Origin of the sequence: Paenarthrobacter sp. NPDC057981, from assembly GCF_042886835.1 — a bacterium.
In the GTDB taxonomy this organism is placed as follows: domain Bacteria; phylum Actinomycetota; class Actinomycetes; order Actinomycetales; family Micrococcaceae; genus Arthrobacter.
The window spans coordinates 56,160-138,358 of sequence record NZ_JBHVQI010000011.1; the positions used below are offsets into that span (position 1 = coordinate 56,160).

Annotated in this window: 75 protein-coding genes, 4 tRNA genes, 2 pseudogenes and 1 riboswitch (1 of these 82 only partly in view); of the genes and pseudogenes, 60 read left to right on the plus strand and 21 right to left on the minus strand. The window is 62.1% G+C overall.

Annotation, left to right across the window (positions count from 1 at the left end):
• From ACFVSI_RS12015 to ACFVSI_RS12025, 3 genes are all read left to right on the plus strand, one after another.
• Window positions 1–667 carry the 3' portion of a hypothetical protein gene (locus tag ACFVSI_RS12015; protein ID WP_387823617.1) on the plus strand. It extends 338 nt beyond the left edge of the window, so the window shows 667 of its 1,005 coding nt (coding positions 339–1,005); the start codon falls outside the window, past its left edge; the stop codon is at window positions 665–667.
• Window positions 668–775: 108 nt separating this feature from the next.
• Window positions 776–1,258, plus strand: coding sequence for a ribose-5-phosphate isomerase (locus ACFVSI_RS12020; RefSeq protein ID WP_387823620.1), 483 nt, complete (start codon window positions 776–778; stop codon window positions 1,256–1,258).
• Window positions 1,258–2,145: an Fpg/Nei family DNA glycosylase gene (locus ACFVSI_RS12025; RefSeq protein ID WP_387823622.1), complete on the plus strand. Its 888-nt coding sequence runs from the start codon at window positions 1,258–1,260 to the stop codon at window positions 2,143–2,145. Before ACFVSI_RS12020 ends, ACFVSI_RS12025 begins: the two co-directional genes overlap by 1 nt.
• An 84-nt stretch (window positions 2,146–2,229) precedes the next feature.
• Here the strand turns inward: ACFVSI_RS12025 and ACFVSI_RS12030 are convergent.
• Window positions 2,230–2,303 (minus strand) — tRNA-Gly (locus ACFVSI_RS12030).
• Window positions 2,304–2,429: 126 nt separating this feature from the next.
• On the opposite strand from ACFVSI_RS12030, the gene ACFVSI_RS12035 reads away from it, so the two are divergent.
• The 6 genes from ACFVSI_RS12035 (at window position 2,430) to ACFVSI_RS12060 (ending at window position 7,686) form a co-directional block, all read left to right on the plus strand.
• A tRNA-Pro gene (locus ACFVSI_RS12035) sits at window positions 2,430–2,504 on the plus strand.
• A gap of 69 nt (window positions 2,505–2,573) precedes the next feature.
• The gene (gene tig, locus ACFVSI_RS12040) at window positions 2,574–3,956 is read left to right on the plus strand and encodes a trigger factor (RefSeq protein ID WP_387823625.1); all 1,383 of its coding nucleotides are present in this window, start codon (window positions 2,574–2,576) and stop codon (window positions 3,954–3,956) included.
• Between the two features lie 220 nt (window positions 3,957–4,176).
• Window positions 4,177–4,788 (plus strand): ATP-dependent Clp protease proteolytic subunit, encoded by a 612-nt coding sequence (locus tag ACFVSI_RS12045; RefSeq protein WP_315973345.1) that lies wholly within the window; start codon window positions 4,177–4,179, stop codon window positions 4,786–4,788.
• Window positions 4,789–4,828: 40 nt separating this feature from the next.
• A complete protein-coding gene (locus tag ACFVSI_RS12050; protein WP_144659025.1) occupies window positions 4,829–5,488 on the plus strand; it encodes an ATP-dependent Clp protease proteolytic subunit in 660 nt (219 codons plus the stop codon).
• A 182-nt stretch (window positions 5,489–5,670) separates the two neighbouring features.
• Window positions 5,671–6,960 carry an ATP-dependent Clp protease ATP-binding subunit ClpX gene (gene clpX / locus ACFVSI_RS12055; protein WP_144659024.1) on the plus strand — a complete coding sequence of 430 codons (1,290 nt, stop codon included), beginning with the start codon at window positions 5,671–5,673 and terminating at the stop codon, window positions 6,958–6,960.
• 81 nt (window positions 6,961–7,041) lie between these two features.
• The gene (locus tag ACFVSI_RS12060) at window positions 7,042–7,686 is read left to right on the plus strand and encodes a DsbA family protein (RefSeq protein WP_387823774.1); all 645 of its coding nucleotides are present in this window, start codon (window positions 7,042–7,044) and stop codon (window positions 7,684–7,686) included.
• A 13-nt stretch (window positions 7,687–7,699) separates the two neighbouring features.
• Here the strand turns inward: ACFVSI_RS12060 and ACFVSI_RS12065 are convergent, their stop codons facing one another.
• Window positions 7,700–8,575, minus strand: coding sequence for an Fpg/Nei family DNA glycosylase (locus tag ACFVSI_RS12065; RefSeq protein ID WP_387823629.1), 876 nt, complete (start codon window positions 8,573–8,575; stop codon window positions 7,700–7,702).
• Window positions 8,576–8,917: 342 nt separating this feature from the next.
• Window positions 8,918–11,539, minus strand: a complete 2,622-nt coding sequence (gene valS / locus ACFVSI_RS12070) for a valine--tRNA ligase (RefSeq protein ID WP_387823632.1) — start codon at window positions 11,537–11,539, stop codon at window positions 8,918–8,920.
• A gap of 72 nt (window positions 11,540–11,611) precedes the next feature.
• Between valS and ACFVSI_RS12075 the strand changes: the two genes are divergently transcribed.
• A complete protein-coding gene (locus tag ACFVSI_RS12075; protein ID WP_387823635.1) occupies window positions 11,612–12,391 on the plus strand; it encodes an SDR family oxidoreductase in 780 nt (259 codons plus the stop codon).
• Here the strand turns inward: ACFVSI_RS12075 and ACFVSI_RS12080 are convergent.
• On the minus strand, window positions 12,388–13,422 hold the full coding sequence (locus tag ACFVSI_RS12080; protein ID WP_387823638.1) for an endonuclease/exonuclease/phosphatase family protein: 1,035 nt from the start codon (window positions 13,420–13,422) through the stop codon (window positions 12,388–12,390). The genes ACFVSI_RS12075 and ACFVSI_RS12080 overlap by 4 nt on opposite strands.
• A 329-nt stretch (window positions 13,423–13,751) precedes the next feature.
• Between ACFVSI_RS12080 and ileS the strand changes: the two genes are divergently transcribed.
• The 4 genes from ileS to ndk are packed head-to-tail and all read left to right on the plus strand — an operon-like array spanning window position 13,752 to window position 19,316.
• A complete protein-coding gene (gene ileS / locus ACFVSI_RS12085; protein ID WP_387823640.1) occupies window positions 13,752–17,039 on the plus strand; it encodes an isoleucine--tRNA ligase in 3,288 nt (1,095 codons plus the stop codon).
• 3 nt (window positions 17,040–17,042) lie between these two features.
• Complete coding sequence (locus tag ACFVSI_RS12090; RefSeq protein WP_387823642.1) at window positions 17,043–18,404, plus strand: bifunctional folylpolyglutamate synthase/dihydrofolate synthase; 1,362 nt, start codon at window positions 17,043–17,045, stop codon at window positions 18,402–18,404.
• Window position 18,405: 1 nt separating this feature from the next.
• The gene (locus tag ACFVSI_RS12095) at window positions 18,406–18,858 is read left to right on the plus strand and encodes a DUF4233 domain-containing protein (RefSeq protein ID WP_387823644.1); all 453 of its coding nucleotides are present in this window, start codon (window positions 18,406–18,408) and stop codon (window positions 18,856–18,858) included.
• A 41-nt stretch (window positions 18,859–18,899) separates the two neighbouring features.
• Window positions 18,900–19,316, plus strand: a complete 417-nt coding sequence (ndk, locus tag ACFVSI_RS12100) for a nucleoside-diphosphate kinase (RefSeq protein WP_144659015.1) — start codon at window positions 18,900–18,902, stop codon at window positions 19,314–19,316.
• Between the two features lie 69 nt (window positions 19,317–19,385).
• On the opposite strand, the gene ACFVSI_RS12105 is transcribed toward ndk, so the two are convergent.
• A complete protein-coding gene (locus ACFVSI_RS12105; protein ID WP_387823647.1) occupies window positions 19,386–20,057 on the minus strand; it encodes a vitamin K epoxide reductase family protein in 672 nt (223 codons plus the stop codon).
• 479 nt (window positions 20,058–20,536) lie between these two features.
• On the opposite strand from ACFVSI_RS12105, the gene ACFVSI_RS12110 reads away from it, so the two are divergent.
• From ACFVSI_RS12110 to ACFVSI_RS12165, 12 genes are all read left to right on the plus strand, one after another.
• Window positions 20,537–23,695, plus strand: a complete 3,159-nt coding sequence (locus tag ACFVSI_RS12110) for an Rne/Rng family ribonuclease (RefSeq protein WP_387823650.1) — start codon at window positions 20,537–20,539, stop codon at window positions 23,693–23,695.
• An 86-nt stretch (window positions 23,696–23,781) separates the two neighbouring features.
• Window positions 23,782–23,880, plus strand: a riboswitch (TPP riboswitch).
• Entirely contained in the window at window positions 23,871–25,388 is a 1,518-nt protein-coding gene (gene thiD / locus ACFVSI_RS12115) for a bifunctional hydroxymethylpyrimidine kinase/phosphomethylpyrimidine kinase (protein ID WP_387823653.1), read from the plus strand. Its footprint overlaps the riboswitch before it by 10 nt.
• A 367-nt stretch (window positions 25,389–25,755) precedes the next feature.
• The gene (rplU, locus tag ACFVSI_RS12120; RefSeq protein ID WP_144659108.1) at window positions 25,756–26,064 is read left to right on the plus strand and encodes a 50S ribosomal protein L21; all 309 of its coding nucleotides are present in this window, start codon (window positions 25,756–25,758) and stop codon (window positions 26,062–26,064) included.
• A gap of 60 nt (window positions 26,065–26,124) precedes the next feature.
• Window positions 26,125–26,388, plus strand: coding sequence for a 50S ribosomal protein L27 (rpmA, locus tag ACFVSI_RS12125; RefSeq protein ID WP_003803426.1), 264 nt, complete (start codon window positions 26,125–26,127; stop codon window positions 26,386–26,388).
• A 152-nt stretch (window positions 26,389–26,540) separates the two neighbouring features.
• Complete coding sequence (gene obgE, locus ACFVSI_RS12130; RefSeq protein ID WP_387823657.1) at window positions 26,541–28,127, plus strand: GTPase ObgE; 1,587 nt, start codon at window positions 26,541–26,543, stop codon at window positions 28,125–28,127.
• The gene (proB, locus tag ACFVSI_RS12135) at window positions 28,117–29,298 is read left to right on the plus strand and encodes a glutamate 5-kinase (protein ID WP_387823660.1); all 1,182 of its coding nucleotides are present in this window, start codon (window positions 28,117–28,119) and stop codon (window positions 29,296–29,298) included. The genes obgE and proB overlap by 11 nt, the downstream gene beginning before the upstream one ends.
• Complete coding sequence (locus ACFVSI_RS12140) at window positions 29,295–30,722, plus strand: glutamate-5-semialdehyde dehydrogenase (protein ID WP_387823663.1); 1,428 nt, start codon at window positions 29,295–29,297, stop codon at window positions 30,720–30,722. Before proB ends, ACFVSI_RS12140 begins: the two co-directional genes overlap by 4 nt.
• 19 nt (window positions 30,723–30,741) lie before the next feature.
• On the plus strand, window positions 30,742–30,981 hold the full coding sequence (locus ACFVSI_RS12145; protein WP_262275185.1) for a hypothetical protein: 240 nt from the start codon (window positions 30,742–30,744) through the stop codon (window positions 30,979–30,981).
• A 1-nt stretch (window position 30,982) separates the two neighbouring features.
• Window positions 30,983–31,660: a nicotinate-nucleotide adenylyltransferase gene (gene nadD, locus ACFVSI_RS12150; protein ID WP_387823778.1), complete on the plus strand. Its 678-nt coding sequence runs from the start codon at window positions 30,983–30,985 to the stop codon at window positions 31,658–31,660.
• 9 nt (window positions 31,661–31,669) lie between these two features.
• Window positions 31,670–32,878 carry a hypothetical protein gene (locus ACFVSI_RS12155; RefSeq protein WP_387823666.1) on the plus strand — a complete coding sequence of 403 codons (1,209 nt, stop codon included), beginning with the start codon at window positions 31,670–31,672 and terminating at the stop codon, window positions 32,876–32,878.
• 58 nt (window positions 32,879–32,936) lie between these two features.
• On the plus strand, window positions 32,937–33,341 hold the full coding sequence (gene rsfS, locus ACFVSI_RS12160) for a ribosome silencing factor (protein WP_387823669.1): 405 nt from the start codon (window positions 32,937–32,939) through the stop codon (window positions 33,339–33,341).
• A gap of 117 nt (window positions 33,342–33,458) precedes the next feature.
• Window positions 33,459–33,534 (plus strand) — tRNA-Ala (locus ACFVSI_RS12165).
• Between the two features lie 104 nt (window positions 33,535–33,638).
• On the opposite strand, the gene ACFVSI_RS12170 is transcribed toward ACFVSI_RS12165, so the two are convergent.
• The 3 genes from ACFVSI_RS12170 to ACFVSI_RS12180 form a co-directional block, all read right to left on the minus strand.
• Window positions 33,639–34,958 carry an MFS transporter gene (locus ACFVSI_RS12170; RefSeq protein ID WP_387823672.1) on the minus strand — a complete coding sequence of 440 codons (1,320 nt, stop codon included), beginning with the start codon at window positions 34,956–34,958 and terminating at the stop codon, window positions 33,639–33,641.
• A 136-nt stretch (window positions 34,959–35,094) separates the two neighbouring features.
• Window positions 35,095–36,096, minus strand: coding sequence for a PDR/VanB family oxidoreductase (locus ACFVSI_RS12175; RefSeq protein WP_387823675.1), 1,002 nt, complete (start codon window positions 36,094–36,096; stop codon window positions 35,095–35,097).
• Between the two features lie 26 nt (window positions 36,097–36,122).
• Window positions 36,123–37,217 (minus strand): aromatic ring-hydroxylating dioxygenase subunit alpha, encoded by a 1,095-nt coding sequence (locus ACFVSI_RS12180; protein WP_387823678.1) that lies wholly within the window; start codon window positions 37,215–37,217, stop codon window positions 36,123–36,125.
• Between the two features lie 117 nt (window positions 37,218–37,334).
• Between ACFVSI_RS12180 and ACFVSI_RS12185 the strand changes: the two genes are divergently transcribed.
• Window positions 37,335–37,943: a PadR family transcriptional regulator gene (locus ACFVSI_RS12185; RefSeq protein ID WP_387823681.1), complete on the plus strand. Its 609-nt coding sequence runs from the start codon at window positions 37,335–37,337 to the stop codon at window positions 37,941–37,943.
• Between the two features lie 67 nt (window positions 37,944–38,010).
• Here the strand turns inward: ACFVSI_RS12185 and ACFVSI_RS12190 are convergent, their stop codons facing one another.
• The gene (locus tag ACFVSI_RS12190) at window positions 38,011–38,601 is read right to left on the minus strand and encodes a ScbR family autoregulator-binding transcription factor (RefSeq protein ID WP_387823684.1); all 591 of its coding nucleotides are present in this window, start codon (window positions 38,599–38,601) and stop codon (window positions 38,011–38,013) included.
• 343 nt (window positions 38,602–38,944) lie between these two features.
• Here ACFVSI_RS12190 and ACFVSI_RS12195 point away from each other — a divergent pair.
• A tRNA-Ala gene (locus tag ACFVSI_RS12195) sits at window positions 38,945–39,017 on the plus strand.
• 76 nt (window positions 39,018–39,093) lie between these two features.
• On the opposite strand, the gene ACFVSI_RS12200 is transcribed toward ACFVSI_RS12195, so the two are convergent.
• A complete protein-coding gene (locus ACFVSI_RS12200) occupies window positions 39,094–39,471 on the minus strand; it encodes a cupin domain-containing protein (protein ID WP_387823687.1) in 378 nt (125 codons plus the stop codon).
• 217 nt (window positions 39,472–39,688) lie between these two features.
• Here ACFVSI_RS12200 and ACFVSI_RS12205 point away from each other — a divergent pair, with 217 nt between their 5' ends.
• From ACFVSI_RS12205 to ACFVSI_RS12225, 5 genes are all read left to right on the plus strand, one after another.
• Window positions 39,689–40,816: a methyltransferase gene (locus ACFVSI_RS12205; protein WP_387823690.1), complete on the plus strand. Its 1,128-nt coding sequence runs from the start codon at window positions 39,689–39,691 to the stop codon at window positions 40,814–40,816.
• 170 nt (window positions 40,817–40,986) lie between these two features.
• The gene (locus tag ACFVSI_RS12210; RefSeq protein WP_387823692.1) at window positions 40,987–42,237 is read left to right on the plus strand and encodes an ROK family transcriptional regulator; all 1,251 of its coding nucleotides are present in this window, start codon (window positions 40,987–40,989) and stop codon (window positions 42,235–42,237) included.
• A 31-nt stretch (window positions 42,238–42,268) separates the two neighbouring features.
• Window positions 42,269–43,639 (plus strand): extracellular solute-binding protein, encoded by a 1,371-nt coding sequence (locus ACFVSI_RS12215; RefSeq protein WP_387823781.1) that lies wholly within the window; start codon window positions 42,269–42,271, stop codon window positions 43,637–43,639.
• On the plus strand, window positions 43,636–44,505 hold the full coding sequence (locus ACFVSI_RS12220; protein WP_387823696.1) for a carbohydrate ABC transporter permease: 870 nt from the start codon (window positions 43,636–43,638) through the stop codon (window positions 44,503–44,505). Before ACFVSI_RS12215 ends, ACFVSI_RS12220 begins: the two co-directional genes overlap by 4 nt.
• On the plus strand, window positions 44,502–45,323 hold the full coding sequence (locus tag ACFVSI_RS12225; RefSeq protein WP_387823699.1) for a carbohydrate ABC transporter permease: 822 nt from the start codon (window positions 44,502–44,504) through the stop codon (window positions 45,321–45,323). The genes ACFVSI_RS12220 and ACFVSI_RS12225 overlap by 4 nt, the downstream gene beginning before the upstream one ends.
• A 24-nt stretch (window positions 45,324–45,347) precedes the next feature.
• Here the strand turns inward: ACFVSI_RS12225 and ACFVSI_RS12230 are convergent, their stop codons facing one another.
• Window positions 45,348–45,551, minus strand: coding sequence for a hypothetical protein (locus tag ACFVSI_RS12230; RefSeq protein ID WP_373458717.1), 204 nt, complete (start codon window positions 45,549–45,551; stop codon window positions 45,348–45,350).
• A 148-nt stretch (window positions 45,552–45,699) separates the two neighbouring features.
• On the opposite strand from ACFVSI_RS12230, the gene ACFVSI_RS12235 reads away from it, so the two are divergent.
• Genes ACFVSI_RS12235 through ACFVSI_RS12260 form a run of 6 tightly spaced genes read left to right on the plus strand, consistent with a single transcriptional unit; the run spans window position 45,700 to window position 50,800 of the window.
• Window positions 45,700–46,707 carry an AAA family ATPase gene (locus tag ACFVSI_RS12235; RefSeq protein ID WP_387823702.1) on the plus strand — a complete coding sequence of 336 codons (1,008 nt, stop codon included), beginning with the start codon at window positions 45,700–45,702 and terminating at the stop codon, window positions 46,705–46,707.
• Window positions 46,708–46,719: 12 nt separating this feature from the next.
• The gene (locus ACFVSI_RS12240) at window positions 46,720–47,652 is read left to right on the plus strand and encodes a DUF58 domain-containing protein (RefSeq protein WP_387823705.1); all 933 of its coding nucleotides are present in this window, start codon (window positions 46,720–46,722) and stop codon (window positions 47,650–47,652) included.
• A complete protein-coding gene (locus ACFVSI_RS12245) occupies window positions 47,642–48,094 on the plus strand; it encodes a hypothetical protein (protein ID WP_387823708.1) in 453 nt (150 codons plus the stop codon). The genes ACFVSI_RS12240 and ACFVSI_RS12245 overlap by 11 nt, the downstream gene beginning before the upstream one ends.
• A complete protein-coding gene (locus ACFVSI_RS12250; protein WP_387823711.1) occupies window positions 48,085–49,080 on the plus strand; it encodes a VWA domain-containing protein in 996 nt (331 codons plus the stop codon). Before ACFVSI_RS12245 ends, ACFVSI_RS12250 begins: the two co-directional genes overlap by 10 nt.
• 2 nt (window positions 49,081–49,082) lie before the next feature.
• On the plus strand, window positions 49,083–50,108 hold the full coding sequence (locus ACFVSI_RS12255; protein WP_387823714.1) for a VWA domain-containing protein: 1,026 nt from the start codon (window positions 49,083–49,085) through the stop codon (window positions 50,106–50,108).
• Complete coding sequence (locus ACFVSI_RS12260; protein WP_387823717.1) at window positions 50,105–50,800, plus strand: hypothetical protein; 696 nt, start codon at window positions 50,105–50,107, stop codon at window positions 50,798–50,800. Before ACFVSI_RS12255 ends, ACFVSI_RS12260 begins: the two co-directional genes overlap by 4 nt.
• 49 nt (window positions 50,801–50,849) lie before the next feature.
• On the opposite strand, the gene ACFVSI_RS12265 is transcribed toward ACFVSI_RS12260, so the two are convergent.
• Together ACFVSI_RS12265 and ACFVSI_RS12270 are read right to left on the minus strand one after the other, a co-directional pair.
• The gene (locus ACFVSI_RS12265; protein ID WP_144658988.1) at window positions 50,850–51,353 is read right to left on the minus strand and encodes a DUF2004 domain-containing protein; all 504 of its coding nucleotides are present in this window, start codon (window positions 51,351–51,353) and stop codon (window positions 50,850–50,852) included.
• Between the two features lie 50 nt (window positions 51,354–51,403).
• Complete coding sequence (locus ACFVSI_RS12270) at window positions 51,404–52,369, minus strand: LysR family transcriptional regulator (RefSeq protein ID WP_144658987.1); 966 nt, start codon at window positions 52,367–52,369, stop codon at window positions 51,404–51,406.
• Window positions 52,370–52,765: 396 nt separating this feature from the next.
• Between ACFVSI_RS12270 and nrdH the strand changes: the two genes are divergently transcribed.
• From nrdH to ACFVSI_RS12305, 7 genes are all read left to right on the plus strand, one after another.
• The gene (gene nrdH, locus ACFVSI_RS12275; RefSeq protein ID WP_144658986.1) at window positions 52,766–53,008 is read left to right on the plus strand and encodes a glutaredoxin-like protein NrdH; all 243 of its coding nucleotides are present in this window, start codon (window positions 52,766–52,768) and stop codon (window positions 53,006–53,008) included.
• Window positions 53,009–53,059: 51 nt separating this feature from the next.
• Window positions 53,060–53,530: a class Ib ribonucleoside-diphosphate reductase assembly flavoprotein NrdI gene (gene nrdI / locus ACFVSI_RS12280; protein WP_387823721.1), complete on the plus strand. Its 471-nt coding sequence runs from the start codon at window positions 53,060–53,062 to the stop codon at window positions 53,528–53,530.
• An 11-nt stretch (window positions 53,531–53,541) separates the two neighbouring features.
• Complete coding sequence (nrdE, locus tag ACFVSI_RS12285) at window positions 53,542–55,680, plus strand: class 1b ribonucleoside-diphosphate reductase subunit alpha (RefSeq protein WP_387823784.1); 2,139 nt, start codon at window positions 53,542–53,544, stop codon at window positions 55,678–55,680.
• Window positions 55,681–55,774: 94 nt separating this feature from the next.
• Complete coding sequence (nrdF, locus tag ACFVSI_RS12290) at window positions 55,775–56,749, plus strand: class 1b ribonucleoside-diphosphate reductase subunit beta (protein WP_216925513.1); 975 nt, start codon at window positions 55,775–55,777, stop codon at window positions 56,747–56,749.
• Window positions 56,750–57,029: 280 nt separating this feature from the next.
• Window positions 57,030–58,082, plus strand: a complete 1,053-nt coding sequence (locus ACFVSI_RS12295) for an iron ABC transporter substrate-binding protein (protein ID WP_387823724.1) — start codon at window positions 57,030–57,032, stop codon at window positions 58,080–58,082.
• Between the two features lie 4 nt (window positions 58,083–58,086).
• Window positions 58,087–59,685 (plus strand): ABC transporter permease, encoded by a 1,599-nt coding sequence (locus ACFVSI_RS12300; RefSeq protein WP_387823727.1) that lies wholly within the window; start codon window positions 58,087–58,089, stop codon window positions 59,683–59,685.
• Entirely contained in the window at window positions 59,682–60,848 is a 1,167-nt protein-coding gene (locus tag ACFVSI_RS12305) for an ABC transporter ATP-binding protein (protein ID WP_387823730.1), read from the plus strand. Before ACFVSI_RS12300 ends, ACFVSI_RS12305 begins: the two co-directional genes overlap by 4 nt.
• A 5-nt stretch (window positions 60,849–60,853) precedes the next feature.
• Here ACFVSI_RS12305 and ACFVSI_RS12310 read toward each other — a convergent pair.
• A pseudogene (locus ACFVSI_RS12310) lies at window positions 60,854–62,155 on the minus strand (DUF222 domain-containing protein).
• 349 nt (window positions 62,156–62,504) lie between these two features.
• Here ACFVSI_RS12310 and ACFVSI_RS12315 point away from each other — a divergent pair.
• Complete coding sequence (locus ACFVSI_RS12315; RefSeq protein WP_387823733.1) at window positions 62,505–62,702, plus strand: hypothetical protein; 198 nt, start codon at window positions 62,505–62,507, stop codon at window positions 62,700–62,702.
• A gap of 85 nt (window positions 62,703–62,787) precedes the next feature.
• Here the strand turns inward: ACFVSI_RS12315 and ACFVSI_RS12320 are convergent, their stop codons facing one another.
• Window positions 62,788–63,891 carry a YhcG family protein gene (locus ACFVSI_RS12320; protein ID WP_387823736.1) on the minus strand — a complete coding sequence of 368 codons (1,104 nt, stop codon included), beginning with the start codon at window positions 63,889–63,891 and terminating at the stop codon, window positions 62,788–62,790.
• Between the two features lie 60 nt (window positions 63,892–63,951).
• Between ACFVSI_RS12320 and ACFVSI_RS12325 the strand changes: the two genes are divergently transcribed.
• The gene (locus ACFVSI_RS12325; RefSeq protein WP_387823739.1) at window positions 63,952–64,443 is read left to right on the plus strand and encodes a DNA alkylation repair protein; all 492 of its coding nucleotides are present in this window, start codon (window positions 63,952–63,954) and stop codon (window positions 64,441–64,443) included.
• A gap of 66 nt (window positions 64,444–64,509) precedes the next feature.
• Window positions 64,510–66,018: an FAD-dependent oxidoreductase gene (locus ACFVSI_RS12330; RefSeq protein ID WP_387823742.1), complete on the plus strand. Its 1,509-nt coding sequence runs from the start codon at window positions 64,510–64,512 to the stop codon at window positions 66,016–66,018.
• Here ACFVSI_RS12330 and ACFVSI_RS12335 read toward each other — a convergent pair.
• Window positions 66,015–67,001: a hypothetical protein gene (locus tag ACFVSI_RS12335; protein WP_387823745.1), complete on the minus strand. Its 987-nt coding sequence runs from the start codon at window positions 66,999–67,001 to the stop codon at window positions 66,015–66,017. The genes ACFVSI_RS12330 and ACFVSI_RS12335 overlap by 4 nt on opposite strands.
• Window positions 67,002–67,093: 92 nt before the next feature.
• On the opposite strand from ACFVSI_RS12335, the gene ACFVSI_RS12340 reads away from it, so the two are divergent.
• Genes ACFVSI_RS12340 through ACFVSI_RS12350 form a run of 3 tightly spaced genes read left to right on the plus strand, consistent with a single transcriptional unit; the run spans window position 67,094 to window position 69,154 of the window.
• Window positions 67,094–67,570 (plus strand): DedA family protein, encoded by a 477-nt coding sequence (locus ACFVSI_RS12340; protein ID WP_387823747.1) that lies wholly within the window; start codon window positions 67,094–67,096, stop codon window positions 67,568–67,570.
• A gap of 31 nt (window positions 67,571–67,601) precedes the next feature.
• The gene (locus ACFVSI_RS12345; RefSeq protein ID WP_387823750.1) at window positions 67,602–68,405 is read left to right on the plus strand and encodes a thioesterase family protein; all 804 of its coding nucleotides are present in this window, start codon (window positions 67,602–67,604) and stop codon (window positions 68,403–68,405) included.
• The gene (locus ACFVSI_RS12350; RefSeq protein WP_387823753.1) at window positions 68,405–69,154 is read left to right on the plus strand and encodes a biotin/lipoate A/B protein ligase family protein; all 750 of its coding nucleotides are present in this window, start codon (window positions 68,405–68,407) and stop codon (window positions 69,152–69,154) included. Before ACFVSI_RS12345 ends, ACFVSI_RS12350 begins: the two co-directional genes overlap by 1 nt.
• A gap of 97 nt (window positions 69,155–69,251) precedes the next feature.
• Here the strand turns inward: ACFVSI_RS12350 and ACFVSI_RS12355 are convergent, their stop codons facing one another.
• The 3 genes from ACFVSI_RS12355 to ACFVSI_RS12365 all read right to left on the minus strand — a co-directional run bounded on the left by ACFVSI_RS12355 (window position 69,252) and on the right by ACFVSI_RS12365 (window position 71,383).
• Window positions 69,252–69,890: an MBL fold metallo-hydrolase gene (locus ACFVSI_RS12355; RefSeq protein WP_387823755.1), complete on the minus strand. Its 639-nt coding sequence runs from the start codon at window positions 69,888–69,890 to the stop codon at window positions 69,252–69,254.
• Entirely contained in the window at window positions 69,887–70,972 is a 1,086-nt protein-coding gene (locus ACFVSI_RS12360; protein WP_144658972.1) for an S-(hydroxymethyl)mycothiol dehydrogenase, read from the minus strand. Before ACFVSI_RS12360 ends, ACFVSI_RS12355 begins: the two co-directional genes overlap by 4 nt.
• A 153-nt stretch (window positions 70,973–71,125) precedes the next feature.
• The gene (locus tag ACFVSI_RS12365) at window positions 71,126–71,383 is read right to left on the minus strand and encodes a mycoredoxin (RefSeq protein ID WP_018777778.1); all 258 of its coding nucleotides are present in this window, start codon (window positions 71,381–71,383) and stop codon (window positions 71,126–71,128) included.
• Between the two features lie 168 nt (window positions 71,384–71,551).
• Here ACFVSI_RS12365 and ACFVSI_RS12370 point away from each other — a divergent pair, with 168 nt between their 5' ends.
• A complete protein-coding gene (locus ACFVSI_RS12370) occupies window positions 71,552–72,298 on the plus strand; it encodes an SOS response-associated peptidase (protein WP_387823787.1) in 747 nt (248 codons plus the stop codon).
• 21 nt (window positions 72,299–72,319) lie between these two features.
• Here ACFVSI_RS12370 and ACFVSI_RS12375 read toward each other — a convergent pair whose 3' ends face one another.
• Window positions 72,320–72,709 (minus strand): hypothetical protein, encoded by a 390-nt coding sequence (locus ACFVSI_RS12375; RefSeq protein WP_144658970.1) that lies wholly within the window; start codon window positions 72,707–72,709, stop codon window positions 72,320–72,322.
• Window positions 72,710–72,765: 56 nt separating this feature from the next.
• On the minus strand, window positions 72,766–73,302 hold the full coding sequence (locus ACFVSI_RS12380) for a TetR/AcrR family transcriptional regulator (RefSeq protein WP_387823759.1): 537 nt from the start codon (window positions 73,300–73,302) through the stop codon (window positions 72,766–72,768).
• Between the two features lie 52 nt (window positions 73,303–73,354).
• Here ACFVSI_RS12380 and ACFVSI_RS12385 point away from each other — a divergent pair, with 52 nt between their 5' ends.
• The 7 genes and pseudogenes from ACFVSI_RS12385 to ACFVSI_RS12415 all read left to right on the plus strand — a co-directional run.
• Window positions 73,355–74,404 carry an FAD-dependent monooxygenase gene (locus ACFVSI_RS12385; protein ID WP_387823762.1) on the plus strand — a complete coding sequence of 350 codons (1,050 nt, stop codon included), beginning with the start codon at window positions 73,355–73,357 and terminating at the stop codon, window positions 74,402–74,404.
• A 92-nt stretch (window positions 74,405–74,496) separates the two neighbouring features.
• The gene (locus tag ACFVSI_RS12390) at window positions 74,497–74,841 is read left to right on the plus strand and encodes a DUF6504 family protein (protein ID WP_387823765.1); all 345 of its coding nucleotides are present in this window, start codon (window positions 74,497–74,499) and stop codon (window positions 74,839–74,841) included.
• A 4-nt stretch (window positions 74,842–74,845) separates the two neighbouring features.
• Complete coding sequence (locus ACFVSI_RS12395; RefSeq protein WP_387823767.1) at window positions 74,846–78,382, plus strand: DNA polymerase III subunit alpha; 3,537 nt, start codon at window positions 74,846–74,848, stop codon at window positions 78,380–78,382.
• Between the two features lie 129 nt (window positions 78,383–78,511).
• Entirely contained in the window at window positions 78,512–80,521 is a 2,010-nt protein-coding gene (gene thrS, locus ACFVSI_RS12400) for a threonine--tRNA ligase (protein ID WP_144658965.1), read from the plus strand.
• A gap of 19 nt (window positions 80,522–80,540) precedes the next feature.
• Window positions 80,541–81,134: an HIT domain-containing protein gene (locus ACFVSI_RS12405; RefSeq protein WP_144658964.1), complete on the plus strand. Its 594-nt coding sequence runs from the start codon at window positions 80,541–80,543 to the stop codon at window positions 81,132–81,134.
• On the plus strand, window positions 81,124–81,750 hold the full coding sequence (gene pgsA / locus ACFVSI_RS12410) for a phosphatidylinositol phosphate synthase (RefSeq protein ID WP_387823771.1): 627 nt from the start codon (window positions 81,124–81,126) through the stop codon (window positions 81,748–81,750). Before ACFVSI_RS12405 ends, pgsA begins: the two co-directional genes overlap by 11 nt.
• Window positions 81,751–82,041: 291 nt before the next feature.
• Window positions 82,042–82,199 (plus strand): annotated as a pseudogene (locus ACFVSI_RS12415) (pyridoxal 5'-phosphate synthase lyase subunit PdxS); the annotation flags it as partial.

The window sequence follows — 82,199 nt, forward strand, 5'->3', positions numbered from 1 at the left end:
CCAAACCGGGGCAGTGGATGCCCGCGAGACCCATGTGGACCCCATTGTGCTGGCCATGGGCAGCGGAGCGGCGTTGGCGCTGGGCGTTGTCATGATGTTCGCTTTCAAGCCCGACCCTCGCTGGACGAGGGAAGATGATGCAGCGCTGCAGCAGGAGTTGGCACTCTTGGCGGACCCGGATCTGGCCCGCGACAGCCTCAGAATGTGGGTGCACGCCCGCAGTTCAGTTTTCGTCATGATCATGGTGTCGGCTATCTTTCCTGCTGCCTTGATTGCCATTGCGGTGCCGTGGCTTGGGGCCCTGATATCCCTGGCAGCACTGGTTGGTGCCGGGTTCCTGTTTGCCCGGGTCCGTGCTGACAGGGGCGGCTTGCAGGTGTTCGCTGGAGGCATCGTGCGGGTCCTGACCGTTCCCGCCGTCGAGATTTCCGCGGCTGCCGCTGCAGAGGTCAAAGCAGCCGATTACGGCGGGTGGGGTCTGAGGCACCACGACGACGCAACAGCCATGCTGGTGGGCAGCGGTCCTGCCGTAGTGGTCAGGAAACTCAACGGGGGCCGCGTTGCCTTGAGCGCAGGCACGCTTGCATCCGCCGACAGGCTTGCCGGAATCCTCAACAGGGCCGCGCACCGTGCGCGTGATGAGGGACAGGCTCCGCAACCCCGGTAGCGGTAATCTAGGTAGCGCATCCCTCAACGCCGCGCCCGGCAGATGCTGTGCCGCTGCCCAGAGCCGCTGCCAGCGCCGCACCGGCGCCCAGAAAAGAATGGACTTTCCGTGACTACACCCCGCGTCCACATCGCAACCGACCACGCCGGAATGGAACTGAGCGCACACTTGGTCAGCCACCTCACCGCGAAGGGCTACGAAGTAGTGGATCACGGCCCCAAGGAATACGACGCGCTGGATGACTACCCGTCGTTCTGCATCAATGCGGCCGTTGCAGTCGTCGCAGACCAGCAGGCGGGAGTTCACGCCCTGGGCATCGTGCTCGGCGGATCGGGAAACGGCGAGCAGATTGCGGCGAACAAGGTCAAAGGTGTCCGTGCTGCGCTGGTGTGGAACCTCTCCACGGCAAAACTGGCCCGCGAACACAACGACGCGAATGTCGTAGCAGTGGGAGGCCGCCAGCACTCTGTGGAGGAAGCAACGGAGCTTATCGAGGCCTTCCTGGAGGAACCCTTCAGCAACGATGAGCGACACGTACGCCGCATCGGCAAGATCGCCGTGTACGAAACCACCGGCGAAATCGTCCAGTAGTGCCGGAGGGGCATTCGATCCATAGGCTGGCCCGCCAATTCCAGGATGTCTTCGGCGGCCAGCGTTTGGAAGTCTCCAGCCCGCAGGGACGTTTTGTCGCCGGGGCCCAATTGCTGACAGGGCAAACGATGGTGGAGGCCCTGGCCCACGGGAAGCAGTTCTTCCTGAGGTTCGATCACGGGCTTTTCCTCCATGTCCACCTTGGGCTGTACGGCGCTTGGAGCTTTGGTGGGGACAGCACCTTTACCGGGTCCTCCAGTATCGGAGCTCCGCGCCGTATCGGTGAGCGGGAAAGCGGCGCCGGCCAGGTCGGTGGCCAGTATGTTGGGCCACCGCCGCCCGTGGGGGCGGTCCGTGTCCGCCTTGTATCGGAGCATGGCTGGGCAGATCTCAGGGGTGCTACCACCTGCGCAGCAATCACCGCGGCCGAGGCAGAAGCGGTCCTGGATCGCCTGGGACCTGATCCCCTCCATAACCGGCCTGGGGACCGGGAGGAATTCATCGGGCGCCTGCGCCGCCGCAAGACGGCGGTTGCCCTGCTGATGATGGACCAGTCCGTGCTGGCAGGGGTAGGCAACATCTACCGGGCCGAAGTGCTCTTTCGGCAGGCGGTGGATCCGTGGACGCCTGGGAACGGCATCGACATTGAAACCGCAGGCCGGCTGTGGGACGACACTGTCAGGACCATGGCCGACGGCGTCCGCGACGGCCGGATTGTTACGACACCGCCGTCATTGTGGAGCGGCGACGGGTCACAACCGCACGACGCCGATGCCCACTTTGTCTACAAGCGCGAGGGAATGCCCTGCCGGGCCTGCGGCACCCTCGTGGGGGTGACCGAAATAGGAGCGCGGAAACTCTACTGGTGCCCTGGCTGCCAAGTGTAGAAAGTCCCCGGCCTCCGCTACGGATGCTGGAAAACAGCGTGAAACACCAAAGGGCCCCGATCCGAGGATCGGGGCCCTTTGCGCTGGAGGGGACGACGGGAATCGAACCCGCGTAATCAGTTTGGAAGACTGAGGCTTTACCATTAAGCTACGTCCCCGAAAGGATCTCCTGTTCAGGACATCTTCCCGGTGGCTGTTCAAGCCGGGTATAACTAAACCTAATTCCGGCGGCGGTGTCAAATGTGCATTCTCGGCCCGCTTGCCCGTAGACTGTCCTGTGCATTCGGGGTGTAGCTCAGCTTGGCTAGAGCGCCTGCTTTGGGAGCAGGAAGTCGCAGGTTCAAATCCTGTCACCCCGACTCTGTGTTTGTGTCCGATTCCGGGACGCATCAGAACCCCATACCCACAAAATCAGGAGTACTTAGACTGTGAAGAGCGCTGTCGAGAACCTCACCGCAACGCGGGTCAAGCTCAACGTTGAGGTTCCCTTTGAGGAACTGAAGCCGAGCATCGATGCCGCGTACAAGACCGTTGCTTCGCAGATCCAGGTTCCCGGATTCCGCAAGGGCAAAGTTCCCTCCAAGCTCATCGACCAGCGCGTTGGCCGTGGTTATGTCCTGGAGACGGCCATCAACGATGGCCTCAACGGCTGGTACCAGGCCGCAGTCCAGGAAACCGGCGTTCGCCCCCTGAGCCGTCCCGAGGTTGAGATCACCGAGGTTCCGGATCCCTCCGCAACCGATGGCGAGCTGAAGTTCCAGGTGGAGATCGACGTCCGCCCCGAGATCGAGCTGCCGGACTACGCAGGCATCAAGGTTGAGGTTGCCGCTGCCGAATCCTCCGAGGCCGACGTCGACAAGTCCCTCGACGAACTGCGTGGCCGTTTCGGCACGCTGAAGTCCGTTGAGCGTCCTGCCAAGAACGATGACTTCCTCACCATCGACATCACCGCCACCATCGACGGCGAAGAAATCGACTCTGCTGCGGGCCTGTCCTACCAGGTAGGCGCCGGCACCATGCTCGAAGGCCTCGACGAAGCCGTGACCGGCCTGTCCGCCGACGAAGAGGCAATCTTCGACACAACGCTTGTTGGTGGCGACCACGCCGGCGAAGCTGCACAGGTAAAGGTTGTTGTGAAGGCTGTCAAGGAGCGCGAGCTCCCCGAGGCCAACGACGACTTCGCCCAGCTCGCTTCCGAGTTTGACACCCTTGCAGAGCTCCGCGAGGACCTCGCCAAGCAGGCTGCCGACTCCAAGGTTGTGGAGCAGGGCGTCGAGGCCCGCGACAAGGTCCTGGACAAGCTTGTTGAACTGGTAGAGGTTCCGGTTCCGGAATCCGTCGTTGAAGAGCAGCTTGAAGCTCACTTCAACCCGGAGAACGCCCACGGCGAAGGTGACCACGACACCGAGGAACACCGCGCCGAGGTCAAGGCCAACACCGAGCGCGCGTTCCAGAACGAAATCATCCTTGACGCCATTGCGGACAAGGAAGAAGTAGAGGTCAGCCAGAACGAGCTGATCGACTACATCGTGACCACCGCCAGCCAGTACGGCATGGACCCCAACCAGTTCGCTCAGATCATCGACCAGAGCGGCCAGGTTCCCATGATGGTTTCCGAGGTCCGCCGCCGTAAGGCACTGGCCGTTGTCCTGGGCCAGGCAGAAGTTGTCGACTCCGAGGGCAACACGGTTGACCTCAGCGACTTCGTCCGCCCCGCCGGCGAAGCAGCAGCCGAAGAAGCAGCCGCTGTAGAAGCAACGGAAGAGTCCGACGCCGTTGCAAGTGACGACCCCGCAGCAGTGAAGTTCTAAGCAACGACGTAAACCGACCCCGGATCTGATGATCCGGGGTCGGTTTCGTTTAACGCTGAACATTGGTGCTCAACGCAGACGTGCGCCGTCAGCGAACAGCGCGATTCCGGCGAACAAATCGCATCGGAAAACGGTTAGTGTCCAAGTAGTGAAGTTCAGTGACGTCACTGGCACCAGCGAGAGGTAAGTACTTATGTCACAGCAATCAGAGGCTCCCCGGATGGCAACTGTCGATCCCGCGGCCCAGGACAACTACATCTACAACCGCCTGCTGAAAGAGCGCATTATCTGGCTCGGCTCTGAAGTGCGTGACGAGAACGCCAACGCCATTTGCTCCCAGCTCCTCCTTCTCTCCGCCGAAGACCCTGAGAAGGACATCTACCTGTACATCAACTCGCCCGGCGGTTCGGTGACCGCCGGCATGGCCATTTACGACACCATGCAGTTCATTCCGAATGATGTTGTCACTGTGGCCACCGGACTCGCCGCTTCCATGGGCCAGTTCCTTCTGTCCTCAGGAACCAAGGGCAAGCGTTACGCCACCCCGAACGCACGTATCCTGATGCACCAGCCTTCCGGCGGTATCGGCGGAACGGCCTCGGACATCAAGATCCAGGCTGAGCTGATCCTGCACATGAAGAAGGTCATGGCGGAACTCACCGCTGAGCAGACCGGACAGACCGTGGAAACCATCCTCAAGGACAACGACCGCGACAAGTGGTTCACCGCCACTGAGGCCTTGGAATACGGCTTCTTCGACAAGATCTCGGCGCACGCCGGTTCTGTAGCTGGTGGCGGCGGTACGGCCAACCAGTCGAACTCCGAGAACTAACCCGGCACCAAAGAACCACTGAAAACCCAGGAGTAAGAACATGAACTACAACTTCGGATGGTCTGCCGGTAACCTCCCGTCCAGCCGTTACGTCCTGCCCCAGTTCGAAGAGCGCACGCCCTACGGCTTCAAGCGCCAGGACCCCTACACCAAGCTGTTCGAGGACCGCATCATCTTCCTTGGCGTCCAGGTCGATGACGCGTCGGCCGACGACATCATGGCCCAGCTGCTGGTCCTTGAGTCCACAGACCCGGACCGCGACATCACGTTGTACATCAACTCGCCCGGTGGTTCGTTCACGGCCATGACGGCGATCTACGACACCATGCAGTACATCCGTCCGGAGATCCAGACGGTGTGCCTGGGCCAGGCAGCCAGTGCGGCCGCCGTCCTGCTCGCCGCCGGCACCCCCGGGAAGCGCCTGGCACTGCCAAACGCCCGCGTCCTGATCCACCAGCCGGCCCTTTCCGGCGGCCAGGGTGGCCAGGCTTCGGACCTGGAGATCCAGGCCGCGGAGGTCATGCGCATGAGGACCTGGCTTGAGGACACGCTGGCCCACCACTCGGGTCGCACGTCGGAGCAGGTCAACAACGACATCGAACGTGACAAGATCCTGACGGCGGCCGAAGCCATGAGTTACGGACTGATCGACCAGGTTTTGGACTCCCGGAAGATCAAGCCGCAGGCAATCGCCCGGTAGCACACGGAATACGACGCCGGTGCGGTTCGCGAAATATGGACCGCACCGGCGTTCTGTTTCCACGCAAGCAGCCCATTGTGACCTAGAGTGGATGGTGTCACGGTGGTGCCAACCGCGGCTTGGCCGCACACTTGAGTACGGCGCGGAGCCGCATCACCCGCATGCAACGAAGGGATTCCCACATGGCTCGGATTGGTGAGAGCACGGATCTGCTGAAGTGTTCTTTCTGCGGAAAGAGCCAGAAGCAGGTGCGGAAGCTGATTGCCGGGCCCGGTGTGTACATCTGTGACGAGTGCATCGAGCTGTGCAACGAGATCATCGAAGAGGAGCTCGCGGAAGTTTCCGACCTCGGTAGCTTCGAATTGCCCAAGCCCCGCGAGATCTTCGATTTCCTGCAGGAATACGTCATTGGCCAGGAACCCGCCAAACGGTCCCTGGCAGTGGCTGTCTACAACCACTACAAGCGGATCCAGGCCGGCCACGCACCCAAGACCGGCAGCTTGGGGGAGGGCTCCCATCACGAGGATGTGGAGATCGCCAAGTCCAACATTTTGCTGATCGGGCCCACCGGTTGCGGTAAGACGTACTTGGCACAGACCCTGGCCCGGCGGCTCAATGTGCCGTTCGCCGTCGCCGATGCCACGGCCTTGACCGAAGCCGGCTACGTCGGCGAGGACGTCGAGAACATCCTCCTCAAGCTCATCCAGGCCGCCGACTACGACGTCAAGAAGGCCGAGCAGGGCATCATCTACATCGATGAGATCGACAAGATCTCCCGCAAGAGCGAAAACCCCTCGATCACACGCGATGTCTCCGGCGAGGGCGTACAGCAGGCGCTCCTGAAAATCCTTGAGGGTACAGTCGCCTCGGTCCCGCCCCAGGGCGGACGGAAGCACCCGCATCAGGAGTTCATCCAGATCGACACCACCAATGTCCTCTTCATCGTGGCGGGCGCCTTCGCCGGTCTTGAAGACATCATCGGTTCGCGGTCCGGGCGGAAGGGCATCGGCTTCGGTGCTCCGCTGAACGAAGCCCGCGATACCGTGGATACCTACGGCGAGGTCATGCCGGAGGATCTGCTGAAGTTCGGACTCATCCCTGAATTCATCGGCCGCCTCCCTGTCATCACCACCGTGTCCAGCCTTGACCGGCCGGCCCTAATCCAGATTTTGTCCACACCGAAGAATGCCCTGGTGAAGCAGTACCAGAAGATGTTCCAGCTCGACGGCGTGGAGTTGCAGTTCGAACAGGAAGCCTTGAACGCGATCGCCGACCAGGCCCTGGAGCGTGGAACCGGCGCACGTGGTCTGCGGGCCATCATGGAAGAAGTGCTGCTTCCGGTCATGTTTGATCTTCCCAGCCGCGATGACATAGCAACGGTGGTCATCACAGCCGATGCGGTTGCCAAGAAGGCCCAGCCAACCATGATCGCCCATGACGTAGTGGCCAAGCGACGGAATAAGTCCGCCTGAGCCGCCGTTGGCCAAAGGAGGAGCGGTTCTTCAGGGACCGCCGTGACTACCTACGTTTCCACTCTTGTCGAGGAGTTCTTTGTGTCCGAACAGATCGTGTCTGAAGTGACCGCGCCCGAAAACACCGTAAATAAAGCTGATTTCTGGTTCGACCCCGTCTGCCCCTTTGCCTGGATCACCTCGCGTTGGATCGGCGAGGTGGAGCAAGTACGCGGCATCGAGACCACCTGGCATGTGATGAGCCTGTCCGTCCTGAACGAAGGCCGCGACCTCCCGGCCGAGTACAGGGCCATGATGGATGACAGCTGGGGTCCTGTCCGCGTGATCATCGCGGCGCAGGAGCTCCATGGCAGCAGCTACGTCAAGCCGCTTTATGACGCCATGGGTGAGCAGATCCACCACGAGGGCAACAAAGACCGCGCTTCAGTGATCCAAAAAGCCTTGGCAGATACCGGGCTTCCCGCCGACCTGGCACGTTTCGCAGAGTCGGACGAATACGACGCCAAGCTGCGCGCCAGCCACGAGGCCGGTATCTCTTTGGTGGGCCAGGACGTCGGGACTCCGGTGGTCGCCGTCAATGGGACCGCGTTCTTCGGGCCTGTCCTCACCCGCATTCCGCGAGGCGAGGAAGCCGGGAAGCTTTGGGACGCGACAGTAACATTGGCCGGCTACCCGCACTTCTTTGAACTGAAGCGCAGCCGCACGGAGAGCCCGGAATTCAACTAGCTGCACCGGAGCGCTACTTCAGGAAGCGCGAGGTCCGGCGGTCGGCCAGGATTTTTCCGTTGGTCTGACAATGGGGGCAGTATTGGAGGGAGGTGTCCGCGAAGGACACCTCCCTTACTGTTTCCCCGCACACGGGGCACGGCAAACCTGTCCTGGCATGTACCCGGAAGTTGCTGCGCTTGGTGTCCTTGAGTTCGCTGGAGGGTTTTCCGGCAGCTGCGTTGACGGCGCCCACCAGGACTTCCTGCATCGAGTCATACAGGCGGGCCACCGTTTCGTTGTCCAGCGACTTTGCGATGGCAAACGGGGAGATCTTCGCGGCGTGGAGGATCTCATCACTGTAAGCGTTGCCGATGCCAGCGATCACGCTTTGGCTGCGTAACAGGCCTTTGATCTGTTGCGGGCTGGACTTCACTATGACGGCGAAAGCGGCTTCATCGAAGTCGGGGCTCAGCGGTTCAGGGCCCAGCGTCGCGATACCGGGAACGTCCTGCGGGTCCCTGACTACATAGATGGCCAGGCTCTTCTTGGTTCCGGCTTCTGTCAGGTCCACTCCGATGTGGGCGTCATCGGCGGGACGGTGGAACAGCAGCCTCGCCGAGATGTTGCTCTTCCCCATCCGCAACCCCGCGGAGGAAGGGTGCTCGGTGTAGCGGACCCAGCCTGCTTTGGCTAAATGGAAAATGAAGAAGAGCCCGTCCAGATCAAGGCAAACGAACTTTCCGAGCCGCCGCGCCCCCTGAACGGTCCTTCCCTCCAAGGCGCTGTAGGGAGGATCGGCAGTCTTGAGCGCAGAGAAGGAGTTGATGCGGACCTCGGTCAGCGTGGCTCCACGGAGTTGGGTGTCCAGGTACATGCACAGGCCGTGCACTTCGGGCAGTTCCGGCATGGACATTACTCTGCCACAGCTGCTCGAAGTTGGGCAGGATAACTACAGGTTTGTAGTTCTTTCCAAAGCCTTGTGCATCCCGGTCAGCGGGACAACAATTGTTCATACCCACTTCGAAAGAAGAGGGACACGGAAACCAAAGATTCAGTGATATGCAACCAACGCAGCCTTTGGCAAAGTTGGAAGCAAGCTACCTGTGACGAGGTAGGAAGACCTGAAATTCCAAGGATTCCGCCAGACTGTCAAGTCGTCACCGGACAGCCGAAAAGTCGAAGCCCCACCAACGGCAAAACGCTGATGGGGCTTCCCCTTTGCCCAAAATCCGATGGGCGCATGTGTCGCTTAAGAGGCCGGGGCCTCCTCGGCAGGGGCCAGGACGACGTCGCTGACGGTCAACTCACCCTCGCCTGACTGCAAAGTGATTTCCTGCGCGTTGGCTGCCGCCTTCAAGTCACCCAGACCGGCTTTCAGCTGCGCAACCAGTACCTCCGAAGCGGTGATGGAGGCGGAGAGCACCTCGGTGCGCTGCTTGACCTTGGCCTCGGACTTTGCCTTGCGGATGCCGCTCAGAGCGATACCGACCGTGCCAAGCATGGTGGTGTCGCCGTCGGTAATTTCGAGGGCAGTGGGCCATTCGGCGCGGTGGACCGAACCCGTGCGCCACCAGCCCCAGACCTCTTCGGTAGCGAAGGGAAGGAAGGGGGCGAAGAGGCGGAGCAACGAGTCCAGCGTCGTTGCCAGTGCAGCCAGGACGGAAGCCTGCTCGGACTCTCCGGCTGCGCCGTAGGCACGGTCCTTGATCAGTTCGACGTAGTCATCGGTGAACTGCCAGAAGAAGGACTCCGTGATTTGCAAAGCGCGGGCGTAATCGTAGTTGTCGAACGCCTTGGTGGACTGTGCCACGACGTCGGATAGTTGCGCCAGGAGCGCGCGGTCCAGCGGGTTGGTCAGAACCGAGAGATCCGACGTCACCACCGAGTTCTCAGTAGCGCCGAGGTTCAGCACGAACTTCGAAGCGTTGAGCAGCTTGATGGCCAAACGGCGGCCGATCTTCATCTGGGCGATCTCGTACGCGGTGTCAGCGCCGAGCTTGGCCGATGCTGCCCAGTAGCGGACCGCGTCCGATCCGTACTCGTTCAGCACATCGGTGGGTACCACCACGTTGCCCTTGGACTTGGACATCTTCTTGCGGTCCGGGTCCAGGATCCAGCCGGAGATGGCTGCATGCTTCCAGGGCGCGCTGTTCTGCAGTGCGTCGGCGCGCACTGCCGAGGAGAACAACCACGTACGGATAATGTCGTGTCCCTGCGGACGGAGGTCGAAGGGGTAGACCTTGGAAAACAGTTCGTCGTCCCGGCTCCAGCCACCAACGATCTGCGGCGTCAGCGAGGACGTGGCCCAGGTGTCGAGAACGTCGGCGTCTCCGGTGAAGCCGTTGGCCTGGTCGCGCTGGGACTCATCAAAACCGGGGGCAGCGTCTGCCGCCGGGTCGACGGGCAGCATCTCATCGGAAGGCAGGATGGGGTTGTCGTAGTCCGGATTGCCTTGGGCGTCGAGCGGGTACCACACCGGGATGGGCACGCCGAAGAAGCGCTGACGGGATACGAGCCAGTCACCGTTGAGGCCGGCGATCCAGTTCTCGTACCGGGAGCGCATGAAGGACGGGTGGAAGTTGATTTCCTGACCTCGGCCGATCAGGCGCTGGCGGCGTTCTTCGTCGCGGCCACCGTTGCGGATGTACCACTGACGGGAGGTGACAACCTCGAGCGGCTTGTCGCCCTTTTCGAAGAAGTTCACCGGGTGGGTGATCTTCTTGGGTTCGCCATCGAGCAGTTCGGCTGCCTTGAGCAGTTCAACCACTGCTTCCTTGGCGGAGAAGGCGGTCTTGCCTGCGATGGCTGCGTAGGCTTCCTTGCCGGCTTCGGTGGTAATCCATTCCGGGACGTCGGCGATGATGCGTCCGTCGCGGCCCATGATGGCGCGGGTAGGCAGCTGCAGTTCGCGCCACCAGGTGACGTCGGTCAGGTCGCCGAAGGTACAGACCATGGCAATACCGGAGCCCTTGTCCGCCTTGGCAAGCGGGTGGGCCTTGACCTCAAGCTCGACGTCGAACAAGGGCGACTTCACGGTCTTGCCGAACAGGGGCTGGTACCGCTCGTCGTCGGGGTTTGCCACCAGCGCTGCGCAGGCAGCCAGCAACTCGGGGCGTGTCGTCTCGATGAAGATCTTTTCGCCGTCTTCTGTGAAGAAGGGGTAGCGGTAGTAGGCGCCGGGGACTTCCCGGTCCTCGAGCTCGGCCTGGGCCACGGCCGTACGGAACGTGACATCCCACAGAGTGGGGGCTTCGGCCATGTAAGCGTCACCGGCCGCCAGGTTGGCCAGGAAGGCACGCTGCGAGACGGCGCGTGACGTGTCATCGATGGTGCGGTAGGTCAGGTCCCAGTCGACGGACAGGCCGAGCGTCTGGAAGAGGTTTTCGAAGACTTTCTCGTCCTCAACGGCGAGCTCTTCGCACAGTTCGATGAAGTTCTGGCGCGAAACGACGTCGAAATCGCGCTGGTTCTTCGCAGGCTGGGCAGGCGGGCGGTAGTCCGCGTTGTACGGGATGGCGGGATCGCAGCGAACACCGTAGTAGTTCTGGACACGGCGCTCCGTGGGCAGGCCGTTGTCGTCCCAACCCATGGGGTAGAAGACGTTCTTGCCGGTCATCCGCATGTAGCGGGCCTGGACGTCCGTCTGTGTGAAGGAGAACATGTGGCCCACGTGGAGCGAACCGGAAGCCGTCGGCGGGGGAGTGTCGATCGAGTAGACCTGCTCCCGGGTGGTGTCCGGGTTGAACTTGTAGGTTCCCTCTTCCAGCCAGCGCTGCGTCAAGGCAGCCTCGAGGCCTTCAAGGGCCGGCTTGTCGGGGACGTTAATGGGGGCGGTGGCGGGCGTGTCTGTACCCTGCGTTGATTCAGCCATGGACCAATTGTTTCATGGCTTGGCGTTACAACCCGCCGTGGGTCGAAGGCGAACGCCCGATAGGGTGGTGCCATGACTTTGGCAGCGCACAGCACCCCCGCAGCAGAGAACAAGACAGCCGTCGTCACGGGCGCCAGTACCGGAATCGGCGAGGCGACCGTGAAGGCCCTGGCGTCGAGCGGATGGACGGTGTTTGCCGTAGCCCGACGCGCAGACAGGATCGGTGCCCTGGGTGCCGAAACCGGCGCGGTGCCGTTCCCGGCAGACATTACCAACGACGACGACGTCGCGGCCCTTCTCGCGGCCGTCACCGAGGCCGGGGGTGCTGACACGCTCATTAACATCGCCGGCGGCGCGAGGGGCGCCGACACCATTGGAAACGCGGACACCGAGGACTGGGAATGGATGTACCAGGTCAACGTCCTGGGCACCATGAAAATCACCCGGGCCTTCCTGCCCATGCTGCGAGGGACCGGGGAAGGCACAGTCCTGAACCTCACGTCCACTGCAGGGCTGTCTGCCTACGAAGGCGGCGGGGGCTACAACGCCGCCAAATTTGCCCAGCACGCCATGACCAACGCGCTGCGGCTTGAGGAAGTTGGCAACAACATCCGCGTCATCGAAGTGGCTCCCGGATTGGTGTACACCGAGGAATTTGCGTTGAACAGGCTCGGGGACAAGGAAGCGGCAGCCAAGGTCTACGCCGGGGTGGAAAAGCCCTTGACGGCCGAGGACGTAGCCGACGTCGTCAAGTACGCGGTCTCGCTTCCGCACCACATCAATCTGGACCAGATCATAGTGCGCCCGGTAGCCCAGGCAGCGAACCACAAACTGATCCGCAAGCAGGACTAGCCCGCAGGAACAGCAAGCGTAGCGAGCAGAGCCGCGTGGTCCGAACCGGGCACTCTCTGAACCTGGTAGCCGCTGCTGCTGATCCGTTGGGACGTTACCAGATGGTCCAGCACCGTTCCCGGGAGCGGCGGCCCTTCCATGGGCCACGTAGGGGCGAAGCGCGCCATCGCTGCCGTTCCCACGTCCACCAGCTTGGCTCCGTCATTCCCGGAGTCCAGCATCTCCCGGAACTCCGCGTGGTCGTAGGACGCATTGAAGTCACCCATCAGCAACTGGGTACCAGGGCCTGAGGCTTGGCGGCCGATCTTGGCCAGATCGCTGCGCCACTGTTCGATCCTCTCGTCCACCGGAGGCAGGGCATGGACGTTCGTGAGATCCAGCGCCGACCTCTGGCCTGTCTTCGGGTCGGCTACCAGCACCCGGGTGACGGCCATGCGGAAAGGCGTGTCCGGAAGAAGTCCGTCGGCTTCCAGCGGGAAGACCGAGTAGACGGCGCCCCCGCCGGCATCGTCACGGGGATCGCTCACACGCTGGGGGAGGAGATCCATAAGACCTGCCGCTTGAAGACGATCCTCCAACCCCTGGGTGTGCTCCTGCAGTGCCAGAAGCTGGACACCGTTCTCCCGGACCAGCTGCACGATGGTCGCCGCATCGGCCTCGCCATATTCGGTGTTCAGGCTCATGACCTTCACGGAAGCAGTCGGTGTCCCGTCGGGCAGCCGTTCCGGCCTGCCGGCGTCGAAAGGGAACAACCAGAACAGCTGCGCTGCCAGCAGGGCCGCCGTCGTGATGATGACCCAGGCCCGGCGCCCGACCACGGCGAGGACCAGCGCCAGGGCCGCCGGGATGACCAGCCAGGGCGTGAACGCCACCAGCTGAACCACAGGCAAAGGCCACTGCGCAGGAATCGCCCGGAACAGGGAAACCCCCGCCGTGGGCACCGCCACGATCAGCGCAAACACCGTCCACGCAAGGGAGGGGCGGTGTCGGGCGGGGCTTCCGGCCTGCAGGGCAGGTGCGTGGTTGGACATGGACCCGAGTCTAGGCAGCTCCGCGGCGTCAGGCCGTCCTCCTCAAGGATGACCCTGTGAGTGGAGCAGCACGCCCGGCTGCCGCTAGACTAAAGGGACCAGCATCGACCCGGCTATCACCGGTGAGCTTCCGGAAGAACCGCAGTGAGTGCCAAAACGGCAAGCAGTGCCCAGTAGAACCGGACGGGTAAGCCCGTCACAGCAGTAATGAGAGGCCGGAACCCCGTGTTCCGGTAAGTGAGGTGGTACCGCGGTACCTGAGCTGCCGACAGGCAGAACAGAAGCCGTCCTCGCATCCTGACAGTCAACCAGCTATCACAGGATATGAGATGACCCACTACCCCAAGGCCTCAGCGTCTTCGTCCGGCGCGCAAGGCGTGTCCGCCTCCGTGAAGTTCCCGGAAATCGAAGAGCGCATCCTCAAATACTGGGATGAAGACGGCACGTTCCAGGCCAGCATCGACCAGCGCGACGCCGGGCAAGACGGCAGCAACGAGTTCGTCTTCTACGACGGGCCTCCCTTCGCCAACGGACTCCCGCACTATGGACACCTGCTGACCGGTTACGCCAAGGACCTGGTGGGTCGCTTCCAGACTCAGCGCGGCAAGCGCGTCGAACGCCGCTTCGGCTGGGACACCCACGGCCTCCCCGCTGAGCTGGAAGCCATGAAGCAACTGGGCATGACCGACAAGACCCAGATCGAAGCCATGGGCATCGACAAATTCAATGACGCCTGCCGGGCCTCCGTCATGAAGTACGCCAACGAGTGGAAGGCCTACGTCACCCGCCAGGCCCGCTGGGTTGACTTCGAGAACGACTACAAGACACTTAACGTCGAGTACATGGAGTCGGTCCTCTGGGCCTTCAAGCAGTTGCACGAGAAGGGCCTGACCTACAACGGCTACCGCGTCCTCCCGTACTGCTGGAAGGACGAGACCCCCTTGTCCAACCACGAACTCCGCATGGACGATGACGTCTACAAGAACCGCCAAGACCAGACCGTCACGGTCACCTTCCCGATCAAGGCAGGGGAGACCGAGGTTTCCCGGGAGCTTGCGGGTGTGCAGGCGCTCGCCTGGACCACCACCCCTTGGACGTTGCCCACGAACCTGGCGCTCGCCGTCGGACCTGACATCAGTTACGCCGTCCTGCCCGCTGGACCGAACGGCGTCAAAGCCGCTTCCGCAGAGGCGCCGGTGACCGGCAGCTTCCTGCTGGCTGCCGACCTTGTGGGGTCCTACGCCAAGGACCTGGGGTACGACGACGGCGCTGCCGCAACCGCCGCCGTTACGGCCACCTACACGGGCTCCCAGCTTGAGGGCCTCGAATACGAACCTCTCTGGAACGACTTCGCCGACACGGAGAAATACGGTACTCAGAACGCCTGGCGCGTCCTCGTAGCGGAGTACGTCACCACCACAGACGGTACGGGCATCGTCCACCAGGCCCCCGCCTACGGTGAGGATGACCAGAAGGTCTGTGAGGCTGCGGGAATTCCGGTTGTCCTCTCGGTGGATGAGGGCGCCAAGTTCCTGCCGCTGTTCGCCCACGGTGAGCTCGCCGACATCGTTGGCCTGCAGGTCTTCGACGCCAACAAGCCCATCACCCAGGTGCTGCGCGCAGATGGCCGCCTGGTCCGCCAGGCCAGCTATGAGCACAGCTACCCGCATTGCTGGCGTTGCCGCAACCCCCTGATCTACCGGGCGGTCTCCTCCTGGTACGTGGAGGTCACCAAGTTCAAGGACCGCATGTCGGAGCTGAACCAGGAGATCAACTGGATCCCCGGCAACGTCAAGGACGGCCAGTTCGGCAAGTGGCTCGACAACGCCCGTGACTGGTCCATCAGCCGCAACCGTTACTGGGGCTCGCCCATCCCGGTGTGGCAGTCCGACGACCCCGAATACCCGCGCACGGACGTCTACGGCTCCCTGGCCGACCTTGAAGCCGACTTCGGCCGCCTGCCCGTCAACAACGAGGGCCAGGTGGACCTGCACCGGCCGTTCATCGACGAACTGACGCGCCCGAACCCGGACGACCCCACCGGCAAATCCACCATGCGCCGCGTGGAGGATGTCCTGGACGTCTGGTTCGACTCCGGCTCCATGCCCTACGGCCAGGTGCACTACCCGTTCCAGAACGAAGACTGGTTCGACACGCACAACCCCGCGGACTTCATCGTGGAGTACATCGGGCAGACCCGTGGCTGGTTCTACATGCTTCACATCCTGTCCACGGCCCTGTTCGACCGGCCCGCTTTCCGCAACGTGATCAGCCACGGCATCGTGCTGGGTTCCGATGGGCAGAAGATGTCCAAGAGCCTGCGGAACTACCCGGACGTCTCCGAGGTCCTGGACCGCGATGGCTCCGACGCCATGCGCTGGTTCCTCATGTCCAGCCCCATCCTCCGTGGTGGAAACCTGATCGTCACCGAACAGGGCATCCGCGACGGTGTACGCCAGGTCATCCTGCCGCTTTGGAACGTATACAGCTTCTTCACGCTCTACACGAACGCCGCCAACGGTGGTTCCGGCTACGACGCGAAGCTTCGTTACGACGGTTACGCTGACACCCTGGACCAATACCTCCTGGCCAACACCGGGGACCTCGTCCGCAAGGTCACCGAAAGCCTGGACGCCTACGACATCTCCGGTGCCTGCGATGAACTCCGCAGCTACCTGGACATGCTCACTAACTGGTACGTCCGCCGCAGCCGCCAGCGCTTCTTTGACGAGAACGTCGATGCCTTCGACGCACTGCACACGGCGCTGGAAACTGTGTGCCGCGTGGCAGCGTCCCTGCTGCCGCTCGTCTCCGAAGAGATCTGGCGTGGCTTGACCGGTGGCCGTTCGGTCCACCTGGCCGACTGGCCGGACGCTTCCCTGTTCCCGTCCAACCCGGAATTGGTCGAAGCCATGGACCGCGTCCAGCAGATCTGTTCCACAGGTTCCAGCCTTCGCAAGGCCGCGAACCTTCGCGTTCGCCTGCCGTTGCAGGAACTGACGGTCGTGGCACCTGGCGCGGATGCGCTGGAAGGTTTCGCCGCCGTCGTCGCCGATGAGCTCAACCTGCGCTCGGTGCGGCTGCTGGACGCTGCCACGGCCTCACCCGAGGAGTTTGGCATCGAGCAGAAGCTCGTGGTCAATGCCCGTGCCGCCGGCCCGCGCTTGGGCAAGAACGTCCAGCAGGCCATCAAGGGTTCCAAGTCCGGCGATTGGTCCGTGAACGACGCCGGTGTGGTTGTTGCCGGTGGCCTGGAACTTGAACCGCAGGAATACACGCTGGAAACCGTGGTGTCGGACTCGGTCGACGGCGGTTCCGCTTCAGTTGCGGTGCTGCCAGGTGGCGGATTCGTGGTCCTGAACACCGAGGTCACCCCCGAACTCGCGGCCGAGGGCCTCGCCCGTGACATGGTCCGCGCCATCCAGCAGGCACGCAAGGATGCCGGCTTCAATGTGAGCGACCGTATCAACACCACGGTGGAAGCACAGCAGGACGTCGTCGATGCCCTCAAGGCCAACTCAGGGCTGGTCAAGACGGAAACGCTGACCTTGGAGCTGGAAACCCTGGTTTCGGGCGCGGGAGAACCCCGGATCACCGTAGAGAAGGCAGGGGCCTGAGCCATGACCGACGAATTCTCCGTTGAGAGCGTCTATGCCGAGCTTTTGGGCCGCGCACCGGAAAACAAGATGGAACCGCGCCTTGCGCCGCTGTTCCGGGCCATGGATGTGCTGGGGGAACCGAACAAGGCTTTCCCGATCATCCACATCACGGGCACCAACGGAAAGACTTCCACTGCCCGCATGATCGAAGCCGGGTTGCGCGCGCACGGTCTGAGCACGGGCCGCTACACCAGCCCGCATCTGTCCAAGGTGACCGAACGGATCAGCATCAACGGTGAACCCGTTTCCGATGACACTTTCGTGCGGATCTGGGACGAAATCCGGCCGTACCTCGAGATCGTGGACAACGAACTCGTCGCCGATGGCCAGCCCCGGTTGACCTACTTCGAGTGCGTCACCATCCTCGGCTTCGCCATTTTCGCCGACCAGCCTGTTGACGTGGCCGTGATCGAAGTCGGCCTTGGTGGCATCACCGACGCCACCAACGTCGGCGATGGCCAGGTATCGGTCATCACCCCGATTTCGCTGGACCACACGGACCTCCTGGGTGACACCACCGAAGACATTGCCTACGAGAAAGCCGGAATCATCAAGCCGGGAGGCTTCCTGGTAAGCGCTGCCCAGCCGGTGGACGCGGCACAAGTCCTGCTGGAAAAGGCCCGCGAAGTCGACGTGCCGTTCCGCTTCGAGGGCGTCGAATTCGGCGTGGAAGCGCGCAGCGTTGCCGTTGGTGGCCAGGTTGTGACCATCCAGGGACTGGCTGGACGCTACGAAGACGTGCTGCTTCCGCTGCATGGCGCCCACCAGGCCGAGAATGCCGCTGTCGCCGTGGCTGCTCTGGAGGCCTTTTTCGGAGGTGGTGAGAAGGAGCTCGACGCCGATGTACTCCGTGAGGCGTTCGGTACCGTGAGCTCGCCCGGCCGGCTCGAGGTTGTCCGGACTGCGCCTACCATCGTGGTGGATGCAGCCCACAACCCCGACGGCATCAGGGTCTCCGCCGAGGCCATCCAGGAGGCGTTCAGCTTCAGCAAACTGGTGGTTGTGGTGGGAGTTCTGCGCGAAAAAGACGCCGAGGAGATCCTGAAAACGCTCAAGGAGTCACTGGGGGACCTTGCCGAGGAGTTCTGCTTCACGCAGTCCACTTCGCCGCGGGCTGTGCCTGCCGCTGAACTGGCTGAGCTCGCCGTTGATCTCGGTTTCGGCGAGGAAAACGTGCACATCGCCGAGAAGCTCGACGACGCCATTGAGTGGGCCGTTGAGCGTTCCGAATCGAACGACGACCTCGCAGGCGGAGTGTTGGTGACCGGTTCCATCACGGTGGTGGCGGAGGCCCGGATCCTGCTGGGAAAGGCGGGTGCCTAGTATGGCGAAAATGACCAAAGCGCAGCGCGAATGGCGTCCCGGGATGCCGAAGAAGCGCCGTTCGACCAAGGTGATGTTCGCGTCCACGGTGCTGCTGCTCGAAGCCTTCGTCGCGTTCTTCGGCACGCTGGCCGTTTTTGGACTCAGGCGCGGCGAAGTCGACCCGGGCATCATCCTTGGCGTCGGAATCGCCTTGAGCGTGGTTCTGGTTCTTGCCTGTGCGGTGTTGTCCAAGCCGTGGGGTATCGCCCTCGGGTGGGTGCTGCAGATCGTGCTCATACTGACTGGCCTGGCGGAGCCCATGATGTTCATCGTGGGTGTCCTGTTCGCAATCTGCTGGTGGTACGGGATCCGCGCCGGCATGAGGATTGACCGCGAGGTGGCCCAGCGCGACCGCGAGCAGGCCGAATGGGACGCGGCCCACAGTGACGAAGCCGGCCCGCAAACCCCGTAAACTGGCTGGGAAACCACCGAATACATCACATTGGAGCAACTGTGAGCATTGAACGGACCCTCGTCCTGGTCAAGCCCGACGGCGTCGCCCGCAACCTGGGCGGCAGCATCCTGGCCCGCATCGAAGCCAAGGGCTACACCTTGGCCGAACTGAAGAAGGTCAACGCCACCCGCGAGCTGCTGGAACAGCACTACGAGGAACACGTGGGCAAGCCCTTCTACGAGCCCCTGGTCGAGTTCATGCTGAGCGGCCCGGTCATCGCCGCCGTTTTCGAGGGCCACCGTGTCATCGAAGGCTTCCGCTCCCTCGCCGGGACGACGGACCCGACGACGGCGGCACCCGGCACCATCCGCGGTGACTTCGGCCGCGACTGGGGTTTGGCTGTCCAGCAGAACCTGGTCCACGGCTCCGACTCCGTTGATTCGGCAGAGCGCGAAATCAAGATCTGGTTTAACTGATCCAGGCATAGACAGTCGAAAGGTCCCGTGTTCGTTTGAACACGGGACCTTTCCTTTGGCGGCGTGGCTTTAGTAGCCCGACGTCCCGGCGAACACGTGGATGAAAGCGAAGAAGATGGTGGCGATGACTGCGATGTACAGCAGCACCACGATGATCCACCCGGAGTCGCCGAGCAACTTGGCCAGGGACGGCGGTGCTTTAATGACCCCGTGGGCGATGTTGCGGATGGTCACCCAGACGAACATGGGAATCATGACAGCCCATACGATCATGCAGAACGGGCAGAGCACGTTGATGACATAGAGGGCTTGCGACCAGAGCCAGACGACGAAGGCAAAGCCCAGCGTTACGCCTGCCTGGAGCCCCAACCAGTAGCCGCGTGAGAAGCGCGCCCCTGAGAGCAATCCCACGGCGGTAGTGATGATGACGGCGAAGGCAACAATGCCGATGAACATGTTGGGGAACCCGAAGAGTGAGCTCTGCCACGTCTTCATCACGGTTCCGCAGGAAACCCACGGGTTCACATCACACGCAGTGATGTGGTTCGGATCCTGGAGCACTTGGAGCTTCTCCAGGACCAAGGCGCCCGACGCCAGCCATCCAATGACTCCGGTAACCAGCAGCAGCCACGCGAACGGCTTGTTGCGTACGGCCCTTGGCAACATTTCCTGCTGGGTGGACGGTTCCTCCACGCTGGGGGAGGCTTTCTTGGCCAGGTTCTCCCTGGCGGTGCTCGGCATCGCGGATCTGATCCTTTTCGACAGTGTGCCCGGCAGGCCGGGAAGTGCTCTTGGGAGGATTGTAACGCCGGAGGCTGGGCGCGACGCCCAGTTTTTCCCGACCCCGCTTAGCCTGGCCGACACATCGCCCTAGCGGGCAAAGTCGTATGGGTGTGAGAGAATGAACATGGCTGGAAGCCGACCCACATTCGGATTCCGGTCCGGTGACTTGTTCCCAAGACCGCCAGCATGAGCTGGGCATGCCCGGATCACGTCGATCCTCGGTAGGCCCGCCATGACAATGGACGGCACCTGGTTGTGGCAGCAGAACAACGGGTTTCAGAGCTGAGCCACCGGTCTTCCAGGGCTGCCGCACCCCAAGGATGGTGCGAACCGGAAGGCATACTATCGACTTCTGTCAACGCCTGCGGGTTTTGACAATATGTGCCCCACTGGGCGCCGGATGTGGCGGCGTCGCTGGGGCAGGAGTGTTGCCACATATGGATAATGACCAGGTTGTAGCCGTTAATGATGAGGCAGCCGCCGCGGAAAACGCGGAAGCGCCGAAGAAAACCACCCGCACCCGGCGGAAGGCTGCGCCTAAAGCAGCCGATGCAGTAGAAACCCCTGCAGCTGAGACGCCTGCCCCCGAAGCCACGGACAAGCCCGTACGCCGGACCCGGGCCCGCAAAAAGGTGGAGCCGGCCGAGCCGCTGCCCGGACTCGGTGAGGAAACCGCCGTCGGGCAGGAAGCCGCTGACGAAAGCCAGCCCGAAGCAATCGTGGAAGCCGCCCCCGAAAAGCCGGTCCGCCGTCGTCGTGCTGCCAAGCCGAAGGTAGAAGCGGAAGAGGCGCCGGTTGTGACGGAAGCTGTCGAAGAACCTGCGGCAGAAACCACGACGCCGGACGCCGGCTCCCAGCCGGAGGTGCCTGCTGCTGCGGAAGAGCCGGCCGCGGAAGACGCTGAACCTGTCGAAGAAGCAGCTCCCGTTGCAACATCCTTGTTCATGGAGCCCGTTTCCATTACCTCCATGATTTTCCAGGCTCCGGACCTGACCACCGTTCCGCGCGCCGCAGCTGTGGAAGAGAAAGATGACGAGGCTGAAGACGACGCCGAAACCGGCGCTGAAGGTGAGCTGGATGAGGGTGGCAGTCGTCGGCGCCGCCGCAGCCGTGGCCGCCGTGGCCGCCGCGGGACCGAGCGCGAGAATGACACAGAAGACGGCACTGACTCCGGGGACGACGAGGCTCCGGCAGCTGAAGCCCTGGAAGACGGCGTTACCTCGCGTCGTCGTCGCAGGCGCCGCCGTGGGGACCAGGACCTTGAACTGACCGGCGGTTCGGACGATGATCCGCCCAACACGGTCACCCGTGTCCGCGCACCGCGCCCCATCACGGAAACTGCCCCCTCCAACCGCGTAGCCAGCGTCAAGGGCTCCACGCGGCTTGAGGCGAAGAAGCAGCGTCGTCGCGAGTCCCGCGAGACAGGACGCCGCCGCCAGGTCATCACGGAAGCGGAGTTCCTGGCGCGCCGCGAGTCGGTGGACCGGCAGATGATCGTCCGCCAGCGCGACGACAGAATCCAGATCGGCGTCCTTGAGGACGGCGTGCTGGCTGAGCACTTTGTGTCCAAGACGCAGCAGGACTCCCTGATCGGCAACGTGTACCTGGGCAAGGTCCAGAACGTCCTGCCCTCAATGGAAGCTGCCTTCGTGGATATCGGACGCGGCCGCAACGCGGTGCTCTACGCCGGTGAAGTGAACTGGGACGCGGTCAACCTTGAAGGCCAGCCGCGCCGGATCGAGAACGCACTGAAGTCGGGGGACTCGGTCCTGGTCCAGGTCACCAAGGACCCCGTGGGCCACAAGGGCGCCCGCCTCACAAGCCAGATTTCCCTCCCGGGCCGCTACCTGGTGTACGTGCCCGGTGGATCCATGACCGGCATCTCCCGCAAGCTGCCCGACGTCGAACGCAACCGCCTCAAGCGGATCCTCAAGGACCGACTGCCGGAAAACGCCGGCGTCATTGTCCGCACCGCCGCTGAAGGTGCGTCGGAAGAAGAACTGACCCACGACATCAACCGACTGCGCGCGCAGTGGGAGGGCATTGAAGGGCAGGCTTCCTCCACCAAGGTGCTGGCACCGGAACTGCTCTACGGCGAGCCGGACCTCACCATCAAGGTGGTCCGTGACGTCTTCAACGAGGACTTCTCCAAGCTGATCGTCTCCGGTGACGATGCCTGGGACACCATAGAGGCCTACGTCACCTACGTTGCTCCCGATCTGGTGGGCCGGCTCGAAAAGTGGACCAAGGACCAGGACATCTTCTCCGCTTGGCGCATCGATGAGCAGATCCACAAGGCACTCGAACGCAAGGTCTTCCTGCCCTCCGGTGGTTCGCTGGTGATCGACCGCACCGAGGCCATGACCGTGGTGGACGTCAACACCGGTAAGTTCACCGGCAGCGGCGGCAACCTGGAAGAGACCGTCACCAAGAACAACCTTGAAGCTGCCGAGGAAGTAGTCCGGCAACTCCGCCTGCGTGATATTGGCGGCATTATTGTCATCGACTTCATCGACATGGTCCTGGAATCCAACCGCGATCTTGTGCTGCGGCGCCTGGTCGAATGCTTGGGGCGCGACCGTACCAAGCACCAGGTTGCTGAAGTGACCTCGCTCGGTTTGGTGCAGATGACGCGCAAGCGCATGGGTACCGGCCTCCTTGAGGTCTTCGGTGAACAATGTGAGCATTGCGCAGGGCGCGGTGTGGTGACACACGACGAGCCCGTGGAGCATCGTCGTGCCAACGTGGCGGCTGTCGAGCAGCACCGTCCCAACACCGAGGCGCAACAGCCCACCGCACGCACGGAACGCAAGCGTCGTCGCGGCAAGGGAGGAGCGCAGGGGGCAGCCGAAGCACCCGCCCAGGTCCATTCGGCGCCCTCAGCTCCGGCTGCACCGGCGGCCCACCCGGAACCACAGGACCCTGCGCGCCAGGCAAAAGCTGAAGCGACCCGTGCAGCGCTGGCGACGATTGCCGCCGCAGCCCATGCAGCCCACCTGCACGATGACGAAATCCACAAGGCCGAAGAGCTTGCACGGGCTGCAGGACAGCACGAGGCCGGCGCAGGCTCCGTTCCTCCCGCGGCAGAGCATGCTCCGACGGACCAGGCCACTGAGGCCCACGATGCCGCCGTCCGTGAAGCCCGCTCCACCCCGGTGCTGCGCTTCGGCGGCGAAGAGGTTGCGCTGCCATTCGTTGAACACCATGACGAGCCGCAGACGTCCAAGCCTGCCATGAGCCTGGACCGTTTGGCCGAGGCGTTCTCGCACCTCGGTGCCGCTCCGTCCGCCGAGGACGAGGGCCCTTCGGAGAGTGCAGCGGACCTCAAGGCTCCTGCAGCCCCGGAAGCCGCTGCACAGGTTCCTGTGTCGGAGGAAGCTCCTGCGGCTTCGAGGGGTCGCCGAGGTCGCCGGAACCGCAGTGCCAGCAGGGCACAAGGTGCGGCCAATGAGACCAGTGTTGAGCACCATGAGGAATCGGCCACAGCTGCCCAGGGATCGGCGCACGAGTCCAAGGCGCCGGCAGAACCGGTCCGGAAACCAGCTTCGGAGGAACCCATCATCCTGGGTGTCGGCGTGCCGGCTTCCGAGCTCTGATCGACGTCCGCGGTTTCGAGGGCCCTGTAATATCCGCCAGGAGCGGGCATTGCGGGGCCCTTGCCTTTTTCGGTGCGTTAGGCTGGGGGACTGACACGGGGTGCCAGGCGTTGGGCCGGGCTGAGATCCAGACCCGTTGAACCTGTCCGGTTAGCACCGGCGAAGGGATGTCCTCATGGCTGAGTTGTCATATTCCTCTGTGTACCCGTTAGTGGCGGAGCACACGCAGACCCCGCGGGTACTGAGCATCGCAGGCTCCGATCCCTCCGGAGGGGCAGGAATCCAGGCAGACCTGAAGAGCATCGCCGCCCACGGCGGATACGGAATGGCTGCCATCACTGCCCTGACTGCACAGAACACCCAGGGTGTCAGTGCGGTGCACGTACCCCCGGTGGAATTCCTGCGGCAACAGTTGACCGCGATCAGCAGCGATATCGCCATCGATGCCGTCAAGATCGGGATGCTGGGGGACGCCGAGGTGATCAACGAGGTCCGCAGCTGGCTCGAGGAGGTGCGCCCCGCCGTCGTCGTTCTTGACCCGGTGATGGTGGCCACCAGCGGTGACCGCCTCCTGACGGAGTCGGCCGGCGATGCTCTTCGTTCCTTGCTGCCGTTGGCCGACCTTGTCACGCCCAACCTGCCGGAGCTTGCCATATTGTTGGGCGAGGCGGAGGCGGCCGATTGGGCCTCGGCTCTGGAGCAGGGCAAACGCTTGGCCGCGGAATGCGGAAACACCGTGCTGGTCAAGGGCGGTCACCTGGCTGGCTCGGAATGTCCGGACGCGTTGATCAACACAGGTGGCTTGCTGCAGCAGGATGTCGTCGAGGTAGCCGGTCCCCGGATTTCGACAAAGAACAGCCATGGCACTGGGTGCTCGTTGTCGTCAGCGCTGGCCACAGTCCAGGTGCGTACGGGTGACTGGGAAGCGTCGTTGCGCGAGGTAAAGCCCTGGCTGCTCCAAGCGCTGAGGGGGTCAGCTGAGCTGGAGGTGGGCCGAGGCAGCGGGCCAGTGGACCACTTCCACCACCAGCGCAAACTCCACACCGGCGGGTTCGCTGCCACTTTGTGGAAAGAAGCCGTTCCCGAGCTTGAAAGAATCCACGAGCTGAACTTCATCCAGGAACTGCAGTCCGGGCAGTTGCCGGAGACGGCGTTCAGCTACTACCTGGCCCAAGACGCCATCTATTTGAATGGCTATTCCAGGGTGCTGGCCCGGGCAGGTGCCTTGGCGCCGACTGAAGATGAACAACTGTTCTGGGCCAAGGGCTCACAGCAGTGCCTGGAAGTGGAATCGGAACTGCACAGGAACTGGCTGAGTACCCGTGAGGCCTCGGGCGTGACAGGACCGGTGACCAAAGCCTACGTGGACCACCTGCTGGCCGCCTCGACGTCGGGCAGCTATGCAGTGGTTCTGGCCGCGATCCTGCCTTGCTACTGGTTGTACGCGGAAGTGGGGCAGAAGCTCCATGCCGCCTTTGTGGAGGCAGGGGCGTCAGCCGCCCACCCTTACGCGGAATGGCTGAGGACGTATGCAGACGAAGCTTTCGCCGCTGCCACCAGGGAGGCTATATCTTTCACGGACGCCGCAGCAGTCACGGCCTCTGGCCGTGAGCGTGCGGACATGCTGGAGGCCTTCAGGCAGTCCTGCCGCTATGAGACCGCGTTCTTTGACGCTCCCAGGCTTCACGCCTAGGGGCACCATCCGTCGGTCGGGCAGCAAAGCCGGCTTCCTCCGCGCGCCGGATCGCGTGATTCGTTGCCGAACCCTGTAGGCTGTATGGGCACGGTGCCGGGAGAGTCCGTTACGACTCGTGACGCAAGTCACGTGGCAGCCTCCGGACCCGGCCTCATTTGCAGCTGAGGGTCAAACTAGCGTAATCTTGATCTTCGGTGCTTACGCCAACACTTGGGTTATGCCCCGTGGAATTGTTCATGGGATGACTCGCGGGCTTCGATCAGGAGTCCACGGCGTTGAGGCACAGCGCGAACCCAGCCTGATTTCCGGTTCAGGGTTCCGCACGCAAATTTAGTTATAAACGTCGAGAGAAGTGAGTACCCAAGTGGTGTACGCGATTGTCCGCGCAGGCGGCCGCCAAGAAAAAGTTTCCGTTGGAGACTACGTAACGCTGAACCGCGTCCCCGGTGGAGCCGGCAGCACACTTGAGCTGCCCGCCTTGCTCCTGGTTGACGGCGACAAGGTCACCTCCGCTGCTGCGGAACTGGCCAACGTCAAGGTCACGGCTGAAATCCTCGAAGACCTCCGTGGTCCGAAGATCGTCATCCAGAAGTTCAAGAACAAGACCGGCTACAAGAAGCGTCAGGGTCACCGTCAGGAACTGACCAAGATCAAGATCACCAGCATCGCGTAACTTTCGTTACCGCTGTTCAGATTTTCAGTTTCCCCAGAAATTTAGAGGCAGGCATTTCACATGGCACACAAAAAAGGCGCGAGTTCCACTCGCAACGGTCGTGATTCCAACGCACAGTACCTGGGCGTCAAGCGCTTCGGTGGTCAGGTAGTTTCCGCCGGCGAGATCATCGTCCGCCAGCGTGGAACCCACTTCCACCCCGGTGCAGGCGTCGGCCGCGGTGGCGACGACACCCTGTTCGCCCTGCAGGCCGGTGCGGTTGAGTTTGGTACTCGCCGCGGCCGTCGCGTAGTGAACATCGTTGCTGCTGCAGCTGCAGAGTAACAACAAGTTCTGAACCGGTGGAGCGGGCCAAACGGCCCGCTCCACCGTTCTTTTAACCGCATTACAATCGACTAGGGCGCCCCGGGCGCACTGGTTTTGCAACAGCGCTGGAAACAGCAACAACGCTGGAAACAGCAACTGAGGAGATCCACGTGGCGAGCTTTGTAGACCGGGTAGTACTGCACGTATCCGGCGGAACCGGCGGCCACGGCTGTGTCTCCGTGAAGCGCGAGAAGTTCAAGCCGCTCGGTGGTCCCGACGGCGGCAACGGTGGCAATGGCGGCGACGTCATCCTCCGCGTCTCGGCGCAGACAACTACTTTGCTGGACTACCACCACGCACCCCACCGCCACGCCACCAATGGTGGCCCGGGCATGGGTGACTGGCGCGGGGGCAAGAACGGCGAGACCCTGATTCTTCCGGTACCTGACGGCACTGTGGTCAAAACCAAAGACGGCCAAGTCCTGGCTGACCTCGTGGGCGAGGGGACCGAGTACGTTGCAGCCGCCGGTGGCCAGGGAGGCCTCGGCAACGCTGCCCTGTCATCGCAGAAGCGCCGGGCTCCTGGTTTCGCGTTGCTCGGCATCGAGGGCGACTCCAGCGACATCGTTCTGGAGCTGAAGTCCATCGCCGACATCGCACTTGTCGGGTTCCCCTCCGCCGGCAAGTCCAGCCTTATTGCCGCCATGTCCGCCGCGCGCCCGAAGATTGCTGACTATCCCTTCACGACGCTGATTCCCAACCTCGGCGTGGTGGAAGCGGGCGATGTCCGCTTTACCATCGCCGATGTCCCGGGCCTCATCGAAGGTGCCAGCGAAGGCAAGGGCCTTGGCCACAACTTCCTGCGCCACGTGGAGCGTTGCGCGGCTCTTGTCCACGTCCTTGATTGCGGCACCCTGGAATCGGACCGCGATCCATTGTCCGACCTCGCCATCATTGAGGCCGAACTTGAGAAGTACGCCGTCGATATGAGCTATGCCGGCGTCGACGGTGAAGTTGTTCCTTTGAATGAGCGTCCAAAGCTGGTTGTCCTGAACAAGGTGGACCTACCTGACGGCAAGGACATGGCAGAGTTCGTCCGCCCCGATCTTGAGGCACGCGGTTACCGCGTCTTCGAAGTATCGGCGACCAGCCATGAGGGCCTGCGCCAGCTCGGCTTCGCCATGGCTGAGATCGTCAAGGCAGCGCGGGACGCTGTCCAGACCGCTCCACCGAAGGTGGCTGCCCCGGTCCTGCGGCCACGTGCCGTCAACGAATCCGGCTTCAAGATCCGCCGCGAGGAGAAGAACCTCGAACCGCTGTTCCGCGTCCTGGGCGAAAAGCCCGTGCGCTGGGTAAAGCAGACTGATTTTACCAACGAGGAAGCCATCGGCTACCTCGCAGACCGGCTCGCGAAGCTTGGCGTTGAGACTGAGCTGTTCAAGGTCGGCGCCAAGCCTGGCGATACCGTGGTCATCGGTGAGGACGACGGCGTCGTCTTCGACTGGGAGCCCACCATGATGGCCGGTGCCGAACTGCTGGCAACGCCCCGAGGCACCGACATCCGTATCGCCGACATTGGCGACCGGCCAACCCGCTCGCAGAAGCGCGAAGAGCAGATCGAGCGCCGCGAAGCCAAGGCTGCAGCACGCGCTGAGCTGGAAGCTGAGCGCAAAGCGGGCATTTGGACTGAATCCGTCAGCGGCCGCCGTGCGCGGACAGTGAGGGAGAGCACCCTGGATTCCGGTGATGACGACTAGGACCGTCGAAGCTCCCGGGGAAGCCGCAGGACTGGAACGCCAGGGGATAGCTGACGCCAAACGGATCGTGGTCAAGGTGGGGTCCTCCTCCTTGACCAGCATCAAGGGCGGCATCTCCGAGAAATCCCTGACGCAACTGGTCAACGCCCTCGCCGGTAAGCGAAACGCAGGTACTGAGATCATCCTGGTGTCCTCGGGCGCCATTGCCGCCGGGTTGGCGCCCTTGGGCTTGGCAAAGCGGCCCAAGGACCTCGCCACGCAGCAAGCAGCAGCGAGCGTCGGCCAGGGACTCCTGATGGCACGCTACACGCAGGCCTTCAACGCCCACGGGGTTACTGTGAGCCAGGTTCTGCTGACAGCCGATGACCTCATGCGCCGGACCCAGCACACCAACGCCTTCCGTGCCTTGGACCGGTTGCTGAACCTCGGTGTCGTGCCGGTGGTCAATGAGAACGACACCGTGGCCACCCACGAAATCCGCTTTGGTGACAACGACCGCCTCGCGGCGCTCGTGGCGCACCTCGTCCGCGCCGACGCGCTCGTGCTGCTCTCCGACGTCGACGCCGTCTACGACGGTCCTCCCGCCCAAGGGGCCCGGCGCATCCCGCTGGTCCGGGGCCCCCAGGATCTGGAAGACGTAACCATCGGCAAGGCCGGCAAGGCCGGTGTGGGCACCGGTGGCATGATGACCAAGGTCGAGGCCGCCTCCATCGCCGCAGGCTCGGGCATCCACGCATTGGTAACCTCAACGGCCAACGCCGCAGCCGCCCTCGCAGGGGAGGACGTCGGGACCTGGTTTGCCGTGAACGGGAACCGTAAACCCGTCCGCCTTCTGTGGCTGGCCCACCTGGCTACAGTTCACGGCAGGTTGACTCTCGACGACGGCGCCGTGAAGGCCGTGCGCGACCGGCACCGCTCGCTGCTTCCGGCAGGAATCGCCGGGGTCAGCGGTGACTTCGAAGCCGGTGATCCCGTGGAGATGGTGTCACTGGACGGAAGCATCGTGGCCCGTGGGCTGGTGAACTACTCATCCCAGGAACTTCCCCGCATGCTGGGCCGAAGCACGCAGGAGCTTGGCCAGTCCCTGGGGCAGGGCTATGACCGTGAAGTTGTTCATGTTGACGATCTGGTGCTTCTGCAGAGGCCCCGCTCATCTAAACTGGGTGCATGACTGAAGCGCTGACCCCTGACGCCCCCGTGATCTCCGACGTTACCGGTACCGCCGGCCACGCGCCGGAGAACCCTGCGGCAGGACGCCTTCCGTTGTCAACGGAAGAGCTTGAGGCTGCAGTCCACGCCATTGCCGACCGTTCACGCAAGGCTGCCCGCCGCCTTGGTCAGGCGAACCGCGCGTGGAAGGACCGGGCGCTTCGTGCCATCGGTGCGGCCTTGCTTGAGAACCGTAAGCAAGTACTTGAGGCCAATGCCAAGGATGTCGCCGCAGGCCGCTCCAATGGCACGTCCGCCGCCCTTCTTGACCGCCTTACCTTGACTCCGGAGCGCATTGACGGCTTGGTTTCTGCCTTGGAGAACCTGGCCGGCTTGCCCGATCCTGTGGGCAATGTGGTCCGGGGGCAGACGCTGCCCAACGGCCTCCGCCTCCGCCAGGTCAACGTTCCCATGGGCGTTGTCGCCGCCATCTATGAAGCCCGGCCCAACGTCACCGTTGATATTGCCGGCCTGGCCCTTAAGAGCGGCAATGCCGTGATTCTCCGCGGTGGTTCTGCTGCCGCAAACACGAATGAGGCCTTGGTCCGGATCCTCCGCGACGCCTTGGACTCGGTGGGACTTCCCGCCGATGCCGTTCAGACCGTTGACCAGTACGGCCGTGAGGGTGCCAACGTCCTGATGCGGGCCCGCGGTCGGGTCGATGTCCTCATTCCCCGGGGCGGACGGGACCTCATCCAGACCGTCGTGAACAACTCTTCGGTGCCTGTCATCGAAACCGGAGAGGGCAATGTCCATATCTTCATCGACGAATCAGCGAATGAAGAGATGGCTGTCGAGATTCTCCTCAACGCCAAGACCCAGCGTCCCAGTGTCTGCAACACTGTGGAGACGCTGCTGGTGCACTCGGGTTCCACCACGCTGCCGGCGGTTGCGGCCGCCCTGCGGAAAGCCGGAGTGACGCTCCACGTCGACGACCGGATTGCTGCCGCGCTTGGCAACAGTGTCGACACCGTTCCCGCTGACGACGACGACTGGGCCACTGAATACATGGACCTCGACCTCGCAGTAGCCATGGTGGACAGCCTGGATGACGCGGTGAAGCACATCCGCAAATGGACCACCGGACACACTGAGGCCATCTTGACGAACAATCTGGCCAACGCCGAACGGTTCATCGCCGAAATCGACTCCGCAGCCGTGATTGTCAATGCATCAACGCGGTTTACCGACGGCGGCGAACTCGGCCTTGGTGCCGAGGTCGGCATCTCCACGCAGAAGCTTCACGCCCGCGGCCCCATGGGCCTGAGCGAATTGACCACCACAAAGTGGATCGTGCAGGGCGAAGGCCAAGTCCGCGGCCAGCAACGCGGTAACATAGAACAGAAGCCAGGAACGGCGGGGAATCCCGCCGTCGAAATCCTTTGAGAATCAACTAGGGGAGAAGATGCTGTTTCAGCAGATCGCCACGTCCATTGCCGCCCAGACAGAAGGCGGCCACGAGGAACTCGCCCCGTTGTGGGCCGAGCCGTGGGTCTTCGGCGTCTCCATGTTTGCCCTGCTGCTGGTTCTCATGTTCGTAACCCTGTCTTACACCAACCTGGGTAACCGCCACGAGGCAGTGGAAGAGCACGCTGACCCGCACCGCCAGCACCCGAACAAGCACACCCACGGCCAGGGCCACTAACATTATTGCCGCAACACCTCGCGGGGAGTCGGAGCGCAGGCTTCGGCTGGGCGTGATGGGTGGAACCTTTGATCCCATCCATCACGGCCACCTTGTGGCTGCAAGTGAAGTCGCAGCCAAGTTCGACCTCGACGAAGTCGTTTTCGTGCCTACGGGTCAGCCGTGGCAGAAGTCGCACAAACTGGTCAGCGAACCTGAGCACCGGTACCTGATGACTGTGATCGCTACTGCATCAAACCCGCGGTTTACGGTCAGCCGCGTCGACGTGGACCGGCCTGGCCCGACGTTCACCATCGACACCCTCCGCGATCTTCGGGCCCAGCGTCCCGATGCCGACCTGTTCTTCATCACGGGCGCGGATGCCCTGGCCCAGATCCTGTCATGGAAAGACGTGGACGAACTCTGGTCCCTGGCCCACTTCGTGGGAGTGACCCGGCCCGGGCACGAGCTGAACGACCTCGGGCGGACTGACGATGTCAGCCTGCTGGAAGTTCCGGCCATGGCGATCTCCTCCACGGATTGCCGTATCCGTGTCGGTGCCGGCAACCCCGTGTGGTATCTGGTGCCGGATGGCGTTGTACAGTACATCGCCAAGTATGGACTGTACGCCCCGGACGCGTTGCCGGGAGAACTGTCGCCGGCACTTTCCGGATCAGACGACCAAGCACGTACTGAATGAGTTTGTAATATGAGCAGCCAGGAACAGCGACCCATCCGCAGCAGGCGTGAGCTTCGTCGTGCCCGGGAAGAGAATCCTGAGGTCCAGTCGGAGGCCGCCGCACCCCAGCAGGCAGATACCGCCGCCGGTTCCGAGCGTCCAAACGCCCGGAACCGCCGTGCGGCAAATGCTCCGGTAGATGCAGTGGGCGCTGCAGCACAGGAACGTTCGTCCCAGATCCGGGCGCGCGACCGTGCAGCCCTGCGTACCATCAAAGAGCTCGCCGACAAGGAAGAGCAGCTGTCCGGCGGGGGTCCGCCCACGCGTCGCCAGCTTCGGCTTCAGCAGCTTCAGGCAGAAGTCGCCACGTCCATGAACCCGGTTGTTCCTATGCCCGGCGCCAAGGGCGAGGCCGCGGTCAAGGATGGCGGCAAGCAGCAGGCGCCCGCGAAGCAGCAGGAGCCTGCGCCGATCCAAGACCCTCCGCAGAAGCAAGAGCCCGCCCAACCGGCAAAGGCTGTTCCCTCAGGGGCTCCCAGCGGCCCCGCGGAGTCCGGGATGTCTGTGGAACAGGCTCTGGCAGTCCGCGAACTGATTGCTGCGCAGGTCCAGAACCAGACCTCCAAACTTGAACATATCGCCGAGCAGGATCCTTTGGCTGTTGATCCTGATGTCCTGGCGCAGCAGATTGCTTTGGCTGAGCGCGCGGCAGTGCTGAACAAGCGCGCCGCAGCGAAGCAGAAACTAGCCGAGCAGAACCAAGCTGGGCCAAACCAGGCCGGGCAGGGCAAGGCCCCGTCCGCATCGGCCGGTCCTTCAACGGCGAACAACCTTGCAATGGTGACTCCGCTGGAGTTCGTCACGGTCCCTGGTGTTGAACGTCCGGTGATGAAGCGTCCCAGCACGACGTTCGTTCCGGTGGTCACCTCGTCCGGTCCGAAGCTTGATTCCGCGCCGGCTCCAGCCAAGGAACGCGCCCCGCGTGGCCGTGCGGGAGTTCTTGCCCGGGCCGAGGCCGTAGCCCGATCGGCCAGGAACAAGTCTGCGACCAGGATTGAGCCCGGTGAAGAAGCGCAGAGGCCCCCGGTATCTGCCAGCACCGCCTACGGCTTGGATCCCCTGGACGCCAACACCGCCGGCCTGGCCAGGGCCCAGCGGAACCGCTTATTGCAGTACGGTGTTCTGGCACTGGGTCTGGTTGCCCTGATCGTCGGCATCATCATGATTACCAGCGGATAGTTCCGCCCCAACACGGCTTATGCCATTTCCCGGCCACGCGCCACAACTAGGAGTTCCCTTGTCTGCACACGAACAATCCATCACTCTCGCCCGTCATGCTGCGCGCGCCGCAGCCGACAAGCTGGCAGAAGACATCGTCGCTCTTGATGTCAGCGAACGTCTGGCATTGACCGACGTCTTCCTGATTGCCTCCGCCCCGACCGAACGACAGGTCAATGCCATTGTGGACGGGATCGAAGAGGAACTGCTCAAGCAAGACCTTCGCCCGGTCCGCCGTGAAGGCCGTTCGGAGGGCCGCTGGGTCCTCTTGGACTACGCAGACATCGTTATCCACGTCCAGCATGCCGAAGACCGGGTGTTTTACGCCTTGGAGCGCCTGTGGAAGGACTGCCCTGTGGTCGACCTGGAGCTCGGCGACGCGGCCCAAGCCAACACCACAGCCGCGGGGGAGTCCGAAGCCTAGGAGCAGTACGCATGCCGAATATGCCCGATTTGGAATTTTCGGAAATGCTGTTCTAAGATATTTGAGTTGCTTCGGCGCGGATGGCCTCAAAGGCCAAGTGCGAGGCAGCAAGAATATGGGGCTGTGGCGCAGCTGGTAGCGCACCTGCATGGCATGCAGGGGGTCAGGGGTTCGAGTCCCCTCAGCTCCACCATAGTGGTCCTGCGGGAAGCAGGATAAAAAGGAGAGCTACCAATGTGGTAGCTCTCCTTTTTCATTTCCGTCGTTTATCCCAGCGGCCTGGCAGGACCATTCCCGTTAGCTCATTGCGGGCTCGTCCGCTTCCGTACGCGCGGAGTCCGTAAACTCGTGTCGCCGAAGTACCCTGCCCAGCGCCACACAGCAAAGGGCGGACAGGAACAAGGGGACTGCGAAAAGATAGAAGATGGTGACCGGCGGAATTCCGGCGGCAATCAAATATCCGACCAGGATCGGCGCGACGATGGAGACCAGACGCCCAACACCGATCATCCAACCGAACCCTGATGCCCGTGCCTTCGCCGAATACAAGGGCGGCACGATGGTGTAATAACCAGCCACGCCTGCGTTGGTGAGCATGCCGACGAGTGTGGCCAGGGCCAATGCAAGGCCGGTGGCGCCGAATGAGCCGGCAAAGGCGATGTAGGCGATGCCGGCTACCATCAAGCAGAGGGTGTTCAGGAGACGACTCTTGACCCAGGTCGACATAACGCCGAAGCCGAGGGCACCGACGATGCCACCGGTGCTGACGAGAATTCCGGCGGTGACACCGAGCTGGTTGTCACCTGCTGCTTCGGCCATGATTTTGGGGGTCCACGTGTTGGCGAAATAGAAGGCTGCAATTAGGAACGCATAACCGATCCACATGAGAAGCGTTTTACCCAACATCCTGGACCCGAAGACTTCCCTGAAGACATTTTCGGAATTTTCAAGCAGGGAAGGGGCGGCTGGAAGCTCCGTCAACTGGGGGCGGCCCATCCTGCCGAGAATTTTGTTGATCGCGGGGAGTGAGCGGTCGGTTCCCTTCTCGGCCAAGTATTCGAGCGATTCCGGCAGAAGGAACCAGGTGGCAATCAACATAGCCACGCTGACGACGGCACCGAAGGCAAACGCGGCCCGCCATCCATATGTGGCAATCAATGACCCGGCTATAACACCGCCAACGGCTCCGCCGATCGGGTAGCCCGCGGAGAAGATTCCCATGGCCATGCCACGACGGCGGTCCGAGGAGTATTCGGAAACAAGGACACTGAGATTGGCGATCATGCCGCCAATGCCCAGCCCGGTGAAGACCCTGTAGGCGATCAGCTGGGGAACATCTGCCGCCGTCACGGACAAGATCATGCCAACTGAAATGATGGACAGCGCAACCAGGGTCAGGTTCCTGCGCCCGATTTTGTCTGCCAAGGGCGTCAACAGAATGGAGCCAGCCGACATGCCGAACAGCCCGGCGCTGAGGAGGTATCCCAATTCGATGGGGGGCACTTTCCATTCGGCCGAAAGCGTCGGGGCTGTGAATGACATGACCAAGACGTCAAAGCCGTCGATCATGATGAGGATGAGGCAGATGGTCACTGTCACTATCTGAAAGCGACTCATGGGTGAGTTCTTGATCTCACTCTTTACGTCCACGGTAAACCTTTCTTGGAGATACTTCGTCGTATCGTGCCGTCCACCGTCGGGGCGTGGAGCGGATAGGGCATCGAGACGGTGCTGATGTCCGGGCTAACTGGGTTCAGGAAACGTCGATGGTCAGTACAGCCGGGGATCCGGCTGTCTTGGTTGGACCAGGACGGCTGACGGCGCGGGAAACACAGCAGCACATCTTTTCGGTCGCATGTTGCTGCCTCTCGCTGTAGAACACGTCGCGGTGATCGAGGGTGCCTTGGAGGTTCAGGATCCGCACTTCGCAGAGTCCGCATTCGCCTTTGCGGCAATCGAACATCATGTCCACGCCGGCTTCTTCGAGTGCTTCAAGCATGGAGCGGCCACGACCGACAGTGGCTTCAACGCCCAGCCGGGGGATGCTGACGATGAAATCTTCGGGGTCGTACCAGCCTGAATTGCCAAACGTCTCGTAGCGCAGATTCGGCAAGGAAAGGTTGCGTTCTCCCCATGCGCGTCGCACGGCGTCCATGAGACGGATCGGACCACACATGTAGAGCTCGGTCGTCGCGTCGAGGTCGCCCACCAAGGTGCTGACATCCAGACCATTGCCTTCGTCATCGACATGAACCTGGAGTCTGTCCCCGTGCAACTGCCGCAAATCCTGCAGGTAGGCCATTGCCCTGCGGCTCCGGCCGACGTAGACCAGCGTGTAATCAGCCTTGACGCTGCGCAGGACTTCAGCCATGTTCTTGATGGCGGTGATGCCGATTCCTCCCGCAAGGAGCACGTATCGCTCCGCCCCGATGCGGAGAGGGAAGTTTTGCAGCGGCTGCGTTATGCGTAGGGTGTCGCCTTCCTGGAGCATATGCATGAAGACAGAGCCTCCTCTGGAAGCGGGGGCCTTCAAAACACTGATGACCAGACGAGCACTATCCTCGGAGGACTCCACCACTGAATAGGAGCGCTTCTCCTCCGCGCCGTCAACGACGACCATAACGTCGACGTGGGATCCCGGTTCAGCGGGCACCGGAATGGATGGGGTGAGTTCAATCCGCCTGATGCCAGTTGCGACCTCGACCACTGCGGCGACCCTTGCGGACTGCCAGACTTCGGTGTTGTTTGCTGCCATTGTCTCTTCTCCTCGAAGCCGGGTGCTCAGACGGCAGCGGCCAGGCGGCCCTCGGCCTCAAGCATCCGCTCTATCATCCGGCGCACCCACATTCCCCCGGCATCGATGTTGAGGCTGTAGAACTCGTAGTCGGGGTTGGCGTCGATGGCTTCCTGCTGCGCGGTCAGCATGGCCTCGTCCTCGGCAAAGACGCCGTCCACTCCGTCGCGCAATTGTGTGGTGATCAGCTGGCTGTCGAGGCAGTAATTGCGCATGAAGGCCCAAAAGTAGTGGCAGGTCTTGTCAGTCTCCGGACTGATGGTGTTCATCACGTAGCCATTGACGCCCTGGCTCCGGTCCCCTTCGGGGGCGCCGGAACCCGCCTTGGCGACACCGACGTCGATCCGGATTGTCGATGGTGCCTCGTAGCGGATGATCTGCCACCGGTCGACCCTGCCGGTGAACCCGGGGAACTTGTCCCGCATGTTCTTGAGCCAGAAGGGCGGTGCCTCTATATCGAGCATCCAACGGGTGACCGTGACCGTCTGGCCCTCATGGGTGACAACGAAGTCCGACTCGCTCAGTTCCTCCTGGCCGATGCTGGAGGAGTGGACGAATTCCTCGTGGGTGAGGTCCATCAGATTGTCGAGCACCAGCTGGTAGTTGCACGGAGCGTAGATCAGTTGTCCGTCGCCGGCCCATTCAGGGCTGTCCATTTGGTGCATGTCCGGAACGAGGTCCGGGTCCGCTTTCCCGGGATCTCCCAACCAGACCCAAACGAACCGATACCGTTCCACCACGGGAAAGGAGGGGACAGTGGCGGAGGGATTGATCGTCTCCTGCGCCGGCATGGAAGTACAGCGCCCCGCGGAGTTGTACCGGATGCCGTGGTAGGGACACTGGATCTCGTCCCTCCCGACCACCTTTCCCATGGAGAGCGGAGCCAGCCGATGCCAGCAAGCATCGGCAAGAGCCACAGCTTTGCCGTCCTCGGTGCGATAAAGGGCCAGTGGCCTGTTGGCAATGCGGCGTGCCATGGGTTTGCGGGTCACTTCGTGATCCCAAGCGGCGACGTACCAGGCATTCACAGGATGCCCAAGAACCTTGCTGGTGGTGGAACTGCTGGACTGAAGCACAGTCATCGTTGACCTTTCGCAAAATTTCCAAATGCACCCCACTATCTATGGACATAGATGGTGGGGTGCGTCACACACTATCTATAGATATAGTTATTGGCAAGACCTTGAAAGGAACTTCTCATGAGTCTCCGCCACGCCATCCTGGCCTTGCTTTCCGTTGAGCCAATGACCGGATATGACCTCGCGAAACGCTTCGGATCCTCTGTGGGCTTCGTATGGCACGCCCCGGATTCCCAGATCTATCCGGAACTGCGCAAGATGGAAAAAGGCGGACTGCTCACGGCGGAGGAAGTTTCGTGGGGACCTCGGGGCAAGAAGACGCAGTATCGGATCACCGAGGAGGGCCGTGATGTCTTCCGTGAGTGGATGTACTCACCGCTGGAGTACTCGCGTGAGCGGGACCCCGTCCATTTGAAGGCCGCCTACCTTGAATGGGTGGAGCCGCAGGCCGCCAGGGACCATATGCAGGCGCATATTGACTATCACCTCATGCGTCGCGACCAGTGGGCGCTCATGATCGAGGAGTTGAAGTCCGGCACCAATGAGATGTTGAACAAGCGACTGGCCGTAACTCCCAGGGCTGACCATCAGCGCACCATTGAATACAAGATATTTACCTATGAAGGCCTCATAGCACGCGCGGATACGGAAATTGAATGGGGGAAGCGCGGGCTCAAACTCATAGACGCCCTCGCGGAACCAGAAAAATCCACGCATTCCAAGCAGTAGTGGGTCCCGCCGGTGCGGCTGCCCATCGGGGCTACGAACGCCCCATCCGCCGCCCCGTCGGGCTAGGCTACCGCGCAGGCATGAGCGCCGGCAGCATGAACTCCCACATCTGTTCTATCCTCGCCAGGACATCTTCGCGTCCCGTGAGCACATCCGACAGCATTTGGACGCCGGTGAAGGACGCAACAAGGTACCGGCTGAAGGTTGCCGGATCCAGATCCGGCCGCACTGTTCCATGGATTTGGGCTTCTACGAGGAGCTGCTGAACCGTTCCGATCCAGTCCTCGTAACGGCCCGACACGTCCGCTTCGAATGCCGAGGCTTCAAAAGTGAGCCGGATGCCCGCTTGGACGATTGGCTCATCCAGTAATTGCCGCCCGAACATCCTGCAGAGGCCGATGATTTTGTCCAGAGCGGGGGATTCCGAGCCGAGGATGGCCGCCCCTGCTGCCAGAACAATGGAGTGCTGCTCTTCGATGACTGCCAATGCCAGGTCCCGCTTGGACGTGAAGTGGAAGTACAGGGCTCCCTTCGTTACCGCGGCATTCCTGATGATGTCCGACAGGCTCGCGTTTCCGTAGCCCGTAGCGGCGAAAACCGTGGCAGCGCCCTCAATGACAGCCAGCCGGGTTTCCTTCGCGCGTTGTTGCTGTGGCAAGGGTGAGCCTCTCAACCATAGGGGCGACGGAGCGTGGGCCGCCGTCGAGACTTCACTACGCTACCACCGTCGCCATTGAAAACCGACTGGACGGTTTTGTTTTCCAAGGGCTGGATCCTAGACTTCTTACAACGCATCCACTGGGAGGATCCGCGCGGCCTGTTTTGGGGGGAGGTGCGGTGGTGACATCCACGCACCTCGGCCGTGCGGGCCTCCCGGCGGATGTTCAATGAACGTGGCGGAGCTCACCTCGCGGCGATTTCTCTTATGCGGGGATTGTGGTTAGTATTGACGAGTTGCTCCGACGGGAAGAGAAAATCTTCCGCCTGGAGTCAGCAAATCCGGGGCTGTGGCGCAGCTGGTAGCGCACCTGCATGGCATGCAGGGGGTCAGGGGTTCGAGTCCCCTCAGCTCCACTTCGGAAAAAGACCCTGCTCCTCGGAGCGGGGTCTTTTTGCTTTTTGCAGCATGGTCGCCTTTGTGTGGAAGCCCTTAGGTGAGAGCTTCGGCAAATTCAGCACCGCTGACGAATTCGATGCCTTGGAACGGCTGATCTCCAACCACCCGCGCATTGTGTCCGGGAGGAATGGAGTAGGAGGCTCCCGAAGAAATGCTGATCTTCGCGCCGTCGTTGGTCTCCACTTCCAGGGAACCGGAAACGCAGAACCCGACGTGGCTAAGCTGGCAGGAATCAGTTCCCACGGCCGGCTTGATGCAGTCGGCCCACGACCAGCCCGGTTCAAAGGTCATTCGGGCGATGGTGTAATCTCCCACAGTGACCAGGTCCACCACGGTTTTGTCCGCGCGGCGGGTTTCGTCGGGGGAGTTGTGGGACTTTACTTCAAGGTTCGTGACAACATTGACACTCATGGCTTCTCGCAAAGGACTGGGAGCCAGATGACATGCAGTCCCGGCGCCTGGCTCCTGGGGTCACCGTGACGTATGCCGGCCACCTTGGGAATCATCAGATGGTTCCACAGGAAGGTCAGTGTTTGCGTGATGCAAGCTTAAGCTTCCTCCGAAGCACCTATAAAGTCGATACGCCGGCCCGGGCTGGTGATCAAGCAAGGAAAGCGGGAATCTCATAGTGACGGAGCTGGAGCTGGAGACCGTCTTTGGCGCCTTAAGGAGGTTTCCGGACGTTGAAGCTGACAATTTGCAGGCTTTCGACGCCACGGACAGGCTCTTGCTGGAAACCGCCTCGGATTTCAGCTCCCCCGACATCAGGATCGTCATCATTGGCGACCGCTACGGAGCCCTGACGTTGGGCGCCCTGGCGAGGCTCGGCGTCGATCATGTCCGTGTCCATCAGGATCTCTTTACGGGGAGGCTGGCGCTGGAGCGCAACGCCAACGACGCCGGTGCGGCGGGGCGCTACAGCTCCCATGAGCTCGGGAAGGAGCTTCTGGCGGGGTCGGACCTGGTGCTCCTGCAACTGCCGAAGTCCTTGTCGGAGTTGGAGGAAATCGCCGACGCCGTTGCCCGGTTTGCTGCCCCGGGTGCCGTCCTGCTGGCCGGCGGCCGCGTCAAGCACATGTCGGTGGGGATGAACAGTGTGCTGGCGAAGTACTTTTCGACGGTCCAACCCCAGCTGGCCCGTCAGAAGTCCCGCGTGTTGGTTGCCCGGGATGCGACAGCAGTGCAGGTGCCGCCTTTTCCCGTGGTCGAGTCCTTGCCTGAACTCGGCATCACCGTGAGCGCCCACGGTGCTGTCTTTTCCGGAGCCAGGCTGGATATCGGAACCCGTTTCCTGCTGACGTTCCTTCAACGCATGCCCGAGGCGAGGCGCATCGTGGACCTGGGGTGCGGTACGGGCATTCTCGCCACCATGGTGGCCAAACAACAGGAGCATGCAGAAGTCATCGCCACCGACCAGTCAGCGGCGGCTGTCGCCTCGGCCCAGGGCACCGCCCTGGAGAATGGTCTCGCGGGCCGTATAAGGGTCCTCCACGACGATGCCATGTCCTCGCTTCCGCCCAGCAGCGCAGACCTTATCCTGCTGAATCCGCCTTTCCATTTGGGCGCCAGCGTACACGCCGGTGCTGCACTGAAGATGTTCGAGGCGGCCGCGCGCGTTCTGGCCCGGGGAGGGGAGCTGTGGACGGTGTATAACAGCCACTTGCAGTACCGGCCCACGCTCGAACGGCTCATTGGACCCACTGTGGAAGAAGGCCGGAACCCGAAATTCACGGTGACGCGCAGTCGGAAGTCCTGAAGGCCAACCGTGACGCGCCGGAGGTGCGTGGTCACATACAATGCAGTGTCATCGTTACCAAGCCCTGACATCGGTGCCAGCGTGTGCTCGTATCCGTGGGACCAGTGGTGCCGTACGATGCAGACACAGATCAAATTCGACGAAGATTTTCCGAATGACTAGGGGCATCAGTGACTGAGATCCGGCAGCCGACACCGAGGCGCGGAACCAACCTACCCCGTATGGGGGACTTCAACCTGACCGTCATTCTCGAGGCGATCCGGCGGTCGCCGGGCGGACTCAGCCGGGTGGAGCTGGCGCAGATCGTTGGGCTGTCACCGCAAACGATCTCAAACATTTCCCGGCGGCTCCTGGACCAGCAGCTCATCGTCGAGGCCGGCAAGGAAGGCTCCGGTCCGGGGAAGCCGCGGACCATCCTGCGCCTGAACCCGGCGGGAATGTACGCGGTTGGAGTTCATTTGGACCCCGCCGTCATCACTTTTGTCGTCCTCGACCTGCTGGGGGACGTCGTCAAGCATTCCCGTTTGGCTACGCCCGCCGGCGACCCGGCAGAGGTGATCACCAGCATCGCTGGACAGGTCGGGACACTGATTGAAGAGTCCGGCGTTGACGTGGCGAAGATTGCCGGGCTGGGCGTTGCTGTCCCTGGCCCGATCGACCTGGACGAAGGATCTGTGGTGGAACCACCGCTCCTGACAGGATGGGACAGGGTGCGGATCCGGGAGGCGTTGGCCGAAGCCACGGGCCTGGAGACGCTGGTGGATAAAGACGTGACCAGCGCGGCGGTGGCCGAGACGTGGGCGGGCGGTGCGAGCGGCGCCGGTAGCTTCGTATTCATGTACATGGGAACAGGTATCGGTTGCGGCATCGTGCTCAACGACGAGGTTGTCCGCGGAACGTCGGGCAACGCCGGTGAAATAGGCCATATCATCGTTGACCCGAACGGTCCGGCTTGTGATTGCGGCCTGCGCGGATGCGTCAAATCCTCATGTATCCCGCAAGTGCTGGTTGCTGAGGCCGAAGCCGCAGGTGTGCTGGACGGGCACGGCCATGGGGCAGACGGCCCTGAAGTGCAGGAACGCTTCGCTGAGTTGTGCGACAAGGCCGACGCCGGCGATGAACGCGCCATTGGCATCTTGGACAAGTCGGCAACACTCGTCGCACGCGCCGTGTCCGTTGTGACGAACACGCTGGACGTGGAGCGTGTTGTCTTTGGTGGCCCGTTCTGGGGCCGCATGTCCCCGTATTTCCTGGAACGCGTTCCCCGTCTCTTGGATGAAAACAACGCAGCCCGCATGATCCATGGACTCGAAGTTGTGGGTACTGGCGTCGGTGAAGATGTCGGCGCCATTGGTGCTGCCTGCCTGGTCCTGGAGCATATGCTGGCCCCCCGCGCCCAACGGCTCCTGTTGGAGGGCTGACCAAGCAGCACGATTGAGTGATTGGAACACCATGCGCCCAATGAAGACCATGCGACCCATGAAAATCGCCATCGCATTTGCCGCTGCCGCTGCTCTCGTCGGAATGACGTCGTGTTCAGACACCCCTGAGGCGGACCAGGACAAAACGCTCAAGATCGTGTACCAAAAGACCGATGCCTTCACCGCGCTGGATCTCGTGATGCAGGATGCCAAGAAGGAGTTCGAGACAGCCAATTCAGGGGTAACGGTTGATCTCCAGCCGATCCAGGCCAACGATGACGACTATGGCACCAAGTTGGCGTTGGCGCAGCGTTCCCCGGACACGGCACCGGATGTCTTCTATGAAGACACGTTCAAGGTGCGCTCGGACGTCGACGCCGGCTACTTGCTCAAGCTCGACAGTTACCTTGAGGCGTGGGACGAGTGGGGGAAGTTCAGCGAGGCCGCGAAGGCAGCAGGCCGTGCGGACGATGGCGGAATCTACGCAGTACCGTTGGGGACGGATACCCGGGCCATTTGGTACAACAAGGCCGTCCTGCAGAAAGCCGGGATCCCTGTTCCTTGGCAGCCCCAAAGCTGGGAGGATATCTTGACCATGGCCCGCAAGGTCAAGGCCGCCGACTCCACTGTGATTCCCTTCACCATGTACGCAGGCAAGGCGACCGGCGAAGGTACCGTGATGCAGAGTTTCTACGAACTCCTCTACGGCACGGGCAGCACCCTCTATGACGAGGACCAAAAGAAGTGGGTCATTGGGTCACAGGGCTTCACTGACTCTTTGGACTTCCTGAAAACACTCTATGACGAGAAGCTCGCAGTCAGCCCTGCCGAAGCATTGGACGCCAATGTCTGGAAGAAGGTCTTCGGCGAGTGGTTCCCCCAAGGCAAACTGGCCGCAACCGTGGAAGGTTCCTACGCGCCGTCGTTCTGGAAAAAAGGCGGCGCCTACGAGTGGGCCGGCTATGAGCAGGACATGGCAGTAGCGGGCTTCCCTACCCAAAAGGGACAGGATCCAGGCCATGTCAGCATGTCCGGCGGCTGGACCTTGGCGGTGGGGGCGAAGTCCAAGAACCCCGAGCTTTCCTTCAAGTTCCTCGCCACCGCGCTGAACAAGAAGAACGCACTGGCGTACGACATCAACAACTCGCAAATCGCAGTGAGGACGGACGTAGCCGGGGACGCCGGATATCTTGCTGCCAACCCGTTCGTGAAGGATGTGTCCGGTCTGGTGGAGGTGACACACTACCGGCCAGCCACTGCTGACTATCCAAGGATTTCCACGGCAGTCCAGGAGGCCACCGAATCAGTCATCACAGGCAGGCTAAGCCCCCGGGACGCCGTCGCGGAATACGATGCCACTGTCCGCAGGCTCGTGGGTGAGGACAAGGTCCTGCAAAAATGAAAGCCCGCCGCCATCTGCGGCTTCTGCCGGTAGCCCCTGCCATCGTGCTCCTGCTGGTTTTCCTGCTCGCGCCCGTGGCGTGGTCCTTTTACGCCTCTTTCACCGACGCCGCATTGTCCGGAAGGGGAGCCCGGGATCCACACTGGGTAGGAACCGGGAACTACGTGCGGATGTTTACCGACGACTCGTTTCCTTTGGCCACGTGGCTCACAGTAGTGTTCGTTGCCACGTCCGCCGTGCTGGGGCAGAACGTCCTTGGACTGCTGACCGCCTTGCTTATGACGCGCTCACGCAAGATCGTCGCGGAGTGGGTCGGTACGGCAGTTGTGGCCGCTTGGGTGTTGCCTGAGATCGTGGCCGCGTTTGCGGCGTACGCCTATTTCAACCGGGACGGGACACTGAACCAGATACTCGGAGTGCTGGGGACCCACGGCTTGGATTGGCTGTATTCCTTCCCACTTGTTGCCATCATTCTGGCCAACACCTGGCGCGGAACGGCCTTTTCCATGCTGGTGTACCGGGCGGCACTGGCCGAGGTGCCGCGCGACGTGACCGAAGCGGCCCTCATGGACGGTGCCCGGGGATGGCAGCGGCTCGCGTTCATCACCCTGCCACTGATCCGAAACAGCATCGCCACCAACCTGATGCTGATCACCCTCCAGACGCTGGCAGTGTTCACGCTCATTTGGGTGATGACGGCCGGTGGGCCAGCCAATGCCAGCACCACATTGCCTGTCCTGGCCTACCAGGAGGCCTTCAAATTCGGTGACATTGGGTACGGTACCGCGGTGGCATCGGTGCTGATCCTGCTGGGAATGGTCTTCGGCGCCGTCTACGTCCGGCTCTTGCGGGAGCGGCGTACGTGAGGCGCTTCCGAGCCAGGCTTGGGGCGGACATCGCCTTGGCGCTCATTGGTCTGTGTTTTGTGGCGCCGCTTCTGTGGTTGCTGCTGGCCGCCGTCGACCCTCAAGCGGGGTACGGGACGAAGGTGCCATCGGCGCCGTCGATGATCAACTTCACCGCAGTCATGACGCCGGAGCTGTTGGGCCGCCCACTGCTCAACAGCCTCCTGTTGTCCGGTGGTACTGCCTTGGTGAACGTTCTGGTGGCCGTGCTGGCCGCCTATCCGTTATCGAGGTACCAATCCCGCTTTAACAAGCCGTTCATGTACACGGTTCTCTTCGGCACATCATTGCCGGTGACTGCCATCATGGTCCCGGTCTACGGACTGTTCGTTCAACTGCAGCTCCTGGACTCCATGGCCGCGACCATCTTCTTCATGGCCACCACCACGTTGCCCATGGCGATGTGGATGGCCAAAAGCTTCATGGACGCGGTTCCCCTGGAACTGGAAGAAGCGGCCTGGATGGACGGGGCATCGGCCCTGGTGACACTGCGGACCGTTGTGCTCCCACTCATGCGCCAAGGCCTGGCGGTAGTGTTCATTGTTGTCTTCATCCAGGCATGGGGAAACTTCTTCGTTCCCTTCATCCTTCTGCTTTCCATCGGAAAGCAACCCGCTGCGGTGTCGATCTTCAGCTTCTTCGGCCAGCACGGTGCCATTGCTTATGGCCAGCTGGCTGCGTTCTCCATCCTCTATTCCGTCCCGGTGCTGGTGCTCTACGCGGTGGTGTCTCGGGGCATGGGGAACTCCTTTGCGATGTCCGGCGCCATGAAGGGCTGACGCGCAGAGGGTCCTACCGGCGTTTCAGTCGATGTCTTCGATGATTTCGCCGTAGGGGATGGACTCGTCCAAGTGGGCCTGGTGTCCTGTTGGGCCGGAGTTGTAGGTGATCCGTACACCGTGACGTTGGTCCGCTGCTGACTGCAGAAGAACGGGGCGTACGGCGTCGATGACGTGCTGGTTCTGGGATGCGAGGTAGTTCTGATAGGCGGCTGGTAGCTGATGCATGGCAAAAGGATAGACCTCAGGGGTCTCCATGGGGAGGGGTACCCATTGCGGCCCGGACGCAGGCCCGTTTGGATAGAGTGGCCGATGCAGGCGGAAACATCAGCCCACCGCTTGCGGCACGACTCATAACGCCAGCGAGGGGACCCGAGTGCACCAGATCACAGCCATGGCCGGAATCGATGCACCTGACATGGCGCGGGCCCAGCAACTGGTGGGCAGCATCGTCCGCAGTTTCGAGAACAAGGTCGTGGGCCAGTCACGACTGCGGGAGACGCTGCTGATTGGTTTGCTGACCGGCGGCCATGTGCTGCTGGAAAGTGTTCCCGGACTCGCCAAGACAACAGCGGCCCAGGCCATCGCCGAATCTGTCAGCGCAGACTTCCGGCGTATCCAGTGCACCCCCGACCTGCTTCCCAGCGACATTGCAGGTACCCAGATTTTCGACGCCGCCAAAGGCACCTTCGTCACTCAGCTGGGGCCCGTCCACGCCAACATCGTATTGCTGGATGAGATCAACAGGTCCAGCGCAAAAACGCAAAGCGCCATGCTGGAAGCCATGCAGGAACGCCAGACCTCCATCGGCGGCGAGTCCTATCCCTTGCCCCAGCCTTTCCTGGTGCTGGCTACTCAGAACCCCATTGAGCAAGAGGGCACCTACCGCCTTCCTGAAGCCCAGATGGACAGGTTCATGCTCAAGGATGTCCTGGACTACCCCAGCCCGGCTGAAGAAGCCGAGGTCATCAGGCGGATCGACGCCGGGGTCTTCAGCGCCGGGCAGAAGCCGCCGGCCGCTGCTTCCCTCGACGCAGTGGTGCAGGTGCAGGAACTCGTGCGTCGGGTATACATCGACCCCGCCATCGTGCGCTACATCGTGGGCCTTGCCTACGTCACCCGGAATGCTGCGCAGTATCTGGAACCACATTTGGCCAACCTCGTGGAATTTGGTGCCAGTCCGAGGGCCAGCATCGCCTTCAGCCAGGCGGCAAGGGCCCTGGCACTGCTCAACGGCCGCGACCACGTCATCCCGGAAGACGTGAAGAACCTGGCACACCGGGTCCTCCGCCACCGCATCATCCTTGGTTTTGACGCCGTCGTGGAGGGCGTTGCCGTGGAGACAGTCATCGATGCCGTTCTGGCGTCAGTCCAGACGCCGTAGCGGGGCCGGCAGGTGGCCAGCCTTCTGAAACGCGTTAAATCGAAGATGTTTATCTTCGCCCATCGAAGGACGCTGAGCCTGCTTGATGGCGAATACGGCTCTGTCTTCAAGGGCCGCAGCATGGATTTCGACGAGCTGCGGAGCTATGTTCCCGGTGATGAAGTCAGGGACATCGATTGGAAGGCCACGGCCCGGCACGGCTCACCGCTCGTCAAACGCTATGTCGCCGTCCGCCGCCACTCAGTGTTGCTGGTGGTGGACTCCGGACGAAACATGGCAGCAGAGGCGCTCTCGGGCGAAAGCAAGAAGGACGTTGCTGTTTACGCGGCCGGGGTCGTCGGTTACCTGGCTTGCCGTCACGGGGACGATGTTGGCCTGGTGCATGGGAATGCGAGCGCTTCCAGGTATCTGCCTGCCAAAGGCGGCGAGGAACACTTGGAGCGGTTGCTGCGGGAGATTGACTCGGCCATCAACTTGCATGGCCAACCCAGCGGTATCGCGGGGCAGCTCAACTACGTCCTGCGGTACCTCAAGGGCCGGATGCTGATTGTGGTTGTTGCTGACGAGTTCCTTCCTGACGCCCAGACGGGGGAGCTGCTGCGCAGGCTGCGGGCACGGCATGAAGTGCTCTGGTTGACCGTTCGCGATGCTGACCTCGCGCCCCGGATCGGGGGAAAGGGGACTCGGGACAGTACTGACGTCGGCACGGGCACTGCGATACCGTTCCTGCTTGCCGCGGACAGGGACATCCGGGCCGCTTACCAGCACGCGATCGTCCAGCGCGCTGACCTTCGGGCGGCCCTCTTCCGCCGCTTGGGCATCGCAGAAGAACAGGCCGAAGGCAGCGCCGATGTCGTGGCAACCGTCTTCGCCCTGCTGGAAAAACACCGCTCCGGTGCGCTGAGCTCTGGCCGCCGGCCACCAAGGGGCCAGCGTGCCGGCTGACTTCTACGCACCCTTGCCATACCAAAGCATCTGGATGTGGCTGGGGATTCTGCTCCTGGTTCTTGTTGCCGGATGGTACGTATGGCTCCTGCTGCCCAGGGCACGCGTGGCTGCGCCGCGGACGCCAGGGCCGACGGAGCTGGAGACGCTGCGGTCCCGCTGCCTTGCAGCGATTGAGGACACTGCCGCAGACGCCGACGCCGGACGCGTACCCGAGCGCGAAGCCCACCAGCGGCTCAGCTTCCTCGTGCGGGAGTTCGCCGGAGCCGCAACAGGCCTTCCCGTCACCTCCATGACCCTGGATGAGTTGCGGGGCGAAGGCCTGGATACCTTGGCTGAAGGCATAGCTGGCATCTACCCCAGCGAATTCTCCACCCGGCACGTCCAGCCAGTACGGCACTCCGCTGATCTTGCCCGCCAGGTGGTCCACGCATGGAACTGAGCTACTGGTGGATTCTTCCCTTGGCTGCGGCTGCAGTGACGGTCGCCGCCTGGCTGTACCTTCGGCGTCGTCGTACATCTCAGACCCGGCGCGTTGCCCATGGCGACCGGCTCACTAACCTGCCTGAGTACCAGCTCGCCCTTCGCCGCTACCGGACCCGGCTGGCCCTCGCCGCCCTGCTGGCAGGCCTGGTCCTGGTTGCCAGCGCCGTCACAGCTGCCAGACCAGCGCTGCGCTCCACCGAGCAGCCAGAGATCCGCAACCGGGACATCGTGCTGTGCCTGGACGTATCCGGCTCAATGGCAAGTACCGACGCCGCCTTGGCGGCTGTTTTCAAGGACCTCGCCCAGCAGTTCGACGGCGAGAGGATCGGGATGGTCATTTTCGACAGCAGCAGCGTGCAACTCTTTCCCCTCACCGATGATTACGACTACGTCGAGGAGCAGCTGAGCCACGCAGAAAAGGCCTTGTCCGACGGAGCTGGCTCGTTCTTCGATGGCACCTGGAACGGGGAAGGCTCGTCCCTCATCGGTGACGGGCTGGCCTCCTGTGTCCAGAGCTTCCCCGACACGGATACCAGCGGCAACACCACAGGGGACACAGGGCGCTCGCGGTCAGTTGTACTGGCCACGGACAACTTCGTATCCGGAGCGCCCATCTTCACCCTCTCCGAGGCTGCCGCCCTGGCCGGCACCAAGAAAGTGAAGGTCCATGCCCTGAACCCCAGCGACCTGGACTACGGAGACCAACCTGATCAGCCTGGCGCCCAACTCAAGGCTGCCGTCGAGGCAACAGGGGGCACCTACTCCGGCGTGGACAATCCCGAGGCCGTGCCCCGCATTGTCAGGAAGGTGCAGGAAACCGAAGCCACCACCTATGCTTCGGCTCCGCAGGCAGTCGTGACAGACGCCCCCGGCTGGCCCTTGGGTATCGCTGTGCTGGCTGGTCTGGGCATGCTGGTCCTGGGACGGCGGGTGGAGCAATGACCATGACCATAGCCCCTATCCTGCCGTGGCCGCTCCTGGCTGCCGCGGGTCTTGGAGCCATCGCCTTTACCGTATGGAGCCTGCGTCCCTGGACCTCAGCACCGCAGAAGCGGTCACCGCAAGGCCGGTCACCGCGAAACGTACGGTCGGCGCTCCACCGCTGCCTCGTCGTCGTGCTCCTGCTTCTGGCCGCCTTGCGACCTGGCTGGGCCGGAGGACAAGCCCAGAGATCGACAGCCGAGTTGGATGTCTTCTTCGTCGTTGACACCAGCACCAGCATGGGTGCCGAAGACTACAACGGAACCGCAACACGATTGTCCGGCGTTCAACGCGACGTCATGGCGATCGCACAGGAACTGGCCGGGGCGAAATTCTCCCTCATCACCTTCGATGACAAGGCCACCGTCCAGATGCCTTTGTCCCAGGACGCCACCGCCCTGCAAACCAGCATGGCGACCCTCCAGCCGCAAAATCCCCGTTATGCCAAGGGCAGCAGCGTGACCGGAGCCGCGCAGTTGCTGAAAGAAAGGCTCGCCACGGCCCGTGAACAACACCCGGGAAGGCCGGCGTTGGTTTTCTACGCGGGCGATGGCGAGAACACCAGCGCCGCGGCCCCGCCGCCCATGGATGGCTCCAACGTGGCCGGGGGAGCAGTGCTTGGTTATGGAACCGAAGCGGGCGGGCGAATGAAGGACTCCTCCCGGAACGCCAACGCCTATGTGAAAGACCGAAGCGCCGGCAGCGGGCAGGACGCCGTCTCCAGGATCGACGAACAACAACTCCACAGCGTCGCCAATGATCTCAACGTCCCCTATGTCCACAGAACCGCCACGGACCCCGTATCCGGCATGTTCGGCAAAGCCCAACCAGGTTCCCTCTCAGCAAGCACAGAGGATGCACCCGGAAGGATCGAACTCTACTGGGTGCTCGCACTGGCGGCTTTTGTGCTGGCCATCCCCGAGCCGCTCAGGCACCTGAGTGCGTTACGCGCAGTGAGCAGTTCAGCACCCAAGGAGCCCAAGGGATGATCACCTCAAACGCACGACGGCGGCACCGTCACCTTGCGCTCTGGTCGGCACCGGCTGCCGTCCTGGCGCTCGCAGTCGCCGCCAAGCTCCTGAGCGTGGGCTTTCTGGGAGGCACTGCAGGGAGCGCCTTTGCGGCAGGAGACCGTGATGCCGTTGCACAGGCGGCGGCGTGGCTGGGGGTAGCCAATGTGCTGGAGCCCCACAAGGCCCCCTTCGCGTCCGGGGACGCCGCGGTCCTGGCCGGCGACTTCGCCGCGGCGCGCACCGAATTCGAGATAGCCCTGAACCGGGGACCCGGCACGGACGAGTGCAAAGTCCGTGTGAATCTGGCGCTCAGCATTGAGAAGCTTGCGGATTCCGAGAAAGATCCCGGGCCCAAGGACAGGCTGGTCGCGGAGGCATTGGCCGTCATCGAAGCCGCATCCGGTCAGTGCCATGAGCCTGGTCCGGCGAATGCGGCGGGGGAGGGAGACGCCCTCGATGCGGCCAAGGGCCGGCTTCAGGGAAAACAGTCCCCGAAGGACGCGGAGCCGGGCAGCACCCCGGACTCGGCGACGACCCCGCCAGAAAAGCAGCTCCAGCAGCTGGAAGAGAGCGCCCGGAAGGCCCAACTCGAGCGCGGCGAAGGCCAGGAGCGTGACGAATATCTGCGCGGACCGGATGACAGCACGGGCGTGGAGAAGCCGTGGTGAACCCGCCCCCGTAGGTGACCGGCCGCCGTCGTGCTTTAAACAGGCAGTGCTACTCCCACAGAATTTCGTCATCCACCACGCCATCTTCATCGGCGGCTGCGACCAGCAGCTCGTCCGTGAAGTGGGAGCCAAGGGTGAAGTCGAGGACGAAGTAGCGCTCAGGCTGCCCGGGATAAATGGCCACGTGGCCGAGTTTGAGCGCTTTGAGGAAGACGTCGTTGGTGAGCTGGTTCTTGTCGCGGACTCCGAAAACGGATTCGAGCTGTTCTTCCTTGAGCTGCGAACAGTGGAAATGCAGGAACTGCTGTGGGTTTGTACCGTCCTGGTCCAGCTCATCGGCGATCATTTCCCGGACCTGGTCCACCAGCTCGGGCAGGAAGCGCAAACGGTAGTCCACCTTGCGGAGCGCTGCTTCATCGAAGTGGTCGTGCGCGGCGACGTTCAAGTCCAGTTCAAGCTGGTTGCCGCCGAGTTCGTGTCTTGCGACGAAGCAATGTTCACGCCCGTGATTGAGCTCTATCTCCCCAAAATGTTTGCTCGCTACCTTGCCCATGTGATCAATCTAACCCCTACATCCAGCGGGTTCCAGCACTTCGGGATATTTCACCTGCGCCGCTGGGGACCTTTGGCGGGAGCCGTTTTCAGCGGGTGGAGGCCGCTTTTGTCTGCAGTGGCCCGGAGGGTATCGGCCAGCAGTTGGGTGAAAAGTTGCACCTGGGCGGTCCGCTTTTCATTGATCAGCAACGCAAACACGTTCCGCGCCAGCCGGATATCCGGGACGTCCAGCACGACGACGCCGGGCGGCCGGTTCCGCAGCGCAAGTTCCGGTACCAGTGAAGCGCCAAGCCCCGCGGCTGTCATCTCAAGGCTCGCGTGGAAGTCGTCGCTGTAGGCCACCACCCTGGGGTGGAGGTTGCAACTGGCAAACAGGCGTTCGATCACCAGGGCATCGCTGGTGCCCGGGTGGTGCACGATCCACGGCATGTCGGACAGATGCGCGGCCTCGATTTCGGCGTCTTCGCGGATTTTCCAGGACGCTGGCAAGACCACCCGGAAGTCGTCGTCGCCGATCCATTGGCGCTCGAGCGAATGCGGCCACGCCAATCCCGACTGGCCTACCTGGTAGACAAGTGCGACGTCCAGTTCACCGCCGCTGCGCAGTCCCTGGATGGTTTGGGCCGGCTCGGCCACCGAGACCTTCAGCTCGATGCCCAGTCCGTTCCAGCGTTCATTCCGCAGGATGTCGGGCAGTACGTACGTGGCAAGGCTGGGGAAGATGCCAAGGCGCAGTTCCTGGGCGGGGGAGTCGTTGGTGCGGGAGGCCGCCGCCATGAGGGCTTCGACATCGGTCAGTACCTTTGAGGCGTGCCGGGTCATGGTCACGGCAGCTTCCGTGGGGACAACGCTTCGTGCCGAGCGCTGGAAGAGTTCGACGCCGGTGTCGCGTTCCAGCGCTGCCATCTGTTGGGAGACGGCCGAGGCTGTGTAGCCCAGTTGGGCGGCGGCCGCAGCGAAGGAACCCAGGCGGGTTACTTCCATCAGCGTCCGGAGGTGGAGAAGGTTGACCATCAGCAGATTTTAGCTGTTCGCCACGCCACATTTTCAAAGTGTCACGACACGCCGTACGAGGGCGACACGCTGAAGATTAAATGTGGCTAAGTAGTCCACAGGGTGTGGATGACATCTCTCAGTTTGGCGTAATTACGGACATTTTGAAGCCCTTGCCCTGTGGACGACCGGTGGATTGAATGACATACTTGTAATACATCATCTTGGGGTTCCGGCGAGGTGCTTGCACTACATGTAGTATCGATTTACGGATTGAGCGGGAAACCAGCGCAAGACTAAATAAGAGCGTGTTGGCTGTCACGGCAGCCTGCGGGCCGGTATCGGATTCAGTAGTAAGTTCCGGTTGAGCCCGCCAGATACGAAGAGAACCAGACTTCAACTTAGGGGACAGGGATCATGACCGTAACGGTTTACACGAAGCCGGCCTGTGTTCAGTGCAACGCAACCTACCGGGCGCTCGACAAGAAGGGCATTGCCTACCAGAGCGTCGACATCTCCCAGGACGCCGAGGCCCTTGAGCGCCTCAAGGCACTGGGCTACATGCAGGCTCCGGTTGTCGTGACCGAGCAGGACCACTGGTCAGGCTTCCGTCCGGACAAGATCGAAGAACTGGCCCAGGCCGCTTCTTCCGTGGCCTAAGTTTCGCCACCACAGCACACAAAGAATCCCTATGTAGTCGAGGTGACTCCCATGGCACCGCTGACAGCGGCAACCGCACGTGAGGTGACGGAAGCTGTCACCACCAGGAGTCACCTCATCTACTTTTCCTCGACATCCGAAAACACCAAGAGATTCGTCCAGAAACTGGGCAGGGACGCGGCGCGCATCCCTCTCTATTCCCAGGATCCTCCGCTTCAAGCGCTGGAGCCCTTCGTCCTGGTACTTCCCACCTATGGAGGTACCAACGGTGAAGGCTCAGTGCCCAAGCAGGTCATCAGGTTTCTGAACGATCCCCGGAACAGGGAACGGATCCGCGGTGTTATCGGGGCCGGGAACACAAACTTCGCGGACAACTACTGCGCAGCCGGGGACATTGTCGCCGTCAAGTGCAAAGTTCCGCACCTCTATCGGTTCGAACTCATGGGAACTCCCGAAGACGTAGACCGAGTGAATCAAGGATTGGAAGAGTTTTGGACACAACTGTCGCAGAAGCAGAAGTAACCGGGGGCGCTGTGGACACCAAGAAGCCATTGCCTGAGGCTTACAAGGGCCTGGGCTATCACGAGCTCAACGCCATGCTCAACCTGTATGGCCCCAACGGTGAGATCCAGTTCGAAGCCGACCGCGAAGCTGCGCACCAGTACTTCCTGCAGCACGTGAACAACAACACGGTGTTCTTCCACGATCTCGAAGAGAAGCTCGACTACTTGGTGAAGAACCAGTACTACGAGCGCGAGACCCTCGACCAGTACACGATGAACTTCATCCGCGAGCTCTTCAACCGGGCGTACAAGAAGAAGTTCCGCTTTGAGACCTTCCTCGGTGCCTTCAAGTTCTACACGTCCTACACGCTGAAGACCTTCGACGGCAAGCGCTTCCTCGAGCGTTATGAGGACCGTGTCTGCATGGTTGCCCTGCACCTCGGCCGCGGCAACGAAGAGCTCGCCACCCGCCTGGTGGACGAAATCATCGACGGCCGTTTCCAGCCGGCCACCCCGACGTTCCTTAACGCCGGAAAAGCCCAGCGTGGCGAGCTCGTTTCCTGCTTCCTGCTCCGTATCGAAGACAACATGGAGTCGATCGCCCGTGCCATCAACTCTGCCCTCCAGCTGTCCAAGCGTGGCGGTGGCGTAGCGCTGTCCTTGACGAACATCCGTGAGCATGGCGCCCCGATCAAGCAGATCGAGAACCAGTCCTCCGGCGTTATCCCTGTGATGAAGCTCCTCGAAGACAGCTTCTCCTATGCCAACCAGCTCGGTGCCCGCCAGGGTGCAGGCGCCGTGTACCTGCACGCCCACCACCCGGACATCCACCGCTTCCTGGACACCAAGCGTGAGAACGCCGATGAAAAGATCCGCATCAAGACCCTTTCCTTGGGTGTTGTGGTTCCGGACATCACGTTCGAGCTCGCCAAGAAGAACGAGGACATGTACCTCTTCTCCCCGTACGACGTTGAGCGCGTCTACGGCGTGCCGTTCTCCGACATCTCGGTGACGGAGAAGTACTACGAGATGGTCGACGATTCCCGGATCAAGAAGACCAAGATCAGTGCCCGTGAGTTCTTCCAGACCCTCGCGGAGATCCAGTTCGAGTCCGGCTACCCGTACATCATGTTCGAGGACACCGTGAACCGGGCCAACCCGATCGACGGCAAGATCACCATGAGCAACCTCTGCTCGGAAATCCTGCAGGTTTCCTCGCCGTCCATCTACGCCGAGGACCTCAGCTACGAGACCGTGGGCAAGGACATCTCCTGCAACCTCGGGTCGATGAACATCGCCAAGACCATGGATTCGCCGGACTTCGGGCTCTCCATCGAGACCTCCATCCGTGCGCTCAGTGCTGTTTCGGACATGTCCTACATCAACTCCGTGCCGTCGATCGCCCAGGGCAACGCCCAGAGCCACGCGATTGGTCTCGGCCAGATGAACCTCCACGGCTACCTTGCCCGCGAGCACGTCCACTACGGCTCCGAAGAAGGCCTGGACTTCACCAACATCTACTTCTACACGGTGTTGTTCCACGCCCTCCGCGCTTCCAACAAGCTGGCCATCGAGACCGGCCAGAAGTTCGGCGGCTTCGAGAAGTCCACCTACGCTTCCGGCGAGTTCTTCGACAAGTACACGGAGCAGGAATGGGTTCCGGCAACAGAACGCGTCCGCGAGCTCTTCGCCGGCCACGACATCCCCACCCAGGATGACTGGCGTGAGCTGAAGGCTTCGGTCATGGAGCACGGTATCTACAACCAGAACCTCCAGGCTGTTCCGCCCACGGGTTCCATCAGCTACATCAACAACTCCACCTCGTCGATCCACCCGGTGGCCGCCAAGATCGAAATCCGCAAGGAAGGCAAGATCGGCCGCGTCTACTACCCGGCTCCGTACCTGACCAACGACAACCTGGAGTACTACCAGGATGCCTACGAGATCGGCTACGAGAAGATCATCGACACCTACGCCGCTGCCACGCAGCACGTGGACCAGGGCCTGTCCCTGACGCTGTTCTTCAAGGACACCGCCACCACGCGTGACATCAACAAGGCGCAGATCTACGCATGGCGCAAGGGCATCAAGACCCTTTACTACATCCGTCTCCGCCAGCTCGCGCTGGAGGGCACTGAGGTTGAGGGCTGCGTCAGCTGCATGCTGTAGTCAACCACGCACAAAACTAAAGAGTACGACGGCGGGCCACCACCCGCCGTCGTACGCTTACCTTAAAGAACCACCCATCGCTAAAGGGGATGACATGACCGAGAAGGTCAAGCTGCTGAGCCACGTCGAAGCCATCAACTGGAACAAGATCCAGGACGACAAAGACGTGGAAGTCTGGAACCGCCTGGTCAACAACTTCTGGCTGCCTGAGAAGGTGCCGCTGTCCAACGACGTCCAGTCGTGGCACACGCTGACCCCGGAAGAGCAGCAACTCACCATGCGCGTCTTCACCGGCTTGACCCTGTTGGACACCATTCAGGGCACCGTTGGTGCTGTTTCGCTGATTCCGGACGCACTGACCCCGCACGAAGAGGCCGTTTACACCAACATTGCCTTCATGGAGTCGGTGCACGCCAAATCCTACTCGTCCATCTTCTCCACCCTGTGCTCCACCAAGGAGATTGACGACGCTTTCCGCTGGTCCCTCGAGAACGAGAACCTGCAGAAGAAGGCCCAGATCGTCATGGACTACTACCAGGGCGATGATCCCCTCAAGCGCAAGGTCGCTTCCACGCTGCTGGAGAGCTTCCTGTTCTACTCTGGCTTCTACCTGCCGATGTACTGGTCCTCGCGCGCCAAGCTCACGAACACGGCTGACCTGATCCGCCTCATCATCCGCGACGAGGCTGTGCACGGTTACTACATCGGCTACAAGTTCCAGAAGGGTCTGGAGAAGGTTTCCGAGGCCCGCAAGCAGGAAATCAAGGACTACACCTTCGAGCTCCTCTTCGAGCTGTACGAAAACGAAGTCCAGTACACCCACGACCTCTACGACGGTGTCGGCCTGGCTGAGGACGTCAAGAAGTTCCTGCACTACAACGCCAACAAGGCACTCATGAACCTCGGCTACGAGGCCATGTTCCCGGCATCGGTCACCGACGTGAACCCGGCCATCCTCTCCGCCCTGTCCCCGAACGCTGACGAGAACCACGACTTCTTCTCCGGTTCGGGCTCTTCCTACGTGATCGGCAAGGCCGTCAACACGGAGGATGAGGACTGGGAGTTCTAGCTCCGCTGGATTGATCGGATACCGGCCCGGGGTCGGCTGCGTGATGCAGCTGGTCCCGGGCTTTGGCGTTAATGCCATCTCCTCTGTAAGGAGCACTGTCAAGGCCCCGCTATTACGTCACGCAAGATTTGCGTAATTATCGTGATCCTTGTCACTATTGGGTGATTGGGCTTTGCGCGTAGGCAAGCCTTACCTACTCTTACAAAGGCAAGCCTTCCCAACACCAGGCCTGCACGGACGAAGGTCCCAAGAGTTTTTTGTTCGCAGAAAGAAGCCCTCCATGAACATCCCCAAGAAAGCGCTGGCCGGAATCGCCCTCGCGGCAACCGCAGCACTCGGCCTCACCGCGTGCGGCTCCAACGCCGGCAGTGCCTCCGATGCCTCCGCTTCCGCAGGTTCGGGTTCCGGTGACATCACGGTTTACAACGCCCAGCACGACACCCTGACCAAGGAATGGGTGGACGCTTTCACCAAGGAGACCGGGATTAAGGTCACCATCCGCCAGGGCTCAGATACCGAATTGTCCAACCAAATTGTCCAGGAAGGCCAGGCTTCACCGGCTGACGTGTTCCTGACCGAGAACTCTCCGGCAATGGCGCAGGTAGAGAACGCGGGCCTCTTCGCGGACGTTGACAAGGCAACCCTGGACCAGGTGCCTGCCGAGTTCCGCCCGTCGACCGGCAAGTGGACCGGCATCGCAGCACGCTCCACCGTTTTTGTTTACGACAAGAACAAGATCAGCGATGACAAGCTCCCCAAGTCCATGCTGGACCTGGCCAACCCGGAGTGGAAGGGCAAGTGGGCGGCTTCGCCGTCCGGTGCCGACTTCCAGGCAATCGTTGCCGCACTTCTTGAGCTCAAGGGCGAGGCTGCCACCGAGGAGTGGCTCAAGGGCATGAAGGAAAACTTCAAGGCTTACAAGGGCAACAGCACCGCCATGAAGGCAGTCAACGCAGGCGAAGTGGACGGCGCGCTGATCTACCACTACTACTACTACGGTGACCAGGCGAAGACCGGTGAGAACTCCAAGAACGTCACGCCGTACTACTTCAAGAACCAGGACCCGGGTGCTTTCCTGTCCGTCTCCGGCGGCGGCGTACTGAAGTCCTCCAAGCACGCAGCAGACGCCCAGGCCTTCCTGAAGTTCATCACGGGCAAGAAGGGCCAGGAAGTACTGAAGAACGGCACGTCCTTCGAGTACGCCATCGCATCGCAGGTGGATGCCAACGCCAAGCTCGTTCCGATCAAGGAACTGCAGGCTCCTACCGTGGACCCGGCAAAGCTCAACTCCGCCAAGGTCACCGAACTGATGACCAAGGCAGGACTCCTCTAGTTCTGTGAGTACCGACCTATCGGCTTCCCGACCACAAGGCGCGGAAAGCACGACGACGGCGGGCAGGGGCAAGCGCCCCCGCCCGCCTTTCGGCGTTTCCACCGTGTCCCTGCTGGCAGTGTTGATCGCCCTGTTTTCGCTTCTGCCACTGGGCTACGTCGTCTACATGACCGTCACGACCGGCTGGGAGACCGCCGTCGAACTTATTGTCCGCCCGCGCGTTGGCGAGCTTCTGCTCAATACCGTGCTGCTGACTCTTGTCACCATCCCGTTGTGCCTGCTGCTGGGCGTGGGTGGTGCCTGGCTGGTTGAGCGGACAACCCTCCGGGGGCGTCGCTGGTGGGCCGTTGCCCTGGCAGCACCGTTGGCGATTCCAGCCTTCGTCAACAGCTATTCGTGGGTTTCGGCTGTTCCTTCGCTGGAGGGCCTCTGGTCCGGTGTCCTGATTTCCACACTTTCCTACTTCCCGCTGGTTTACATACCGGCCGCTGCAACGCTGGGCCGCCTGGACCCGGCCATTGAGCAATCCGCAGCTTCGCTTGGCCTGGGCCCGTGGGCAGTCTTCTTCCGCGTGGTGTTGCCCCAGCTTCGCATCGCGATGACCGGCGGAGCCTTGCTCGTAGGACTTCACCTCTTGGCCGAATACGGCGCCTTCGCCATGATCCGCTTCGATACGTTCACGACAGCGATCATGGTCCAATTCCAGTCGACATTCAACGGCACCGCCGGCAATATGCTTGCCAGTGTCTTGGTGATCCTTTGCCTTTTCCTGCTCCTGGCCGAAGTGAAGAGCCGCGGCACGGCGCGGTATGCCCGGGTGGGATCGGGTGCGCAGGGGAAGACAACCCAGTTGCCGCTGGGAAGGTACCAGTTGCCGGCCCAATTGGGTCTTTTGGCACTCACCGCCTTGGCGTTCGGCCTGCCGCTGTGGTTTGTCCTGAAGTGGGTGATTACAGGTGGGACTGAGATCTGGGCTGCCGAGGAATTCATGCCTGCGCTCCTTCAGACCCTCATCTACGGGGCAGTTGGAGCTGCGGTAACGATCGTGGTGGCTTTCCCCATGGCATATCTTGCTGTCCGCCACCCCAGTTGGTTCAGCAAGCTGCTTGAACTGTCCAACTACGTTACGAGTTCCCTGCCCGGGATCGTGGTGGGCCTGGCTTTCGTGACGGTCAGCATCCGGGCGGTGCCCGGCGTTTACCAGACAGCCGGAGTCTTGATTGCTGCTTACGTGTTGCTGTTCCTTCCGAGGGCGCTGGTCAACCTCCGTTCGGGTTTGGCCCAAGCGCCCAAGGAACTCGACGAGGCCGCGCAATCTTTGGGAAAGACGCCCTTCGTGTCATTCTTCCGCGTGACGCTGCGGCTGACAGCACCGGCTGCAGCCGGTGGGGCCGCGCTGGTCTTCCTTGCGATCGTCAACGAACTCACAGCCACGTTGCTCCTGGCCCCCAATGGCACCCGTACTCTGGCAACCGAGTTTTGGAGCAAGAGCAGCGAAATCGACTACACCGGGGCCGCCCCATATGCCTTGTTGATGATCGTGCTTTCGGCGCCCATGACCTACCTGCTTTTCCAACAGTCCAAGAAAGTAGCCGGACAGTGACAGAACAAGCCCCTTCCAGACTCCCTTCTCCGCGCGTCGCCCCTTCAGTGGCGCCGACCACCAACACGCACCTGGACATTTCCGAAGTCACCAAGAACTTCGGGGCCCAAGCTGTTCTCAAGGGAGTTAACCTCTCGGTCGCCCGTGGTGGAACAACGGCCATCGTCGGGCCGTCGGGTTCCGGCAAAACCACCCTGCTCCGCCTCATCGCCGGCTTCGAACACCCGAACACCGGATCCATCAGCATGAACGGCATTCCGGTGGCCGGTGACGGTGTCCAGGTTCCCGCGCACAAACGCCAGGTCGGTTACGTCGCCCAGGATGGTGCACTGTTTCCGCACCTGACGGTCGGGCAGAACGTCGCCTTCGGGCTGGATGCCGGTAAGCTCGACGGCGGTCGTCGAGCAGTGAAGGCCCGTGTGGAAGAGCTGCTGGAGATGGTCTCCCTGGACCCGGCCATGGCCAAGCGGCGGCCGCATCAGCTTTCCGGAGGGCAGCAGCAACGCGTTGCTTTGGCCCGGGCGTTGGCCCGCGAGCCGGAGCTGATGCTTCTCGATGAACCCTTCTCTGCTCTTGACGCCGGTTTGAGGGTTGCCACCCGTCGGGCCGTAGCAAAGGTCCTCAACGCCGCCGGGGTGACCACCATCCTGGTCACCCATGACCAGGCCGAAGCGTTGTCCTTCGCCGACCAGGTAGCCATCATGCGTGGCGGGAAGCTGGCTCAGATCGGCAACCCGTTCGTCGTATATACCCGCCCGGCGGACCGGGCGACAGCGGAGTTCCTGGGCGAGGCCGTCATTCTTGATGCCTGGATGGAGGGTTCCCTCGCAACTTGTTCCCTCGGAGGCATTGCTGTACGGCGCCCGCCGGCCCAGGGCAGGGTACAGCTGATGCTGCGCCCGGAGCAGATCAGGATCGCGCCGGATGGTCCGATCCGCGGCGTCGTTGTTGACACAGACTACTTCGGCCCTGAAACGACGGTCCGTATCAAGCTCGGTGCCTATACGGCCCATGATGGAGCCGGACAGGGCAATGGCCACCGCTACCCGGGTGGTGGCGAGATCATCACCATCCGGCACTGGAATGCCTCGATTACTAAACCCGGAACAGAACTCTGCCTCCGCGTGGTGGGTGAAGGAGTGGCTTTCCCTGTAGGGGAGTAGCCTGCTCAGGTGGCACCTGCTGGGACACGCGGGTGTCCCGGCAGGGGAGGTGCCTGTGAGCGGTAGCTGTGCCCGGTGGGCGTCAGGACCTCCAAAGTATGGATGGCTCCGGTGTCGTTGTTGCCCAGAGCTGTTCTGCTGGTCCAGCCGGGGTTCTCTTAGGTGTGGTTGCAGGCTTCGCAGAGTCCAGCGCCGTTCTCCAACGAGGTGGGTCCACCGCAGCGCCAGGGGATGATGTGGTCGATCTGACGGATAGGTGCGTCGCAGTACGGTGTGCGGCACAAGTTGTCACGTACTTCGAGGAAGCGTCGCATTCCCGGCGGAAAGAAGCGGGACCGGGAATCCGTAGCGAGGAGTTCTCCGGTTCCGGGTGCCGTATAGAGGCGGCGAAGCCAAATGTTGAAGTCACTCCCGGGATCGCCGTGGGCCTTCGTTGTGGTCACAAGGTCTCTGGCCCACTCGGCCGGGACAACCCCATAGCCGGTCAGTCGCGCCGGCTCGGAGTCGCCGGCCAGGAGGGTGCGGTCTGTCATCACCAGTTGCAGGTCTATTCCGGTATAGCCGGCGGACGAACCGGTGAGCCGTTCAACCAGGGTGTCGGCCATCACCTGGCCTCGACCGCGTTCGTCACCTCCCGGACGTGACCGGGCTGAGTCGGCGGCCCGGGTGAGCGCCGCGTAGGCTGCGACGCCTTGGGCTACCGGAAGCAGTGCGGTCAAGATGGTCATGGTGTCCGGTGCCGGGCGGAGACTTACCCTCCTCTCGTTCGCGGCATGTGCGGCCCTTTGGGTTACCGAACGAGGATCACGGCGGTAGGCTGCAGCTTTCGCTGCGGCACTGATGGCCTTGTCTCCGGCGCCGTCGAACGTTCCAGTGTCCGGGGCCAGTTCTTCATCCACCGAGGCCCGGTCTTCCACGGACAGGCACGCTGTTTCCTTGACGATCAGCGTTGCCCGCCACTCATTCAGCAGTCCTGCATCCACAGCGGCCATGGTGTGTGGCATCTCCGTCACCAATGCCTTCGCCAGCCCCAGCAGTCGGGAGCCACGGTTGGGGGATTCCCGCCGCGCGAGAGCCACCTGCGCTCCCACGCCCTTGCCGCGTTCGGACGCCGGCACCCCTGCCTCGGCCTGCTCAGCACGCTGGGCAAGGTCGAAGGCCACAGTGATCTTGGCCTGCAACCCCGATATAGCTGACTTCATATCTTCCAGTACGCGCAGCTGGTTGATCAGATCGCTGCTTATGGTGCCGGGACTGGTAGAGCCTGGGACTTCAGGGAGCGCCCGCTCAGAAGGAGCCGGCGTCAGGGCAGCGCTGGCATCAGCACCCACTTGTCATTCCGGCTTGCGTCCCATGTTCTTACTCTGCCAGCAGGCTCCGACATTATTAGACGGTCCCAAACAGGCGCCCAAAGTCGCCGGTGGGCCACAAGCCCACAGCGGTTCAGTGGGCCATCCTGTACTACCGGACCGGCTAGGGCATGTTGCTAAGGCTGGAGTCCCTCTGATCCCGTGATCAGACGCGTCGTTCTAGACTTGTGTTGTGAAGATCGGGATTGTGCTGGACGCGATGCGCGGCATGAATTGGAAGGCTTACCCGACCGCTCCTTGATCCGCCTGTTCTCCTTCACCCGATTCAGGGAAAGGGGGTGGATGCATGGGCGACCTGTTTCTGACGGCCGGTGACGTGGTCACCGCGACCGTGACGAAGTCACTGCCGTTCGGAGTTCTCGTGGAGTACGCCGAGGTGCCGGGCCTCGCCAAGGGTGTGGATGGCGCGCCTGGCGATAAGCTGAGCGTGCGTGTTCTCGAGTTCGACTCGACACAATGCCGGTTCTCGGCCGAACTCGCGTAGGCCAAGAGGGCGGGTGCTCAGATGATGAGCACCCGTCCTTCGCCCTCACAGTCCGCACCTTGTTCGAGATCCAGGACTGTGCCCTTCACTCCGAGCGGGGAACTGACCCAAGCCGAGCAGCCTCGCTGGCCAACTCAGCTTCCAGTGTCTCGATGCTCGGCAGGCTCGCAACCAACTCATCAGGCAAAGAATCTGCCAGCGAGGTCCGCCACTCCGCGATTCCCACGGGTGCATTGAAACCCCGCAAGGCGTACTCCGCCACGACGCTGTTTTTTTCCTTGCACAGCAGCAAGCCGATGGTGGGTTTGTCGTCGGGGTGTGCGAGGAGGTCATCAACTGCCGCCATGTACATACCCAACTGACCAAGGAACCCGGGCTCGAACTTCACGGCTTTCAGCTCGATGACCATGAAGCAGCGCAACTTCAGATGATAGAAGAGCAAGTCGGCAAAGAACTCATCTCCTGCAATCTCAAGGCGGACCTGTTCGCCGACAAAGGCGAAACCCTGACCCAGTTCCAACAGGAATTTCTCCACGTGTTTCACCAACTGCAGCTCCAGGTCCCGTTCGGTGTGGCGATCGCTCATGGCCAGGAAGTCAAAGACATAGGGGTCCTTGGTGGCCTGCTGGGCGAGGTCCGAGTCGCCCGGAACCATGGTGGATTTGAAATTGGTGATCGCCTGCCCGGAGCGTTCGTGCAGGCGGGTGGAGATCTGGTGTGTCAGGACGTTGCGCGACCATCCGTGCTGCGCAGCCGCCGCTGCGTACCAGAGCCGCGTGGCGGCGTCGTCGAGCTTCTCGAGAAGTGCAATCTGGTGGTACCAGGGCAATGTTGCAAGCGGCGCTTGCAACATTGGAAAGTCGGGCCAGGCCTGGGCGAAGCTCTTCATGTACCGCAGGTTCCTGGGGGAGAAGCCCTTGGCTTCGGGAAACCGGGTCCGGATGTCTGCGGACAACCGCGTGACAACCTTCGCGCCCCAGCCTTGCTCGGATTCGCGCTCGGCCAGTTGCCGGCCGATGCTCCAGTACGAATTCAGCAGCTCCGCGTTGGCCGCCGCCATGGCCCGGGTCCTGCCCGCCCGGACCTCCCGCGCCACGGTGTTGAGCAAAGCGGGATACCAGTCAGGCATGGAGGACGCCGCCGGAACGCCTGGAAACGAGGCCTCGGTGGCGAGCTCTTTGGATGGCATGATGCTCCTGTCGATTGCTGTTGCCATCACGCTACGGGCGGGCACTGACAAAATAGACGGGTGAGTGATGCCGCTGAATTCGTTGACTACACCCTGCACATGGAATCGACCTGGGAAAAAGCCGCTGAGGCTTCCGAGCGTTTGGGTGGGGGATTGAAGGTCTATGGCGCATCCGTCGGTGCCGTGCGGGGAACGGTGCGCGATGCCCTGAAACGGCACAAGAACCTCGACCACGATGACATCACCGCACTGAGTTCGGAACTGTGGGAGGAACCGGTCTACGAGCGGCGGCTGGCCGCCGTCGTCCTTCTCCAAACCAAAGTCGGTGTCCTGGTCAACACAGACCTCACGCGCATCGAGGGCTTCATCAGACAGGCCGGAACCAGGGAATTGGTGGATCCCCTCGCCACGGACGTCGTGCGACCCCTGCTGGAGCGCCTGGAAGGGCGGGCCAAGGAACGTGCTGACCGCGTGCTGGAACGGTGGTCCAGAGACCCTGACACTGAGCTTCGCCACGCCGCCGCTTTGGCCACAGGGGCCGGCACCCCTTGATAAGCACCACAGACCGGCCTAGCGTTTCCCTACCGCGTGCCAGTGGACTGAGAGACAGGTCGATCGATGAAATCGCTGTGGTTGGACAGGGAATCCCGCTTTACCTCTGACGCCATCCCCGAGGAAAAGCACTTCGACACGATCGTGGTGGGTGCCGGGCTGACGGGGATGGTGACTGCCTTGTTGCTCTCGCGCTCCGGTCAGCGCGTGGTGGTCTTCGAAGCACGTACCCTCGGGGCCGTGACCACCGGCAACACCACAGGAAAGCTGAGCCTGCTTCAGGGCGGAGCCCTGTCCGCCCTCCGCGGGCAGTACTCCCTCAAAGTGGTGCAGGGATATGTGGAAGCCAACAAGTCGGGCCAAGCCTGGCTCACACAGTATCTGGAACAGCAGGGCGTTCCGTTCCAGCGCCGGACTGCGGTCACCTTCGCCACTTCCGACGACGGCGCGCAGCGGCTCCGCAAGGAGGCTGCGGTATCGAGGGACGCAGGTTTGGACGTCCACTTCAGCCGCGACCCCGGGCTTCCGTTTCCAGTGATTGAAGCGCTGGAATTGGAGGACCAGGCCCAGATTCACCCGATGGAGGTCCTGGACACCCTTGCTGCGGACATCCGGGAACATGGCGGCCTGGTAGTCGAAGATGTGCAGGTGCAGAACGTCGGCTCCAGCCTGCCCTTGGAAGTCTCCACACGCAAGGGAACGTTCACTGCCGACACCGTCGTGATAGCCACGGGCACGCCCATCCTCGACCGCGGCCTGTATTTCGCCAAGCTGGAACCCAACCGTTCCTACGCTGCCGCGCTGCGCCCGTCTCCAGGGACACAACTTCCCCAAGCCATGTACTTGTCCATTGACGCTCCTACCCGATCGCAGCGGACGCACCCCACGGCTGAGGGTGAACTGCTGCTGGTGGGCGGCTACGGTCACACCGGTGGCCGCGCCGCATCGCCGCAACAGCACCTGAACGACCTCCTGGGGTGGGCCAACAAACACTACCCTGGCGCGGAAGTGACGCACACGTGGTCAGCGCAGGACTACCAGGCAACCAACCTCGTGCCGTTCTTTGGCAAGCTGCCCCGGGGGCACGGCAGGATCTTCTTCGGCACCGGCTACAACAAATGGGGGATGAGCAACGGCGTCGCCGCTGCGTTGTCCATCACCTCGGACATCCTGGGCGGCCAGTCCGACTGGGCCAGAATCATCCATCACAGGGTCACTTCTCCCCAGGGTGCCCTGCAGGCTGTCCGGCTCAACGCCAGTACCACCAAGCGCATGATCGAGGACAAGGCCAAAGTAAGGAGCAACCCGGAGATCACCGACGAAACCCGTCCACCGGAAGGAAACGGCGTTGTTGGGCTGTACAAGGGCGAACCCGCAGCGGTGTCCACGGTCGATGGCAAGGTCTGCAGGGTCTCGGCCAGTTGCGCGCACTTGGGCGGACTCCTGACATGGAACGATGCCGAAAAATCATGGGACTGCCCACTGCATGGCTCAAGGTTCACACCGGAGGGCAAATATCTTGAAGGACCGGCTACCCACCACCTCCAAAAAACGGTGGGCAAAAAGAAGGACTAGCTGAGCCTGTCGACGCGGCGCTGTGCTTGGTCAGCACTGCGCCGGAGCTGCGTGGCTGTCCTGACTGCAAGTTTCTTGTCGGATTCGGCGGACTCGGCATCCCGTGTAATGCCAATGAGATCAGCCTCCAGGGAGGCCAGCTTCTTCTTCACCTCGGAAATTTCCGACTCGACCTCCGAGCGCCGACGAGTGAGCTCATTGACGACATCCCAGGCTGAGGATGCCTGATTTTCCGCGTTCCGCGCCTCCCGGTCCGCTGCGTCAAACTCGTCCTGCGCTTCCTGCAACGCAGCCTGCCGCTTTGCGGCACGGCGTTCGGCCAAAGATGTGGCCTCTTGCTTGGGGTCTTTGACTTTTGCTGGGCTGCTGTCCTGTGAGCGAACCTTGGGGTCCGGCGCTTCTTCGGCAGCTGAGGTTGTCGCCCTTCTGGTTCGGGCCGGAGCGGGGCTGCGCTCTTCGGTGCTGGCGGCATCTTCGGGTCCGGGCGCCGCAACGGCGTCGGTGATGTCGACAGATTCGAAGCCGCTCCCGCTCAGCCCCCGCACCAGTCGGCCGGTCGCCACTGCCCGAGCAGCTCCCGCGTCGGCCATGGCGGCCCGCAGGGTTTGTTCCGCGTCAGATGCCGCTGCGGCGCTCAGGGGCGCGCCCAGCTCTTCGGCAAGGTCCTTGGCGGCATGAACGGCCGCCGTCAGTTGGCCCTGCCGTAGCTGGCTCAGTTCCCGGAAAGCCTCAGCGTCCGACTCTTCCTGGGCGCTTCGGAGCGACGCGCCAAAACGCACGACGCCGTCAATCACCTCGGGCTTGTGGACTGCGAGCATGTTGATGGCCCAGGCCCCTGCGGCTGGCTTGGGGAGGCGGCTGATCTCCTGGGCAAGCTCCTTCTGGCCGGATTCCTTGGCCGCGCGCACCAAGGATGTCCGCTCGGAGGTGAAGTCGCGCGGCAGTACTGCGTAGAGCTCCTGGGCGGCCTCGCTGAGATCCATGAACCAATCCTAGGGTCCACCCTCAGCTGGTGCCGGGAGCGAATCTTCATGGAAGCCCGGCTTAGGGTAGCCTAAGTCGGGTGGACCAGATCATGAGTTTGCCCTTCGGCGTTGCTCTTGCAGCGCTCTTCGCCATTGTCATGATCCGCGTCAATGTCACGTATTGGATCGGCCGTGGAGCTGTCGCCGGATTCGCGCATACCCGTTACGGGACTTCGCTCGAACGGCCCAAAGCAGCCCGGGCCCAAGCGTTCATACAGCGGTGGGGGCCGTACGCCGTCGTGCTTTCCTTCCTCACCATCGGCTTTCAGACCGCGATCAACGTGGCAGCTGGTGCTGCGCGCATGCCTCTGCGGAGATATCTCCCCGCGGCAATCATCGGGTCCATCGTTTGGGCGCTCCTGTACGCCACCATTGGACTGGCGGCCTTGGAGGCGTGGCTGGCGGTGGCCGCGGCCTCGCCGGTCGGGGCGGCGATAGGCATCGCTGTGCTGGCAGCCGTGGTTGTCTGGATTGTTGTGATCCGCAGGCGTCGGGCGGCAGGCAAATCAGCGGATACAGTGGTCTGAGTTCTACTGCTGGATCGGCGAAAGGCTCGGGTTGACTACTGCATTACCGGAACTGGCGGACGGCGTTTTCTATTACGAATCGTTGGGCGACGGCCATTTCCGTTCCACGATCCATGCCCAAGGCGCTTGGAATCCGCACGAACAACACATGGCGCCGGCCTCGGGAATTCTCGCCGATGCCCTGGTGCGCCATGAGCCCAGGGACGATGTCCGGCTGGCCCGGATCAGCTACGAAATCCTTGGCCTGATCCCCGGCGGAGAGTTTCAGATCACCACCTCGACGCTGAGGCCGGGGAAGACCATTGAACTCATCCAGGCCGAGCTTTCCGCCGGAGGGCGCGTAGCCATCCGGGCCGCCGCCTGGCGCATGATCACGAGCGATACCAGTGCTGTGGCCGCGGTCGAGGACGAACCGATGCCCGCACCTGATGAATGCAAGCCTTGGGACGGGGCCAGTGTTTGGCCGGGCGGATACATCCGCTCCCTGGAGATGCGCATCGCGGAGGGGCACCGCCCGGGATCGGGCAGGGTGTGGATCCGGACCTCGCACCCCCTGACCGATCGGGCAGACAGCACTGACCTTGCGCGGTTGATGGGCCTCGTGGACACGGCCAACGGCATCGCTGCGCGTGTCCCTCCTGGCAAAGACAGCTACATCTTCCCGAACGTGGACCTGCAGATCCACATGTACCGCGCACCGGCGGGCGAATGGCTTGGACTGGACAATAAGGTCTCTTTCGGCGCCGATGGCATTGGTTTGACGTCGACAGTGTTGCACGACATTGATGGGCCGTTCGGCAGGGCCGAGCAGATCCTGACGTTGAGGAAGAGCTGATGCGCGAAGCCGCAGTCTCCGGCAAGCAGCTCACCGTCTACCGGCAGCAGGAGTCCTTTGGCGCTGCAGGCGACCTCGACTTTGCCCTGGAGCTGCTCAAGCGTGCCCGCGCCGGTCAGTTGGGGCCCTCGCTTCGTTTGTACCGGCCGCAACCCACTGTTGCTTTCGGCCAGCGGGATGCCAACCTGCCAGGCTTCGCTGCTGCCGAAGAAGCATGCAGGGAACGTGGCTTTGAGCCGCTGGTCCGGAAGGCCGGGGGCAGGGCAGCTGCCTATCACCAAGGGACGCTGGTGATAGACCACATCGAGCCGCACCCCGACGCTATCGTCCGCGCAAAGGCGCGTTTCTCCGACTTCGGCGAGCTGCTGGCCGGTGCTCTTCGCAGTGTCGGCGTACATGCCGCCGTCGGCGAGATCCCGGGGGAGTACTGCCCCGGCGAGTTCAGCGTCCACGGCGAGGATCCTGATTTTCCCGCGCACAGGATCAAACTGATCGGTACTGCTCAACGCGTCGTCTCCGGTGCCTGGTTGTTCAGTTCCGTGGTGGTGGTGGAGAATTCCGGTCCCATCCGCGATGTCTTGACGGCCAGCTATCAGGCGCTGGGCCTGGACTGGGATCCGGCGACGGCCGGCGCCGCCAACGACTTGTTGCCCCACCTTGACGTAGCCGCTGTGGAGGCGGCGGTGGTGGACGCTTACCGCGGCTATGCGGACGTCGTCGACGGCGACTTCAGCACCCTTCTGGTGTGATCGCCGCTGCTTCTTGGGGTAATACCAAGCCAAACGGCCACCGCCCTCACGTTGTGGGCGGTGGCCGGTTTGGTTTGTGGACTGCTGCGCGCCCCGTTCAGTGGCCGCGTGCAATCCATTCATCGAGCTGCGGCTTCTCCGCGCCGATCGTCGTGCTGTCTCCATGTCCGGTGCGGACCACGGTCTCCTCCGGCAGGGTCAGGAGTTTGGTCTTGATGGACTTGATGATGGTGGGGAAGTCGCTGTAGGAACGCCCTGTTGCTCCCGGGCCACCCTGGAAGAGCGTATCCCCGCTGAAGAGGGTGCCTTCACTGGGCAGGAGGAACGACACCGATCCCGGTGAATGCCCCGGCGTGTGCACGGCTGTGAGGATTCCGCCGGCGACTTCGAACGTGTCTCCGTCCGAGATCGAGTTGTCGGGATCGACCCCCGGGAAGACGGCATTCCACAGCATCCAGTCTTCCTTGTGCAGGTAGACCGGTGCATTGACGAGTTCGCGGAACTCGCCTGCGTACCGGATGTGGTCATCGTGGCCATGGGTGAGCAGAATGGCTTTGACGGTCCGACCATTGACGGCGTCCACAATCGCTGCGGGGTTATGGGCGGGGTCTATGACGATGCACTCGGAAGCGTCCCCAATGATCCAGACGTTGTTGTCCACGTCCCAGGTGCCGCCGTCCAGTGAAAACGTCCCGGACGTGACAACATTTTCAATCGTGAGGTTGGCGGCGCTCACAGCTCAACCACCGATCGCAGGACAGCGCCGTGGTGCATCTTGTCGAAAGCCTCTTCAACTTGGTCGATGGAGATCCGCTCGGTGACGAAGGCGTCGAGGTCCAGCTTGCCCTGCTTGTAGAGGTCAACCAGCATGGGGAAATCGCGGGAGGGCAGGCAGTCGCCGTACCAGGACGATTTGAGGGAGCCGCCGCGGCCGAACACGTCCAGCAAGGGCAGTTCCAGCGTCATCTCCGGCGTGGGAACGCCGACGAGGACCACGGTACCTGCGAGGTCGCGGGCGTAGAAGGCCTGCTTATACGTTTCGGGGCGCCCGACGGCGTCAATCACCACGTCTGCGCCGAAGCCGCCGGTGAGCGCACGGATTTCCTCGACAGGATCGCCTGCGGAGGAATCAACCGTGTGCGTTGCGCCGAGGTCCTTGGCGCGTTCGAGCTTTTTGGCGTCGATGTCGACGGCGATGATGGTGGTGGCGCCGGCGAGCGCTGCGCCCGCGATGGCCGCCACGCCCACGCCGCCGCATCCGATGACTGCTACAGAGTCGCCACGCTTGACGCCTCCGGTGTTCAGTGCGGCGCCGAGGCCCGCCATGACACCGCAGCCGAGCAGGCCGACAGCGGCGGCATCGGCTTCGGGGTCGACCTTGGTGCATTGTCCGGCTGCGACGAGGGTCTTTTCGATGAAAGCGCCGATGCCCAGCGCCGGGGACAGTTCCGTGCCGTCCTCAAGGGTCATTTTCTGGGTGGCGTTGTGGGTATTGAAGCAGTACTGGGGTTCGCCACGCTTACAGGCGCGGCAGTTGCCGCAGACAGCGCGCCAGTTCAGGACGACGCGGTCGCCGGGGGCGACGTCGGTGACGTCGGGACCCACTGCGCTGACGACGCCGGTAGCTTCGTGGCCGAGGAGGAACGGGAAGTCGTCGCTGATGCCTCCAAGTTTGTAATGGAGGTCAGTGTGGCAGACGCCGCTGGTGAGGATATCCACCAAGGCCTCGCCTGGGCCGGGTTCGGGAACAAGGACGGTTTCGAGGGTTGCGGGTGCGCCTTTGGAGCGGACGACGACGCCTTTGACTGCGTGGACCATTGGTGTGGTTCCCTTCGGACTCGCGGAGGGCAGGCCCGGTTAGTGCACGGTTAATGCAGCAGGACCCGCTACGGATTCCCATTCTGTCTATCACAGGTGAGAGACAGTACGTGGTTTGTTCCGTGCGGGCCCTGCGCGGGTTACGTCAGCTCCTTAGGCAGCCAGGCGGCTCTCGACCTCGGATGCTGAGGGGTTGGTGGCAGCCGTGCCATCCGGGAAGAGCACGGTGGGGACGGTGCGGTTGCCTCCGTTGAGCTGCTCGACGAGTTCGGCCGTGCCATCCACTTCTTCAATGTTGATCTCGGTGTAGCCGATGCCCTTGGCATCGAGCTGCTTCTTCAGGCGGTTGCAGTAACCGCACCAGGTGGTCGAGAACATGGTGATGGTGCCGGAGTCGGGAGTGAAGTCCACGGAGCTCTCCTCAATTGTGGTTGTTTGCGCGGGGTGTTTCGTTCCTAACAACGGTAACCCGGCGCTGAATAATTCCCGTTTGGCCGCCGACCCGCGTTACGTCACACGGCTGCGCTGGTGTCATTTCGGGGGAAAGGGCAGACTGTTGGCATGTGTGGACGTTACGTGATGGCCCGTGCGGTGGGAGATTTGCTCGCCGATTTCGACGCTGAGCTTGAGAACGAGATTGCCCTGGAGAAGTCGTGGAACGTTGCCCCGACGGACGCGGTCCCGATCGTCCTTGAGCGGTTGGTCGAGGACAACGTCAAGAGGCAGCTCCACGTGGCCAAGTGGGGTTTGGTGCCGTCCTGGGCCAAGGATCCCAAAGGTGGTGCCCGCTTGATCAACGCGCGCAGTGAAACCCTTCTGGAGAAGCCCTCCTTCAAGAAGGCTGCCGTAGCCCGACGATGCGCGGTGCCGGCCGATGGCTATTACGAGTGGAAGAAGGGCGAGGGCAAGAACAAGCAGCCGTACTATGTCCATCCGGTCGACGGACACGGCTTGGTGTTCGCGGGTTTGTATGAGTGGTGGCGGGACCAGGGTGCGTCCCCGGACGATCCCGCCCGTTGGTTGCTGTCGATGTCCATTTTGACCGCGGATACCCCGACGGCGGACTCAGCACGGACGCGGCGCAGTGCCTCGGCGTTCGATGAACTGACATCCCTTCATGATCGCGTTCCCCTGCCCATGAGTACGGAGACGATGGAAGCGTGGCTCGATCCGCGGGAAAAGGATGCCGCAGGGCTCGTGGACATGGTCCGTTCAAGGGCGCACGACGCAGCTGCCGATTGGACGCTGGATCCGGTGGGGGCCGCCGTCGGGAATGTCCGCAACAACTCGCCGGAGCTTATCGAACCCGTGGAGGGCCTGTTCTAGGCTTCAGAGGATTTCCAGGAGTCAGAGGGCTTCGTTGACGGGCACGCCGGATTGGAACTCACGGCCATCAGCTTCACTGAACGCCGTCATCACGTGGCCTTTGCTGAGTCCGTGGATGGCGGACATGGGAAAGTTCCCGGTGATGACGTTGCCGGAGTGCTCTACGCCTTTGATGTCGTAGTTTTCCTCCGCGCTGAGGGAATGGTTGAAGGAGTAGAACGAGATCGCCTCGCCGTTCATGAACTCGATGCCGAGCCTTCGCTGCGAGGAGTAATCTTCACTGGCAGCAACAAGGCCCACGACATAAGCGCCGGAGCCTGGGATGTTGCCGTCAATTTCGAACCTCGCCACCAGGTTGTCATCAGCGGCAGAGATGTTGACCTGCTTCAGGAATGCCTCATTGGTACTCATGGCACAATCCTGCTCTGCGGACCCGCTGCCGTCCACCCCTGCAGGTGATCCTTTGCTTAAGCCTCCAAGAGCCGCTGGATGTTTTCCGCCACCCTTTCCTTGCTGATGCCCTGGCCCTTCCTCGAGGTCAGCAGGTGCAGGACCAAGCCGTCGCTGTAATCGGAAACCGCTTCTGCCCGCGCCCTCGGTTCCATCACGCCCATGGCCTCGAGCAGCTGTGCCAACGCCGATACCAGCCGCTCGTGTCCGGCAGCCACTACCTCCGGCTGGTCCAGCGCGAAAACGAGGCGTGCCCTCGTCAGTCCGGCGTTTTCCCGCGCGAGACCCATAACGGCTGCGGCCACCTGCTCTGCTACTGCTGCGACCGACGTCGGGCGTTCCATGGCGCCCTGCTGCAGCAGGAGGGTGTCCAGCTCTTCAACGCGGTCGACGGCGGCAGCCACCAGGGCGGCGCGGTTGCGGAAGTAGTTCGACGTTGTCCCGACGGCGACTCCGGCCTGTGCGTCCACGGCACGGTGGGTGAGGCCCTTCAGGCCCTGGGCGGCAACGACGGCGAGCGCTGCATCTGCTAACTGGGTTCGGCGGTCGGGCATGGCGAAAGTCTAGCTCGCAGACCTATTCCTACTACAAATGTAGTAGTAGAGTGTGCGCATGAAAAAAGTGGACATCATTGGCGGCGGAATAGCTGGCTTGGCGCTCGCGGCACGACTCGACCCGGGCACGTTCGAGGTCACCGTGTACGAACAAAGGCCCGAGCTGCCCGCCGTGGGAACAACACTGGCCATGTGGCCCAGGGCCCAACGGGCTTTGTCTGACATCGGGATCCTCGGTGCCGTTCGAAGCCATGGATCCATCATCACTGCCGGCGCCTTGCGCGACCCCTCGGGTCAGGCCTTGCTGGCCATAGAAGGGGAAGGGCTCGTTGGCATAGCCAGACCCGAGCTTCTGCGGCTGCTGGATACGGCGGTCCCCGCTTCAGTGGGGCGTGTTGTGCGGAGGGTTGATGACATTCCTGGTGATGCATGGCTGACTGTGGGTGCGGACGGCGTCAACAGTATTGTCCGGAGAAACCACTGGGGTCGGCGGAGTGCGGCACGGCCCACGCCTTTCCTGGCTGTCAGGGGAGTTGTTCCCAGTGCGCCCGCCTCCGGGGATGTTGGCGAATATTGGGGTAGGGGAGAGATCTTTGGGCTGGCCCCGGCCGTAGGCGGAACCAACTGGTACGCCTCATTTCGTTCCGATCTTGGACCGGAGAGCGTAGATGTTGCGGAAGCACTGGAGAGCACCCGGGGCAGGTACGCCAACTACTCGGAAGCTGTCGGGGAGGTTCTGAAGCAGGCTACCCCTGGGAATTCCTTGGCACAACGCATCTGGACGACCCCGCCGATGACCCGGTACGCGCGGGAAAATGTGGTGCTCGCGGGGGATGCGTGCCACGCCATGACGCCAAATCTTGGTCGGGGTGCTTGCGAAGCGCTGATCGACGCCGTAACCCTGGGAACCCTACTGAACGAACTTCCCAGGGAAGAAGCTCTCGCCACCTACAACAGGAAGCGCGTACTGCGCACCCAGCAGCTGAGGATCGTCTCATCGCTCATGGGAAACGTAGCGCTGGCGGAGGGAATGCAACCATTGCGGGACGGGCTGCTGAAGCGGATCGGCAAGCGTGTTGCCAGGGCTTCTGCGCAGGGGTGAACTTCGAAGTAGGTTTTGTTCTGTCGTCGGCGTAAACTGGGAATATTCGAACATACTTTCGAATGAATCGAGCCGGCGTAGTGAGGTGTGAAATGGGGCTGTTCAGCGAATCCGTCGTAGTCAACTGCACGGAAACAGGCCAGCCGCACGAAGTCCAGTGGAAAGGGGCCGGCTACACCGTTACCAATGAGCCAGTCCGGTGGTTCGAACGCCGCCAATGGTGGGTCGAAGAACACCGCGCACCCATCGGCGCAGGCGCAGGCCTGGTTGACCACGAAATCTGGCGCGTCCAGCTTCAACCCCTGGAAACCGGGCAAAAGGACAACCACACCATCACCTTGGACCTTGTCCGGCACGTAGGCAGCGGCCGCTGGCGACTCCTTCGAATCCATGACGCCGCACCCGCCCGCGCCGTGGAACCCGACGAAGCAGCGTGAACTGTTGAGCTTCACCCATCTGCACGTCTCCACGGCCTTCAGCGCACACTATGGCGTTTCCTGGCCCGACGAACTCGCCCAAACCGCAGCAGCCGACGGAGCCACAGCGCTCGCCTGCACAGACAGGGACGGACTCTACGGCACAGTTAAACATCTCAAAGCCTGCATGGATGCAGGTATCGATCCCATCGTCGGTGTGGACTTGGCAGTTTTCGACGACGACGGCGACCACCGCACCCAAGTCGCGGGCCGCGTCGTCGTACTGGCCCACGGGCACAACAACGGGGCAGGCTACCGCGCACTATGCCGCTTAGTATCCGATGCCCATGCCCGCACCTCTGGCAAAGCCGGGGGAGTTGTCCCCGTTGCAGTAACCCGCGCTGAACTTGCTTCCAGAACCTTGGACCCCACAACACTCAAGCCCGTGTTGACCGTACTGATCGGACCAGACTCGGATGTCGGACGGGCCATGGGCGGACGCAAATACCTGAGGCCAAGAACCCTCTTTAAACAATGGATCGACGCCATGCCACCGGGAACCCTGGTTGCCGAAATCGTCTCGCACCTCAGCGCACCCGGGGCGCCGCTCAGCACGGCCCATGCCGTACGCATGCTCAAACTCGCCCTCGAACACAACGTCCCCGCCGTCCTGGCCAACGCAGTCCGTTACTGTGCCCAGGACGGTGCAGCCACCGCTGATGTCCTGGACTCGGCACGCACCCTGAAATCCCTCCCCGAACTCTCCACAGAGCCCATGGTCCAACCAGCAGGAATCCTTCAACCCACAGGACATCTTCAACCCACAGGACAGGGCTGGTTGAAGAGCCCCCGCCACATGCTCCAGCTCGGCAAGGAAATCATGAACGCCGCCGGGCTGGGGCAAGCCGGGCTCAGCAAACTGCTCGCCAACACAGAAGCGCTCGCCGATAAATGCCGCGCAGACCCCATCCTGGACATGGGGTGGAAAAAACCCGTGGTACCGGAGGCATCCATCATCGGCATCGACAACGACCCCATGCTGGAACTGACCCAACGCTGTGAAGCCGGTATCACCCGAAGGTTTCCAGGTATCAGTGGTGATGCGGAAATGCGGCTGCGCTCGCGGCTGGAGCATGAACTGGGGATTATAGGCAGGCTGGGCTTTGGTTCTTACTTCCTCACTGTGGCCGAGGTTTCGCGGATGATCCTTGACATGGGCGTCAGGGTTGCTGCCCGCGGTTCAGGGGCTTCAAGCCTTGTCAATTACCTGATCGACATCAGCCAGGTTGATCCCATCCGCCACGACCTCATTTTTGAACGGTTTCTTTCCGGACGCCGCTCCACCTTGCCGGATATTGATATCGACGTCGAAAGCGCTGAACGGCACAACGTCTACCGAAAGATCTTCGACAGGTTCGGGGCTGAACGGGTCACTCTCATGAGTATGCAAAACGGCTACAGAGCCCGCGGTGCGGTCAGGGACGCAGGGATGGCGCTGGGAATGGACGAGGGCGAGGTCGGGGATATTGCCAAGCAACTCTGGAGGTTCTCAGCAAGAAAATTCCGCGAAGCGCTGGTGGAGAAGCCTGAGCTCCGCGACTTTGCCGGCCGGGTTGAACGCGGCGGCATGGAAGAGAACCAGCAACTCGATCTCCTGGTGGACCTCACTGAAAGGCTTGACCGCCTGCCCCGCCATATTTCCATGCACCCGTGCGGTGTGATTTTGGGGGATGCAACGCTCCTTGACCGGACCCCAGTCCAGCCCAGCGGGCTTGGCCTGCCCATGAGCCAGTTCGACAAACATGACATGGATCCCATGGGCATGCTCAAGCTGGATGTTTTGGGTGTGCGAATGCAAAGTGCCATGGCTTTTGCAGTGCGGGAAGTAATCAGGTTGCATCCTTCCAAAGAAGAGGTGGTGGCCGCAGGAAACCACCCTGTGGGACCTCGAGGCACGGGGCCTGACTATATCGGCGAGGACGGCCGGATTGAGCTCAACGACGTCCCCTTCGATGACGAGCCCACCTTTGAGTTGATCCGGAGCACTCACACCTTGGGGTGCTTCCAGATCGAGTCTCCGGGTCAGAGGGAACTCATTGGAAAAATGGCTCCCCGTGAATTCAACGACCTCATTATCGACATTTCCCTGTTCCGTCCGGGCCCGATGAAGTCGGACATGGTGCGACCCTTTCTGGAGCACAGGCATGGTTTTGCGCCAGAAGTGTACCCACATCCGGATCTCAAGCCCGTGCTGCAGGAAACGCACGGAGTGACAGTCTTCCACGAGCAGATACTCAAGACCTTCGATGTCATGACAGGGTGCGGGTTAGCCAGGGCCGATGAATTCCGCAGGGCTCTTGGCGATGAAATCCGGGAACCTGAAGTGGAGAGCTATTTCCGTCGTGAGGCCATCAGGAATTACACGCCTGAGGTCGTGGACAAGGTTTGGGGAACGTTAAAGGCCTTCGGAAGCTTCGGCTTCTGCAAAGCCCATGGAGCTGCCTTTGCTGTACCTACCTACCAATCGGCGTGGCTTAAAGCCCACCATCCCGAAGCCTTCCTTGCCGGGCTCTGGGAACACGACCCCGGGATGTACCCCAAGCGCTTGTTGGTCGCTGAAGCACGTCGTCTTGGCATTCCCATCCTGCCGTTGGACATCAACCGAAGCCAGGCTGAATACAGGGTGGAGAAGATCCTCGAAGGACCTGATAGCGGAAAACTCGGAATCCGTTTGAGCCTTTCAGGGATCTATGGGTTCTCGGGGGCTGAACTGAAAAGAGTCGTGGCGGGTCAACCCTTCGATTCCTTGGCCGACCTGCGCACCCGGGCGAGGGTGAGCAAGCCAAACATCAAAAGACTGGCTCAACTCGGCGCCTTCGATGCCCTTCATAAAGACTCGGGGGGAACTGCCAACCGGGCCGATCTGGTGCAGCATCTCCAGGCTCTGCAAAGCAGTCCCTCCAAGAAGCAGAACGGCGTCATCGATGGGCAATTGTCATTCGCCCTGGGGGATATTGAGCTGAGGAACATCGCCCCGGAACTTCCCGAGCCAACCATGGTGGAGAACGTCAGGGCAGAACTTGATCTGATGGCCGTTGACGTCAGTGAACACCTGATGGAGAGCCACCGCCCGCTCTTGGATAAATTGGGTGTGACAACCGCCGACAAACTCCTGGGCCTGCGTAACGGAACAGAAGTACTGGTTGCCGGTGTCCGCATAGCAACACAGACCCCACCCATGAGGGGAGGAAGGCGTGTTGTCTTCATCAGCATCGACGACGGCACTGGATGCGTTGATTCGGTCTTCTTCCACGAAGCCCAGGAAGAATCGGGGCCATTGCTGTTCGGAACACGCCTGCTGTTGATCCGTGGAACAACCAGGCGGACCGGCCCCAAGGGCATCAGCCTGAGTGCGGGCAAGGCCTGGGACCTTGGCAGGCCGGAAACCTTGCCGTACCCGGAAATCCTGCGTAGCGATGAGCAGCCACCTGCCGAATACGCACATCGTGGGCCACTTCATGGCATCTCAAGAAACCTTGCCATCACTGGTCTGGGAAGCTGAACCTCCCTGAATCACGGCCCGGCGCGCTGCTTTGGCCGCCCTCGTCGAAGCGGATACGATTGACGGTGGCTGGCTGTGGTCCCCGTACGCCACAAGCTATGAAGCCTTCACTATGAATAGGAGACACCCGTGTCAGATGCCCAACAGATCACCCTCATCGTCGATGGCGAAGAGACCAAGGTGACGGAAGGGACTACCGGCGCGGAACTCTTCTTCGAGCGCCGCGACGTCGTTGTAGCCCGTGTTGACGGTGTGCTCAAGGACCTTGACCAGCCCCTTTCCGACGGTGCGAACGTCGAGGGCGTCACCATTGAATCACCGGACGGACTCAATGTCCTCCGCCACTCCACGGCCCACGTCATGGCCCAGGCCGTGCAGCAGTTGCGCCCGGACGCCAAGCTTGGCATTGGTCCCTACATCACCGACGGTTTCTACTTCGACTTCGACGTTGCTGAGCCGTTCACCCCGGAAGACCTGCGCCAGCTGGAAAAGATGATGCAAAAGATCATCAACCAGAACCAGAAGTTTGTCCGTCGCGTGGTCACCGAAGAAGAAGCCCGCCAAGCCATGGCCAACGAGCCCTACAAGCTCGAGTTGCTCGGCAAGAAAAACGATGCCACGGACGCCGCGGAAGGCGTCAACGTCGAGGTGGGCGCCGGCGACATCACCATCTACGACAACGTCGACCGCAAGAGCGGAGACAGCGTGTGGTGCGATCTTTGCCGCGGCCCCCACCTGCCCAACACCAAGATCATCTCCAACGCCTTCGCGCTGACCCGTTCGTCGTCTGCCTACTGGCTGGGCAACCAGAACAACCAGCAGCTGCAGCGCATCTATGGAACGGCCTGGCCCACCAAGGAAGCCCTCAAGGCATACCAGGAGCGCATCGCCGAAGCCGAACGCCGCGACCACCGCAAGCTTGGCGTCGAGCTGGACCTCTTCTCCTTCCCGGATGAGCTTGGCTCCGGCCTGCCGGTCTTCCACCCCAAGGGCGGCATCATCCGCAAGGAGATGGAGGACTACTCGCGCAAGCGCCACGTGGACGCCGGCTACGAGTTCGTCTACACCCCGCACATCACCAAGGGGCACCTTTACGAGGTCTCCGGCCACCTTGACTGGTACAAGGACGGCATGTTCCCGGCGATGCAGGTGGACGCCGAGCTCAACCCGGACGGCACCGTGCGGAAGCCGGCCCAGGATTACTACCTGAAGCCGATGAACTGCCCCATGCACAACCTGATCTTCCGTTCGCGCGGCCGCTCGTACCGTGAACTGCCGTTGCGCCTGTTCGAATTCGGCTCGGTGTACCGCTACGAGAAGTCCGGCGTTGTGCACGGACTGACCCGCGTGCGCGGCATGACACAGGACGATGCCCACATCTACTGCACCCGCGAGCAGATGAAGGACGAGCTCACCACCACGTTGAACTTCGTCCTCGGTCTCCTCAAGGACTACGGCCTGGACGATTTCTACCTGGAGCTCTCCACCAAGAACGAAGAAAAGTTCGTTGGGGACGACGCCACGTGGGAAGAAGCCACACGTACGTTGGCCGAAGTAGCTGAGGCCTCCGGACTTGAGCTGGTTCCCGACCCGGGTGGAGCTGCCTTCTACGGCCCCAAGATCTCCGTCCAGGCGAAGGATGCCCTGGGCCGCACCTGGCAGATGTCCACCATCCAGCTGGACTTCAACCTGCCCGAGCGCTTCGAACTGGAGTACCAGGCTGCCGACGGAACGCGTCAGCGCCCCGTCATGATCCACCGCGCCCTCTTCGGTTCGGTTGAACGCTTCATGGGTGTCCTCACCGAGCACTACGCCGGAGCATTCCCGGCCTGGCTGTCACCGGTCCAGGTGGTGGGCATTCCCGTAGCCGAAGCGTTCAACGACTACATGTTCGACGTCGTGGGGCAGCTCAAGGCTGCAGGTATCCGCGCCGAGGTGGACATTTCCTCGGATCGCTTCCCGAAGAAAATCCGCACTGCCAGCAAGGACAAGATTCCCTTCGTGCTCATTGCCGGAGGCGAAGACGCCGAAGCTGGCGCAGTGTCCTTCCGGTTCCGGGATGGCAGCCAGGATAACGGCGTCCCAGTGGAAGAGGCGGTCCGTAGGATTGTCGACGCCGTAAAGAACCGCGAGAGCTGACGGAACGGATACAGTGACGGTGCAGGAGAACACAGGCGCGGCAGCTGACTTTCCGGGCGATGCAGATGTAACCGATGACTTCGGGCTTGCAGGCGTTCCGGATGCGTTTCAGCGCCTGTGGACTCCGCACCGCATGGCCTACATCAAGGGCGGGCAGGATCAGTTCAAGAACAAGGACGATTGCCCGTTCTGTGTAGGCCCCACCCGCTCGGACGAGGAATCCTTGATCGTCCACCGGGGAAAGACGTGCTACGTGGTGCTCAATCTTTTCCCTTACAACCCAGGCCATCTGCTGATCTGCCCCTACCGCCATGTGCCCGACTACACGGACATCACGGTCGAGGAGACGGCTGAGTTCGCTGACCTGACGCAGACCGCCATGAGGGTCCTGCGCAAGGTCTCCAACCCCAGCGGGTTCAACCTTGGGATGAACCAAGGCGTCACCGGCGGGGCAGGCATCGCCGCGCACCTCCACCAGCATGTGGTTCCACGGTGGGGTGGAGACGGAAACTTCTTCCCCATCATTGCCCAGACCAAAGCCATCACGCAGACCCTGGATGAGGTCCGCAAACTCGTGGCTGAAGCCTGGCCAGGGGAGTCGAATGCTCAATAGGCATGCGCGCGGTTTCTTCACTTCACTCTTTACTCCGCTGGCGCGTTGGCTCCTGCGGCTGGGCGTGTCTCCTGACGCCGTCACTATTGCAGGCACTGCCGGAGTGGTGCTCGGCGGCCTCATCCTGTACCCGCTGGGCCACCTATGGTGGGGCTCCGTCATTGTGGCGCTCTTCGCCTTTTCCGATGTGGTCGACGGCATCATGGCCCGCCTGCAGGGCCGCAGCGGAGGTTGGGGAAACTTCCTTGACTCAACATTGGACCGCTTGGCCGATGGCGCCATCTTCGCGGGCCTCACTATCTGGTTTTTCACCGGAGGCCGCGATGCTGCGATCGGAACCGCGGCCGTCGTCTGCCTGGTCCTGGGGATGGTCGTTTCCTATGCAAGGGCCAAGGCGGAATCACTTGGCTACCACGCAAGCGTCGGCATTGCCGAGCGTGCCGAGCGCTTGGCGTCGGTCCTCCTGATAACCGGCCTTACCGGATTGGGGCTTCCCCGCGTGGTGCTTTTCGCGACCCTTGTCTTCCTGGCACTGGCCAGCTTCGTCACCATCGTCCAAAGAATGGCGACTGTTCGCCGGCAAGCCATGGCTGAGGCCGAGGGAACTGGCATCTGACCAGATTTCGCGGTGGAGGTTTGTGCAGCTGTCCTACCACGCGCCTGTTTATTGCCCCTTAGGGCAGTAATGAATGTACTTCCGCCATGCATCCTGCGACTACTATTACTAGTACTTGGTCACCTTGACCTGAAACCCGGTGTGCGCTGAATGTGGTCGTTGGCTGCGCGTGCCTCCGGCAAGAAGGTCGTTTATCTACCCATAGGGGTTTTTGTGTCTACACCAGATGTAAGCAACGAAGCCGGTTCGTCCGCGAACAGCGTCACGGGCAGCAGCCGCGTTAAGCGGGGCATGGCGGAGATGCTCAAGGGCGGCGTCATCATGGACGTCGTTAACGTCGAGCAGGCCCGCATCGCCGAGGATGCCGGTGCCGTGGCTGTCATGGCGCTGGAGCGTGTTCCGGCTGATATCCGCGCCCAGGGTGGCGTGTCCCGCATGTCCGATCCCGA

Bases quoted from the DNA above. Each gene is read 5' to 3' on its own strand.
- ACFVSI_RS12185 (WP_387823681.1), top strand. From the start codon at position 37,335: ATGAGTCTCCGCCACGCCATCCTGGCCTTGCTTTCCGTTGAGCCAATG.
- ACFVSI_RS12175 (WP_387823675.1), bottom strand. From the start codon at position 36,096: ATGGCAGCAAACAACACCGAAGTCTGGCAGTCCGCAAGGGTCGCCGCA.
- valS (WP_387823632.1), bottom strand. From the start codon at position 11,539: ATGGCTGAATCAACGCAGGGTACAGACACGCCCGCCACCGCCCCCATT.
- ACFVSI_RS12390 (WP_387823765.1), top strand. From the start codon at position 74,497: ATGGGGCTGTTCAGCGAATCCGTCGTAGTCAACTGCACGGAAACAGGC.
- ACFVSI_RS12145 (WP_262275185.1), top strand. From the start codon at position 30,742: ATGCTGTTTCAGCAGATCGCCACGTCCATTGCCGCCCAGACAGAAGGC.
- ACFVSI_RS12065 (WP_387823629.1), bottom strand. From the start codon at position 8,575: ATGCCGGAACTGCCCGAAGTGCACGGCCTGTGCATGTACCTGGACACC.
- clpX (WP_144659024.1), top strand. From the start codon at position 5,671: ATGGCTCGGATTGGTGAGAGCACGGATCTGCTGAAGTGTTCTTTCTGC.
- ACFVSI_RS12375 (WP_144658970.1), bottom strand. From the start codon at position 72,709: ATGAGTACCAATGAGGCATTCCTGAAGCAGGTCAACATCTCTGCCGCT.
- ACFVSI_RS12250 (WP_387823711.1), top strand. From the start codon at position 48,085: ATGGAACTGAGCTACTGGTGGATTCTTCCCTTGGCTGCGGCTGCAGTG.
- ACFVSI_RS12335 (WP_387823745.1), bottom strand. From the start codon at position 67,001: ATGGATCTCAGCGAGGCCGCCCAGGAGCTCTACGCAGTACTGCCGCGC.
- ACFVSI_RS12215 (WP_387823781.1), top strand. From the start codon at position 42,269: ATGCGCCCAATGAAGACCATGCGACCCATGAAAATCGCCATCGCATTT.
- ACFVSI_RS12340 (WP_387823747.1), top strand. From the start codon at position 67,094: ATGAGTTTGCCCTTCGGCGTTGCTCTTGCAGCGCTCTTCGCCATTGTC.
- ACFVSI_RS12320 (WP_387823736.1), bottom strand. From the start codon at position 63,891: ATGCCATCCAAAGAGCTCGCCACCGAGGCCTCGTTTCCAGGCGTTCCG.
- ACFVSI_RS12140 (WP_387823663.1), top strand. From the start codon at position 29,295: ATGACTGAAGCGCTGACCCCTGACGCCCCCGTGATCTCCGACGTTACC.
- ACFVSI_RS12370 (WP_387823787.1), top strand. From the start codon at position 71,552: ATGGCCCGTGCGGTGGGAGATTTGCTCGCCGATTTCGACGCTGAGCTT.
- thiD (WP_387823653.1), top strand. From the start codon at position 23,871: ATGGCTGAGTTGTCATATTCCTCTGTGTACCCGTTAGTGGCGGAGCAC.
- ACFVSI_RS12270 (WP_144658987.1), bottom strand. From the start codon at position 52,369: ATGGTCAACCTTCTCCACCTCCGGACGCTGATGGAAGTAACCCGCCTG.
- ACFVSI_RS12265 (WP_144658988.1), bottom strand. From the start codon at position 51,353: ATGGGCAAGGTAGCGAGCAAACATTTTGGGGAGATAGAGCTCAATCAC.
- nrdF (WP_216925513.1), top strand. From the start codon at position 55,775: ATGACCGAGAAGGTCAAGCTGCTGAGCCACGTCGAAGCCATCAACTGG.
- rpmA (WP_003803426.1), top strand. From the start codon at position 26,125: ATGGCACACAAAAAAGGCGCGAGTTCCACTCGCAACGGTCGTGATTCC.
- ACFVSI_RS12255 (WP_387823714.1), top strand. From the start codon at position 49,083: ATGACCATAGCCCCTATCCTGCCGTGGCCGCTCCTGGCTGCCGCGGGT.
- ACFVSI_RS12155 (WP_387823666.1), top strand. From the start codon at position 31,670: ATGAGCAGCCAGGAACAGCGACCCATCCGCAGCAGGCGTGAGCTTCGT.
- ACFVSI_RS12360 (WP_144658972.1), bottom strand. From the start codon at position 70,972: ATGGTCCACGCAGTCAAAGGCGTCGTCGTCCGCTCCAAAGGCGCACCC.
- ACFVSI_RS12220 (WP_387823696.1), top strand. From the start codon at position 43,636: ATGAAAGCCCGCCGCCATCTGCGGCTTCTGCCGGTAGCCCCTGCCATC.
- ACFVSI_RS12110 (WP_387823650.1), top strand. From the start codon at position 20,537: ATGGATAATGACCAGGTTGTAGCCGTTAATGATGAGGCAGCCGCCGCG.
- ACFVSI_RS12050 (WP_144659025.1), top strand. From the start codon at position 4,829: ATGAACTACAACTTCGGATGGTCTGCCGGTAACCTCCCGTCCAGCCGT.
- ACFVSI_RS12260 (WP_387823717.1), top strand. From the start codon at position 50,105: ATGATCACCTCAAACGCACGACGGCGGCACCGTCACCTTGCGCTCTGG.
- ACFVSI_RS12170 (WP_387823672.1), bottom strand. From the start codon at position 34,958: ATGAGTCGCTTTCAGATAGTGACAGTGACCATCTGCCTCATCCTCATC.
- proB (WP_387823660.1), top strand. From the start codon at position 28,117: ATGACGACTAGGACCGTCGAAGCTCCCGGGGAAGCCGCAGGACTGGAA.
- ACFVSI_RS12180 (WP_387823678.1), bottom strand. From the start codon at position 37,217: ATGACTGTGCTTCAGTCCAGCAGTTCCACCACCAGCAAGGTTCTTGGG.
- ACFVSI_RS12350 (WP_387823753.1), top strand. From the start codon at position 68,405: ATGCGCGAAGCCGCAGTCTCCGGCAAGCAGCTCACCGTCTACCGGCAG.
- ACFVSI_RS12105 (WP_387823647.1), bottom strand. From the start codon at position 20,057: ATGCCGAGCACCGCCAGGGAGAACCTGGCCAAGAAAGCCTCCCCCAGC.
- pgsA (WP_387823771.1), top strand. From the start codon at position 81,124: ATGCTCAATAGGCATGCGCGCGGTTTCTTCACTTCACTCTTTACTCCG.
- ACFVSI_RS12095 (WP_387823644.1), top strand. From the start codon at position 18,406: ATGGCGAAAATGACCAAAGCGCAGCGCGAATGGCGTCCCGGGATGCCG.
- ACFVSI_RS12330 (WP_387823742.1), top strand. From the start codon at position 64,510: ATGAAATCGCTGTGGTTGGACAGGGAATCCCGCTTTACCTCTGACGCC.
- nrdI (WP_387823721.1), top strand. From the start codon at position 53,060: ATGGCACCGCTGACAGCGGCAACCGCACGTGAGGTGACGGAAGCTGTC.
- ACFVSI_RS12080 (WP_387823638.1), bottom strand. From the start codon at position 13,422: ATGTCCAACCACGCACCTGCCCTGCAGGCCGGAAGCCCCGCCCGACAC.
- ACFVSI_RS12315 (WP_387823733.1), top strand. From the start codon at position 62,505: ATGGGCGACCTGTTTCTGACGGCCGGTGACGTGGTCACCGCGACCGTG.
- ileS (WP_387823640.1), top strand. From the start codon at position 13,752: ATGACCCACTACCCCAAGGCCTCAGCGTCTTCGTCCGGCGCGCAAGGC.
- ACFVSI_RS12295 (WP_387823724.1), top strand. From the start codon at position 57,030: ATGAACATCCCCAAGAAAGCGCTGGCCGGAATCGCCCTCGCGGCAACC.
- nrdH (WP_144658986.1), top strand. From the start codon at position 52,766: ATGACCGTAACGGTTTACACGAAGCCGGCCTGTGTTCAGTGCAACGCA.
- ACFVSI_RS12200 (WP_387823687.1), bottom strand. From the start codon at position 39,471: ATGAGTGTCAATGTTGTCACGAACCTTGAAGTAAAGTCCCACAACTCC.
- ACFVSI_RS12045 (WP_315973345.1), top strand. From the start codon at position 4,177: ATGGCAACTGTCGATCCCGCGGCCCAGGACAACTACATCTACAACCGC.
- ACFVSI_RS12075 (WP_387823635.1), top strand. From the start codon at position 11,612: ATGACTTTGGCAGCGCACAGCACCCCCGCAGCAGAGAACAAGACAGCC.
- ACFVSI_RS12380 (WP_387823759.1), bottom strand. From the start codon at position 73,302: ATGCCCGACCGCCGAACCCAGTTAGCAGATGCAGCGCTCGCCGTCGTT.
- ACFVSI_RS12230 (WP_373458717.1), bottom strand. From the start codon at position 45,551: ATGCATCAGCTACCAGCCGCCTATCAGAACTACCTCGCATCCCAGAAC.
- ACFVSI_RS12090 (WP_387823642.1), top strand. From the start codon at position 17,043: ATGACCGACGAATTCTCCGTTGAGAGCGTCTATGCCGAGCTTTTGGGC.